The organism is Pseudomonas sp. P135 (assembly GCF_020312125.1).
GTDB lineage: Bacteria > Pseudomonadota > Gammaproteobacteria > Pseudomonadales > Pseudomonadaceae > Aquipseudomonas > Aquipseudomonas fragariae.
On record NZ_JAGPYR010000017.1, the window covers coordinates 1 to 115,343 of the forward strand.

Annotated in this window: 95 protein-coding genes, 2 tRNA genes and 3 pseudogenes (1 of these 100 running past the window's edge); 35 read left to right on the forward strand and 65 right to left on the reverse strand. The window is 57.1% G+C overall.

Annotated features, from left to right (window positions below):
- The 4 genes from KBY08_RS21045 to KBY08_RS21060 all read right to left on the reverse strand — a co-directional run.
- Positions 1-1,881, reverse strand: a 1,881-nt coding sequence (locus KBY08_RS21045) for a DUF6531 domain-containing protein (protein ID WP_225651254.1), incomplete at its 3' end; no start/stop codon positions are given.
- A 5-nt stretch (positions 1,882-1,886) separates the two neighbouring features.
- The gene (locus KBY08_RS21050; protein WP_003318825.1) at positions 1,887-2,354 is read right to left on the reverse strand and encodes a DcrB-related protein; all 468 of its coding nucleotides are present in this window, start codon (positions 2,352-2,354) and stop codon (positions 1,887-1,889) included.
- A gap of 34 nt (positions 2,355-2,388) precedes the next feature.
- Positions 2,389-2,970: a DcrB-related protein gene (locus tag KBY08_RS21055; RefSeq protein WP_003420357.1), complete on the reverse strand. Its 582-nt coding sequence runs from the start codon at positions 2,968-2,970 to the stop codon at positions 2,389-2,391.
- An 11-nt stretch (positions 2,971-2,981) separates the two neighbouring features.
- Positions 2,982-4,832 (reverse strand): type VI secretion system Vgr family protein, encoded by a 1,851-nt coding sequence (locus KBY08_RS21060; RefSeq protein WP_225651255.1) that lies wholly within the window; start codon positions 4,830-4,832, stop codon positions 2,982-2,984.
- A 191-nt stretch (positions 4,833-5,023) separates the two neighbouring features.
- Between KBY08_RS21060 and KBY08_RS21065 the strand changes: the two genes are divergently transcribed.
- The 5 genes from KBY08_RS21065 (at position 5,024) to KBY08_RS21080 (ending at position 8,896) form a co-directional block, all read left to right on the forward strand.
- Positions 5,024-6,034 (forward strand): hypothetical protein, encoded by a 1,011-nt coding sequence (locus KBY08_RS21065; RefSeq protein ID WP_003401830.1) that lies wholly within the window; start codon positions 5,024-5,026, stop codon positions 6,032-6,034.
- 40 nt (positions 6,035-6,074) lie between these two features.
- A complete protein-coding gene (locus KBY08_RS26560; RefSeq protein WP_318654644.1) occupies positions 6,075-6,599 on the forward strand; it encodes a hypothetical protein in 525 nt (174 codons plus the stop codon).
- Between the two features lie 218 nt (positions 6,600-6,817).
- Complete coding sequence (locus KBY08_RS21070; RefSeq protein ID WP_111522589.1) at positions 6,818-7,081, forward strand: hypothetical protein; 264 nt, start codon at positions 6,818-6,820, stop codon at positions 7,079-7,081.
- 84 nt (positions 7,082-7,165) lie between these two features.
- Positions 7,166-8,263, forward strand: a complete 1,098-nt coding sequence (gene tri1 / locus KBY08_RS21075) for an ADP-ribosylarginine hydrolase Tri1 (RefSeq protein ID WP_177410956.1) — start codon at positions 7,166-7,168, stop codon at positions 8,261-8,263.
- Positions 8,264-8,341: 78 nt separating this feature from the next.
- Positions 8,342-8,896: an HD domain-containing protein gene (locus KBY08_RS21080; RefSeq protein WP_096126881.1), complete on the forward strand. Its 555-nt coding sequence runs from the start codon at positions 8,342-8,344 to the stop codon at positions 8,894-8,896.
- Positions 8,897-8,960: 64 nt separating this feature from the next.
- Here KBY08_RS21080 and KBY08_RS21085 read toward each other — a convergent pair whose 3' ends face one another.
- The 25 genes and pseudogenes from KBY08_RS21085 to KBY08_RS21205 form a co-directional block, all read right to left on the reverse strand.
- The gene (locus KBY08_RS21085; RefSeq protein ID WP_111522588.1) at positions 8,961-9,680 is read right to left on the reverse strand and encodes a hypothetical protein; all 720 of its coding nucleotides are present in this window, start codon (positions 9,678-9,680) and stop codon (positions 8,961-8,963) included.
- Positions 9,681-9,820: 140 nt separating this feature from the next.
- Positions 9,821-12,697 (reverse strand): annotated as a pseudogene (locus KBY08_RS21090) (type VI secretion system Vgr family protein).
- A 33-nt stretch (positions 12,698-12,730) separates the two neighbouring features.
- On the reverse strand, positions 12,731-13,813 hold the full coding sequence (locus KBY08_RS21095) for a hypothetical protein (protein ID WP_111522586.1): 1,083 nt from the start codon (positions 13,811-13,813) through the stop codon (positions 12,731-12,733).
- Positions 13,814-13,876: 63 nt separating this feature from the next.
- A complete protein-coding gene (locus KBY08_RS21100; RefSeq protein ID WP_111522585.1) occupies positions 13,877-14,905 on the reverse strand; it encodes a sel1 repeat family protein in 1,029 nt (342 codons plus the stop codon).
- Between the two features lie 100 nt (positions 14,906-15,005).
- Entirely contained in the window at positions 15,006-16,034 is a 1,029-nt protein-coding gene (locus KBY08_RS21105; RefSeq protein ID WP_111522584.1) for a sel1 repeat family protein, read from the reverse strand.
- A 97-nt stretch (positions 16,035-16,131) separates the two neighbouring features.
- Positions 16,132-17,154, reverse strand: a complete 1,023-nt coding sequence (locus KBY08_RS21110; RefSeq protein ID WP_024642645.1) for a sel1 repeat family protein — start codon at positions 17,152-17,154, stop codon at positions 16,132-16,134.
- A gap of 2 nt (positions 17,155-17,156) precedes the next feature.
- The gene (locus tag KBY08_RS21115) at positions 17,157-19,187 is read right to left on the reverse strand and encodes a phospholipase D-like domain-containing protein (protein WP_032657311.1); all 2,031 of its coding nucleotides are present in this window, start codon (positions 19,185-19,187) and stop codon (positions 17,157-17,159) included.
- 50 nt (positions 19,188-19,237) lie between these two features.
- A complete protein-coding gene (locus KBY08_RS21120) occupies positions 19,238-19,492 on the reverse strand; it encodes a PAAR domain-containing protein (RefSeq protein WP_003401893.1) in 255 nt (84 codons plus the stop codon).
- Positions 19,493-19,589: 97 nt separating this feature from the next.
- Positions 19,590-19,910 carry a hypothetical protein gene (locus KBY08_RS21125; protein WP_024642643.1) on the reverse strand — a complete coding sequence of 107 codons (321 nt, stop codon included), beginning with the start codon at positions 19,908-19,910 and terminating at the stop codon, positions 19,590-19,592.
- A 35-nt stretch (positions 19,911-19,945) separates the two neighbouring features.
- Positions 19,946-20,371, reverse strand: a complete 426-nt coding sequence (locus KBY08_RS21130; protein WP_024642642.1) for a DUF2628 domain-containing protein — start codon at positions 20,369-20,371, stop codon at positions 19,946-19,948.
- Positions 20,372-20,548: 177 nt separating this feature from the next.
- Positions 20,549-21,643, reverse strand: coding sequence for a type VI secretion system protein TssA (gene tssA / locus KBY08_RS21135; protein ID WP_003343647.1), 1,095 nt, complete (start codon positions 21,641-21,643; stop codon positions 20,549-20,551).
- Positions 21,644-21,735: 92 nt separating this feature from the next.
- A complete protein-coding gene (locus tag KBY08_RS21140) occupies positions 21,736-22,254 on the reverse strand; it encodes an Hcp family type VI secretion system effector (protein ID WP_003318810.1) in 519 nt (172 codons plus the stop codon).
- A gap of 155 nt (positions 22,255-22,409) precedes the next feature.
- A complete protein-coding gene (gene tssM / locus KBY08_RS21145; RefSeq protein ID WP_003401901.1) occupies positions 22,410-24,902 on the reverse strand; it encodes a type VI secretion system membrane subunit TssM in 2,493 nt (830 codons plus the stop codon).
- Positions 24,899-25,822 carry a type VI secretion system-associated protein TagF gene (gene tagF, locus KBY08_RS21150; protein ID WP_003401903.1) on the reverse strand — a complete coding sequence of 308 codons (924 nt, stop codon included), beginning with the start codon at positions 25,820-25,822 and terminating at the stop codon, positions 24,899-24,901. The genes tssM and tagF overlap by 4 nt, the downstream gene beginning before the upstream one ends.
- Positions 25,823-25,853: 31 nt before the next feature.
- Positions 25,854-29,780, reverse strand: coding sequence for a type VI secretion protein IcmF/TssM N-terminal domain-containing protein (locus tag KBY08_RS21155; RefSeq protein WP_096127169.1), 3,927 nt, complete (start codon positions 29,778-29,780; stop codon positions 25,854-25,856).
- A gap of 30 nt (positions 29,781-29,810) precedes the next feature.
- Positions 29,811-30,524, reverse strand: a complete 714-nt coding sequence (gene icmH / locus KBY08_RS21160) for a type IVB secretion system protein IcmH/DotU (RefSeq protein ID WP_003318805.1) — start codon at positions 30,522-30,524, stop codon at positions 29,811-29,813.
- Positions 30,521-31,864, reverse strand: coding sequence for a type VI secretion system baseplate subunit TssK (tssK, locus tag KBY08_RS21165; protein ID WP_003343637.1), 1,344 nt, complete (start codon positions 31,862-31,864; stop codon positions 30,521-30,523). The genes icmH and tssK overlap by 4 nt, the downstream gene beginning before the upstream one ends.
- Positions 31,861-32,616, reverse strand: a complete 756-nt coding sequence (tssJ, locus tag KBY08_RS21170; protein ID WP_080278131.1) for a type VI secretion system lipoprotein TssJ — start codon at positions 32,614-32,616, stop codon at positions 31,861-31,863. The genes tssK and tssJ overlap by 4 nt, the downstream gene beginning before the upstream one ends.
- Positions 32,617-32,641: 25 nt before the next feature.
- Positions 32,642-35,245: a type VI secretion system ATPase TssH gene (tssH, locus tag KBY08_RS21175; RefSeq protein WP_003401911.1), complete on the reverse strand. Its 2,604-nt coding sequence runs from the start codon at positions 35,243-35,245 to the stop codon at positions 32,642-32,644.
- Positions 35,242-36,312: a type VI secretion system baseplate subunit TssG gene (gene tssG, locus KBY08_RS21180; protein ID WP_003318236.1), complete on the reverse strand. Its 1,071-nt coding sequence runs from the start codon at positions 36,310-36,312 to the stop codon at positions 35,242-35,244. Before tssG ends, tssH begins: the two co-directional genes overlap by 4 nt.
- A complete protein-coding gene (gene tssF, locus KBY08_RS21185; RefSeq protein WP_003343627.1) occupies positions 36,276-38,108 on the reverse strand; it encodes a type VI secretion system baseplate subunit TssF in 1,833 nt (610 codons plus the stop codon). The genes tssG and tssF overlap by 37 nt, the downstream gene beginning before the upstream one ends.
- Positions 38,108-38,590 carry a type VI secretion system baseplate subunit TssE gene (gene tssE, locus KBY08_RS21190; RefSeq protein ID WP_003318239.1) on the reverse strand — a complete coding sequence of 161 codons (483 nt, stop codon included), beginning with the start codon at positions 38,588-38,590 and terminating at the stop codon, positions 38,108-38,110. The genes tssF and tssE overlap by 1 nt, the downstream gene beginning before the upstream one ends.
- A gap of 27 nt (positions 38,591-38,617) precedes the next feature.
- Positions 38,618-40,120, reverse strand: a complete 1,503-nt coding sequence (gene tssC, locus KBY08_RS21195; protein ID WP_111522583.1) for a type VI secretion system contractile sheath large subunit — start codon at positions 40,118-40,120, stop codon at positions 38,618-38,620.
- A 14-nt stretch (positions 40,121-40,134) separates the two neighbouring features.
- A complete protein-coding gene (gene tssB, locus KBY08_RS21200) occupies positions 40,135-40,668 on the reverse strand; it encodes a type VI secretion system contractile sheath small subunit (protein WP_003318241.1) in 534 nt (177 codons plus the stop codon).
- A gap of 69 nt (positions 40,669-40,737) precedes the next feature.
- Complete coding sequence (locus tag KBY08_RS21205; protein ID WP_003401916.1) at positions 40,738-41,487, reverse strand: hypothetical protein; 750 nt, start codon at positions 41,485-41,487, stop codon at positions 40,738-40,740.
- A gap of 699 nt (positions 41,488-42,186) precedes the next feature.
- Here KBY08_RS21205 and KBY08_RS21210 point away from each other — a divergent pair.
- Entirely contained in the window at positions 42,187-44,358 is a 2,172-nt protein-coding gene (locus KBY08_RS21210; protein ID WP_060408878.1) for a M48 family metallopeptidase, read from the forward strand.
- Positions 44,359-44,976: 618 nt separating this feature from the next.
- Here KBY08_RS21210 and KBY08_RS21215 read toward each other — a convergent pair.
- Positions 44,977-45,798, reverse strand: coding sequence for a hypothetical protein (locus KBY08_RS21215; RefSeq protein WP_011269326.1), 822 nt, complete (start codon positions 45,796-45,798; stop codon positions 44,977-44,979).
- A 146-nt stretch (positions 45,799-45,944) separates the two neighbouring features.
- Here KBY08_RS21215 and KBY08_RS21220 point away from each other — a divergent pair, with 146 nt between their 5' ends.
- The gene (locus tag KBY08_RS21220; protein WP_177410955.1) at positions 45,945-47,879 is read left to right on the forward strand and encodes an ATP-dependent DNA helicase RecQ; all 1,935 of its coding nucleotides are present in this window, start codon (positions 45,945-45,947) and stop codon (positions 47,877-47,879) included.
- A gap of 133 nt (positions 47,880-48,012) precedes the next feature.
- Here the strand turns inward: KBY08_RS21220 and KBY08_RS21225 are convergent, their stop codons facing one another.
- From KBY08_RS21225 to KBY08_RS21240, 4 genes are all read right to left on the reverse strand, one after another.
- Positions 48,013-48,453 (reverse strand): glycine zipper domain-containing protein, encoded by a 441-nt coding sequence (locus KBY08_RS21225; protein WP_003401931.1) that lies wholly within the window; start codon positions 48,451-48,453, stop codon positions 48,013-48,015.
- Between the two features lie 209 nt (positions 48,454-48,662).
- The gene (locus tag KBY08_RS21230; protein ID WP_111522581.1) at positions 48,663-50,999 is read right to left on the reverse strand and encodes an FdhF/YdeP family oxidoreductase; all 2,337 of its coding nucleotides are present in this window, start codon (positions 50,997-50,999) and stop codon (positions 48,663-48,665) included.
- Complete coding sequence (fdhD, locus tag KBY08_RS21235; protein WP_003401939.1) at positions 50,996-51,832, reverse strand: formate dehydrogenase accessory sulfurtransferase FdhD; 837 nt, start codon at positions 51,830-51,832, stop codon at positions 50,996-50,998. The genes KBY08_RS21230 and fdhD overlap by 4 nt, the downstream gene beginning before the upstream one ends.
- Positions 51,833-51,935: 103 nt before the next feature.
- Positions 51,936-52,817 (reverse strand): LysR family transcriptional regulator, encoded by an 882-nt coding sequence (locus KBY08_RS21240; protein ID WP_003401941.1) that lies wholly within the window; start codon positions 52,815-52,817, stop codon positions 51,936-51,938.
- Positions 52,818-52,966: 149 nt separating this feature from the next.
- Between KBY08_RS21240 and lysM the strand changes: the two genes are divergently transcribed.
- The gene (lysM, locus tag KBY08_RS21245) at positions 52,967-53,407 is read left to right on the forward strand and encodes a peptidoglycan-binding protein LysM (RefSeq protein WP_004406991.1); all 441 of its coding nucleotides are present in this window, start codon (positions 52,967-52,969) and stop codon (positions 53,405-53,407) included.
- A gap of 44 nt (positions 53,408-53,451) precedes the next feature.
- Here lysM and yrfG read toward each other — a convergent pair whose 3' ends face one another.
- On the reverse strand, positions 53,452-54,114 hold the full coding sequence (yrfG, locus tag KBY08_RS21250) for a GMP/IMP nucleotidase (RefSeq protein ID WP_024660324.1): 663 nt from the start codon (positions 54,112-54,114) through the stop codon (positions 53,452-53,454).
- Between the two features lie 97 nt (positions 54,115-54,211).
- Between yrfG and nudE the strand changes: the two genes are divergently transcribed.
- Both nudE and cysQ read left to right on the forward strand, forming a co-directional pair.
- The gene (gene nudE, locus KBY08_RS21255) at positions 54,212-54,778 is read left to right on the forward strand and encodes an ADP compounds hydrolase NudE (protein ID WP_003372295.1); all 567 of its coding nucleotides are present in this window, start codon (positions 54,212-54,214) and stop codon (positions 54,776-54,778) included.
- Positions 54,775-55,617 (forward strand): 3'(2'),5'-bisphosphate nucleotidase CysQ, encoded by an 843-nt coding sequence (gene cysQ, locus KBY08_RS21260; protein WP_004406993.1) that lies wholly within the window; start codon positions 54,775-54,777, stop codon positions 55,615-55,617. Before nudE ends, cysQ begins: the two co-directional genes overlap by 4 nt.
- A 547-nt stretch (positions 55,618-56,164) precedes the next feature.
- Here the strand turns inward: cysQ and KBY08_RS21265 are convergent.
- The 5 genes from KBY08_RS21265 to rfbB form a co-directional block, all read right to left on the reverse strand.
- Positions 56,165-56,638 carry a YiiD C-terminal domain-containing protein gene (locus KBY08_RS21265; RefSeq protein ID WP_024659893.1) on the reverse strand — a complete coding sequence of 158 codons (474 nt, stop codon included), beginning with the start codon at positions 56,636-56,638 and terminating at the stop codon, positions 56,165-56,167.
- Positions 56,625-58,016, reverse strand: coding sequence for a sigma-54-dependent transcriptional regulator (locus KBY08_RS21270; protein WP_024659894.1), 1,392 nt, complete (start codon positions 58,014-58,016; stop codon positions 56,625-56,627). Before KBY08_RS21270 ends, KBY08_RS21265 begins: the two co-directional genes overlap by 14 nt.
- On the reverse strand, positions 58,013-59,821 hold the full coding sequence (locus KBY08_RS21275) for a sensor histidine kinase (protein WP_032624857.1): 1,809 nt from the start codon (positions 59,819-59,821) through the stop codon (positions 58,013-58,015). The genes KBY08_RS21270 and KBY08_RS21275 overlap by 4 nt, the downstream gene beginning before the upstream one ends.
- A gap of 170 nt (positions 59,822-59,991) precedes the next feature.
- Positions 59,992-60,537, reverse strand: coding sequence for a dTDP-4-dehydrorhamnose 3,5-epimerase (gene rfbC / locus KBY08_RS21280; RefSeq protein WP_024640486.1), 546 nt, complete (start codon positions 60,535-60,537; stop codon positions 59,992-59,994).
- Positions 60,538-60,617: 80 nt separating this feature from the next.
- A complete protein-coding gene (gene rfbB, locus KBY08_RS21285) occupies positions 60,618-61,700 on the reverse strand; it encodes a dTDP-glucose 4,6-dehydratase (RefSeq protein WP_024652757.1) in 1,083 nt (360 codons plus the stop codon).
- A gap of 242 nt (positions 61,701-61,942) precedes the next feature.
- On the opposite strand from rfbB, the gene KBY08_RS21290 reads away from it, so the two are divergent.
- The 4 genes from KBY08_RS21290 to KBY08_RS21305 all read left to right on the forward strand — a co-directional run bounded on the left by KBY08_RS21290 (position 61,943) and on the right by KBY08_RS21305 (position 69,114).
- Positions 61,943-64,855 carry an aminotransferase gene (locus tag KBY08_RS21290; RefSeq protein WP_111522580.1) on the forward strand — a complete coding sequence of 971 codons (2,913 nt, stop codon included), beginning with the start codon at positions 61,943-61,945 and terminating at the stop codon, positions 64,853-64,855.
- Positions 64,856-65,200: 345 nt separating this feature from the next.
- Positions 65,201-66,079 (forward strand): N-carbamoylputrescine amidase, encoded by an 879-nt coding sequence (gene aguB / locus KBY08_RS21295; protein ID WP_003372277.1) that lies wholly within the window; start codon positions 65,201-65,203, stop codon positions 66,077-66,079.
- A gap of 5 nt (positions 66,080-66,084) precedes the next feature.
- Complete coding sequence (gene aguA / locus KBY08_RS21300; RefSeq protein ID WP_111522579.1) at positions 66,085-67,191, forward strand: agmatine deiminase; 1,107 nt, start codon at positions 66,085-66,087, stop codon at positions 67,189-67,191.
- 648 nt (positions 67,192-67,839) lie between these two features.
- Entirely contained in the window at positions 67,840-69,114 is a 1,275-nt protein-coding gene (locus KBY08_RS21305; RefSeq protein WP_111522578.1) for an OprD family porin, read from the forward strand.
- A gap of 271 nt (positions 69,115-69,385) precedes the next feature.
- Here KBY08_RS21305 and KBY08_RS21310 read toward each other — a convergent pair whose 3' ends face one another.
- The gene (locus KBY08_RS21310) at positions 69,386-69,880 is read right to left on the reverse strand and encodes a hypothetical protein (RefSeq protein WP_024642609.1); all 495 of its coding nucleotides are present in this window, start codon (positions 69,878-69,880) and stop codon (positions 69,386-69,388) included.
- Between the two features lie 160 nt (positions 69,881-70,040).
- Here KBY08_RS21310 and KBY08_RS21315 point away from each other — a divergent pair, with 160 nt between their 5' ends.
- From KBY08_RS21315 to KBY08_RS21335, 5 genes and pseudogenes are all read left to right on the forward strand, one after another.
- Entirely contained in the window at positions 70,041-70,589 is a 549-nt protein-coding gene (locus KBY08_RS21315; protein WP_054091743.1) for a GNAT family N-acetyltransferase, read from the forward strand.
- 157 nt (positions 70,590-70,746) lie between these two features.
- Positions 70,747-71,379 carry a DUF4062 domain-containing protein gene (locus KBY08_RS21320; RefSeq protein WP_058399526.1) on the forward strand — a complete coding sequence of 211 codons (633 nt, stop codon included), beginning with the start codon at positions 70,747-70,749 and terminating at the stop codon, positions 71,377-71,379.
- Positions 71,372-72,811: an RNA-binding domain-containing protein gene (locus KBY08_RS21325; RefSeq protein WP_111522577.1), complete on the forward strand. Its 1,440-nt coding sequence runs from the start codon at positions 71,372-71,374 to the stop codon at positions 72,809-72,811. Before KBY08_RS21320 ends, KBY08_RS21325 begins: the two co-directional genes overlap by 8 nt.
- Positions 72,812-72,906: 95 nt before the next feature.
- A pseudogene (locus tag KBY08_RS26565) lies at positions 72,907-73,365 on the forward strand (GNAT family N-acetyltransferase); the annotation flags it as partial.
- A 15-nt stretch (positions 73,366-73,380) separates the two neighbouring features.
- Positions 73,381-73,611: a type II toxin-antitoxin system RelB/DinJ family antitoxin gene (locus tag KBY08_RS21335; protein WP_004407018.1), complete on the forward strand. Its 231-nt coding sequence runs from the start codon at positions 73,381-73,383 to the stop codon at positions 73,609-73,611.
- A 217-nt stretch (positions 73,612-73,828) separates the two neighbouring features.
- Here the strand turns inward: KBY08_RS21335 and KBY08_RS21345 are convergent, their stop codons facing one another.
- The 3 genes from KBY08_RS21345 to KBY08_RS21355 form a co-directional block, all read right to left on the reverse strand.
- Positions 73,829-74,566: a hypothetical protein gene (locus tag KBY08_RS21345; protein ID WP_111522576.1), complete on the reverse strand. Its 738-nt coding sequence runs from the start codon at positions 74,564-74,566 to the stop codon at positions 73,829-73,831.
- Between the two features lie 155 nt (positions 74,567-74,721).
- Entirely contained in the window at positions 74,722-75,807 is a 1,086-nt protein-coding gene (locus KBY08_RS21350; protein ID WP_003342475.1) for a type I restriction endonuclease, read from the reverse strand.
- Between the two features lie 553 nt (positions 75,808-76,360).
- Entirely contained in the window at positions 76,361-76,783 is a 423-nt protein-coding gene (locus KBY08_RS21355) for a DUF1493 family protein (protein WP_024640494.1), read from the reverse strand.
- Positions 76,784-76,973: 190 nt separating this feature from the next.
- Here KBY08_RS21355 and KBY08_RS21360 point away from each other — a divergent pair, with 190 nt between their 5' ends.
- Together KBY08_RS21360 and KBY08_RS21365 are read left to right on the forward strand one after the other, a co-directional pair.
- Positions 76,974-77,315 carry a DUF5713 family protein gene (locus tag KBY08_RS21360; RefSeq protein ID WP_046235977.1) on the forward strand — a complete coding sequence of 114 codons (342 nt, stop codon included), beginning with the start codon at positions 76,974-76,976 and terminating at the stop codon, positions 77,313-77,315.
- A 99-nt stretch (positions 77,316-77,414) separates the two neighbouring features.
- Positions 77,415-78,059: pseudogene (locus tag KBY08_RS21365) on the forward strand (histidine phosphatase family protein).
- 92 nt (positions 78,060-78,151) lie between these two features.
- Here the strand turns inward: KBY08_RS21365 and KBY08_RS21370 are convergent.
- Together KBY08_RS21370 and KBY08_RS21375 are read right to left on the reverse strand one after the other, a co-directional pair.
- Positions 78,152-78,517 (reverse strand): addiction module antidote protein, encoded by a 366-nt coding sequence (locus KBY08_RS21370; RefSeq protein WP_058399531.1) that lies wholly within the window; start codon positions 78,515-78,517, stop codon positions 78,152-78,154.
- Positions 78,493-78,816 carry a type II toxin-antitoxin system RelE/ParE family toxin gene (locus KBY08_RS21375; RefSeq protein ID WP_055010866.1) on the reverse strand — a complete coding sequence of 108 codons (324 nt, stop codon included), beginning with the start codon at positions 78,814-78,816 and terminating at the stop codon, positions 78,493-78,495. Before KBY08_RS21375 ends, KBY08_RS21370 begins: the two co-directional genes overlap by 25 nt.
- Positions 78,817-79,480: 664 nt before the next feature.
- Here KBY08_RS21375 and KBY08_RS21380 point away from each other — a divergent pair.
- Positions 79,481-81,619: an ATP-dependent nuclease gene (locus KBY08_RS21380; RefSeq protein WP_058823371.1), complete on the forward strand. Its 2,139-nt coding sequence runs from the start codon at positions 79,481-79,483 to the stop codon at positions 81,617-81,619.
- Entirely contained in the window at positions 81,604-83,529 is a 1,926-nt protein-coding gene (locus KBY08_RS21385; protein WP_111522575.1) for an ATP-dependent helicase, read from the forward strand. Before KBY08_RS21380 ends, KBY08_RS21385 begins: the two co-directional genes overlap by 16 nt.
- 828 nt (positions 83,530-84,357) lie before the next feature.
- Here KBY08_RS21385 and KBY08_RS21390 read toward each other — a convergent pair.
- A tRNA-Thr gene (locus tag KBY08_RS21390) sits at positions 84,358-84,433 on the reverse strand.
- A 160-nt stretch (positions 84,434-84,593) separates the two neighbouring features.
- On the opposite strand from KBY08_RS21390, the gene KBY08_RS21395 reads away from it, so the two are divergent.
- The 3 genes from KBY08_RS21395 (at position 84,594) to KBY08_RS21405 (ending at position 86,976) form a co-directional block, all read left to right on the forward strand.
- A complete protein-coding gene (locus KBY08_RS21395) occupies positions 84,594-84,779 on the forward strand; it encodes a hypothetical protein (RefSeq protein ID WP_111522592.1) in 186 nt (61 codons plus the stop codon).
- A 411-nt stretch (positions 84,780-85,190) separates the two neighbouring features.
- Entirely contained in the window at positions 85,191-86,207 is a 1,017-nt protein-coding gene (locus KBY08_RS21400) for a J domain-containing protein (RefSeq protein WP_024642329.1), read from the forward strand.
- 442 nt (positions 86,208-86,649) lie between these two features.
- The gene (locus tag KBY08_RS21405; RefSeq protein WP_003434742.1) at positions 86,650-86,976 is read left to right on the forward strand and encodes a DUF6124 family protein; all 327 of its coding nucleotides are present in this window, start codon (positions 86,650-86,652) and stop codon (positions 86,974-86,976) included.
- 295 nt (positions 86,977-87,271) lie between these two features.
- Here the strand turns inward: KBY08_RS21405 and KBY08_RS21410 are convergent, their stop codons facing one another.
- The 5 genes from KBY08_RS21410 to KBY08_RS21430 form a co-directional block, all read right to left on the reverse strand.
- Complete coding sequence (locus KBY08_RS21410; RefSeq protein ID WP_111522574.1) at positions 87,272-88,543, reverse strand: methyltransferase; 1,272 nt, start codon at positions 88,541-88,543, stop codon at positions 87,272-87,274.
- Position 88,544: 1 nt separating this feature from the next.
- Positions 88,545-89,234, reverse strand: a complete 690-nt coding sequence (locus KBY08_RS21415; protein ID WP_003318320.1) for an ABC transporter permease — start codon at positions 89,232-89,234, stop codon at positions 88,545-88,547.
- Positions 89,231-89,926, reverse strand: a complete 696-nt coding sequence (locus KBY08_RS21420) for an ABC transporter permease (RefSeq protein WP_003342249.1) — start codon at positions 89,924-89,926, stop codon at positions 89,231-89,233. The genes KBY08_RS21415 and KBY08_RS21420 overlap by 4 nt, the downstream gene beginning before the upstream one ends.
- A gap of 66 nt (positions 89,927-89,992) precedes the next feature.
- Positions 89,993-90,757, reverse strand: coding sequence for an ABC transporter substrate-binding protein (locus tag KBY08_RS21425; RefSeq protein ID WP_111522573.1), 765 nt, complete (start codon positions 90,755-90,757; stop codon positions 89,993-89,995).
- Between the two features lie 13 nt (positions 90,758-90,770).
- Complete coding sequence (locus KBY08_RS21430; protein ID WP_004407276.1) at positions 90,771-91,544, reverse strand: ABC transporter ATP-binding protein; 774 nt, start codon at positions 91,542-91,544, stop codon at positions 90,771-90,773.
- 525 nt (positions 91,545-92,069) lie between these two features.
- On the opposite strand from KBY08_RS21430, the gene gabP reads away from it, so the two are divergent.
- Complete coding sequence (gene gabP, locus KBY08_RS21435) at positions 92,070-93,461, forward strand: GABA permease (protein WP_024660725.1); 1,392 nt, start codon at positions 92,070-92,072, stop codon at positions 93,459-93,461.
- A gap of 57 nt (positions 93,462-93,518) precedes the next feature.
- On the opposite strand, the gene KBY08_RS21440 is transcribed toward gabP, so the two are convergent.
- From KBY08_RS21440 to KBY08_RS21480, 9 genes are all read right to left on the reverse strand, one after another.
- The gene (locus KBY08_RS21440; protein ID WP_004407280.1) at positions 93,519-94,004 is read right to left on the reverse strand and encodes a hypothetical protein; all 486 of its coding nucleotides are present in this window, start codon (positions 94,002-94,004) and stop codon (positions 93,519-93,521) included.
- A gap of 143 nt (positions 94,005-94,147) precedes the next feature.
- Complete coding sequence (locus tag KBY08_RS21445) at positions 94,148-95,494, reverse strand: methyl-accepting chemotaxis protein (protein ID WP_011269298.1); 1,347 nt, start codon at positions 95,492-95,494, stop codon at positions 94,148-94,150.
- Between the two features lie 312 nt (positions 95,495-95,806).
- Positions 95,807-96,085 carry a lipoprotein gene (locus KBY08_RS21450; RefSeq protein ID WP_003318312.1) on the reverse strand — a complete coding sequence of 93 codons (279 nt, stop codon included), beginning with the start codon at positions 96,083-96,085 and terminating at the stop codon, positions 95,807-95,809.
- A 266-nt stretch (positions 96,086-96,351) separates the two neighbouring features.
- Positions 96,352-97,254 (reverse strand): hypothetical protein, encoded by a 903-nt coding sequence (locus KBY08_RS21455; RefSeq protein ID WP_024640511.1) that lies wholly within the window; start codon positions 97,252-97,254, stop codon positions 96,352-96,354.
- Positions 97,247-97,819 carry a DUF6932 family protein gene (locus tag KBY08_RS21460; RefSeq protein WP_223886377.1) on the reverse strand — a complete coding sequence of 191 codons (573 nt, stop codon included), beginning with the start codon at positions 97,817-97,819 and terminating at the stop codon, positions 97,247-97,249. The genes KBY08_RS21455 and KBY08_RS21460 overlap by 8 nt, the downstream gene beginning before the upstream one ends.
- A 462-nt stretch (positions 97,820-98,281) precedes the next feature.
- A tRNA-Phe gene (locus tag KBY08_RS21465) sits at positions 98,282-98,357 on the reverse strand.
- 101 nt (positions 98,358-98,458) lie between these two features.
- Complete coding sequence (locus tag KBY08_RS21470) at positions 98,459-98,731, reverse strand: oxidative damage protection protein (RefSeq protein WP_002555777.1); 273 nt, start codon at positions 98,729-98,731, stop codon at positions 98,459-98,461.
- Positions 98,728-99,795 (reverse strand): A/G-specific adenine glycosylase, encoded by a 1,068-nt coding sequence (gene mutY / locus KBY08_RS21475; RefSeq protein ID WP_011269294.1) that lies wholly within the window; start codon positions 99,793-99,795, stop codon positions 98,728-98,730. Before mutY ends, KBY08_RS21470 begins: the two co-directional genes overlap by 4 nt.
- A 93-nt stretch (positions 99,796-99,888) precedes the next feature.
- Positions 99,889-102,114, reverse strand: a complete 2,226-nt coding sequence (locus KBY08_RS21480) for an AsmA family protein (protein ID WP_004407303.1) — start codon at positions 102,112-102,114, stop codon at positions 99,889-99,891.
- Between the two features lie 498 nt (positions 102,115-102,612).
- Here KBY08_RS21480 and KBY08_RS21485 point away from each other — a divergent pair, with 498 nt between their 5' ends.
- From KBY08_RS21485 to hisF, 7 genes are all read left to right on the forward strand, one after another.
- Complete coding sequence (locus KBY08_RS21485; RefSeq protein WP_032607658.1) at positions 102,613-104,274, forward strand: OFA family MFS transporter; 1,662 nt, start codon at positions 102,613-102,615, stop codon at positions 104,272-104,274.
- 216 nt (positions 104,275-104,490) lie between these two features.
- On the forward strand, positions 104,491-105,690 hold the full coding sequence (locus KBY08_RS21490; protein WP_060400254.1) for an aromatic amino acid transaminase: 1,200 nt from the start codon (positions 104,491-104,493) through the stop codon (positions 105,688-105,690).
- Positions 105,691-105,783: 93 nt separating this feature from the next.
- Positions 105,784-106,377: an imidazoleglycerol-phosphate dehydratase HisB gene (gene hisB / locus KBY08_RS21495; protein WP_002551454.1), complete on the forward strand. Its 594-nt coding sequence runs from the start codon at positions 105,784-105,786 to the stop codon at positions 106,375-106,377.
- Positions 106,377-107,015: an imidazole glycerol phosphate synthase subunit HisH gene (hisH, locus tag KBY08_RS21500; RefSeq protein ID WP_003318304.1), complete on the forward strand. Its 639-nt coding sequence runs from the start codon at positions 106,377-106,379 to the stop codon at positions 107,013-107,015. Before hisB ends, hisH begins: the two co-directional genes overlap by 1 nt.
- 4 nt (positions 107,016-107,019) lie before the next feature.
- Positions 107,020-107,280, forward strand: coding sequence for a DUF2164 domain-containing protein (locus tag KBY08_RS21505; protein ID WP_024652468.1), 261 nt, complete (start codon positions 107,020-107,022; stop codon positions 107,278-107,280).
- A 106-nt stretch (positions 107,281-107,386) separates the two neighbouring features.
- Positions 107,387-108,124 (forward strand): 1-(5-phosphoribosyl)-5-[(5-phosphoribosylamino)methylideneamino]imidazole-4-carboxamide isomerase, encoded by a 738-nt coding sequence (gene hisA, locus KBY08_RS21510; RefSeq protein WP_003372206.1) that lies wholly within the window; start codon positions 107,387-107,389, stop codon positions 108,122-108,124.
- 19 nt (positions 108,125-108,143) lie between these two features.
- On the forward strand, positions 108,144-108,914 hold the full coding sequence (gene hisF / locus KBY08_RS21515; protein WP_002551458.1) for an imidazole glycerol phosphate synthase subunit HisF: 771 nt from the start codon (positions 108,144-108,146) through the stop codon (positions 108,912-108,914).
- Between the two features lie 56 nt (positions 108,915-108,970).
- Here the strand turns inward: hisF and KBY08_RS21520 are convergent, their stop codons facing one another.
- Complete coding sequence (locus KBY08_RS21520) at positions 108,971-110,308, reverse strand: S1 family peptidase (protein ID WP_232059995.1); 1,338 nt, start codon at positions 110,306-110,308, stop codon at positions 108,971-108,973.
- 414 nt (positions 110,309-110,722) lie between these two features.
- Between KBY08_RS21520 and KBY08_RS21525 the strand changes: the two genes are divergently transcribed.
- Positions 110,723-111,478: a substrate-binding periplasmic protein gene (locus KBY08_RS21525; RefSeq protein WP_060406499.1), complete on the forward strand. Its 756-nt coding sequence runs from the start codon at positions 110,723-110,725 to the stop codon at positions 111,476-111,478.
- A 4-nt stretch (positions 111,479-111,482) separates the two neighbouring features.
- On the opposite strand, the gene KBY08_RS21530 is transcribed toward KBY08_RS21525, so the two are convergent.
- From KBY08_RS21530 to KBY08_RS21540, 3 genes are all read right to left on the reverse strand, one after another.
- A complete protein-coding gene (locus KBY08_RS21530) occupies positions 111,483-112,985 on the reverse strand; it encodes a trypsin-like serine peptidase (RefSeq protein WP_111522591.1) in 1,503 nt (500 codons plus the stop codon).
- A 197-nt stretch (positions 112,986-113,182) separates the two neighbouring features.
- A complete protein-coding gene (locus KBY08_RS21535; RefSeq protein ID WP_004407318.1) occupies positions 113,183-115,006 on the reverse strand; it encodes a M60 family metallopeptidase in 1,824 nt (607 codons plus the stop codon).
- 251 nt (positions 115,007-115,257) lie between these two features.
- A protein-coding gene (locus tag KBY08_RS21540; protein WP_004407320.1) for a divergent polysaccharide deacetylase family protein crosses the window boundary here: on the reverse strand, positions 115,258-115,343 show its end. 697 nt of this gene lie beyond the right edge of the window; the window shows 86 of its 783 coding nt (coding positions 698-783); its start codon lies beyond the right edge, outside the window; it ends in the stop codon at positions 115,258-115,260.

Sequence of the window (115,343 nt, forward strand, 5' to 3'; positions counted from 1 at the left end):
GGACTTGAGCGTCGGGTCGACGATGGTGTGCGGCAGGCCGTCCTCACCGTTGAGGTATTCGGTCTTGTGGCCCAGCGCATCGATCTCGGCAACGAGGTTGCCTTTGGCATCGTAGTTGGCCTTCCAGGTGCTGCCATCCGGGTAATCAACCTGAGTGATCAGCGTCGTCAGGTGGTGATACTGGTAGCGAATGCTGCGGCCCAGCGGATCGGTCTCCTTGAGCAACCGGGCGAACTCGTCGTACTCGAACGCCAGCTGATTGCCATCGGGCAGGGTCAGCCCGGTCATGTTGCCGGTGTCGTCGATCTCGATGACGTAGTGATCGCCACTGTAGTCGCGGCTCGAGGTGACGCGATGGTCCTTGTTGTAATGAATCTCCAGCTCGCGGCCCAGTACGTCGGTGACCCAGGTGGTGCGGGCTTCGCGGTCGTAGCGGAAGTAGAAATGCTCACCATCGCTGGTCTGGTGTTCGACGACGCGTGGCTGGGCGTCGATGATTTCCCAGCGGTACTCGCAGGTCAGGCCCAGTGCGTTGCTGTGGCGGGTCATGACGCCATCGTTGTAACTGAAACGGCGCACTGAATCACCGTTGCGGTTGAACACCTCAGCGAGCTGGCCATTGCTGTCGTAGTGGTATTGAACCAGGGTTTCAACAGCCTCATTGTCGACGATGCGCTTGACCGAGGTCAGGCGCGTGGTCACTTCGTCGTAATGCAGGTGCACGCGGATCCCGCCCGTCGCGCTGATGTCGGTCAGCGTGCCTTGTTCGGTGCGGGTGAAATGCAGGAAGTGACCGAGTGCGTTTTCGATACGATCCAACGGAACCGGTTTGTTGTCGTCAGGCACTTCGCCGAAGTAGAAGAAGATGTTGTCCAGCGTCTGCAGAAGGTAGTGACCACCCTGCGTGCAGACCAGATAGACCTGTTCGTGAGGGTTGTAGATGCGCTGGCCGGGCGCTATGTCCACGAACGGAACGGTGCGGCCCTGGTTATCCGTAAGGTAGAGGAAGCTGCCGCGCTTGCGCAGGCTTTGCTCCCACGGCAGCACCCAGCCTTTGCCGAGTACGCTGTCGACATTCAGGTTGCTGGCGTAAAAACGCGACCATTCGATGGGCATCAGGCCGGGCAGGCTGAAGTCGATCTCATCCGGGATCAGCTTGCGGCCAGTCGTGGTGTCGACCGGATTGCCGCTCAGGCCGCCGATCGCACTGCGCATCACAGGCTCAACCACGTAGCGACTGCCCACTTCGCCGGCGACGAAACCTGCGGTGAACTTCAGGGCGCAGGGCAGCACTGCTTTCATGCCTGCCTGCGTTCCGGCCTTGAGCAGCTGTGCAATACCACCTGCCGCACCCGCCACGGCCATCAGCACATCGACGGTAGTGCGCAGCCAGCCTGGAATTTCGTCGTCCACTGGCAGATAGCGATACCTGCCGCCGCCGATAAATACGTTGTCGGAGCCGCCGGAGATGGTCGCGCCACAGGTCAGCTTGTCGCCTTTGCGCGCCGCCGCCACGCTGTTGATGAAGACGTTGGTCGAGCCCTCGGCAATCTTGACCGGCCCCGGATGCTTGTCACAGGCACCAATACTTTTTTCAACATGCGCTGCCTTGCGGTTGTTGATGTACACATTGGGTGAGGCCGTGATGATCGTGCCGGAAGGGGAGGAAAACATACTCCCTATCGCCTCTCCTGCGGCGGTGAGCAGGCTACCTCCGACGCCTGCTGCAAGTCCTGCCAGAAGAGCCACGCCGAACCCGCACGTGAAGGTTGCGATCGCCACCGTCGCAATGAGCGCAATACCGAGCACAGCCCCGATCAGGAAGCCCCCCAGGGCGCCGGTATGCGATATTTCGTCACCAAAGCGCGCGGCCTCGAACATGAGCGTTACTCCTGTTCGCTACCGTTGGCTGGAGAAGTGTCGGCCACGCGAGGCTGGAAACTGGCCAGCAAGTTTTCCCAGTCCTGGGTCTGCTCGGCACTGAAGTCCGTCTGGGACGTGGTCGAGAATACGATCGCGCGCTCAGGCTCGATCAGAAACGCCGCCTGACGTTGATAGTAAGGACGCCCTTCGGTCATGTAATACGCGTCGATCTGAATACCTTCGAGAGGGGCCACGGTCGATAGCGAAACTGCTTTTCTGTTCAGCAGCGTGTAACCGCGCAGCTTGGACGAAAGCATTTTGACCTGGCGATCAACATAGGTTTTCAGGTGCTCGGAAGGTAGCAGAGTGTCTCTGGAGACCGTAATGCTCAGCGGGGCAGGCAGCGTCGAGCCCATCACGAACATGTTCACTGTGCGGTCCTGAAATCCCTCTGGCAGCTTGATACTGCCTTCGTGCAACTCGTAGTCCATGTGATAAGAATTCCTGAAATCAAAAAAGAAACAATCACTGTGCGGCGAGACCGCCCAGCATGCTATCGAAATCCGCCAGCCAGAGGCTGAGGTCCGGTTTGGTCGGATCGATCAGGCAAGAAATTTCCAACCACTGCAGCACATCCTTTCCGGCAAGGGGAACAAGCGCACCTACCAGACGTGCGTGTTGTTCTGCGCTGCCTTCTTTGAAGTGGAAATCCAGCGCTTTCGCAGTACAGCCCACCAGGGTGCAGTCCCGCCGACGAATAATACGGAGTTGAGGGTCGCGCTCACGAAAGGTCTGCACCGAGCTTTCGAAAAGTGCTTCCAGTGCCTCACCCTGCATTACGTCTCTGCGTTTGACAGACAACATGAGCGGCTCGCCTTTGTACTCAAGCGTAACCTGGACATCACGAAACAGGGCGCCCTCAGGAAAGGCCAGATTAAAGCCACCAAAATTGAAACTGCTGGGCACGTCCTGCAATGGCGTGATCGGTTCTGGCTCAGGCTCGGGGACAGCTTCAACGACCGGAGCTTCCAGCGCCGCCTTGCGTGCTGCCTCCTCATCCGCAATACGTTTTGCGGAAATACGGTCGTAGAGACTTGTTCGTTCCATGCCCTGCGTTCTCACTTGTTGATGTCGACTCGGTCACCTTTGACGAAGGTGCTCTCGCCAAGAACATTGATCACTTTGCCTTTTATCTGGATGCCTTCCGGAGTGATCGAGATGCTGCTGTCGCCCACTTTGAGAAGGATGTACTGCTTCGCATCCACCTGAATGAATTGGTTGTCGACCTTTAGCGTAAACGACCCCTGCTGCACGTTCGTCACAGTATCTTTCTGGATGATTTCCGTATTTGTGCCGCCGACCGTCACCTTGCGGTTATTGCCCACCTCGTGCTTTTCATCCAGCTCGATCTCGGTGTCCATGTTGCGCTCGGCATGCATGATCACCTGTTCGGCACCGGCCTTGTCTTCAAAGCGGAAAAAGTTGGCCGTACCGCCATCACCCTTGGCCGAACGCGTCAGGAAACCACTCTGGGTCTTGTTGGCAGGCAGCGACCACGGCGGCGTGTTCTGGCTGTTATACAAACTGCCCATGACAAGCGGACGGTCAGGGTTGCCATCAAGGAAAACGACCACCACCTCGTCACCGACGCGCGGGATCTGGATACTGCCAAAACCACCGCTGGCACCGGATTGAGCGACGCGGACCCAGCAGGAGCTTTTGTCGTCAAACTTGCCGTAGCGGTCCCAGTGGAACTGTACTTTTACCCGGCCCATTTCGTCGGTGTAGATTTCTTCGCCGGGCGGGCCGACGACGATGGCGGTTTGGGGACCACTTATCAAAGCGCGAGGCGTACTTAGCGGAGGCTTGAAGGGTATTTTGCGCCGAATACAAATAAACTGGTTTTGATAAAAGGCTTCTCCCGATCCGGAGTAATTATTTCGGCCCGAATGTTTTACGCTCAACAACAGAAATTGCCGGTCCTCAGTAGACCCGTTGTCATGATCATAGTGCTGAGTAAGCTCAAAGTAATAGCCTGGCTGCATCGCACGGCAGTTACTCCTACCCTGAAATGTCTTGCCTAAAACCTCCATCGCCTCAAGTCGATTGCGAGCGATTTGTTGACCGTGTTGCGGGTCGGAGTAACCATATAGACCCTCGTATTCAAAAACTTCGTATTGACCAATGTCTCCTTGTTTGGCTAAAGTTTCAAGCTGTACCTGATTGGAAAAGCGCGGCTGCTTATAGTCAAAAGACTTTAATGATAGGCGCGTGGAGTGAAGGGCTCTTTGAGAAGACCATTCGGTAACGGAATCGGACTCCTCAGTTACAGACGCGGTATGAAAACGAATCGAAGGTTGGCTAGGTAACGTCGGCAGATTGAGGCTATCGTCGAAAATGACCAACGTATGTCCATCTCGACGATGCTCAAAATTGAAGAATAGCCCTTCTTGTTGAAGGAGCCGCAGTACAAAATTAAGATCCGACTCTTGGTACTGTGTGCAATAGCTAATTGGCTTCAATGTTTTGTTTAGTCGAAATTCATAATCAGCCAGAGAGAGATAGTAGGCAAACACTTCTCTGATTATATCTTCAACGGTTTTATCTTGAAAAATACGCGAGTCTCTTCGGCGACTAAGTATCCACAGCCAAGGTACGACGGTGGCGGCGTAATTAGCGATTCCACCATTAGCTCCTATATGGTTGAAACTTGAGCAATGTCCACTTATTACCCTTTTGCCACCATCAGCCAAAGTGATTTCTATTGAGACTTTCTTGCCAATTAACTTTTTGAGCTCGATCTTTGCATCGCTGGATAGCAATTGGAGTTCGTATTCGAACAGGATAGACAGCCCTTCTTCACCGCTGAAGCTTTCTAGAACAAGCTCCTGCTCCGGAGGCAGAGGGGAGTCGAATGTGATGAGTCTATTGTTCTGAGCTGTAAACTGCCCAATCAGATCCGAAATCACTAGCTGCCTCCTGCAAATCTTCACGAAATTAGGGATGGAACCTGCTCGAAGGCCATTTGTCAAGCTGCTCCGGTTCGTCGTTGATGGCTTTATGCTCATTTGATTTTATTTTTCTTAAGGTGCACCCTCAGCGTAAGATGCTACCAGCGCGCCGCGCGGACGCGAAAAGCCATAGAGACAGGGAGTACGCCATGAGCTTGAGTGACACCCAGCTCGATCAGCTAGGTCACGACGTAGATCAAAATCAGCGTGAGATGGTGGTGCTAGACATGGAGCACGCTAACATGCTGGTGGAGGAGCGTAATGCGTCCTACGGCCTTGGAACACAGCAGCCGCAGATTTGCCCTCGAACTCAGCCAAGTATGTTGGACGGTCTAATGGGGGGGACTCAGTCTATATACAATGCAACCTTACATCCCCTGTTTAATACGACTTGGGCAGTACCTTCTGCTTTGGGTGCATACGACGCCTATAACATAACCCGTTTACTTCGTGATATCGGTGGGTTTGGCACCAAAGTACGGATCTCGGTAAAAAATGGAAAGCAATACGTCATAATAACTGGTTACCCAGGCCTTCGACGACGACTTAGGGGAACTCGCTATGGGATACGAAATGCTCAACTGATTGAGATGGGTATAGGCAGATATGGTGAACAAGCAAGTGCGATCAAAGGGTTCAAGCTATCTTGTTATGTCGCGGTTGCTATCGAGGTATTGGAATGGGTATTTAATGATGAGGCTGTATTGTCTGATTTATTTGCGGGGGTAGGGGTAGAACTAATAAAGGCCGGAATTGCCAGTGTAATTGGTTATGCGGTGTCAGTTGCTTTAGGGTTTACCGTTACAGCGGTTGGGCTCCCATTAGTCATCGGCGCTGTGTTTGTATTGGTTGTAAGTGTTGGCTTAAATGAGTTGGATAATAGGTATAATATTAAAAATAATGTAAAGGCAGGTATGCGCTACGCTGTTGATAATATAAAATATTTGCACGAAGAAATGACTAGGGTTACTGTAAATGATTTGAAGGCTTACTCGGAAAAAGCTGCGACAGAAATTATAAGTAACCTCATAGATTCAGCTGCTGATGAAGCGAAATCTTGGGTTCTGAGGAAAATATCTCCCGGGGATTTTCCATTGCCTAACTGGCCAAGGGTACCTGAGCTTCCAGACTTTTCAAACTTTAAACTACCAAAGTTTTAGGCCTCCTGTGAATAATAATTCAGACGCGTCGGCACAAAATATCCACCCGTTGATTTTTCGGCTAATTGCATTGGTTTTGGTTATTTCTGTGACCGCTGTTGGCATATTTTCAATTTATTGGCTTTGGGAGAGGGTAATACCCTTGTATGGACGTATTTATCGAAATGCCCCTGTTGTAGAGGTGCCTTATTTGGCTTTTGCACTTCTCATGGCGCCGCCCGCTGTTCTGATAGCTGTAATCGGGAGTTTTTTTGCGCTCTGTACAGGAAAGAAATTTGATCCGCCCAATAAGTCTTTCCTATATCGCTTTCAAAGCTTGATGATCTATCTTTCAGTAAAGGTAATAACGTATGTCGTGCCCTCTGTAATAGTTATAACTACGATTTTACTGCTCGTGAGGGATTATACTCCATGCTCCAAGCTGCTTATTTCTGGTTCGGCGTGGCAGTTGTTCTGGGTAAATGATGAGCGCGTTTGTTTTAAGCCAACACGCTATATTAATGATAACTGGCCTTGCAAAATGGTTGGGGACCAAGAATATTGTATGCAGGTAGACGGGAAGTGAACTTTAGATTGCAGCGGCTTTACATTTATTGTTCTTTGATAGCTAATGCTTTGATTTTTGGGCATGGTCTATGAAGTGGTGAAGCCCATAATGATTTCATCTTTATAGCTGATTGTTTGTAAAAATGGCAAGAAAATGAAGCTTGCTGTATGCGCTTTTAGCACAAGTTGATGGGCTTTATCTATGAGGTTGAATGATTAAGGCTCTAAGGCAGTCATATGAAATTTAACGATACCTTTTTTAATCGCGGCCTCATGCTCTCCTTGGGCATCGAGGAAACCTCAGGGCGCTTTTATTTGTCATTTCCGGTGAATAATGGCTTGATCGATTACGAGGAGTATCATGAGATCGACAAAGCCAGCTTTGATCTTTTCCACACAGACCTCATTGCTGCGGATGCTTTCGCCACGACATGCCGCAGGAGAGAGCGGGATGATTTTTTGACCCAGAAGCCAGGCGCAAAGCGGGGAACGACTATTTAGCCGTGAACAAGCGGTATAGAATCGCCGAAAGACAGCGACTTTTATTCCGACTCTGTCCCTTGAGAAATTATTCTGGAAGGACCCATGATTGACTTGAGAAGCTCCAACGAAACCCTTGATCGATATGTTGAGCGCTACGATCATCTGCTGCCTCCGCCATCTGCGCAGTTGCTCCAACGTATGGATTATATGCTGCAGGCTGACGCACCAAGGTTGCCTGTAGAGAAGCCCGGCTGGATAGCGTCACGGACGTGTACGCTCACCGAAGCACAGGCACTGGACCGTGCAAAAGGATGCCTGCTTGGGCTGGCCATAGGTGATGCCGTCGGTACAACGCTGGAGTTTTTGCCTCGTGATCGCAGTCACGTCCATGACATGGTGGGTGGCGGTCCTTTCAAGCTCAATCCCGGTGAGTGGACCGATGACACCAGCATGGCTCTCTGCCTTGCGGACACCTACATTGCTAAAGGTGATTTCGATTTTTCTGATTACGCCGATAGGCTATGTCGTTGGTATAAGCAGGGCGAGAACAGTCATAACGGCAAGTGCTTCGATATCGGAAACGCTACTCGTGCTGCTCTGGAAGGACACTTGGCAAGCAAAGATGGCTGGTATGGCAACGACGATCCATCTACTGCCGGTAATGGGTCGATAATAAGATTGGCACCCACTGCAATATTTCGCAGGCACTCGCTATTCGCTACGTGGCGGCAAAGCGCCGCACAAAGCAGATGCACACACAGAGCAATGGAGGCTATAAGTTGCTGCGAGCTGCTCGGCGCCCAGTTGCATCTCGCCCTTAACGGCGCAGACAAAGAAAAAACCCTTTCTCCGATGATTCGCCCGTTACGACCGCGAGCATTGATCATCAACGCTGGCGAATACAAAGAAAAAACCCGCGACCAGATCCGCTCTTCAGGCTATGTCATCGACACACTCGAAGCAGCCCTGTGGGCCGTATGGAATACCGACAATTTCAAAGACGCGATCCTGCTGGCTTCCAACCTGGCTGATGATGCCGACAGCGTAGCCGCCACTGCCGGACAAATTGCAGGCGCTCTGTATGGTGTGTCGGGTATGCCTGAGGAATGGGTCAAGAAAGTCGCATGGTCCGAGCATATTCAGGGGCTGGCTCAACAGTTGTTCGAGCGTGCGCCGCTGCATGACCCTTTGGACGACTGATAGGGAAACGCGAGTACTCTCTCCGAAGATCAGCTCACAGCCCCTGACTTATATCTCGTCTCAAGGAATCTGACCCAAATGTCCAAACCGTGCCCGCAACAGTTCTACAACAAAGCCTGGCTATTCGCATCCCATGCCCACGTCGGCCAAAAAATGACAGGCTCGGACCTTCCTTACACCACCCACGTAGCGATGGTCGCCAACGAGTTGATCTTCGCCCATCGCGAAGAATCCGTGGGCGCGCTTGAAATCGCCTTGCCCACAGCGTTGCTGCACGACGTGCTGGAGGATACGCCGGTAACTCAGGATGAGTTGGCTGAAGCGTTCGGTGTCGAGGTCGCCTCAGCCGTGGCGTGCCTGAGCAAGAACCTGATCGTGCCGTTTTCCGAAGCGCTTTATTTCGCCGGGATCGCCAGTCATTCCAAAGAAGCTGCGTCGGTCAAGTTGTGTGATCGCATCACCAATCTTCAGTCAGCGCCGTCCACCTGGAAGAAGGCAAAGCGAGCGTCTTATCTGGTGGAGTCGGCGCAGATCCTGGCTGCCTTGGGGCATGCGAACGGGTATCTGCGGCAGCGGCTCACCGATACGATGGCGCGTTATGAGGCGCTTTATGTTGATGGCTTTGAAGGCTGAGTAATGAGCGGGCTTTCCATTTCGATAAATAGGGCCATGTAGCAATCATCGAGAGTCACGCACCCTACGATTTGTGCCGAGACGAGAACCATTTGAAAAACCTGCTCAGCCACCAACGACTGCGGGCTTCGCGAATTTCATCGATTTGCATGAACGTGTAGGCAGCAGGCATATTGCGCTCCTTGGCTCGGAGTGTGCGAAGCCCCCTGATGACATGCCGCATGTAGAACAGTATGGTCACACAGCATCCAGTAAGGACAAGGGCCGCAACTACACTGCCAGTTAGCACGCCCGAAGCCTGCAGGAAAATACCGGCCGCCAACGTGGCTGCTCCCGCGCTCAAGCCAGTTTTATAACTTGTTGATGGTTGCGAAGTGCTAGCAACACGCGTCTGGATTTTCTGTCCGTCATGTTCGAATGGTTGGAAAGAAGGCTTTTTGCTAGCAATCGCATAATAAGCCAGCAATATAATGATGGCAGGGACTAGACTTGTAATGAAAGCATTAAAACTGTTCTCTCCAAAAAAATTAGAAGTGGAGACATAAGCTACGTTACAAGCGAGCAATGTAAATGAACCAATCAGTGCGCCAATAAGCGACGTCATATAGGTTGTGTACTTTTCGCACAGGTAGACTAGGTATATTGTCCAGGCAAGCATCAAGGTTACGGCCAAAAAATATACGTACCAAAAACACGTTAATTCAGATGGGCCAAAGGCTGTAAAAAAACCAGTCGTGAAGAATCCTAGCCAGCTGCTTTTTCTAAGGCTATCTGAATTAATCATTATGTTTTCTCATAGTTGTGCCCGACGGTTTGCATCATGGAATGAGCCACTCGCAAAGCCTGCCCAACCACCATCTCCTACAAGCCTCACGAATGTCATCGATTTGCACGATAGGGTAGAGCGTTGACACGCCAAAGCAATCACGCCTCCGACTCTGGATTGCTCAACTGGTCATACCTGTTACGGAACAGACTGCGATTGTCGCTCGGTTTGACGTCTGGGTGCGAAGCGCTTTCGTGGCGGTGAAGCCCGCGGTTGGCCAGTTCCGCATTTTTGGGATCACCTTTGTAATCGGCCGCTACTGGCAGGTCGTAGCTGACGCCGTTACTCAGATCAATACGGTACTGGCTGGTTGTAGCGTGATGGTCGATGGCGATCTGTCCGCTGGCGTCCATCACTCCTTTTTTGACCTCGGCCCCGTCTGCAAAGATGGTATACGGCTGACCTGCCCATGCCTGATAGCCCGCCGCACTGCTAAGCCCGGCGTAGGCTGTAAGCTTTTGTTTGATCGAGTCGGTCGGCCACGCCGGATTATCCCGATTGAGCTGCGCAGGGCCGTCGAAAGTCTTTTTCACGCCTTTTACGTCGATGGTTCCGGGAGCATGAATCTCGATATTGCCACCCTTGATGCGGATGTACGCTGCGCCGCTGGTCAGCAGGATTTCTTCCTGCGCTGCGATCTCGATAGTGCGAGCCGTAGAGGTGATGCGCACGCTTTCCTTCGCGGTCAGTTCAATGCTGTCGTTTTGCGCCTGTATTTCAACTTTGCCCTTTGCTGCAAACAGTTTGGCGCCTGCCGCCTGGGCGAACAGACTGATGCTTTGCGCGACACTCACCAATAGTGACTTGCCGCTGGCCAGATTGGTGTCTTCACCGGTTGAAAGCGTTAACTGTTTACCGCTGTGGATGTGAGTATTTTGCGGGGTGACGGTCGCGATGTCGGCGGGCGAGGATGCGACCAGCAAGGGCTTTTTATAGCCTGACGTCTGCCCACGACCGCCGCTCATGATCGCCGCCTTGGTATCACCGCCGTTACGCTGTTGCTGAGTGCTGCTGACCGGGCTGTCACCGCCACTGCCGTAATTGGCCTGAGTATCGGCGTTTAGCTGGTCGAGACTTTCGATACCACCCGGCATTGGCAGCGCGTTGTGTTGTTCGGCTATTTCCGACAATGCCTTGAACCGCGCTTGAGCGTTGCTCAGATGCTGTTGAGCTTCCTGGGTATCAATCTGCCCGCCCTGCGCCTTGTTGCGCGGCCAAGTGCTCAAGTACAGACCTTGCTGAGCACGCAAGGCACCGTAGGCGTCAGTCCGCAGCTCGAAACCGGCACCGCGCAGTGCGCCTCGTGAATTGCCCTGTTGGTCGATCAGGTAACCGAGGTTCAGCTGACTATGCCCATGGCTACTGTGGATCTGGGTTCTGACCTGGCCGGTGGAATCGTCCATCACCCACTGGTTATAGCCGCTCCCCTGAATCTCCTGACTTTTATAGCCACTCATCAGGCCGCTGGAATGCCACGCAGGCTTATGTCCGCCGTAGACCTGTCCCATGATCAGCGGACGGTCGATATCGTTATCAAGAAAGGTGACGACTACCTCTTCGCCAGCGCGCGGCACATTGACGCTGCCCCAGTCCTGACCGCTGCTCGACTGCATCATGCGCAGCCAGCACGAACCAAGCTCTCCATCCTTCATCAGGCGATCCCAATGAAAGCGAACGCAAACCCGATTCAGGTTATCGGTGAAAACCTCATGCCCGCCGGGTGTAACGACGACTGCTGTCTGCGGGCCGGGGTGGGCTGGTTTTTGATGGGTAAACGCGCTGCGATAGGGAATATCCAGGCGCTGTGTTTCAAAGCGATTCAGGTAGAAGCCTTCGTCACCCGTCGGTAGCGAGGCTTGCGCCTGCAGTGCATCCAACTGTGTTTTCAGGCTTCCGGGTGGGCTTGATCGCGTCTTGCCGATCGGCAGGTTGCTCTGCACGAAGAACTCCACGGCGACGATCAGGAACTAACGGTCCTGGAGCGTCTTGAGCTCGTAAAGCGGATGTTGAGTCAGCTCAAAGCCATGACCGGGCTGCATCTGACGAGCCCCGCCCTGACCCTGAATGCGACGGGCCGCCGACTCATCCTGTTCGATCTGCACACGTGCGAGCCATTCGCCTCGGCCGAGGTTCTGCCATGCATACTGGCCACGGTATTGGTAACGCTCAAGGTCAGGGGGCGCGGATGCGGCAGGCAGTGCCATGGAGTGAGTGATCTGTGGCTGTGCATGACTGCGGTATTCGCTGCTGCGCCACTGCACCAGACCATTGAGCAGGCGAGCGCCGGGGCTCCACTGGGTGATGCTGTCTTTCAGGTCGGCGGCCTGCTGGGTATGGAAACGCAGGCTTGCGGGGTTCAGTGTGGGCAGAGAGTCAATGTTGTCGGTGAACACGATGCAATGACTGTCGACCTTGTGCTCCACGTACCAGAAAAGACCTTCCTGCTCGCACCAGCGCTGAACGAAGTTGGCGTCGGTCTCGTTGAACTGCGTCACGTATGACAGCAGCGGGTAGTCGCGTTGCAGGTCGAAGCGGTAGTTGGCCCGGGCCTGGCTGTAGTGCTGAAACACCTGAGCAAGGATGTCCGGCAAGCTCATTTCTTGCCAGATTCGGCAATCAATACGGTATTCCAGCAGGCTGAACCACGGCGCAAAGACCAGCTGCCAATCCTCGAGCCCGCCATCGCTGCCGAGATAACGCACACTCTCGACCCAGCCATGCCGAGGGCTCAGGCTGCCGTCGTCGAGGCGAATGCTCAGTTGCACTGCCTGACCAATCAGCTTCTCCGGGTCGAAGTCGGTGGTCTGATTGATCACGTCGACCGTGTAGCGCGCCACGTGGCTCAGACGTTCCACGGCATGCGCGCGCAGAGCAAACAGCTCCTGACCTTGCGGCGTGTTCAATTCCAGCAGGCGACCGGCCTGACTGAGCGGTCCGCTGAAGGCGTTCATGGCAGCGTCGAGTATCGAATTCATAGGTACATCCCTTTCTCACAATTCCTTGGGTGATCAGCCGATCAGCCAGCCCTGAGTCTGATCCGCGCAACCACGGTCCAGTATCCATGCGACGCTGCCCGGTTCTGCGCTGGCAGCCAGCCACGCCAGCCCGATCTGCGCCCATTGCTCAGTGGCAGGCCCGACCCTAGCGCCCAGCGTGTTCAAACGGATCTGGCGTTCCAGATCGAGGCCAGGCAAAGAGGATCGAGCGTAATGATGGAGCTGCTGCAAACGTTGCCCATCGAAAGCGCCATCACCGATCAGCACCTTGATTTTCTCCGCGTCGAAGCCGGTTCGGGCACTTAGCCCGGCCATCAGGCTTTCCAGCACCTGCGTGTCGGTGCGTGTCTGAGAGTAACGGCTGACATGGTGTTCAGTGACGGGCGCAAACAGTTTCAAAGCGCCTTCGCGCAGCGGTTCAGGAGGGTTGGATTCGCGTTGCAGCAGAACCGCGCTGACCGCCTCCCCAGCCATTTCGCCGGGTTCACCGACCTTCATCTGTTCCTTGCACGCCCAGGTATCCAGGCTCAGGCACAAGAGGTAGGGCGCACCGTAGCTTTGCCCCAGGACTTCGGGTAGCCACTGCGCCACCGGCTGAGTGGTGACGTCAAACGCGTAATAAGGCAAACGCTCGCGAGGCCACAGCCTGCAAACGGCGGCCAGCCAGTCCAGCTCACTGAGCGCCGTCGGTGCAAACAATATGACCTGAGTGTTCGACCAGTCGACCTGCGAACAGAACGCCTCATCCCACTGGGCAAACATCGCCTTGAGAATCTCGACAGCCCGCCCAGCCGCATCAACGGCAGGCGACCGAACAGCCGGTGTATCCAGACGGCGCAGAGGCCGTCGCAAACTGCGCGAGTCCACCAGACGCGGATCATGATCAAAATCCGCACGGCGCAGCGCCAGCTCATCAGCCGTCAGAGGCGTGTCGAATACACCGTAAGGCAACCACACCCAGGCGTTGACCACCGCCACAGAGCCCGAGGTGAAATTGCCCTTCGGCAACTGCGCCTCGACAACGCGCTGCCGCTCAAGATCAGCCAGACGCTTTTCGGACAGGCGATCATAAATACTCCTACGGGGACCAAGCATTTCTTTTCCTTAAGAGCGCGCGCGAGGTTTTGGATATCGCGCTGTCGTGCAAGTAGAGATCGTTTATTTTTTAACGGCTGCCAAAGGCATGCCTGTAGCGGGGTCGAGGCTTTTCTCCTGACTGAGCGCTCGAATCATGTCTTCCGAGGGCTTTTCAGGGGGCGTGGACTCGCGTTTTTTCAGCCATTCGAATGTGCCGTCCCACTCGGGTAATGGTGCTGGAGGAAGTGGAACAATATCATCCAGATCTGGAACTTTAGCGCCCAAGTGTTCGTGGTGTAATAAGAAGTCGCTGATTTTATCGTATCTTGCGGCACGCTCTTCATCTTTTTCTAAAGCTAAATAATAAAGTCTGTCAGAAGGTTTTCTATCTTCAAAGCCGCGTGCCAGACGATGAGCGCTAATATCGTCGCCACTTTTAGTTGAGAGTTGATAGCCGGCTACGGCATCTTTGTAAGAGTGTATTGCTGAGGCGTAGCTTGAATATTTTCTTGCAGCCTGCGAATGGCCTTGCTCCATTGCGCATTTATACATTGACTGCATTATGTCTGCAGTGTTGGGGATCTCACCTAGCAATTGGGCTATATAATATTGCGCGTCCGGATTACCCAAATCAGCTGCTCTCCTTAGATAAGCGCGAGAGCTAGGTATGGCTTTTTTCACACCATAGCCTATTTCCAGATAGTGTCCCATATCGTAATAGCCGCCCGGAATACCTCGCGCAATCAGATCCTTTACGATATCAATCACTTCTTTGCTGCGACTGCTACTGTCAACAGTACCTTGAGAGATAAGATTATGCAGGTTGGTCGCCGCTTTATAGCTACCTGCTGCATAAGCCAAACGGTAGTATCTGCCTATTTGCTGATAGTCTTTGGCGCCTTTTTTCAATTCCAGAAATAGTGCATAGCGGTACAGTGCCTGAGCATCCTCGCTTATAGCAGGCAGATTGTCGGTTTCGTGAGTGCAGACAAACGAAAGCCTCTCCATGGCCTTAACCATGTCTTCGTCAGTAACGCTGTCATGACCTTTCTTCTCGCAAGCACAAAGGCTTGTGGTGAGAATTGCCAGAAAAACCAGCCTTGTAAACATTTCCATTCCCTTGTATGTGCCTATTTGTGAGAAAAGCTTCCCGGAATCGGAGTCCCTTCCCTCTACGCATGTGCCGGGTAAGACTCAACGCATGTCTTTTTCACTTCGATGCAGGTAATGGAAGGCCTGTTTCAGGATCGAGGTTTTTTTCTGCCGCCATTCGTTGAATCAGCTCTTCCGATGGAGGCGAAGGTGGTGCAGCGGAATCACGATCACGCTTCCATTTGAATGTGCCGTCCCACTCGGGTAACGGTGCTGGAGGAAGTGGAACAATGTCATCCAGATCAGGGATCTTGGCGCCCAAGTGTTCATGACGAACCAAGAAGCTGCTGATTTTATCGTATCTTGCGACACGCTCTTCATCTTTATCTAATGCCAAGTAGTAAAATTCGTCAGAAGGTTCTGGTCCTTCGAAGCCACGCGCCAGAAGACGAGCGCTAATGTTGTCGCCATTCTTGGTTGAGAGTTGGTAACCGGCGACGGCATCCTTATATCCGTTTGTGACTGAGGCATAGCTAGCGTATCTTCTTCCAGCCATCGAATGGCCTTGTTCCATCGCGCACTTGTACATGGACTGCATTGTGGTTGCAGTATTAGGGACTTTGGTTAGCAATTCGGCTATGTAATATTGTGCGTCCGGATTGCCTAGGTCAGCGGCCTTCCGTAGATAGGCACGAGCGCTGGGTATGTCTTTCTTTACTCCATAGCCTATCTCCAGATAATGTCCCATATCGTAATAACCGCCCGGAATACTTTGCGAGATCAGATTTTTTACGATGGCTGTAACCTCTTTACTGCGATTGCTGCTATCAACAACCCCTTGGGCTATCAGATTGTGCAGGTTGGTTGCCGCGTTATAGTTACCTGCTGCATAGGCCAAACGGTAGTATCTGCCTATTTGCTGATAGTCTTTGGCGCCTTTTTTCGATTCCAGAAATAGTGCATAGCGATACAGCACCTGAGCATCATCGCTTATCGCAGGCAAATGGTCTGCTTCGTGAGTGCAGACAAACGAAAGCCTCTCCATGGCCTTAGCCATGTCTTCATCAGTAACGCTGTCGTGACCTTTCTTCTCGCAAGCGCAGAGGCTTGTCGTGAGAATTGCCAGAAAAACCAGCCTTGTGAACATTTCCATTCCTTTGTGTCGAGGTCAGATTCCCCGATTCCGGAGTCCGTTCCTTTGGGGCGTAGCAGGTATGGCTTAACGTATACCCATCGTTATCACGTCATTTCGGTAGCGGCAGACCTGTTTCCGGGTCGAGGCCTTTCTCCTGGCTTAGCGCCCGGATCATGTCTTCCGATGGCTTTTCAGCAGGGGGCGTGGACTCGCGTTTTTTCAGCCATTCGAATGTGCCGTCCCATTCCGGAAGCTTGGCTGGGGGCAGGGGAACGATCTGGTCGATGTCTGGGACTTTTGCTCCAAGAGCATCATAGCGTCTTAGGAAGGCACCAATTTGTTTATAGCGAAGAGACCGCTTGTCATCCACAGGCAGCGCAAAATAATATTGTTCATCACTAGCATCGGTTGTGGAAAATCCCTCCCTCAGAAAACTCGCGCTATTACGACTACCGTACCGAGCGCCCGCTTGAAAGGCCTGAATAGCCTCTGGGTAGTTACCCCGCACCTTCATATAAACTCCGTAGTTGAAAGCGGCCTGAGCATGCCCTTGATTCATTGCGCAGCGACGCATACTAGTCACTGTTTCCTCTGCCGATTCGATACCCTCAAGCAGTTTTGATACGTAAAATTGGGCATCCGGATTACCTAAGTCGGCCGCTCGACGAAAGTAAGCATTTGCTCTGCTTCCATCTTGCTTGACGCCATAGCCCTCTTCCAAATAATGTCCCATATCGTAGTAACCTCCTGGAATACCTTGGGCGATAAGACCCTCAACAATATCGATAACGTCTTTTTCTGGATTGTCGGTCTCAATAACACCTTGGGAGATCAAGGTGTGCAGATTAGTAGCTGCCTTATAATTACCCTCAGCAGACGCAAGTCGATAATACCTTGCTATTTTTTGATAGTCTTTAGGCCCCTCCGTGGTCTCTAGTAATCTTGCATATTGATACAGCTGTCGAGCATTTTCGCTAATAGACGGTAGATGATCTGCCTCTACATGACATGTAAAAGAAATTCTTTCTAAAGCATGTTTCATTTGGTCTGCAGATATGTTCAATGAGTCTTCCTCGGCACATGCGTATATCGTGAAGCACAAGGTGAAAGTTAAAATCAATCGAGTAAGCATATTTAGTCCTTATTTGTTCTTGAAGCACTTTCTCTTCTGAACTCTGTTAAGGATGCCGTGGGGCTTGCCTTGTCTTTGGTTTTTTGACGAAGTGCTGAGTTGTAAACTGCAGTTTCGGTCCAGATATCAAATGCTTCTCCAATATCATCTCCGCTGCCCTTCCCATTGGAATGTATTCCCCATAAATGCTTGCGCAATGGCTTAGTCACAGCTGGATCTTCAACACAGATATTCAGCTCGCTGTCGACTTCCATACTGCGTGTGTTGATATTGCTTGAGCCTAATGTAGTAAAAACATCATCAATGATCATCAGTTTGCTATGAATGTAAACGTCCATCCATTCTTCGGGGGGCGAGTCAGGAGCGACCAAGGTACAAATCAGCACCTCAAGGCCTTCAATTTCTACCTTTTCCACAGTTTTTACACTAGCAGCAGGCAGTTTGGCTTTTAATTCACGGTACTCAGCTTCTGCCGCTGCGGCTGCTTTTCGCTGTGATTCCCACAGTTTACTCATTGCCGGATTGAATGAATTTCCGTAGGTGCCTTCAATAATGGTGATCTTGCCTTTGGCGGTATCATAACGCTCCTTGGCTTGCGCGACCTGAGCTTCCAGCTCTTTATTGCGCTCCAGTCTCGCAACATTAGGCATGAGTTCGGGGCGACCTAATTGTCTGAGCATTCGATAGGTGTTGATTGTTCCATCGCCCATTCCTTCTTCTGACGAGTTGGTAACGACAAAAAGATAAAGTGGGCCATGCTCAATCAAACTCCGCCCGTCTGCAAATTGACGACGGACATTTTCTTTGATTTTTTCCGCCAAAGGTGGCCAGCGAAAATACTGGTTCTCTATGTACATAAAACTGTTTGCATTGCCTGCGGCCTTGATATACATCTCCCTGATATCACGCTTATCTTCTTGAGGCTGAGTCCGCAGAACCTGAGCCATCATTTTAGGACCGAACCCATCTCTGGCTTTCAGCTGGTTTGCAATATGTTGTCTAGGTGTCAAAAGGTCAACGCCTGTTTCGCGCAACCACGCTTCAGTAAAGTTGTGGTTCAAGTATTCGAGTATCGGGCCGGTAACTCGGCTGGAAATATCCTGACGCGGAGTTGCGCCGTTGCGGCCCTCATGAGCTGGCATTCTTGTCGCGCTGTGATCATCCTTATCCCAATAGGCGTCCAATGAGTTGTGACCCATGACAAAGCCCACCGCAATATCCGGAACTTCATAGTCAATAAGCACCATTTTTTGATGGTGACTCGGTGCGACGAACATAGCCCCTGTACTTACGACCTTATTAGTTTTACTGCGATCTTGATCAAGTGCTCTCATTTGCAATTGCCATGCAATTTCCACACGGTCGGTGACGGAAAAGTCGCGAGTGACGAATTCTAAATTCTTGATTTTGAGAGATTCGTCGGTGCCCCACATCATTACATGAAAAAAGCGTTGACCTAGCTGGATAGGGCCAGTTTCAGCACCCGTGTAGGCGAGGCGGACCTGGCGATACCACATCTTGTCAATCTGGATTTGTTCCTTATCTCGATTCTGTTCGGCTTGCGCGCGCCTTTCTTCGAGCTTCTTGTTCACGCTATCAAGGCCTAGTTCTTTTGTAACCGAGTTGGCGTGAAAAAAATCATCAAGGCCGGGAATCCAGTTGCTGACGTTATCTCCTGGTGTAGTGTTTTCCAGAAATTGGCCCATGTGAAGTGAGTCAGACCAACAGATGATTCTTACTTGAATTCCGGCTTGGGCCTTAATCGCCAGAAGTTTTCCGATACACATAGAGCTTTTATCGCCACGCTTAAAATACATCGAAGGCTGAAACCCCCAGCAGACTATTTCAACACTCTTTTTGGCAACCATTATCGCATCGTACACCGCGCCGAATGCGCGCTCGCCGTTGACCAAAGGCTCAAAAGTGGCTTCTCTAGGGTAGTACTCGGTGTTGTGTAGAAACCACGGCATGTTGATGTTGCACGACATGTTTTTGCTGGTAGCGACCGGGGTGGTGATTACAGGTGTGGTCATGGTCAGGCTCCCGGTGCGTTGCTGCTGAGTGTTGTATTCATCTCTGTTCCTTAGAGGTCCACGGTGTCCTGCTGCGTTGCCATCAGCCGCGCACCACAGGAAATGAAATCACCTTCCCGGGCCACCGGGCGGCCGTCCACCAGCAGGGTTTCATCTCCGCTGACGATGGTCCCGATACCATGTGGGCAAGACACTCGGTCCCCGACCCGTGCCACGGCCAAACCGTTTATGAACATGCTGGGCGATCCCTCGAGGACCTGACCTGCATCGGAGGTAGGATCGTTGATCACGATGATTGGTCGCATATTGGCTTCCTTGTGAGTAATGGCTCCATGCCTGCCCAAATGAGAGGTAGGATTTACAAACGGCAGACTTCAACTGTGTGAGGCGAACGCCAGGAAGCTACAAAAATCTATCAAGCCTTGAGCGTCCTCTGGTTTTAATCATCAGTACCGCCATCATTATTGCCTGTAAAAAAAGATAGGCCGAAAGCCATAAAAACGTTTCGGTCTGGTCCGAATCAACGAAAGCAACGAGGAATGCATAGCCTGCCGCGGGAAATGATAAGCAGGTCGACATGGCGTAAGAAAACCGCGACACACGGTCAAGAGGATTGTTACGCCGAATCAACGAAGCAATGGTTCTAATCGGCGCGTAGACAGTAAAAAATCCCAGCGCTAAAAAAAACAGTAATACTGCTGTAATGGCTACAGGTTCAAACATTTAAATCTCCCTGAAATAGAATCCATGTGCTCGCATTACCAACGTATCCCCTCAAAGGGATTCCAGCTCTGCTTGCCTTTCACTTCATTGAGATAATAGGCATAGTTAGTCAGCTGCCCGTAGAGCGCGTTAAATACAAAACCGAGTGCAGAGCTGGCCTCTCTGGCGTAGCGAAAATCAAACATTTCCATCACGATGTCCGATGCGACGGACACCACTATCATGATCGCGATAAAGGACAGATTCTTCTTCCACAGCCCCATGATGAACAGATAAACCGGCCCAAAAAAGAACGCGAAGAAGTTGAAGTTGATTTTCATTTTTTTCAAAAAGGGCAGTTGCTTGAGCGCGGGTCTGAACCCCGGTGCGCTTGGGCCGCCGTGCGCTTCAAAAAAGGCGAAGCGTTCTTTCCATTTGTCGCTGTAATGGCCTGATGCGTTTACCGGGTCTGACGTGTTCATTCTCTAATCCCTGATGTGTGTGAATCCTGTGAATGGTCGTTCCCTGTTGCAGCGCTGGGTATGACACAAAATACGGGTAAATCATGGGCACGTCAGTCGTACAGACAGACTCGTCCTGTGGTGCGTTTCCTGATGGTCTGTACGCACGTTCATACAGACCGATCCTACGAACTGCCCTTACTGCTTAGGCTCTTTCGTACCCAGCACATCGCGAATGCTGTCCACGACGTTGCTGTCCTTGATAACGTCGTTCAGCCAGCCTTCCAGCGGCATGTTGCCCCACTTGATGGCGCGCTCGATGAGGTACGGGACGGGGCTTTGCGGTTCGGTGTTTTTGAAGAACTGTGCGATGCCGGCGAGCATGGTGAAGGCTTCGTCGCGTGTGGTCGGGGTGGTGCGCAGTGGTGCGGACGCGCTGTCCTGGCTGGCCTGGGTCATCACGGCACCTGCGGGTTGGTCGACGACGGTTTCGGGGGCGGCCTGAGCGGCGGCGGGGGCGGGGCTCAGTTCGATGCCGCGGTCCTTGAGCAGCTTTTCGGTCAGTTGCCCGGCGCGTTGCAGGATGTCGCTGAGGGTGACAAGGCTCGGCGCGTCGCGGCCGAACAGGGTGTCGGCAGTGGCCTGGAGCTGCTGGCAGGCGTACAGGCTGGCGGCGATTTCGCTGGCCTTGAGGCGCAGGTGGTCCGAGTCGGTGAGCACCACCGAGCGCTGGAAGATTTCGGCGTTGATCTTGCCTTCTTCAACAGCGGACTGCATGGCCTTGGGGTTTTGCAGCGCGAGGTTTTCAACGTGGCGTGACTCGTCGTAACGCAACAGGCCGAAGTTCTGCCCCTGTGTGATCGGCAGCCCGCCGACGACTTCGGTCAGCGTGGTTTTCAGCCAGGCCAGGCGGGCGGCACGTTCTTCTACGCCATCTTCCAGAGACGGGTACAGATCGTCCCAGAAGTTTTGCAGGATCCGTTCGGCCACGGTCAGGCCGAAGGTGATGCCGACGAAGTGGTATTTGTGCGCCAGGGCTTCACTGAGCCAGGCGACGAGCATCAGGTCCTTGCTTTGTTCGGCAAGGCCCTGTGCGGCCAACGTGATGGTCTGTTCCCAGTCCGAGGACTTGAGATCGGTTTGCCAGTCACCTTGGGTGAGGTAGTCGGGGTCTGCTCGACGAGCTTCCTTGACCTGATCGAACAGGGTGGAAAAGCTCAGGTCCTCGCCACTTCCCCCGTTGATGGGTGCCGTCAGATCGGCAAGCGAAAGGTCGTTGAGAAATTCAGACATAGTCAACTCTGATCAGAGGATAAAAGAACACCGTGCCTGGGCAGACACGGTGTTGAAGACGGGCCGCTTGCGCGACCCGATGTGTCACGGACTTATGCGAATACTTTGTTCGCAGTGCGGTCCCAGCCGCCAGTGACGTTACCGCCACCCTGGCCATCGGAACGGCTCTGCTGGGTGTAGGTAGTCTTGATGCGAGCGAAGTTGAAGCTGATTTCTTCAATCGGCAGATCGCTGACTGCGTTGTCTTCGCCTTTCTGGCTACCGCCAGCAACCGCCTTCACGGAAGACACAACCACTTCTTCCAGGTTGATGGTCAGGTAGGTCAGCTTGTCGCCGCCTGCACGGTTGACGTTCAGCTGGATCTTGGCGATGTGAGTGCCCTTGCAGCACGCTTCGAACAGCTTGGCGGAAGCCTTGTCCACAGACTTGCGGATGCTGAAGTCGCTCAGTGCAACGCGCTCGGACGAAGCACCGCCCGAAGAGCTTGCGGTCGCCGAGGTGGCCTGGGTAGCGCCGAACTCGTAGCCCAACACTTCGATCCAGTCCTTGTGCTTGTCGTCCAGAACTTCGCCTGGGATGCCGTCGATTTGGATGTATGCGTCAAATGCCATTTTCTGCTTCTCCTTCTTCATTTAAAGCCGTGGCGTCTGCGGACAGAACACGGCCCTTTTGATTAACCTTCCTGAAACGATCAAGAAAGGTTCTCTTGCCACGGCCAAGGTTTCATAGGGACAACCCGGGCTTCGGTTTGCTTGCCAACGCGCGATCAATTGAGCGCGCGTACTTCGATCTCCACGCGTCGATTCGGCTCAAGGCACTGAATCAACTGAGCTCTGGGTTGCTGCATGTCGCATTTGACCAGAGGCTTCTCGCTGCCTTCACCGATCGCGTCCACCAGCTCGGCGGGCACGCCCTTGCCGACCAGGTAGGTCTTGATGGTCTGCGCGCGCTGTTTGGACACCTGCATGTTGCTTTGCGGGTCGCCCAACTGGTCGGCGTGACCTGCAATCACGATCTTGCCGATGTTCGGTGTACTCAACAGCTTGCCGGCGATCGCGCTCAACTGATTTTGACCTTCGGTTTTAAGGCTCTGGAAATCGGCACGACCAAAGGCAAACAGCGTGTCCGATTCCAGCGTGATCGTTTCGATAGCCTTCAACGACTGCGTCAACAGGCTATTGATGTAATTACGCGAACTGGATGTCAGGAATGCGTTGTCGAGAATCCGTGGCACGTCCAGCTCGTGAATCTGATCGCTGTAGAAGTTGATCTGTCGGCTGGCGTACTCGTAGTCCTGATTGGAGCCTGCCTCGGCATTCGCGGTGATGGTCTTGCCGGTCTGACGCGCGATGGCCGGATACCAGTAATCAGGCATCTTCGCTTTCAGGAACGCCGGGTCAGCCTTTTCACGCTGGGCGCGCGACAACATCACGTAAGTGTCCAGCGTGGCCTTGCCGAAGGCAGCGATGGATTGCGCGCGGTTATCCGGCGGCAGCGCTTTGGGCTCGACACTGTCCACACCGGTGACCGGCATCAGGTCCTTGGCATTACGCTGGTAGACCTTGATGGTGGTCAGCAGGTAAAGCGAGCGCGTCAGGTTGTCTGCGGTCGGTTTGAGCATCACCGTTTCCAGACGGTTGAAATAACGCGTGCGCAGCAACGGCTCGACGTCATAGCCCCGGTAGAGACCCAGACGCAAGCGCAGTGGTACGCCCTCGTCGTGATGACGATCGTAGTAAAGCGAAGTCCAGAAGCGCATGCGATCCAGCGTTTGCCACTCGGTGTACTGCCCGGTGGCCTTGCTGTCCTCGGCTGCGGCCTGAGCGAGTTCGCTGGAGATGGACTGGATGTTGTCCTTGTTGTTCCAGTACGACCAGCCCCACAGACTGCACAGCAGCAACGCCAAAAGGCTTGCGCCACCGATCCAGGCGGCCTTGCGGCGACGCTCGCGGTGGTTGGTGGTGTACAGCGCCACCAGATGCTGATCGGGGATGATCACCTTGCGGAACAGGCTGTTGATGAATAGCGGGTGCGGCTGGACATTGCCATCGACAGCTTCCTGCTCGCTTTCCAGCTGGAATCGTTCGGTGACCTGGCGGGTATGGCCGCCCATCTCGGGCTGATCGGCGTCCAGTGCGCTGGTGAAGTAGAAACCGCGCAGCATCTCGGCGCTTTGATACGGGTTGGCGCGCAGCAGAGCATCGACGAACAGGAGCAGGCGCGGTTTCAAGGCTTCCAGCTCCAGCGGGAAGCGATACACCGCAGTGTCCTGACGAGTGACCTGGATGTCCTGAAGCACCAGTTGCTGGTTGGCGATCTGTTTCCAGTAATTGATCAGTTCTTCCATCGCCACACCGAAGCGCTGGCCCCAGTCGGCTTGCTCGAAGCCCTTGTGCGGGAAGGTCTTGCCCATCACTTCGCCACGCGCCATATCGTCAAGCTGGCGATAGAACGGCACGAAGCCCGGGACCAGGTCGCACTTGGTGAACACCAGATACACCGGCAGACGCACTTCCAGCAGCGCGTGGGTTTCCTGGATGCGCTCGCGCAGACGTTTGGCGATGCGCTCCTGATCCTCCACCGAGGATTGCAGGATGTCATGAATGCTGACGGTGACAATCAGGCCGTTGAGCGGTCTGCGCTGGCGGTGCTGACGCAGCAATTGCAGAAAAGCGCGCCATTTGCCGGCTTCTTCCTGATCGTTCATGTAGCGCCCGGCCGTGTCCAGCAGCACGGCTTCCGAGCTGAAGAACCAGTCACAATTGCGCGTGCCACCCAAACCGGCCACGCGTGCGCCTTCGCGTTCTGCGTAGGGGAAGTTGAGGCCCGACTGATAGAGCATGGTGCTTTTGCCCGCTGCGGGCTGACCGACCACCAGATACCAGGGCAGGGCGTAGAGCGCGTCCTTGGAGTTGCTGCCGTTCGGTTTGTTGCTTTGCAGGCGCTCGAGGCTTTGCAGCAGGCGCTCGCGCAGCAGGCTGACCTCTTCACGGTCCGCCGGGCTGGCGTTGAGCACCGCCTGATCGGCGTCGTCACGCAGCAGGCCTTCCAGGTTCTGGTGCTGTGATACGCCTCGATACAGCAACAGCACATAGGCTGCCGACAACAGCAGAAACAGGCCGATCCCCGTCAGCAGGCTGTTCATCGAGCTGAAGCCCAGGGCACGGCCGATGCTCCAGACGATAAAGATCGCCAGGAAAAAACAGACCCCTAGAACGTAGGGCTGGTAGCGCAAAAAGTAGTATTTGATCTTGTTCATACGGGCTTCAAATCCAGCACATCGACAAAGCGGTCGATAACGTCATAAAGAGGGCGGTCAATGTCTGGAAACACATGGCCTCGGTGGTGTTCGTCGAACGTGTCGAAGGGTGCCAGTACGTCATAACTCTCCGAATGCTCACTCACGCCCGTCACCACCCGGTACACGCCGGAGGTGTTGCGGGATGCAAAGCAGAACAGCCGGGGGCGCATGAAATCATCCGCCAGAATGCTGATCTGCGGCACCGCCCTGTTCGGTTCGATGCGTGTCAGCCAGTTGACCCACAGATCGGCTGTCGGGTTCTTCAAGCCTCGTTCTGCCGGCAGTGGCAGCGAAATACCAACGGGTGCCTTGGACGACGGGCGGCTCAGCGCCTGCAGCCTGGTGAGCACGGCGTTGCTGATGAACTCCGGGTAGGAGCTTTCCAGCGAGGTCGCGATGTCACGCAGGGTGAAGTTCACCAGAAACTTCTCATGCACACGCCTGAACAGCTCGAAGTCCTGCCCTTGCAGCGGTCGCAAGGCCCTGATGCGTTCGAACAGCACCGCCGTACTTTCGCCTTGCGCGGCCATGTGCAGCAGCGGTTTGATCTGCCCGGCGAACAGTTCGCTCAGGGTGAAAGGGTTCACAAACAGCCCGGCGTCACTGGACTTCACCGTTTGAAAGATGAAGAACGGATAACGCCGAGCGCTTGAGTCCCTGGAACTGATCAAACCGCCCACCAGCCAGTTGCCGCTGCGTGCCCGGTAGCTGAAAAAGCACACGGGCAATCGATCGAACAGCGTGCGCCAGTCTTCGCGGTGCTGCATGTCGGCGAGTGCGCCCTGCAGCCATGCATCGAACTCGCAAACATCGTCGCTGGCCCCGTGCAGGCTGACGAAATCTGCGCTCGCGGGCACTTTTCCGAAGCAGCCAATCATCGACCGCCCTCCAGATCCAGCATGTGCATCCTCACTTGGTCCGCCCATCGGTTGCGTTAAGCGCGCTCAGCGCCTTGACGTTGGCCAGGTCGGTCAGCTTCACGCCGCCATAGTTGCGCACCACCAGGCTGACCGGCCCTTTGGCCGTGTTCCAGCTGAATCGCTGCTGGATGCCGTCGAGGTCAGCGACGCGTGCGCTGTCGTTCATGCGCAGCAGGCCCCAGCGGCCGGTGTAGTCGAACACGGTAATGCGTTCGCCGGACAGGGTGACCACATCCAGGCGTGCGCCTGGCGCTGTGGTAGTGCCAGGCCACGAGAAGCGGCTCCAGCTGGTCTTGCCGTTGCGGTAGTGCTGCTCCTGGCCATCCAGCGTGAAGATGATATCGGTGAAGTAGGCCGACGGCTCAAGCATGATCTCGAAGCCGTTGTCGCGGTCCGAGAGGCTGGCGATGACTTCGCCCAGCGAACTGGCCTTGTCGATGTTGCTGACCATTTTCGGGTTGACCAGCGGCGCCGCCTTGGCCCCGCTGCCCATGCCGAGCCCTTCGCCATCGGACAGATTGCCGATTTCATTGCGCTTGAAGTTGGGCAGCAGGCCCGACTCCGGATCGACGAAACGCTGCAGGTCTTTCACCGAGGCCTCGTTGCGGCTGTCCGCAGCAATCGGGTACCGGTGAGCCATGACCTGTTCCCAGGGCTTGGCGACCTGTTTGGCCCAGGCTTTGGCGATCTGTTCGCCAGCCGGATCGCGCAGCGTTTCCCAGGCGAACTGAATCGGCAGGCTGAACAGGCTTTGCAGCGACGTGGAAAGCCCGCCCTGGCTGGTATCGACCGTGGTTTCAACGTAGTTGCGCACGTTGGTGACTTCGCTCGGCTGCCCTTCGAGGGTTTCGCTGATCAACTGCTTGCTGCTCTTGCCGACATCCTGCGAGCGCTGGATGTTGTTCATCCGCACTTTGAGCTTGCGCAGCGCTGCCAGGTAGCGATCCATGATGGTGCTGTCGGCGCCTTCGGCATTCTGTGTGGCGAAAACCCGCGATACAGGCTCGAAACGCTTGGCCAGACTGCCGTCATCCACCGCAGGCAGCGGCGAGACCAGTACGCTGGCGGCCGCTTCCTTGTTGTCGAAGATGCCGGTGACCTTGCCCCAGAAGCCATCGTCGCGCTTGACCCCGGTCTGTTGCGCCTCGCGAACTGCAGGGACGTCCCATTGCGTGTTGTCGTTGACTGAGGCCAACAGCAGCTTGACCGGCGAATTGCGCACGTCACTGAGCAATGACAACTGCTGCGTGGCGTTGGCCATGTCGCTGAAGCGACGTACGCCCACGCTGTCGATCATGGTGTACCAGACTTTCGTGTAGTCACGCTTGTAACGGGACATGAACTCACGGACGAAGTTGGCTTTCTGCACCACGCTGTCGCCGCCTTCACCGTCGAGCACCCAGTCCGATTCGTTACGCAGATTGCCGGACACCAGCTTGATCAGCTCGGGCTTGACGAACTCTTCCCAGCCCTGACGGGTGAAAATCGCAGGCACAGCTTCCGAACCGTACAGCAACTGACGACCCGGCATCGGCACCAGATCATTCAGGCCGATAGCGGGGAACTGACGGCTGGACTCCAGTTGCAGGCGCAGGTATTCACGGTCCACCAGCGAGCTGGAGATCATGAAAAACTTCAGGCTCTTGCGGGTCTCGTCGATCAACTGCTCATTACGCGGCATGGCCGGCGCGTCGCCGTTCTTGAGCAACTGTACATAGACCGGCGAGTTGTCCTCAATGACGTCGTCGCTGATCGGATTGGCCTCACTGGAGATATCCGCCCAGGCCACCGGCAACGCCGCGTTGACGAACTCGGTTTCCGGGTGCGTGGTCGGCTGAGTCAGAATCAGATAAAGCTTGAGAGCGTTGTATGACTCGATGATGGATGCCACCTGCCGTTCATCGAGTCGTCCGAGCATTTCCTCCGACAGCGACAGACCGCCCGTGGTGGCCGACAACTCGGCCGCATCGTTTGCGGTGGCCGGGTTACGCAGTGCGGCGATGGCCTCGCTGCGTGTCTGGCTGGCCGTGTTTCTCGCGGCGCCGGTCAGGCGATTGGTCACGTCGCCGGTGCTGCGCGGAATGCTGCTCAGGCTGGTCGGACGGCCTGCAGCGACGTTGCGAGCGCCACGGTCCAGCAGTTTCCGGCCTTGCGCACGCGCCTTGCCGGTTTTGCTGTCGGAACCTGCGGGGGCGGCCCCGAAGCCATACTGCGGGTCCATGGTTTTGGCGAACTCGTTGAATTCACGCATCTGCAATTGCAGTTTCAGGGTGATCGGCTCAAGCGCCTGGGTACGCAGTTGCTGCAAGTAGGCGGTCTGGGTGGCGAAGTAGATATCGTCACCACGGTACAGGCCGCCGCTGAGTTGCAGCGGTACGCCCTTGGTGCGGTATTTCTCGATGGTTGCCAGCTGATTGCGCAGCAGCTCCAGGCCTTGGCCCGAGGCAAGGCGTTGTGCCCGGTCCGGGGACTGCTCCAGGTCGTGCAACTGCTGGCTGATGTTGGCCAGCCACTCGCGGTTTTTCTGGAACGACAGGGCCTGCCAGCCGATGAAGGCCAGCCCGGCGAACAGCGCCGCAGCGATGACGATCGGGCCAATAGAGCGGTCGCGGCCATGCCGTGACTGGTACAGGGTCAGGTCACGGTCAGGGAAAATGACGCGGCGGAAGGTATCGGTGATGAAGTAACTGCGATCACTGATTTTCCGGTGTTCTTCTTCCTCTTCCTCCACTGCACCGTATGGCTTCGCCGGCCGCAGGACGAACGACTCCGACAGCTCGTCTTCATACACCGGTGTCAGTTGCTTGTCGGTTTGCAGGGCGCTGGTGAAATACAGGCCGCGCAGCAACAACTGAGTACCGTTGACGTTACTGCGCGCGAAATGCTGCAGGAACTGCTCGAGTATCGCCGACAGCTCGGCAAAGTAGTTGGGGAAGTTCAGCAGGGCGCTGTTGGCATCGGCACCCAGCGCGATGATCTGTGCATCGACATGGCGACTGACATGCGCCTGCAGGTTCGCCAGCTTGCGATCGAGCACCGTGCGCAGGCTTTCGGTGCTGATCTCGTTCAGCCCGAACGTCATGCCGAGCGGCTGCTGGCGCTCGTTCAGGTCCATGCCGTCGAAGGCCTGGTTGAATCCGGGCAGTTGGTCGGTCTTGGTCAGCATCAGGTAGATCGGTGGATTGGCGTCCAGGCAATCGGTGTATTCCTCGATGCGCGTGACCAGGCGCGCCCCCATTTCGTTGCGTTCGGCGGAAGAGGAGGCCAACAGTTCCGGCAGGCTGACCACCAGCACCAGACCATTGACGGCGGCTTTGCTGCGCTGCTTTTTGAGCATGCGCAGGAACGCCGCGAATTCGCTGGCGGACTGATCATCGCGAAGGTAGCGGCCAGCGGTGTCGATCATCACGGCTTCAGGGCTGAAGTACCAGTCGCAGTGCTGGGTGCCGCTTTCCGTGTCATTGGCGCTGCTGGCAATGCTGGCCGACAGGCCGGAGCGGGTCAGCAGCGAGGTCTTGCCTGCCGCTGACATGCCGATGACCAGATACCAGGGCAGATCGTAGAGCGCCGAGGAGCCGCCACCACCTGCCGAACGATCGGTGCGCAGCATGGCAATGGCATGCTTGAGGCGGTCGCGCAGCACTTGCTGATCACGGAACTCGCCGGTGGACTTCAGCGAGCGGTCAACTTCGATCTGAACCAGATTCTCGAGGTTGTGTTCGGTGCGAATCCGGCGGTATTGACGCAGTACGATCAGCAGCAGGTAGAAGGCGCTGATGATCGCCATCGCTTCGAGCGTGTAGCCTTGCAGCCAACTGATCCTTGGGGCGAAAAACCAGCAGACAGCCAGGCTGATCAGCCACAGTATCGGGACCAGGAACCAGAAACTTTTTAACAGGCGCAGTAATGTCTTCATGTCTTCCTGACTCGGTTACCTGATCGGGACTCAAGCATTGAACAGTTGGCTGATTTGTTCGGCCAACGCGGCCACGTCTTTGCCCAGCAACCAGTCAAGCGTCAGATAGACACCCAGGCATACGAGGGCGATGAGCACCAGGTAAAGCCATACCGGAACTTCATGGCGCAGCATTTGCGACACCTGGTCAGGCAATGCCCAGTCAGGCGACAGCGCCTTTGGCGTCTTGCGGTAGCGTGCGATGTCCTGGCCCAGCGTGTTGGCCAGGTAGCGCAACTGGTCCTTCTGACCCAGCCCGAATTTGCCTTCGAAACCCAGGGCCAGGCACAGGTGATACACCTCGAGCACATCCAGGTTCTTTTTCACGTCGGCGCGCAGCAGTTCGATTTTCTCGAAGAAGCCTTCGCCCGCCAGGTGAACCCCGAAATAACGGAACTGCAACGGCTCCATTTCGAAGTGGCGACGCATGTCGTTGTCGCCCGAACGCAGCACGCTCTCATCGAGGAATGCGCACAGTGCGTATTGGGCGTCCTTGACCTGTTCGACGCTGTAGTTGGCGCTGCGCGCCTGACGCTCCAGGTTGGCGAAAAAGGTATCGACGCTGGATTCGAAGGCAGTGACCGAGATCGCCTGGCGGCCGCGACGGACAATCAGCGCCATGGTGATGAAGTCACGTACCAGGTCTTTGAGCGTAGGTTTTTCGGTTGCGGCCGTAGCGGCACCTTGCATCACGGCTTCAGTCATTTAAGCACCGCCAACAGTTCGAGCTTGAGATTGGTAAACGCGCTGGGCGCGTAGAAGGAAATGGCCTGGGCTTCCATCATGCGTTCATACACGCGGCCATGCGGCTCGATGGAGAAGTAATGGTTGTCCAGGCGCACCGGAATGGCGTTTGGCAGACGCGTCGAGTGGTTCAGCGTGACGCCCGGCATGGCGCTGTTGACCACCACTTCGATGTCTTCCGGCGAACCGACCTTGAAGGCGCGCGGCACCAGTTCCAGCAGGCTGGAGCCGGGCATGTCGGCATGCACCGAGATGTAAAAGTCGGCTTCGGTAAGACGCGGGTCCAGCAACTGGCCCTGCCAGTACGAAGGCCGGACCTGACTCAGGTTGATGACGATGCACTGGTTCGGAATCACGTTTTCAAGCAGCAGACGAACCAGTTCGTCGAGCTTGACCAACGAGGCCGCCGGGTCCTGATGATCGTAATCGGGGATGTCGGTGAGCTGGGTGTCCAGCGAGAAGGTCAGCAAACCACCCGCCAGTTCCGCCAGAAACAGATACAGACGTTCCGGGTGCAAGCGTGGATGCGCCAGCAGGTGAGCCAGTTGCGGGTAGGCGCGGTTGACCGTATTCAGCAGCCAGAACAAGGTGACGTCGCTGGAGCCAAACTCGGCGATCTGGTCAGCACGCTCGCGGCGGCGGCCTGAAAGCGCCTTGCTCTTGGCTTGCAGCACGCTGATCAAACGCCTGCCGAGACCGACCAGCGTCTCGTGGGTGCCCACGTGCAGCGTCGGGTGCACAAAATGCGCATCCAGGTTGAAGCCGCCAATGCTGTTGCGTGCCAGTCGGGCAATCGGGCAGTAGCTGTAGCCATCCAGACTGTCGCCATCGACCAGCATCACCACGTTCAGGCGCAGGCTGGTGATTTCGTTTTCCAGATCGCCTTCGTTGAGGTCTGGCAGGGTGTCGAACTGTTTGCGAAAGCGTCGCGCGCTCTTCTGCTCCTGGCCGTCCTCAACGTAGTTCAGGCCAAAGGGCTCAGGCAGTTTGAGCGCCGCGTAGACCTTGATTTCTCCGCCTTTGAGCAGGTTTTTCAGGTCGCGGGCGGCAGGCAGCGGGTCGTGCTGCGGCGCGTCGTAAAGGCTGCCGTCCGGGAACACCAGCTTCAGACGCTTCAGTTGCAGGGAGCCTGTCGCCAGCGCCTCGACGTCGACTTCCAGCGTTTGCACGCCCCAGTGAAAGGGCGTGGAGCGCAGCGTCGACTCAGCAAGCTGATGTTGATGAAACTCATCCTGATATTGGAAATGTTGCGGCAAAAGGAACATGCCTTCCGACCACATCACGCGGCTTTGTTTACTCATTTGGCGCCTTCCAACAGAGAATTGAATTGTGAGTCGGCTGCCTTTTTGGCAGCACTGCCGGCCGAGTCCTGAACCTGCTGGACAGCTGCGTCCTGCGCGCGCTCGGTCATACTTTTGCCGGCGGGTTGTTCGGGAATCGAATTGGATTTGTTGAACTGCTCTTCAGTCTTGAGTTTGTTCAGCACGTCCACACCACGCACCGCGAGGATGTAGTTGTTATCCACCAGCACACGCACGCCGTCGGACGAGAACCAGATACCGTCCTTGCGCAGCGTGTTGGCGTCGAACGCGACCTTCCAGCGGCTGTCGACGTCGGTGCGGAAGAACGCCGCGATGCCCACATACGAGGCATTCGGGTTCAGCGGCCACTGATCGGTCTGGCCCATGCCAGGCAACAGAATCAGCTCCCGGCTCTCGACCAGCGTGTTGCCCAGAGCCTTTTGCGGATCCTCCCAGAGAGTGTCGGCGTTGATCGACTCGAAGCGCTCCAGAGAGGACAGTTGATAAACGCGCACCACCACCGAGAGCGGTTTGCCGTACTCGTCGGGGTTGAGCTGGTTGCCGCCGTCAGTCGTCAGGATGACCTTTTCATTGTCACCGAACATCATGTCGCCAGCCCAGGTGTCATCCATGCGCTTGGCGACACGGTCTGTCACGCCGCAGGCGGACAGAGCCATCATCATTGCCAGAACAGCCAGGCACCTTGCCAAGGCTGGCTTCGAGGAACAATTGCCTTGAAGTCTTTTATTCATTACGTCTTACCTATGGGGTGATCGATCAGGTCAGGGTGTAAGCGAAGTCGCCATCGCTGCCCAGGTCGATGGTCAGGCTCTGAATCGGCTTGTCCTGCGCCATCCGCTCCAGCACCCGCTGCGCGAGCTCCGGCATGAGGGTCTTGGACAGGATGTTGTCGATATTGCGCGCGCCGCTGTCGACTTCCGTGCAGCGCGACGCGATAGCCTTGATCAGCGCTTCGTCGTAACGCAGCACCGCCTGATGATTGCGCTCGAAACGCTTGCGGATGCGCTCCAGCTTCAGGCCGACGATGCGTTCCAGAATCGCGTCCTGCACCGGGTAATACGGCACGATGGTCAGGCGCCCCAGGAAGGCCGGTTTGAACACCTGATTCAGCTCGTCGCGCAGGCCTTCCACGATGTCATCGGGGGTCGGCTTCTGCTCGGTGTTCAGGCACCACTGCATGATGCGATCAGTACCGGTGTTGGAGGTGAGGATGATCACGGTATTGCGGAAGTTGATCTCGCGACCTTCGCCATCGTCCAACACGCCTTTGTCGAAGACCTGGAAAAACAGCTCGAGCACATCCGGGTGGGCTTTCTCCACCTCGTCGAGTAGCACCACGCTATAAGGCTTGCGGCGTACGGCTTCGGTGAGCACGCCACCTTCGCCGTAACCGACGTAGCCAGGCGGTGAGCCTTTCAGGCTGGAGACGGTGTGGGCTTCCTGGTATTCGGACATGTTGATGGTGATGACGTTACGTTCGCCGCCATACAGCGTGTCAGCCAGGGCCAGTGCCGTTTCGGTCTTGCCGACGCCGCTCGGGCCCAGCAGCAGGAACACGCCGATCGGCTTGTTCGGGTCTTCCATGCGGGCACGGGAAATCTTGATGCGCTTGCCGATTTCTTCGAGTGCATGGTCCTGACCCAGTACGCGTTCGCCCAGCAGCGCGGGCAGGCTCTGCACGGTGTCGATTTCGTCGCGCAGCATCTTGCCCAGCGGAATGCCGGTCCAGCCGGAAATCACTTCGCCAATCGTGCCGCCATCGACCAGTGCGTGGACCAGCGGTTGCTCGCCCTGCACGCTGGCCAGTTCGGCGCGTACGGCGGCAATCTGCCCGGCATCAGGCTCGCCGCTTTGCGGAACGCTGAGTGCGCCAAGCTTTTCGACCAGTTCCAGCTCGCGCTTCCACTGTTGCTCCAGCGACTCGCGGGTCTCCTGTTCGGCCTGCAGCTCTTCGTGCAGGGCCGTCAGACGGCGAGCGTGGTCGCTGCCCTTGGCGGTTTCCTGCTCCAGTACGGTGATTTCTGCGTTCAGGTTGTCGATGTGACGCTTGCAGTCCTCCAGCGCTCCCGGCTGTGCCGACTGGCCCAGGGCGACACGTGCGCAAGCGGTGTCGAGCACGCTGACTGCCTTGTCCGGCAGCTGGCGGCCAGTGATGTAACGATTGGACAAGCGCACGGCCTGCACCAGCGCTTCATCCATCACCGTGACCTTGTGGTGTTCCTGCATCTTCGCCAGCAACCCGCGAAGCATGTGGATGGCCTTGTCTTCGTCAGGCTCTTCGACTTTCACGACCTGGAAGCGTCGAGCCAGTGCGGCATCTTTCTCGAAATACTTTTTGTACTCGGCCCAGGTGGTGGCGGCGATGGTGCGCAGCTCGCCGCGTGCCAAGGCAGGCTTGAGCAGGTTGGCGGCATCGTTCTGCCCGGCTTGCCCGCCCGAACCGATCAGCGTGTGGGCTTCATCGATAAACAGAATGATCGGGTGCAGGCTGCGTTTGGTTTCTTCGATGACCGACTTGAGGCGGTTTTCGAACTCGCCCTTGACCCCGGCACCGGCCTGCAACAGCCCCAGATCCAGCGTGTGAATGGCGACGCCCTTGAGCACCGACGGTACGTCGCCCTGCACAATGCGCAGTGCGAGGCCTTCCACCACGGCTGTTTTACCGACGCCGGCTTCACCGGTCAGGATCGGGTTGTTCTGGCGGCGGCGGGTCAGGATGTCGACCATCTGCCGCACTTCGAATTCGCGTCCCAGCACCGGGTCAATGCGACCATCGCGAGCGCCCTGGGTCAGGTTGACGGTGTACTGGTCCAGGGCTGGTGTCTTGCCGTTGCCTTTGGTGGTGGCGCCCGTGCTGGCGTCGGCGTTCGCCAGTGGCTTGCTCAGCTTGGTCTCGGGGCTGCCCTCGACCAGCGCGCTCATGTTCAGGCGCAGGTCGTCAGCGTTGATCTTCTCCAGCTCCGGCGCCGAGCCGATGACCACGCGACGCAGTGCATCGTCATCCAGCAAGGCCTGCACAAGATGGCCGGTACGGATCTGTGACTGACCGAACTCGATCGATGCCAGCACCCAGGCCTGCTCGATCATGCGCGTGATGTGCGGCGAGAGCGCAGGCGTCCGCGTGTTGCCTTTTTTGAACGTCCCCAGCGCAGTGACCAACTGTGCCTGCAGGCGATCAGGCACCACATCGTAGTGGCGCAGGATCACTGGCAGATCGTTGTCGTTGTTATCGAGCAGTTGCAGCAGCAAGTGCTCGACTTCAACGTCATAATGGTTCTCCGACAGGCACAGCGCAGCAGCGCTTTCAGTGGCAGTGCGGCTCGTTTCGTTCAGCTTGGCGAACAGGGACTTCAGGTTCACAGGGAGACCCCATCAAAAGGAATATGGAAAACGGCGCAACGGGAAGGCTCCACGTCGACACCGGGGCGTTTGAGCCAGCCAAGCCAGCCCAGCGATACATTGCCTTGGCGACCCAGGCGGGCCACGGGTACAGCTTCGCGCTTGAGCTTCGGCGCAATCTGGAAGTCCAGTTCGGCACCGATGTAAAAACGCACCAGTTCAACAAGCTTCTGGTAATCCTCGGTGCCCGGCTGAAAGCGCTGGTATTCAGCCAGTTCCAGAGGGCCCATTTCGATACGTACACACGACTGATAATCCCAGACGCGATTGCCGGCCACGGCGCTTTGCCCCAGCACGGCGTTCTTGCGGCCCAGCTGCGTGCACTGGCTGCTGTCGAGCTTCAGCCAGCGTCCGGCGAACTGCTGGATCTTGAACGGCAGCGAGAAGTAAAAACTCAGCATGACCTCAAGGTTCAGGGCGTTGCGCGGCTTCTGCGCGAACATCCCCGAGAAGTAGCTGAACAGTTCGCGGCGCAGGGGAGACTCGCCCTTGTCGAACTTCTGCTTCAGGCCTTCTGGACCGAAACCCACCAGGTTGAGCAAATAACGGTCGAAGTTCGAAGTGCCGTTGCGCTCGTACTCGATGTAAAACTTGTACTTCTGCCACGCCTCGTAAAACAGCGTGGTCATGCGATGCGAAAAAATATCCAGAAACGCATGTGCAGCGTCGTCTCGATACTGAATATGTCGGTCGATCAATAGCTCGGTGTACGGGCGCGGCAGCACACCCGAAGGACCGACCAGGCCCATGAACGTGACCTGCACTTCGGACAGCGGCAAACCTGCCGCCGAGAGCTTGCCTTCGCGTTCGAACTGCAGGTCGCTGACTTCACTGGCCGGGAAGTTCAGCGACAGCTGCGAACGAAAGCGCAGAGGGTCTTCGTGCGGCCTGGTTTCCAGGTCCATACGCCCGTTCCTGCTGTAGTGCAGGCGAAGCAAACGCACCAACTGGAAAAATTCGAATCGGTGCGGCTCAGCCCTTGCCTGGTCGATCAGACCAGGGGTTGATCGCCTGTTCGCGGGGGCCATTGGACCACTCTCTTTTCGCGCTGCAAGGTGCGAAGGGTTAATTGGGTAAAGCTGTTCATCGAGCAGTACTGACCAAAGAAGTGATCAAGCACCATGCCGAACAGGAACACGCCACTGCCGGTGTACTGGCTTTCATCGAACTTCAGCGTGATGCCGACGCCGCGCACGAAGTTCGGCCGCGGATGGCCGATGCGTGCCACGACCGGCTCGCTGCTCACCGAAACGATCCCGTTGATCTGTTTGCGGATCGCCGACACGTTGCGGTAGTTGTAAAGCGACAGCAGTTCCAGCAGCACCTCGCGTCCCTTGGAAACCAGCGACATGTGGTTGAGTGACAGGTGCGAAATAAGCCGCCAGATCACGCCGTTGCCCAGCGGCACGCGCACCGTCGCCGTAGGCTTGCGCAGGCAGCGGATGTCCTTGATCACTGAGTTCGACGGAATGTTGAAATCGCCGCGCTCGCCGCCAAAAGGCAGCATCAATGGCAGGTCGCGATTGCTGCACGTCAGACGGATACTGAGCGTGTCGTTGTTGGAATCGATCAGTTCCAGATCCCGATCCACGACCCGGATGAACATGTTCGAGCCATCGCTTTGCCGGCTCTGCGTCGGCCGGCGCCGGGCGATCCAGAAACTCTGTCCCGGGCCTTGATCGCCGCGTGGTTCGAAGAACGGATGGCAGGTGCCGACCTGGTCGTTGCCATTGATCTTCTTGACCCGGCGCACGCGATCGATCGAGACCACTTCGGCGGAGCTTTGCAGGCGCACATCCGGCGTGACAGCGTATTCATGCTGGACGTGGGTCAGCTTGATCGGCTCGGCCTGCTGGCGGAACAGGTTGATGATCGGCGTGCAGTTGAGCTTGAAATTGTTGCGGCTGACGTTCTGCGTCAGGCGCGCCAGACGGTCCGTCAGGTCGTAGTCGGAAAAGTAGAAATTGATCTCCACTTTGCCGATCTCTTTGCCCGCCAGAATGCGCGCAAAGCCCGACAGGTCGAAGAACATGAACTTGTCCGGGAAGGTGAAGTACTCGTGCAGCAACCGATAACCGAGAAACGAACGCTCCGAGTAATCCACCAGCCCTTCATCCAGACCGTAACCGACAGACTTCAAGGCACCGGCGGGCAGCACCACTTCGCGAGTGCGGCCTTCGTCTTCGAAGGACAGCGTGGCCTTGGCCAGGTTGTTGAACAGCAGCTCATACAGTTGATGCATGAGCGTGCTTTCGCCATCGAGGAAAAAGCGCAGGCTGTCCATTTCCATCTTGCCGAACAGCACGTCGGAGGTGGCCGTCAGACCAATGCGCAGACGTGCAATCAGGTCTGCGCTGTGGCCGTTGAACGCCGAGCGTTCCATTTCGATGAACGACGCGCTCTGCACGGCAATCGGCCATAGCTCGACCGGGTAGCACGTCCGGAACTTGCACACGATGCCGTCCACCGGATTGGCATGCAGTTCGGTGTGTCGCGCCACACGATAGGACTCGGTGACCTTTTCCTGCTTGCCCATGTTGAACTCGACGATGGACATCGACGGGGTAGGGCGCAAGTAATGCGGGTACAGCACCTCGAGGAACGACTCGACGATTTCCGGAAACTCATCATCGAGCTTCTTGTGCACGCGAGCCGAGAGGAACGAGAACGCCTCGATCAGGCGCTCGGTATGCGGGTCCTCGCAGTTGTCGCCCTCAATCAGCAGTCGCGAAGCGATCTTCGGATATTGAGCGGCAAATTCCTGGCCCAGAAAGCGCAGGTGCGAGAGTTCCTTCTCGTAATAGGGCAGCAGATCGTCGAGCATCAGTTGAGGTTCTGCACTTTGTATTCCTGAGTGTTGACCTGCAGCACGGCGTCAAAGGAAACCTGACGCGAAATGTCCTGCAGACGCAGTACTGCGTCCACACGAAAAGTCAGCATGCGTTGGCCGGTCTGTTGTGCAAGCAACTGGACTTTCACGCTGCGAAAGCGTCGGTCGCCCACCGAGATGGCCTTTTCCAGCTGGCGCTGGATCAAAAGCCGGTCCTGTGGGTCGAGCACGCTTCTACTGGTGAAGTCGGGCATACCGTAGTCGAGGATGGTGCCGCTCAGATTGGCGAAACCTTCCAGCTCGCCAGCGACCAGAGACTGGCGAGTGTTCACCAGAATCTCCAGGTCACGCACGATGCTGGCCTTGTAATCGGCCAGCGAGCTCAACCGTTGCGATGACGATTCCACGGACTGATGCGGACGATCGTCGAGCAATCGATCCAGCAATGAAGGCAACAGCTTGTGTTGACTACTCATGTTGCCTCCCTGGCTAAGTGACGGACGTTAGCCGCGTGTCGATTGCGGCAATTCGGCGACCAGACGCAGCGATGCCGTCAGTTCATCCAGTTGGTAATGCGGACGCAGGTAAGTCACGGCCTTGTAGACGCCAGGCTTGCCAGGGACTTCGAACACTTCGGCACGCGCCTCGCGCAGCGGGAACTTGGCCTTGGCTTCCTGGCTGGCGGTGTCATCCAGCAACACGTAGCTGGACAGCCACTTGTTGAGGAACAGCTCGACATCCTTGCGCGATGCAAAACTGCCGATCTTGTCGCGCATGATCGCTTTCATGTAGTGAGCGATACGCGAGGTCGCGAAGATGTATTGCAGCTGCGCCGACAGACGCGCGTTGGCGTTGGCAATGTCGGTGTTGTACTGCTTCTGCTTCTGGGTCGACTGGGTGCCGAAGAACGCGGCATAGTCGGTGCCTTTGCAGTGCACCAGCGGAATGAAGCCGAGGTCCGAGAGCTCTTTTTCGCGACGGTCGGTGATGGCGATTTCAGTCGGGCATTTGAGCGCGATTTCACCGTCATCGGTCTTGAAGGTATGAGTCGGCAGGCCTTCGACCAGACCACCGCCTTCCACACCACGGATCGCCACGCACCAGCCGTAGCGGGAGAATGCGTCGGTCACACGAGTGCCCAGCGCGTAGGCAGCGTTCATCCACAGGTATTTGTTGTGGTCACGGCCATCGACGCTTTCGACGAAGTTGAATTCTTCGACAGGCGTGGTATCCGGGCCATACGGCAGGCGACCCAGCACGTGCGGCAGGGTCAGGCCGACATAGCGGGAGTCTTCGGAGGCGCGGAACGACTTCCACTTGGCGTATTCGACGGTGTCGAAGATCTTCGCCAGGTCGCGAGGGCCGGCCATGTCGGTGAACGAGTCCCAGCCGAACAGCTCAGCCGATGCAGCCGAAATGAACGGCGCGTGGGCGGCAGCTGCCACGTGGGAGATCTCTTCCAGCAGGTACATGTCTTCCGGGCTGCGGTTGAACTCGTAGTCACCCAGCAGCATGCCGAACGGCGCACCACCGAAGGTGCCGTACTCTTCTTCGTAGATCTTCTTGAACAGTGCGCTCTGGTCGAATTCGGACGATGCCTTGAGGTCACGCACGAGGTCTTTTTTCGACGCGTTGAGCAGGTGGATCTTCAGCGTGGTGCTGGTCTCGGTCTGGTCAACCTGATACTTCAGGCCGCGCCAGGATGCTTCCAGCTGCTGGAATTCACGGGCGTGCATGATTTCGTTCATTTGCTCGGAGAGCATCGAATCGATCTCGGCGATGCGCGCGTCGAGCACGGCAATCAGGTCCTTGCTCGGCGTCATCTCGCCTTCAAGTACCTGGGCCACCAGTTCGCCGATCAGATCGCGGGTACGGGTGCGCTCGGTTTCGGAGCGTGCAACGCGGCTTTCGGAAATGATGCTGTCGAGCAAGGAAGATTGCGGGGCGAGGTTTTCCACTTCAACCAGAGCGCTGTCCTGCTGAGTCACGGGTTGCTTATCGGTCATCGTCAGGCTCCTCCTTACTCTTTGCTGTCGGTGGCGGGAACGGCGGCTTCACGGCCGAATTCCTTGCCCAGGGTTTTCAGCTTTTCAGTGTTCTGCAACACGTCCATCAGCAGCTCTTCAAGCTTGTCGTTGCCACCCATCTTGTTACGCAGGTCAGCCAGCTTGTTACGCACTTCCAGCAGCTTGCGCAGCGGCTCGACCTGACGCACGACGTTCTGCGGCTCGAAGTCTTCCAGCGCATTGAAGTTCAGCTCGACACCGAGTTGCGTGCCGTCTTTTGCCAGGGTGTTGTCGACGCGATACGCCAGGCGCGGCTTGATGCCTTTCAGGACGCCGTTGAAGTTGTCGCGGTCGATGAAGATGAACTTGCGATCCTTGAGCTTGGGCAGCGGCTCCAGCGGGTTGCCGGAGAAATCGCCCAGAACGCCTACAACGAATGGCAGCTCTTTCTTTTCCTGAGCATCGCCGATGTCCACGTCGTAAGTGATATGGACCCGAGGCGCGCGAACGCGGTCAAGTTTGTGCTGGGTACTTTCCTTCTTCGCCATCGTCATCTCCTGTGCGAGCAACTCGCTGCAAGTCGTTTGCGTACCGGGCCTGTGGCAGGCCGGGCGCGATTAGAGTCCTTCAATCGTCAGCAAAAGACGCTGACGGATTTCATCGTTCATTTCCAGAATGTTTTCGTATCCGACCAATTCTTCGAAGCTGGTATTGCCTGCAATCTGCGTGCTGTTGCGAATCACCGATTCATCCGGCAGTTCGGAGCGAACCGGCGAGCTGATCACACAGAACGGCAGGTCGCCGAAGTCTTTCAAGCGCTCGAAACTGACCGGGAAGCGCAGCCCTTCGAACAGGCGGCTCATGCCCGGCGACTTGCTCAGGCAGTAGAACAGCACCAGATAATGCACTACATAGCGATACAGCTCGGCGCTGCTGCGATTCGGGTCTTTGATGACCTTGCGAAACTGCGCCAGATCGAACGAGTTGAAGCCCACCACCCAACGCACCGGACTGGTGATGCGAATGGTCTGCCCGCTTTGTGACAACACCATGTCGTATTCGAGCGGGAACAGCTCGGGTGTCGTGCTGATCAGGTTCAGGGGCACTTCCAGTTCATTGACCAGCTTGAACGGCTCTGCCGAAGCAATGCGGTCATAGAGCTCCTTGAGCTCCTTGAAATGGTGCTGAGTCTCACGGCCGCTGCTGCGCTGCGCGCCCTGCAGGTATTCACCGAAGAATGTCTGCGGGCGTATCAACAGCGCGAGGGTCGACAGATAGTCGGACGCCTGCACCTTGAGCGCGTCGGAGATAGCGCGCGTCTGCTTGCGCAGCTTGATCAATGCTTCTATATCGAACGTCTGAGTCATCGGTACATCGTCCTTGAACCCTTCACGACCGTTTCCCGGATCAGGCCGGGGGACGGGGAAAAGTTGCGAATTGCTCGACTGCACACCTGCTCATGAAGTGGTTTTGCCATGTGTGTCACTGCGAGACACACCGCCACAATGAGGGAGGAGTTCGTGCTGGCATATAGATGTCGTCTAGCCAGCAGTGTGGTCTATGGCACTATTTTTAGTAGGAAAGTTCCTACAGACGGTAGATATTTTCTCGGTTTCGTTACAGTAAGCAATGATGCCTATGAGCCATCATTATTTTGGATTACACCCTCAATGTAGCTGTAGGTGTTGATTTTAAAGGGCTTTAGGGTGGTATTTGGATCCGATAAAGGGGGTAAATTAAGCTTAGAAAGATGAACTTATTTGCAGATTTACCGAGCTCTGAAGAGGGTAAATACACAGACTGGCCTTATTAGGCTGTTTTTTCTGGAAAGGGAATGATGGCACTGCGAGCGTTCAGGCGGACGGATCCAGGCGGGTCGACGCAGGTCAGGCGGGCAGCTTTGTTACATCAGTTTGCAAATCAGGGTATAACGCCGCCAGCGCCCTCACGCCTCTATTCGAGCAACGGCAGGGCGCATGCACGCAGACGCCAGAGGCGTTTTACCTGACGGACCTTGTGCGCGCTAAGGACAGCCGGCGGCGCCGCACCTCTATGAGCCTTGCCTCATGAAAATCTACAAGCTCATTGCTGTACTCATCCTGCTCCCTCTGGGCCTGAACCTCATCGGTGTCTGGCAGTTGCAGCGCAGTGTCGAAAACACTGAGCGCCTGACCGAGATCCAGGCTGACCTTGCGCATGCCCGTCCCTATTTCGAAAGACTCGCCAGGTCGCCCGACGCCCTCACGAGAACGATGGAGATGGACGGAGAGAACATCACCCTCAAGGAGGCTCTGTCGCGTCTCCATGAGGCAGAACAGGGCCTCGACTTCGTAGTGGTGGTGGGTAATGTCACCACCTGGCTGGCACGCGCCGTCATCGCGCTGTGCCTGCTGGCGGCTCTGGTCGGAGGCATCGGGCTGGCAGGGCTCAACTGGGCCGGCGCACGCGCACGTCAATCCCGAGAGCGGTTGCTGCACACCTTCAGCAGGGTCAGGCGGATTCTGCCCTTCGTTCTTGTGGGGCACATCGTCGCCATGGGCGCGGCGGTGTCGGCAATCCTCTGTTTCGAAGCCCTGGGCCTGTGGCATGTGGGGCGCATGTCCGCGGGCGAGCTCAAGTTGATCATCGTCGTGCTGATGCTGGTCGCTGCATGCCTGTATTCGATCTGGCGGATGGGCAAGCAGCTGGGCGTCATGCTGCATATGTTCGAGCCCACCGCGATGGAGGTTCTGGGGCAGCAGGTCACGCCTGAAGAGGCCCCGGTGCTCTGGGCCTATGTGCGCGATCTGGCCGAACGGCTCGGCGCGCTGTCCCCCGATCACATCGTGCTGGGCATGACCGAAGGCTTCTACGTCACCTCGAGCGACGTTTCCCTTCTGCCGTCCGACGCCGTGCTCAAGGGGCGCACTCTGCATGTGCCGATCCTGTACCTGGGGCTGATCGATGCCGCAGAAACCAGCGCAGTGATTGGTCATGAGCTGGCGCATTTTGCCGGTGAGGACACCGAGTACAGCCTGCGCTTTCTGCCGATCTACGACGGCATCGGTCGCAGCCTTGGGGTGATCGCGGAAAACATGATGGTCAGCGGGTGGCTGCAGCGCACCATTCTGCGTCCGGCATTCATGCTGGGCGTGTATTTCATGGAAAGCTTCGATCACGCGGTCAATCACTGGAGCCGCGTGCGCGAGCTGGCCGCCGATGCCGCGGGGGCGAGCCTGGCTGGCAACGCGTCGGCTGCCTCGGCGCTGGTGCGCATCTCGGCCATCGATCCGCTTTTGCAGGAGCGGATCTACACGCACATCACGCGGGCCACCAACCCAAGGCGCGGAGAGGTGTTCACCAAGGATCTGCCGAACAGCGTGCTGCACGAGCTGGCCGGCAAGGCATTCACGCTGCCTGACGAAGAAATGGCCGTCCAGCTGCCGCATCCCTCGGATACGCACCCTTCAAACGGCGAACGTATCGCCGCGCTGCAGGTTGCTGCCGACGAGGCGATCCGCAGCGGCACCCGGCCGGTGGTGGCGGCCCAGGCCCGCGCCGCAATGGACCATTACTTCATCAATGCCCAGGCACTGCGCACCCGTCTTACCGAGGATTTCATCAAGCATCATGTGACAAATGATGCTGAGGTGGTGACCGAACTGCGTGCTCGCGCGAAAACGGTAAGCGGTGATGTCGTTCTGCATGAGGGCGCTCGCCTGCGGGGGCTGTTGCTAACGCTATTCCTCGCCCCTCTGCTGGGGCTGGGTATTTATCTGATAGCCGAAGCGCTGTCATTTCCCCAGGGGCTGACCGAAAAGCGCAACTCTATGCTGATAGCGGGCGGCATCTTGACGGCGTTCATGCTGATGCTGCTGCCATTTGCGCTGCGCATGTGTCTGCGTGCCGACAAGACCGCTCTGCTGCTCACGCCCGAGCACTTTGTCTTCGCCAACCTGAAGTCCCCCGTCCCGATCCAGCACATCGCTGATTTTGAGCTGAATGTCGCCTACGGCACGTTTCTGACCCTGCATCTGCAAGACGATGCGCCCTTACCCGAGCGAGTCTCACGTTCGTTCTCTGCACCGAACGCAAAAGTGTTCAGGAAAAAACGCCGGGTACTCCTGGCGCTGGCGCGGTTCAGCCGGGACGGCAAAAAGCTCAAGCCAGACGAGCTTGGTGAGTTGATTGCGGATTACGTCAATGCGGGTCATGCACGGCACTTGCTGCAGCAGCGCTTCGAGCAGGGCAAGCGCTAAGCAGACGACTGTGAGCGGCGCGCGATTTTTCTGCAGACAACAAAAAACCCGCCGAAGCGGGTTTTTCCAAGACCATCCCGACTTCCTGTCGGACGCCTCCGAGGCGATGGTCGATCATCCTTGATCCGGGTGAACTCCTGTTCACCCCTTGATGGATCCAATACTACGGAGCGCGAGCCAGGTCGGAAATAGCCAAGTTCCCCCAGCGCGTGTAAGCCTTTCGCTATACCTCACGGGCTCAGCTTCGAACGGCCCTTTGAAGGGCGGGAAATCTGGCGCCAGGAAAAGTCTTGAGGCGATATGGCTGCTGACGGCAAAAATCGCAGGCAATAAAAAACCCGCCGAAGCGGGTTTGTACCAAGACCATTCCAACTCCCTGTCGGCTGCCTTCCCGGCGATGGTCGATCGTCCCTGATCCTGGCGAACTCCTTGTTCGCCAGTTGTTGGATCCAATCTTACGGCTCTGATGGTAGGTGCAAAATAGCCATTCGCTTCATTGCGTGTAAGCCTTTGGCTATACATGTGTCCGTTTTTACGGATTCTCAGGTGCTCGGCCATGCACCGGGACAGTCGAAAACACCGGCGAGACCACCGTGCCAGAGGGTTTCAGGCTCGTTTTCAGGGAGAGAAATTCGCGGTCACCTCACAATAGCGCTGTTGGGCGTTTTTACTGTCCTCATCGCGGTTTCTGGTCGCGCGTTTGGTCCACTCACGGCACTCTTCGCGGAAATTGACCTCTGCCGCCTTGCGACACTCGCGCCGTTCGAATGAACGAATGGCGAAGTTTTCGCAGACGCTGTCGCCATCGATCGTATTGCCGTAAATCCGCCACTGCGCGCGGTAGCGATTTCTGCCGTCCGCTTCGCGGATGGACGCCGTCGCGACACTGTAAGGCCTGGAAGAACGCGTGGAATTGCGTGAAGCATTGGCCTTGAAATCGGCCATGTAGTCGGCAGACACCATGCCTGTTGCCGGTTCTGCCTGAGCGGGGCGTGGAGCCTGGCCGAATCGACAGTTCGCCACCGCCTCATCAATGACGTTGCCGTTTTTCATGCAGTCATCCAAGGGCTTCACAGGGGCAGGCGGCGCCACAGTGGCCGCGATCGGTACAAGCTCTGCGGTTTTTCGAATGTGCGTGGGCGCGGGATCGGCGGCGGCTACGGGCTGCGCCTCGGCCTCGACTGTCCGGGTTTCGGGTATGGACTGCACAACAGGCGGTACTGTCAGCGCTTTGGGGCCTCTCGCATGTGAGGTGATCAGTCCGGCCACGCAGGCTGCAGCAATAAGGCACGCCAGCCACAGGCCATAAGGGCGTGAGCGGCGAGGCGCATCGACGCGCTTGCGGCGTGGATGCGAGCCCAGCACCACATCGACCTGACCCGGCACGAGGCGTTGAATGCGGATGATCCCGTCGTCCTCGGGTTGCTGTAGGGAATCCATTCCTGCTCCTGATCAAGCGATGTTTGGCGGTGATATTACAATGATATCGGTCGCTGGGTAGAGTTTCTGCAACGCTTTGGTGCTATGTGCATCCGGCCTGGCGCGTTAAGGTTGAGCCCGTTTTTTGACTGATGGATGGACCGCGAATGCACCAGCGTCTCGAACAGGTATTCGGCTACACACAGTTCCGGCCGGGGCAGGAGGCTGCCATCAGTGCGGTACTGGCCGGACGCTCGGCTGCGGCGATCTTTCCGACCGGCTCGGGCAAGTCGCTATGCTACCAATTGCCTGCCCTGATGTTGCCGCATTTGACGCTGGTGGTGTCGCCGTTGCTGGCGCTGATTCAGGATCAGCTTGCCTTCCTGCACCGCCATGGCATATCGGCGGCGAGCATTGATTCGGCGCAAAGCCGCGACGAGATCGCTGACGTGATGGCACGCGCACGTTCCGGCGAGCTGAAGATTCTGATGATTTCCGTCGAGCGCCTGAAGAACGAGCGCTTCCGCAATTTCATCGCCCAAGTGCCGATTTCCTTGCTGGTGGTCGACGAAGCGCACTGCATCTCGGAGTGGGGGCATAACTTCCGCCCCGACTACCTGAAGCTGCCGGACTACCAGCGCGAATTCAATATTCCCCAGACATTGCTGCTGACCGCCACGGCGACCCCGCAAGTCATCATCGACATGCAGGACAAATTCGCCATCGCCCCCGAGGATGTCATCACCATCGGTTTCTACCGCGCCAACCTGCACCTGTGGGTCAAGCCGGTCAGCGGCCGTGACAAACGACGCCGGCTGGTAGAGTGGCTCAACGAGCGTCGCGGGCAACCGACCATCGTTTACGTGACCCTGCAAAAGACAGCCGAACATATCGCCGCGCACCTGGAACAGAATGGCCTGCCCGCCAGCGCCTACCATGCCGGGCTGCCCAACGATCAGCGCGAGTCGATCCAGAAGCAGTTCATGGGCGGCCATTTGAACTGCATCGTGGCAACCATCGCGTTCGGGATGGGCATCGACAAGAGCGATATCCGCAATGTGGTGCATTTCGACCTGCCGAAATCCATCGAGAACTACAGCCAGGAAATCGGTCGGGCAGGGCGTGATGGTGCTGCTTCGGATTGTCTGGTGCTGGCTAACCGCGACAGCCTCAACGTGCTGGAGAACTTCGTGTATGGCGATACGCCGGAGCGCGAGGGGATTGCCCGTGTGCTGGAAGACTTGCTCGGGGCGCGCCATGACGGGCAGTGGGAGTTTCTGCTGGGGCCGCTCGCCGACCTCAGCAACATTCGTCAATTGCCGCTGAAGACCCTGCTGGTGCAACTGGAGCTGCGCGGGATCATTGCGCCGCGCTACGCGTATTTTGCCGAGTACCGCTTCAAGTTTCTGCTTCAGCCGCAAGACCTGATGGCGCGTTTCGAAGGAGAGCGACGCGAGTTCGTTCAGGCCCTGATTGACACCTCAAACCGGGCACGCACCTGGGCCACCGTCGATTTCGAGGCGATGTACCAGCAATATGGCGCCGAGCGCGGGCGGGTGGTCAAGGCGCTGGATTACTTTCAGGAAAAAGGCTGGATCGAGCTTGAAAGCAAACAGATGACCGAGGTCTACAGCCTGTTGCGCAGCGACTTTGATGCTCAGGCCTTGAGCATCGAATTGCACGATTATTTCGCTCATCACGAAGCCACTGAAGTGGCGCGCATTCACACCATGCTGGACGTGTTCGCCAGTGATCAGTGCCTGACCCATCGCCTGGCGCGGTACTTTGGTGACCACAATGCGCCTGAGCGCTGTGGGCATTGTTCAGTGTGCCTGGGCGAAGTCGCCCACCTGCCCGAACCACCCGCGCTGGAGCCCTTGGCAAATCGGGACTTTCAGCAACTGTGCAGCGAGTTTATCCACAAGCACCAGAACTACACCGGCCAGCCGCCCAGCGCCGACTGCCTGACGCGTTTTCTATGCGGTATCAGCGTGCCGCTGTTCACCAGGCTCAAAGCCCGCGCCACCACCGGGTTTGCGGTGCTGGAGGACTATCCGTACGCACAGGTCAGGACGTGGGTGCAGGCGATGGCTGGCAACTGACTACGCGTACACATTCATCTGACCAGGTGGGGCAATGCTCTGCATCCAGTCCTGAGCCTGCGTTGCGACAGACAAATGAAAACCGGCCGCTCAAGAGCGGCCGGTTTTTATGTTTCAGTAACTGACGGTGGTATCAGTCACGATGACGGCGATGGCCGTGGTGCTTCGGGCGATGGCCATGGTCACGGCCACCACGATAACGACGATCGTCGCTGCGGCTTTCGTTGCCCATGTAGTTGCCGAGTGCAGCACCGCCGCCGCCACCTACCGCCGAGCCGACCAGGCTGCCGGTGTTGCCGCCGACGCTGCGACCCAGCACATTACCGCCCGCTGCGCCCAGACCGCCGCCAATGGCTGCCTCTGTGCGGTTGCGACGGTCCGCGCCTACAGCGCCACCGGCTGCGCCGCCGACACCTGCGCCAATTGCTGAACCAGTGCTGCCGCCGACCTGCTGGCCGACGACCGAACCGAGTACCCCACCCAATGCTCCGCCTACGCCTGACTCGAGGTTGCCTGCAGACGCCGCACCGCTGATCAGGGTAAGAGACAACAACAGTATCGAGGAATACTTCATGTATGGAATCTCATAGGGATGACGGCGCGATCTTGGTGTCAAGTGAAGAATGTAGCAATGCAATTCCGACGAGTAACACGATTGCCACACAAACTGCTAAGTTATTGTTTTGGCTAAGGAACTTAAGTCTGAAAAGAGAGTCTGAGGTTACTTGCAAAAGGCCCGTTTCCAGTGAAACGGGCCTTTTTTGTGGGCGTCTTTCAGGGACGTCAGAGGATGCGTGCCGACTCTGCCGAGCGCTCGAGGCGGATGGCAACGAACTTCGATGTCGGCGTGCTGCTGCCATCGCCCACGCTTTCCAGCGGCACCAGCGGGTTGACCTCCGGGTAGTAGGCGGCAGCCTGACCGGCCGGAATATCGAACGGCAGCAAGGTGAAGCCTTTGACGCGGCGCTCGCGGTTATCACTCCAGATCGAAATCAGGTCTGCCTTCTGCCCCGGCTGGAAGCCCAGACGGATGATGTCGGCTTCGTTGACGAACAGCACGTCACGCTGACCCTTGACCCCGCGATAACGGTCGTCCAGGCCATAGATGGTGGTGTTGTACTGATCGTGCGAACGCATCGATTGCATGATCAGGTCCGGGATCTGCCCGGTCGAGCTGACGTGTTCATTGATCAGAGTCAACGGCAGCGCGTTGGACTTGAAGTTGGCGCGGGTCGACGCAGTGTTCCAGCGGCGTGCGCCAGCAGCGTTACCCAGGTAGAAGCCGCCCGGGTGCTTGACGCGCTCGTTGAAATCCTTGAAGCCGGGGATGGTGTCGGCGATCAGGTCACGAATCCGGTTGTAGTCCTCGACCAGCCACAACCAGTCGACAGGCGTCTTGCCCAGCGTTGCGTTGGCGATACCGGCGATGATCGCAGGCTCGGAACGCATTTGCTTCGAGGACGGCTTCAACTGGCCGTTGGAAGCGTGGACCATGCTGAACGAATCTTCCACGGTGACGGCTTGTGGGCCGTTGGCCTGGATATCAATGTCGGTGCGGCCGAAGCACGGCAGGATCAGCGCGTCATTGCCGTGGAACAGGTGGCTGCGGTTCAGCTTGGTGCTGATCTGTACGGTCAGATCGCATTTGCTGAGCGCTTCGGCGGTGCGATGGCTGTCCGGGGTGGCCTGAGCGAAGTTGCCGCCCAGCGCAATGAACACCTTGGCGCGGCCTTCGGCCATGGCGTGAATGGCTTCGACGACGTTGTGGCCGTTTTCGCGGGGCACTTTGAACTGGAAGCGTTTTTCCAGCGCATCGAGCAGGAACACCGGTGGGCGTTCGTTGATGCCCATGGTGCGGTCGCCCTGCACGTTACTGTGACCGCGCACCGGGCACAGACCGGCACCCGGACGACCGATGTTGCCGCGCAGCAGCATCAGGTTGGCAATTTCCTGGATCGTCGGCACCGAGTGGCGGTGCTGGGTGATCCCCATCGCCCAGCACATGATCACGTTCTTGCCTTTGGCGTACATGCGTGCCGATTGTTCGATGTCGCTCAGCGGCAGGCCGGATTGCTCAACGATGGCGTCCCAGGACGTGTCATCGATGGCGGCCAGGTATTCGAGTACGCCTTCGGTGTGTTCGTTGAGGAACGCATGATCGAACACCGAAGGGGCGTTGTTGGCCTGCGCCTCGCGCTCCCATTGCAGCAGGAACTTGGCCATGCCGCGCAACAGCGCCATGTCGCCACCCAGGGCAGGGCGGAAGTAGGCGGTGTTGGTCGGGCGGTCGCCGTTGGTGAGCATCTCGACCGGGTGTTGCGGGTGCTGGAAACGCTCCAGGCCACGCTCTTTGAGCGGGTTGACGCAAACCACCTGGGCGCCGCGCTGTACCGCTTCACGCAGTGGTTCGAGCATGCGCGGGTGGTTGGTGCCGGGGTTCTGACCGAGGACGAAGATGGCATCGGCGTGTTCGAAATCCTCGAAGGTCACGGTGCCCTTGCCCACGCCGACGCTTTGCGACAGCGCTACGCCACTGGCCTCGTGGCACATGTTCGAGCAGTCCGGGAAGTTGTTGGTGCCATAGGCGCGCACGAACAGCTGATACAGGTATGCCGCTTCGTTGCTGGCGCGACCCGAGGTGTAGAACTCGGCCATGTTCGGGCTGGGCAGGTTCTTCAGGTGCTTGGCGATCAGCGCAAACGCGCTGTCCCAACTGATCGGCTTGTAACGGTCGGTTTCCGCGTCATAGCTCATCGGCTCGGTCAGACGGCCCTGATACTCGAGCCAGTAATCGCTCTGCTCCATCAGCGAGCTGACGCTGTAGCGGGCGAAGAAGGCCGGGTCCACACGACGCTTGGTCGCTTCCCAGTTCACCGCCTTGGCGCCGTTCTCGCAGAACTTGACCATGCCGCTTTCCGGCGAGTCGCCCCACGCGCAGCCCGGGCAGTCGAAACCGCCGTTCTGGTTGGTCTTGAGCATCATGCGCAGGTTCTTCAGCGCGTTGTCACTGCCCAGCCAGTGTTGCGTCACGCTGATCAGTGCGCCCCATCCGCCTGCCGCACCTTTGTACGGCTTGTAGCGGGGGGTTGGTGTCTTGTCGGCTTGATGATGAGTGCTCACGCTTGAATCTCCATCGCAGGGCTATAGACCCGCGGCGCACTTTTCTGCGGCAGGTGAATTAGATTGAGGTTATGACGACGGGCCCATTGCAGGGCCAGGCCGGTGGGCGACGACAGGCTGACCAGCGTCTGGATGCCGGCGCGCAATACTTTCTGAATCAGTTCCAGGCTGCAGCGGCTGGTCACGATGGCGACGCCGCCGGCCAGGGGGATGTCCTGGCGGATCAGGGCGCCGATCAGTTTGTCCAGCGCGTTGTGGCGGCCGATGTCTTCACGGCCCAGCAACAGCTGGCCATTACCGTCCATGAACACCGCCGCATGCACAGCGCCGCAATGGCGGCCAAGCGGCTGGAACTCGCCGATGCGCTGACGCAGGCCTTCCAGCCATTCGATCGGGGGCAGGGGCGCGCCGGGCAGCGCCTTCAGGTCAGGCAATGCCTGCTCGACGGCTTCAACGCCACACAGTCCGCAACCGCTGGTGCCCGCCAGTTGCCGACGCTGCTGCTTGAGTTCCCAGAACGCGCGGCTGGCGATCTCGACCTCGGCCTGCATGGCCGAGCCGCACCCGCTGATTTTGAAGTCGTAGATTTCGTCATGCGAGGCAATGATGCCGCTGCCCAGACTGAAACCGACGATAAAGTCTTCCAGATCGGTCGGGCTGACCAGCATGACCGCCTGGCTGATACCGTTGTAGGCAATCGCCAGTGCCACTTCTTCGGCAAGTTCGTTGCGTGCAGCGTCCACGCCCTCGAGATTCGAGTAGCTGTAGGACTGGCTTGCTTCAGGGGCTGGCGTAGCAAAGGACGCCGAGCTGACCTTGCGCGTAACGGGCATGGGCTGAAATACCGGCAGAATGACATCTGCAAGACTAGGCCCGTTATTGGAAATCGTCTAATCGCTAGTGCTGATGCCCCGATAGATGACGTCGATCAACGCGCTAGCGCGGTATTTCCGCTACCAGTGCAAAGCAGGCTTCAGCCAGTGCCGAGCGCGGCGCACTGCGGCGCATGATCAACCCCAGCCGGGCCAAAGTCCGGGAGTCGGCAATCGGATGCAGGCGCAAATGTTCGGTCAGCGTTTCCAGACCGCCATCCAGCGGCATGATCGCGCAGCAAAAACCGCCGTGTACGGCTTGCAGCAACTGATGAACGGCATCGGTTTGTATCAGCGGATTGGGTTGCAGGCCGCGGCTATGGAAGTTGTGATCGATCGACTGGCGAAAATGCATGCCGCTGGTCAGCGTGCCCAGCGGCAACTCGACCAGGTCGGCCCAGCTCAAGGGATCGTCACCAAAGGTAAAGTGCCGACGGTCATACAGCAGGCCCATGCGTGTGTCGTCCAGGGTCAGCGAATCGAAACGCTCGTTGTCCAGCCGTTCCAGGTACGAAACGCCCAGGTCGATACGATTGCTCGCCAGTTGTTCCAGCACTTGCTCGGAGCTGAGTGACGACAGCTCGAAGCGCAGGTTGGGGTGCATCTGGTGCAGCCGGTGCAGCAATGGCAGCGGGTCGAAGCTCGACAGCGGCACCACGCCCAGGCGCAACGTCCCGACCAGATGACCGCGGCAGGCGGCCGCTTCAGCCTGCAGGCCGTCGTAGGCCGCCAGTACCGTGCGTGCCCAGGCCAATACGCGTTCGCCTGGCGCAGTGAAACCCTCGAAGCGCTGGCCGCGATTGACCAGTGGCAAGCCAAGCTCTTCTTCCAGATTGCGCAAGCGCATCGACAGCGTCGGCTGGGTAATATTGCAACGCGCAGCCGCCTGGCCGAAGTGCCTCGTCTCGTCGAGGGCGATCAGAAATTTAAGTTGCTTGATGTCCATATTCACTCCGGTGAGCCATCCAGACAGCCGATTCTACGCGTTCAGGCTGAACGATGGTCGAGCTACGTTGGTCGGAAGCCTGCAGCCCTTGATTTACGAGGGCTACACTAATCGCGCAGCCCTCAACACTACTTACGGATAACCAGAAAATGAGTCTTATCAGTTTCATCAAAGAAGCAGGCGAGAAAATTCTGGATGCACTTCTGCCAGATAAAGCCAACGCCGATGAGGTGCTGAAAAAGCATATCTCCGAAGTCGGCCTGGGCAACCCCAATGTGCAGACCGAGGTTAACGGCGGCACGGTCATCGTCAAAGGCGAAGTCTCCAGCCAGGAAGAGCGGGAAAAGATCGTTCTGACCCTGGGCAATATCCACGGCGTGGAAAAAGTCGACGACCAGATGACTGTCTCGGGCGGCGCAGGCGCTGAGTCCGAATACGTGGAAGTGAAGTCGGGCGACACCCTCAGCGCTATTTCCAAGCGCGTGTATGGCGATGCCAACCAGTACCAGAAAATCTTTGAAGCCAACAAGCCCATGCTCAAGAGCGTGGACAAGATTTATCCGGGTCAGAAGCTTCGTATTCCGAAGTGAACTGAAGACGCTGCCCGCCTTTTCAGGCGGGCACACGGCTTTGCTTACAATCCCTTGCTCAGCTCCCGGTAGTCGTCCACTGCGGCGAACTCCTCGGTGTCTTTCGGGCCTTTCTGGCTATTGGGCTGGCTGACCGCGAGCAAATGGGCTACACCGAAGTGTCGGGCGCTGCGCAGGATCGGCAGGGTGTCGTCGATGAACAGACTGCGTGCCGGGTCGAACGCTGTTTCGGCCTTCAACGCGTCCCAGAAATGCTGGCTTTCCTTGGGAAAGCCGTAATCGTGAGAGCTGATCAGGCGTTCGAAATAAGGCGCCAGCTCGATTCGCTCCATTTTCAGCGACAACGAATCACGGTGCGCATTGGTGATCATGATCACCCGCTTGCCGGCCTTTTGCAGGGCCGCCAGAAAGGACTCGGCGTCCGGGCGCAGTGCAATCATGTGGGCGATTTCGCGTTTCAGGTCGCGAACCGAGAGGTTAAGCTCGGCGCTCCAGAAATCCAGGCAGTACCAGTTGAGCGTGCCCGCGTTGTTTTCGAACAGCGGTTTCAATTCCAGCCAGGCCATGGCGAAACTGACGCCGTGCAGTTCGGCGTAGCGCTGCGGCAGGTGCTGCATCCAGAAGTGTTCGTCGTAATGCAGGTCGAGCAACGTGCCGTCCATATCCAGCAGGACGGTATCGATTTCGCTCCAGGGCATGGAAAGCATTCTGGCCTCGTCAGGGGGTTGATAGCGGGTAAGCATATCCGACACAGACATCGGGAAAAGCTCGGTATAGTACCTCGTTCATGTAAAGGAGCCTGTCATGCGTCAGAAACCTACCGTACTTGCCCGCGCAATCGTCGCCAGTAGTCGTCTGTTCCGCGTTGAAGAGCTGCAATTGCGCTTTGCCAATGGCGTCGAGCGGACCTACGAGCGTCTGGCCAGCAAAGGCACGGGCCCCGGCGCGGTGATGATCGTGGCCATGCTCGATGCCGATCACGCTGTGCTGATCGAAGAATATTGCGGTGGCACCGATGCCTACGAGCTGTCCCTGCCCAAGGGCCTGATCGAGCCGGGCGAAGACGTGCTGGCGGCTGCCAACCGTGAACTCAAGGAAGAGGCCGGCTTCGGTGCGCGGGAGCTGGAACTGTTGACCGAGCTGTCGCTGTCCCCCGGCTACATGAGCCAGAAAATTCAAGTGGTTCTGGCCACCGACCTGTACGAAGAGCGGCTGGAAGGCGACGAGCCCGAGCCGATCCGGGTCGACCGGATCAACCTGCGCGAGCTGTCGAGCCTTGCCCAGAATGCCCAGTTCAGCGAAGGCCGGGCGCTGGCCGCGCTGTACCTCACACGTGACCTGCTGACCCAGCGTGGATTGTTTCAGCCATGACCGATTCGTTGCACAACCTGCCACATCCGCTGCTCGCCCCGGTGATTGAACTCACGCGACTGGCGGGCGAAGTGATCCTGCCCTTCTGGCGCGCCAATGTCACCGTGACCACCAAGACTGACGACTCGCCGGTGACTGCCGCTGATCTGGCCGCCCATCAGGTGCTGGTCGAGGGCCTGCAGGCGCTTGATCCGGACATTCATGTGCTCTCCGAAGAGGACGCTGACATCCCCTTCCGCGAGCGGGCAAGCTGGGAGCGCTGGTGGCTGGTCGATCCGCTGGACGGCACCAAGGAGTTCATCTCCGGCAGCGAAGAGTTCACCGTCAATGTCGCACTGATCGAACGCGGCCGCGTGGTATTCGGTGTGGTCTCGATGCCCACCAACAACCGTTGTTACTTCGGCGGTGCCGGGCTGGGTGCCTGGCGCAGCGATGGCGTCGGCCACCTCCAGCCGATCGCAGTGCGCAATCATCTTGCTGAAGGGCAGACCTTTACGGTGGTCGCCAGCCGCCGCCATTCCAGCCCGGAGCAGGAACATTTGCTCGCGGGCCTGTCGAACGGGCTGGGTCATTTGCAACTGACCAACATCGGCAGCTCACTGAAATTCTGCCTGCTGGCCGAAGGCGCCGCCGACTGCTACCCGCGCCTGGCCCCGACCTCGCAATGGGACACCGCTGCGGCGCAGGGCGTGCTTGAAGGTGCAGGAGGCGAAGTGTTGCAACTGGACGGCCAGCCGTTCAGCTACCCGGCCCGCGAATCACTGCTCAACCCGTTCTTCCTGGCCCTGCCGGCCAACGCCGAATGGCGCGACAAACTGCTGGTGCTGGCGCAGTCCTGAGGCCGGGCCTCAAGGCCTCTGCCCGGCGGGCGTAGAAGCGAACCGGGCGACGTTTCGCTTGCTCGCGAAAGGGCCGGTGCATCTACAGCAAATCCAGTGCTTGAAACGACGCCTTCGCGAACAAGTTCGCTCCTACAAAAGCGCTGAGACGCTTGGCTGAGACAGTTTCACCAGTGCTAAAGCGCACGGCCTGTTCTTCGCTTGATACAGGTATGCAGGGTCAGGCGCGTTCTTGTGGAGCCAGCTTGCTCGCGAAGGCGATGGTTCAGGCGATGAATTTTTGCCGATTGCACCGGCCTCTTCGCGAGCAAGCTCGCTCCCACAGGTCTGCATCCACTACGCGCAGCCACACTGGCGCAACATGAACTGCCCGACAAAGCGCACGGCGTGTTCTTCGCTTGATACAGGTCTGCAGGGGCAGGCGCGTTCTTGTGGGAGCGAGCTTGCTCGCGAATACGATTGATCAGACGATGAATTTTTGCGGATTACACTGGCCTCTTCGCGAGCAAGTTGGCTCCCACGGGTAGTGAATTGACTGCGCGCAGCCTCACCGGTGCAACACAAACTGCCCGACAAAGCGCACGGCCTGTTCTTCACTGTCCTGCTCGCTGATGGCGGTGTGCAGGGTCAGGCGGGCGCGGCCTCGGCGTTGGTAGGTGGTGATGAATTTGTCCCATTGCGCCAGCTCGGGCGCGTCGCAGCGGGCGATGGCGTCGCTGCGTACCGGCAGTGGATAACTGATCTGTCCGTCCTGAATCACGATATGCCCATCAGTGATCCCGGCTTCGCGCAGCCGCAGGTGCAGCCAGCCCCAGCCCGCCAGTACTGCGCCGCAATACAGGCTGCCGCCGAACAGCGTGCTCTTGTGGTTGACGTTGGGGGCCAGCGGCAGGTGCAGGCGCAGTGTCTGGTTGTGCCAGTCAATCACGCGCATGCCCATCTCGCGGGTCAGCGGGATGTCGTGGTGCAGCACCTGCTCCAGTGCGTGGGCGGCGTCATGTCCAGGCTCAATCGTTGTCATCGGAAGCTCCGCTGCTGTCGCCAAACGTCAGGCCGTGCTTGCGCAGTTTGTCGTGCAGGGTCTTGCGCGGCACACCCAGCGCTTCCGCGAGGCTGCGCACCGAGCTGTGCGGGCGCGCCAGTTCGGCGGCGATCAAGGCGCGCTCGAAGCTTTCCACCTGATCACTCAAACCACCACCCGGCGGTGGCGCTTGCTCTGCATCAACGCCTTCCGGCTCCAGCTCCAGTTCCAGACCCAGCGCAAAACGCTCGGCAGCGTTTTGCAGTTCCCGGACGTTGCCCGGCCAGTTATGCCGCAACAGCAGCGCGCGCTGGCCCGGCTTGAGTTCGTGCTTGGGGATGCCGTGGCGCATGCTCGCGGCATCGGCGTAATGTTCGAACAGCATCAGCGCATCTTCACCCCGTTCGCGCAACGGCGGGATGCGCAGCGAGGCCACGTTCAGGCGGTAATACAAGTCTGCCCGGAAGCGGCCCTGATCGGCCGCGTGACGCAGGTCTTCCTTGGTCGCGGCGATGATGCGGATGTCCAGCGGGATCTGCTGATTGCTGCCCATTCGCTCAACCACGCGCTCCTGCAGCAGGCGCAGCAGCTTGACCTGCACGTCCAGGCTCATGCTTTCGATTTCATCGAGGAACAGCGTACCGCCGTTGGCAAATTCGAACTTGCCGATACGCCGCTTCTGCGCGCCGGTGAAGGCGCCTGGCTCGTGACCGAACAGCTCGCTTTCCACCACCGATTCAGCCAGCGCGCCGGCGTTGATCGCCACGAACGGGCCGCTGCGGCGGTTGGACAGGTCGTGCAGCGCGCGGGCAACCACTTCTTTGCCTGCGCCGGTTTCGCCGAGGATCAGCACGTCGGCTCGCGTCCCGGCCAATGCGCCGATTTGTTCGCGCAGACGCAGGATCGGCGGCGACTGACCGATCAGGCGTGTGCTCAGTTGTTGGCGATCACTCAGGGCCAGGCGCAGGCTGCGGTTATCCAGCACCAGACGGCGCAACGCCAGGGCACGGCGCACGCTGTCGAGCATGGCGTCGCTGGCGAAGGGCTTTTCCAGAAAGTCGTAGGCCCCGGCGCGCATGGCCTTTACCGCCAGCGGTACATCGCCATGCCCGGTGATCAGCAGCACCGGCAGGTCGGGGTCCTGCGCGTGAAGCTGGTCGAGCAGTTCCAGGCCATCCATGCCCTGCATGCGAATATCGCTGACCACTACGCCCGGCCAGTCGCGGCCGATGCGTTCGGCCAGCCCGGTGGCCTCGGGCAGTGACAGAACGTTCAGGCCAGCCAGGTCCAGCGTCTGACGCAGGGCCTGACGCAGGTGCGAATCGTCGTCGATCAGCACCACCTGAATCTGGCTGTCGATGGCTGTGTCCGAACTCATGCAGAAAGGTCCTCTGGCGGTTGAAGATTGGCCCCGGAAGCCCCGGCACGCAGGCGCAGGGTCAGCAGCGCACCGCCGCTGGGATGGTTGGCGAACAGCAATTCGCCGCCCAGCGCGCGCATCAGCGTATCGCAGATGGCCAGACCGAGGCCAAGGCCCTGGGTGCGGGTCTTGGTCGTAAAGAAGGGCTCGCGGGCCCGCGCCAGTGCTTCCTGGGAAAAGCCGGGGCCGTTGTCACGAATGTACAGGTTAACGCCCTCGGCAGTTTGCTCGACACTTATCCACAGCCTGCGCGGCGGGCCTTTTTCAGTGAGGGCGTCCAGCGCGTTGGCGATCAGATTGCCGAGCACCTGACGCAGACGGGTTTCACCGGCCTGCACCCAGATTGTGGCGTCCGGCAGGTCACGGATCAGTTCGACTTCCATGGCGCGCCGCCGTTTGGCCAGCAGCGCCAGCGCATCTTCCAGCGCCGGTTGCAGTGCCACGCTTTCAGGGGCGTGGCGGTCGCGACGGGCGAAGGCGCGCAAGTGCGCGATGATCGAGGCCATGCGCCCGGTCAGTTCGCTGATCAGCTTGAGGTTGCCGCGGGCGTCCTCGGTGCGCTGATGATCGAGCAGCACTTCGGCGTTTTCGGCGTAACTGCGGATAGCGGCCAATGGCTGGTTCAGCTCATGGCTGATACTCGCCGACATGGTGCCCAGCGCCGTCAGTTTGCTGGTCTGTACCAGTTCGTCCTGAGCCTGCACCAGTTCCTGCTGCGCCTGCTCGCGCTCCAGCACTTCCTGGCGCAGACGGCTGTTGAGCCCCTCCAGATCACTGGTCCGCTCGATAACCCGCATCTCCAGCTCGCGGCGCGCCTTGGCCTCGAAAGCGATGCGGTCCAGATAATGACGACGACGCTGCATCATCAGGCCCAGCAACAACATCAGCACCAGCAGCGCTGCGCCGCCAATCGCCACCACCGTGCGTACCTGACGGTCGACAAGGGCGCGAGGCGCGAGGATGTTGACGTTCCAGCCGGTCTCTTCGATGGCCTGGGTCTGGGTCAGCCAGGCGTGTTCATCGATCCTCAACGGGCGCGGATCGCGGGTCGGGTAGGACTGGATCGCGACGATGGCTTTTTTCTCGTCATCGGTCAGGTCGCGGGTCGCCCGAAAACGCCATTCGGGGTTGGAAGTCAGAATCACCACGCCGTTCTGGTCGGTCAGCAGCAGTTGCTCGGGCGTCTTGCCCCACAGGGTTTCGGTGTGGTCCAGATCGACCTTGACCACCAGCACGCCGATGATTCGCTCACCGTCACGCACCGGGCCGGCGAAAAAGTAGCCACGTTTGGCAGAGGTCGTGCCGAGGCCGAAGAACCGCCCGGTTCTGCCCGCCCGCGCATCGATGAAATAGGGCCTGAACGAGAAGTTTCGGCCAATGAAACTGTCCTTGTGATCCGAGTTGGAGGCCGCCAGGGTCAGGCCGTTTGCGTCCATCAGGTACATGACATCGGCACCGGTCTGACGCGTGATTTCGCTGAGCAGACGGTTGGCGTTTACCAGGGTAGGTGTGTCGCCCGGTGCCGCCAGTGCGGCGCGCAAGGCCGGCAGGTCGCCGAGGATCTGCGGCAGGGTTTCGTAACGGTGCAGGGTGCCGAGCAGGTTGGCGACGTACAGGTCCAGGGTCTGGCGGTTCTGATTGGCCAGCACGTTGCGGTAATAACGTTCGGCCAGATGCTCCAGCGGCCACAGCAACGGCGCCAGGCAGAGTGCCAGAAGGGCAAGGCTGCGCCAGCGAGGGCGGGGCGGCAGAGCGGGAGTCATGGTCATCGATTGGCCGTCGCCGAAGGGTTGACGATGCCTGCTGGCGATCACGCCGCGGCAGGCAACAAAAACACCCGGTCGATCCTGACGTGGGCATCAGGCGCGTATTATGCCCGCCGCCGGCTTGTCAGGCACCCGGACATTACGCCGGGCGGCCTTGGGTCGCGGGCTCAGGGAAACAGGTCGGCTTCTTTCAGGCGCTTGCCTTGTTGGTCCTTGGCCGACAGGTTGGGTTGGCCGTCGAATTGCCAGTCGATGGCCAGATCCGCATCGTCCCAGGCGATGCAGCGTTCGGCCGAAGGCGTGTAGTAGTCGGTGGTCTTGTACAGGAACTCGGCGTTTTCGCTGAGCACCACGAAGCCATGGGCAAAGCCTTCCGGAACCCACAGCTGACGGGCGTTTTCAGCAGACAGCTCGACGCCGACCCACTGGCCGAAGTTCGGCGAGCTGCGGCGAATGTCCACGGCCACATCCAGCACCTTGCCGACCGTGACGCGCACCAGTTTGCCCTGGGCATTCTCGATCTGATAATGCAGACCGCGCAGGACGCCGCGCTGCGAACGCGAGTGGTTGTCCTGTACGAATTCACGGGTCAGGCCAGTGGCAGCCTGAAAAGCCTTGGCGTTGAAACTTTCATAGAAAAAACCTCGTTCATCACCGAATACCTTGGGTTCAAGAATCAGGACTTCCGGCAATTTTGTTGCGACTACGTTCACGTGGCTTCCCCTGCAATGTTCAATAAGTCGTGGCGACTCGACAGTCTGCCCTGAGGCACGCCTGCCGAGAAGGGTGCTGATCAGGCAATCAGGTCTTTAGGCTCGGTAAAGCCCAGTCGTTCGCCCTGATAACTGCCGTCCTGAACCCTGCGGCACCAGTCCAGGTTATCCAGGTACCACTGCACAGTCTTGCGCAGCCCGGACTCGAAGGTTTCTTCGGGCGTCCAGCCCAGATCGTTGTCGATCTTGCCGGCATCGATGGCATAACGCTGATCGTGGCCCGGACGGTCGACCACGTAGGTGATCAGGTCGCTGTACTGCGCGACGCCTGCCGGATGCTGCGGGGCGAGCTCATCGAGCAGCGCGCAGATACCACGCACCACGTCGATGTTTTTCTGCTCGTTGTGGCCACCGATGTTGTACGTCTCGCCGACTTCACCTTCGGTCACCACCTTGAGCAGTGCCCGTGCGTGATCCTCGACGAACAGCCAGTCGCGCACTTGCAGGCCATTGCCGTACACCGGCAGGGGCTTGCCCGCCAGGGCGTTGAGAATCACCAGCGGGATGAGCTTTTCCGGGAAGTGGAACGGCCCGTAGTTGTTGGAGCAGTTGGTCACCACCACCGGCAGGCCATAGGTGCGGTGCCAGGCGCGCACCAGGTGGTCGGATGCCGCCTTGCTCGCCGAGTAGGGTGAGCTGGGCGCATACGGTGTGGTTTCGGTGAACAGATCATCGACACCGTGCAGGTCGCCATACACCTCATCAGTGGAAATATGGTGAAAGCGGAACGCCTGGCGCTGCGCTTCCGGCAGTTTCAGCCACCAGGCGCGCGTGGCCTCCAGCAGGCTGTACGTGCCGACGATGTTGGTCTGGATGAACTCGGCCGGACCATCGATGGAGCGGTCGACGTGGGATTCAGCCGCCAGGTGCATGATCGCCTGCGGCGCGAAGCGCTCGAGCACCGCGCTGACACGGGCCTGATCGCAGATATCCGCCTGCACGAACTCATAGCGCGTGTCGGTGGCAATCGACTGCAGCGATTCAAGGTTGCCCGCGTAGGTCAATTTGTCGAAGTTCAGCACTTCGTGGTCGGTGTTGTTTATCAGGTGGCGGATCAGTGCAGAGCCGATGAAACCTGCGCCCCCGGTAACGAGTATTCGCATGAACTGACCTTCTTGTGTGTTCTGGAGTAATGCAGCATAGCGCTTGAGCGCGTATGACAGGATCGAACCATTAAACCCGAGCAGGCGGTTGAATAAAACTCCGGCTGATTTCCGACCTGAGGTGCAGGTGCGGATTGGTCGCGCAGTGCAATCCCCCTATAGTCAATGCCCCTACAGTTGCGCGACTGCCCATCACGCCTTGCTCATTGAGCCCGGGCCTGACAACAAGAACGAGGTTCTCCATGCCGCTTGCCACGCTCATCCGCCGATCCAGTCTGCCTTGCCCCGAGGTCAGCGCGGACCAGGCGCTGCAATTGCTCGCGCAGCACTACGGGCTGAGCGGCACCCTGAAAGCGCTGGGCAGCCAGCAGGATCGTAACTTTCTGCTGGATACCGGCACGCGGCGTTATGTGCTGAAAATCTGCCACGGGGCGTATTCGACCAGCGAGCTGAACGCCCAGCACGCGGCGTTGCATCATCTGGCTGGCCACAGTACGGTCAAGGTGCCGGGCGTGATCCGTGCCATCGACACCGAACAGTTACTGTCGGTCGACATCGACGGGCAGGCGGTGCATGTGCGCCTGCTGGAGTTCATCGACGGGCAATCGCTGGGGCATGTCGAGCACCTGGGGCGTGACATCGTGGTCGAGCTGGGCGAACTGTGTGCCCATGTGGATATTGCGCTGGCCGATTTCGACCACCCCGGTCTGCAGCGCATTCTGCAGTGGGACCCGCGCCACGCCCACGCGTTGATCAAGCACCTGCTGCCGGTGATCAAGGATGCCGACGCCCGCGCCTGTCTGATCGAAGCCGGTGAGCAGGCTCATCGCCGTCTGTTGCCATTGATTGCCGCACTGCCGATACAGGCAGTGCATCTGGACATCTCCGAGCACAACGCAGTCTGGCGACGCGAGGCGGGGCACCCGTGGCACTTGCAGGGGCTGATTGATTTCGGCGATCTGCTCAGTACCTGGCGAGTGGCTGACCTGTCGGTGACCTGCGCGGCGCTGCTGCACCATGCCGAGGGTGATCCGCTGTACATCCTCCCGGCCATTGCCGCCTATCACGCCCTCAATCCGCTGAAGATCGAGGAATTGCAGGCGCTCTGGCCGCTGATCGTGGCTCGATCCGCAGTGCTTGTGCTCAGCAGCGAACAACAGGCCAGCGTCGAGCCTGGCAATGCGTATATCCAGGCCAACCTTGCCGGCGAATGGAACATTTTCGATGTCGCCACTTCGGTGCCGATGGCGCTGATGGAAGCCGCCATTCTGCGCGCGGTTTGTCTGGACCTGCCGCCTGTCGAGCAACCTGCCTATTCGCCGTTGTTGCCCAGCCTGGCGGGGCTTCAGCCGGTGCTGGTGGATCTGGGCGTGCTCAGCGAGCACTTCGTGGCAGGCAACTGGGAGCAGAGCGGCATCGATGAATACCTGCTTTCGCAAGCGGCCGGGGACAGTGGTCTGGCAGCCAGCAGGTTCGGTGAATACCGTCTGTCACGCACCTTGCCTGACTGCGCCAGCGAGCCGGAGACCTTTGCGCTGCACGTCGAATTGCATGTGCCCGCAGCAACGCCGCTGCATGCGCCGTTCGAGGGCACCTTGCGGCTGACGGCCGATGCTGCGGTGCTGTTGGTCGGCGAGCGCGTCAGTTTGAAGCTGTGGGGTGTGTTGCCGGAGGCTTCGCTGCAGGGTCAAGTGGCGGCGGGTTCTTTGATCGGGCAGGGCGGTGGCTCGCTGTTGCTGCAATTATGTACCGCGCCGGACCTCAGCCCGCCGCTGTTCAGCACACCGGCCTGGGCAGATGCCTGGCGCGCAGTGTGCCCGTCGCCGTCGGCGCTGCTGGGTTTTGATTGTGACGCGCCAGCCTTGCAGGACGCCGCGCAATTGCTGGCGCGCCGTGATGCCAGCTTTGCCCGCTCGCAAAAGCACTACTACCAGGCCCCGCCGCACATCGAGCGCGGCTGGCGTAACCACCTGATCGACATGCAGGGCCGCTCCTACCTGGACATGCTCAATAACGTCGCCGTTCTCGGTCATGGCCATCCGCGCATGGCTCACGAGGCGGCGCGCCAGTGGTCGTTGCTCAACACCAACTCGCGTTTTCATTATGCGGCGATCGCCGAGTTCTCCGAGCGCCTGCTCAAGCTGGCCCCCGAGGGCATGGATCGCGTGTTTCTGGTCAACAGCGGCACCGAGGCCAACGATCTAGCGATCAGGCTGGCGTGGGCTTACAGCGGTGGTCGCGACATGCTCAGTGTGCTGGAGGCGTATCACGGCTGGTCGGTGGCGACCGATGCCATTTCAACCTCTATCGCCGACAACCCGCAGGCGCTCAGCACGCGCCCGGACTGGGTGCATCCGGTCACCGCGCCCAACACCTATCGCGGGCCGTTCAGGGGCGCGGACAGTGCGCCTGAGTACGTGCGCAGTGTCGATCAGGCCCTTGCCACGCTGGCTAAGCAGCAACGGCAGGTGGCGGGCTTCATCTGCGAGCCGGTGTATGGCAATGCGGGCGGGATTTCCCTGCCGCCGGGCTATTTGCAACAGGTGTATCAGAAGGTCCGCGCGGTGGGTGGCGTGTGCATTGCCGATGAGGTGCAGGTGGGTTATGGCCGGCTAGGGCACTACTTCTGGGGCTTCGAAGAGCAGGGCGTGGTGCCGGACATCATCAGCATGGCCAAAGGCATGGGCAACGGCCATCCGCTGGGCGCGGTGATCACCCGCCGCGAGATCGCCGAGGCGCTGGAGGCCGAGGGCTATTTCTTCTCGTCATCCGGTGGCAGCCCGGTCAGTTGCCGGATCGGCATGGCGGTGCTGGATGTCATGGAGGAGGAAAAACTCTGGGACAACGCCCGAATCGTGGGCGACCACTTCAAGGCGCGGCTGCAGGCCCTGGCCGATATACATCCGCTAGTGGGCGCGGTGCACGGCATGGGCTTTTATCTGGGCATGGAACTGGTTCGCGACCGCCACACCCTGGAACCCGCCACAGAAGAAACCGCGCGCCTGTGCGAACGCCTGCGTGAGCTGGGCATCTTCATGCAGCCGACCGGCGACTACCTGAACATCCTGAAAATCAAACCCCCGATGTGCACCACCCGGCAAAGCGTGGACTTTTTCGTCGACAACGTATCGAAGGTGCTGCGCGAACTGGAATAGAGGACGCAGAGCGTCCAGAACGGCATACCCACGCGGAGCATGGGCACGATAGGTGGTGCCTGACGGGGCACTACCGCCATACCCGGATCTGCTCTTGATTCTGGCCGAAGGCCGTAGGAGCGAACTTGTTCGCGAAAGGGCCGTCGCGTCACACCCAGCTCGTAGGAATGAGCGCGGTCATGAGTCTTAAGCAGATTAATATCGGTAAAATCTACAAATAAATTCATGATAAGCAAATAATAAGCTTTTAATACCGATTTATATCCGCTATAAAGACGTTCATAATCGTCATCGCCTGTCTGCTATGGTGTTAAGTCCTTTGCAACCGCCCCTGGAGATATTTTCATGAGCCGTATCGTTTCTGTCGCTGCTACCCAGATGGCCTGCTCCTGGGATCTGGAAGCCAACATCGAGACCGCTGAAAAGCTGGTACGTGAAGCTGCCGCCAAGGGCGCCCAGATCATTCTGATTCAGGAACTGTTCGAAACCCCGTACTTCTGCCAGAAGCCGAACCCGGACTACCTGCAGTTGGCGACCACCCTCGAGTCAAACGTCGCAATCAAGCACTTCCAGAAAATCGCCAAAGAACTGCAGGTCGTCTTGCCGATCAGCTTCTTCGAGCTGGCAGGGCGTGCGCGTTTCAACAGCATCGCGATCATCGACGCAGATGGCAGCAACTTGGGCATCTACCGCAAGAGCCACATCCCGGACGGCCCTGGCTACCACGAAAAGTACTACTTCAACCCGGGCGACACCGGCTTTAAAGTCTGGCAGACCCGTTATGCGAAAATCGGCGTCGGTATCTGCTGGGATCAGTGGTTCCCGGAGTGCGCGCGCAGCATGGCGTTGCAGGGCGCGGAAATTCTGTTCTACCCGACTGCCATCGGCAGCGAGCCGCATGACAAGACCATCAGCTCGCGTGACCATTGGCAGCGCGTGCAGCAAGGTCACGCCGGCGCGAACCTTATGCCGCTGATTGCCAGCAACCGCATTGGCAACGAAGAGCAGGACGGCTACGACATCACCTTCTACGGTTCGTCGTTCATCGCCAACCAGTTCGGTGAAAAAGTCGCCGAGCTCAACGAAACCGAAGAAGGCGTGCTGGTCCACAGCTTCGACCTGGACGAGCTGGAGCACATCCGCAGTGCCTGGGGTACGTTCCGTGATCGCCGTCCTAACCTGTACGGCGCGGTGAAGACCCTCGACGGTTCGCTGGAGTCCTGATCGCCATGACCACGCTCAATAGCACGCCACGCGCCGACGGTTTCCACATGCCGGCCGAATGGGCACCGCAAACCCAGGTCTGGATGGTCTGGCCCGAGCGCCCGGACAACTGGCGCCTGGGTGGCAAGCCCGCCCAGGCTGCCCACGTCGCCATCGCCAAGGCCATCGCCCGCTTTGAGCCGGTCACGGTGGCTGTGTCGGCTGCACAATACGACAACGCCCGTGCGCGGCTGGACATGCCGAACATCCGGGTTGTGGAAATGAGCAGCAACGATGCCTGGGTGCGCGACAGCGGGCCGACCTTCGTCATCAACGACCGTGGCGAAGTGCGCGGCGTGAACTGGGAATTCAATGCCTGGGGCGGCTTCGACGGCGGCCTGTATGCGCCGTGGAATCTCGATTCGCAGCTGGGCGGCAAAGTACTCGAAATCGAGCGCTGCCCGCGTTACGTCACCGAAGGCTTCGTCCTCGAAGGCGGCTCGATCCACGTGGATGGCGAGGGCACGCTGATCACCACCGAAGAGTGCCTGCTCAATCGCAACCGCAACCCGCACCTGACCCGCGAACAGATCGAAACGATCCTCGGCGATTACCTGGCTGTGGATAAAATCATCTGGTTGCCGGAAGGCCTGTTCAACGACGAAACCGACGGACATGTGGATAACTTCTGCTGCTACATCCGTCCGGGCGAGGTGTTACTGGCCTGGACCGATGATCCCGAAGACCCCAACTACTCACGCTGCCATGCGGCATTGAGTATTTTGGAAAACACTCGGGATGCCAAGGGGCGTGCGTTTATCGTGCATAAAATGCCGATTCCCGGCCCATTGTTCGCCACAGAAGAAGAATGTGCGGGCGTCGATCAGGTGCATGGCAGCCAGGAACGCAACCCTTCGGTGCGTCTGGCCGGGTCGTATGTGAATTTTCTGATCGTCAACGGCGGCATCATTGCGCCGAGTTTCGACGATCCGATGGACGGAAAGGCCCGCGAGATCCTGCAAAAGCTGTTTCCAGAGCATGAGGTGGTAATGGCGCCAGGCCGTGAATTGCTGCTGGGCGGGGGCAATATCCACTGCCTGACACAGCAACAGCCAGCGCCTCACAAGCACTAGTGCTTAGTAACTAGTTGGATCTAACAACTGGATAGTTGGTCCCGTTTTTGCTGTATTAAGCCCATCATCAGATGGGCTTTTTTATGCGTTACTTTATAACTAAGTTCATCAGATTTATCGGCAGTTATCCTAAATTCCACTGGCGAAAACCCGTTTTCTTAGCTTGACTGTCACATGGCATCAGTAGATTTAGCCCCTCATGAATCAAGAGGTTTTCGTTATGAATGCAGGTATGAGCCAACAGCGAGTTCGTGGTTTTTCTGCTTCGCTCAGTAACGAGGCACGCCAGCGAGTGGCGGATTGGTTAAGGACGACCAGGCCCGTGAAAGCCAGACCGGACGTTCGCGCCATGCTGCTGCAGCGCTATCCGGCAGGCCTGTTCAACGATGCCGAATTCGAAGCGTTGGCGCGCGTGCTGACAGATTAAGCAATACACCAGACCTGGCCCCGGCCATCCACACGTTTGACACCCCCAGGCACCCGAACTAGGATTCGCGCCCCACTGCCTGTGGCTCCACCCCCTGTACGTGCTTCGTAGTCCACTGCGATGACCTCGTGCGGCGCTCCACCGCCTGACCAGAGGCGGGAAGCCAGACGGCCATTGGCCGCCGCCACAGCGCATGTCATTTGCAGAACAAGGAAGACAAAATGCTTAACACACGTATGGGCATGCTCGCTTTGGGCATCATCAGCGCCAGTCAGGCCATGGCCCAGGGGCAGGCCGATTCGAAGGGCTTCGTTGAAGGCAGTAGCCTGAACGTCAACCTGCGAAACGCCTACATCAATCGCGACTTCAAAAACGACCGTGAAGACAAATCCGAATGGGGCCAGGCCTTCATGGGCACCTTCGCGTCCGGTTTCACTCAGGGCACGGTTGGTGTGGGCGTCGACGCTTTTGCGCTGTACGGCATTCGCCTTGATGGCGGAAAGGGCCGCAGTGGCAATGGCGGCATCGACTTCTTCAAGCAGGGCGACAGCGGCGCGGCTGCCGATGACCTGTCCCGTGCAGGCGCAGCGGTAAAAGCGCGCTTCTCGAATACCGTCATCAAATACGGCGATCAGATGCCGCAATTGCCGGTACTGAACTACGACAACTCCCGTCTGCTGCCGGAAAGCTACACCGGCACCCTGATCACCTCCAAAGAGATCGAGGGGCTGGAAGTGGTCGCCGGGCGTTTCACCCAGGAAGCGCGCAAGAGCGCGGAAGGTCGCGACAGTGGTGATCTGAAAAGCATCAACGTCTACGGCGCCAGCTACAAATTCACCGATGAGTTCAGCGCCGCTTTCTATGCCTCCGACAACGAAGACGTGTTCAAGAAGCAGTACCTGAACCTGAACTATGTCTTCGCACTGCCGCAAGACCAGTCGCTGACCTTCGACTTCAACGGCTACAAGACCCGACTGGATAAAGACTTCACTGCCAGCGACGCGCGTGACAACAAGATCTGGAGCCTGGCCGCGACCTGGGCCGTGGGCATCCACTCCTTCACCCTGGCGCATCAGCGCAGCACCGGTGACATGGGTTACGCCTACGGAGGCTATCGCAACGATGGCGGTTTTGGTGATGGCGGTAACACCATCTACCTCGCCAACTCCTACTGGTCCGATTTCAACGGCAAGGACGAACGTTCTTGGCAGGCGGCCTATGGCGTCGACCTGTCCGGACTGGTCCTGCCCGGCCTGAGCTACAAGGCTGCCTACGTACGCGGCGACAACATCGACGATGGCACCGCAGGCAGCGGCGACGGCACGGAACGCGAGATATTCAGCCAGCTGACTTACGTGGTCCAGAGCGGCCCGGCCAAAGACCTCTCGCTCCGCCTGCGCAACTCGTTCCTGCGGGTCTCGGACGATGCACAGGCCTACAATAGCGAAGGCAACGAGACACGCATCTTCGTGGACTACCCGATCAACGTTTTCTGATCCGAGGGCGGCGGCCTGACAAAGACCGTCGCCTGAATCCTGATCGTGCCCATGCTCCAGCGCTCATCGCTATACAAGTCTGCTTTTGATTCTGGCCGGAGGCCGTGGGAGCGAACTTGTTCGCGAAGAGGGCTGGATAATCGCCGAAAATGCATGACTGAAACACCGTTCGTGCTCCAGCGTGGGCATACCTTCCCTGACGCTCTCCGTCACATCTACCCATCCCAAGTCTGTCAGTCACGTCAAAGAACATGACAGGGCCGCACCTGACTCAGTCCGCAATCAACTGAACAAACACTGCGAAACCGCCGAGGAAAATCCAGAAAAAGCTGAACAGCCAAGGACTGCGCTTGGAGAACAGCAAGGACTTTTTCGGCCCGGTTTCGCTGGATTCCCAATCGCTGAACAACGGCGAGTCGTCATAGGTCAGCCCGATGACCGGCTCGCTGAGCAGCAGTTGCGCCTGTTTGTGGTGCCAGTGCTGGATGATGTCGCAGGCTGCCCGAATACCCGGCCAGGCGAACAGCGTACTGAGCAGCCCCAGCAAGGCGAGCATCGGCGGCACAACCAGCGTAAACATCGCGCCCCAGGCCGTGTTCATGTTGGCCATCGACGATGCATAAGCTATCACCAGGAATGACTGCGCCGACAAATAGGCGTTGGTGCGGTTGGAGAGGTTGGTGGTTTCGTAATGAATTTCGCGTCGATAAAAATCCAGCCGTTCCTTGGGCGAGCCAAACAATTTGACCTGCTGCTCATCCACCACACTTTGGGGTGTCTGATCCGTAATGATTCTGGGCACTGGGGTTTCCGATGTATAAAAGGTGCAGGATAGACCCTCGCCTGCAGCCGGCAGTTCGACTTAAATCCCCGGCATACGGGACCGTTCATCCAGTGAGCATCGTTCGATGAACAGGGACATCGTCATGACCATCACCCCCACGCTGCACACCGAGCGTCTGCTGCTGACGCCACTTCAGCTCGAGGATGCGCCTGCGGTTCAGCAACGCTTCCCGCTATGGGACATCGTGCGCTACCTGAACAACCGCGTCCCCTGGCCTTATCCACAGGACGGTGCGCTGCGCTACATTCAGGACGTCGCACTGCCCGCCATAGCAAACGGCACCGAATGGCACTGGATGATCCGCCTGCAGAGCGCGCCCCACGAGATCATCGGCAGCATCACCCTGATGACCCATCCCGGCAACAACCGCGGCTTCTGGCTGCACCCGGACTGGCAAGGCCACGGCTACATGAAAGAGGCCTGCCGTGTGATCAATCGACAGTGGTTCGACGTGATGGGCATGCCCCTGATGCAAGTGCCCAAAGCCGCCCCCAATGAAGCCTCGCGGCGCATCTCGATCAGCGAAGGCATGCGCAAGGTGAGCACGCAGGAGGGCGAGTTTGTTGGCGGACGGTTCGAGGTGGAAGTCTGGGAGATGACGCGGGAGGAGTGGTTGCGCCTACACGAATAATAGTTACCTCTGTTTTCCTTCCTGATGATGTGTCCCTCAACCCTCTAGGCAGTCATGGCGCATGCCTGTACCTTTCTTCGCTTAAGACAATACAGCCCTGTGAGCCTGCCGCATCTGCGAGAGCCACGAGCTGAAAACCGGAGTGGCTCTTCAAAGCATGGATGGCAAGAAGCTCAAAATCATGGTGTCCTCGACTGTCTACGGCGTGGAAGAGTTGCTGGACCGTGTCTACACGTTGCTGACCAGCTTTAATTATGAAGTGTTGATGTCTCACAAGGGCACCATTCCCGTGTCATCAGGACAAACCGCATTTGAAAACTGCCTGGCAGCGGTGCAACAGTGTGATTTGTTTCTGGGTATCATCACGCCTCAATACGGTAGCGGTGTGGACACCACTGGTATTTCCATCACCCATCAGGAAATGAAACTCGCTATCGAACTGAAGAAACCGCGGTGGTTTCTGGCTCATGATCGCGTTGTATTTGCGCGGACCTTGCTCCGGGAGCTTGGTTACAAAAATCAGGCGCTAAGGCAAACCCTCACTTTGAGGTCCAAGGCCACTTCGATCACTGATCTGAAAGTCATCGACATGTACGAAGACGCCACTATGGAGCAGTTGCCCTTGAGCGATCGCCAAGGCAACTGGGTTCAGAAATTTGATCGTGATGATGATGCCGGCCTGTTCGTTGTGGCTCAATTCTCGCGCTACCAGGATCTTGAGCAGCGCCTCATAGATCATTTGGGTGACAGTGAAATGGTCGCCCAGCGTTTGAAGGAAGACCATGAGTAGAAGCCCATCCCAGCTTAAAAGACTGTTGCTGCTAGGCGAGAGCCAGAACCTTGAGCTCAAGGCACGCGCAAGTACTCAGATATGTGGGCCGCACGTTTGCGCCTTTCTCAACGCCCAAGGCGGCTACCTGCTATGCGGCGTCGACGATGATGGCCAGGTTCTCGGCGTGGATGACGCTCAGCGTGCTGCGCAGAAAATGGAGAGCCAGCTCAAAACCCAGATCCAGCCCCCAGTATTATTTTCGGTTGAAGTGCAGGAGATCGATGATCGCCAAGTGCTGGTAATCGAAGTGCCCTCAGGCAAAGATGTTCCCTATGCCTTTCGAAATGATATCTACATCCGCCAGGGCGAAAGTACCGTAAAGGCCAGCGTCGATGTCATTCGCGATATGGTCCTGCGCAAGCAGATTGAGCCAGAGCGTTGGGAGCGACTGTTTTCCTCTGAACTGGATGAGCAACAGCTATCTCGCACAGCCTGTCAGAAACTACTTTCTGCACCTCGTATCCCATTGGAAGTCAGGCAGTCGGAGCAGGGGTTGCTGCATCAGTTGCAGCTACTTTCACTCGCAAAATACGGTCGCCTTACCAACGCGGCCGATGTTTTACTCGCTGAGGATCCTGTGCGTCGTCATCCTCAAGCGCGGGTGCGAGCAGTTTGTTACAGCAGCAAAACCGCCAATGAGTACCAGGATCTGCAACATTTTGCAGGCCCGATGACAGAAGTGATCGAACAGTTATCCGCATTCATCATGCGTAACACCCCGGTCAAGGCGCGCTTTAGCCAAGGCCGCAATCAGCGTGAAGACTTACCGCTGTATCCGGAGATGGCTATACGTGAAGGCATCGTCAACGCTTTCGCTCATCGAGACTACAGCAGCTTTTCCGGCGGCATCAAAGTAGAGATCAGTCCGGTCCGACTGCAGATCTGGAACTCCGGCAGCCTTCCGGACGGCGTCGATGCGGACAAGCTGCAACAGGGCCATATTTCAGTGCTGCGCAATCCTGATATTGCCCACGCACTTTATTTACAGGGCTATATGGAAAAGCTGGGTCGCGGCAGCGTACTTATTCGTCAGGCCTGCGAAGAGAACGGCCTTGCGCCTCCTGTTTGGTATAGCGAAGGAAACTCTGGAGTCACCCTCACATTCCTTACCCCGGAAGTCGCCCCGGAAGCCACCCCGGAAGCCACCCCGGAAGTCACCCCGGAAGTCGAAAAGCTGATTGTGCTCGTAAATGGAGACATCAAACGCATTGAGCTTCAGCACCAGTTGAAGCTGGCTGACGCAGAACACTTCCGTAAACATTACCTTTCGCCCGCGCTCGAGCAAGGCGTTCTCGCCATGACGATTCCGGAAAAACCGACCAGCAGCAATCAGCGATATCGTCTGACGAGCCTGGGGAAAATCGTTCGTAAGCGACTCGATGGGCAATGAGCGCCTTGACGATCAGGCCCGCCAACAAAGCTAAAGTGGTCGCGGTTCCTGGATAGGGCACCTGACGTCGAGCCTTTTATACGGGAGCAAACACAATGCAACAGATTCTAGAAAATGATCCCGACATCACCCTGGTAACGGTCCAGCCCGAAGACTTCGAAACATTGGTGGCCATACGTATCGAAGCCATGCGTGAAAGCCTCGAGCGTGTTGGCCGGTTCGATCCGGTGCGCGCCCAAGAGCGCTTTCGTGAAGGGTTTTCTGCGTCATGCACACATTACATCCAGGTCGCCGGCAGCAAGGTCGGCTTCGTGGTCGTCAAACCGAGCAGCGACGGCCTGCTGCTGGATCACCTGTACATCAAGCCTGCTGTTCAAGGGCAGGGCATTGGTGCTGCCGTGCTTCGGCAAGTGTTCGCACAAGCGGACGCGACCGCATCCACAGTACGAGTGGGCGCCCTGAAAGAAAGCGACTCCAACCGCTTCTACGTTCGTCACGGGTTTCAGCTCGTTGAGAGCGGCGATTTCGACAACTACTACCTTCGCCCGCAACGTTTTGAGGGTGCCCCGATGGCGTCTATCAACGTTCGTATCGAGGACGATCTCAAAGCGCGTGCTTACCTCGAGCTGGAAAGGCTTGGCGCCACCTCCTCGGAATTACTGCGCCAAACCCTTCAATACGTAGCTGAGCACGGCCAGCTACCCTTCATGATGACCGAGGAAGACGAAGCGCTACTGGCAACTGTCCGCGAGCGCCTGGCATCTCCGCAGCGGGTAAAGGTTTCACTGGATGACCTATAACCTCGAATTCGATGCGCGAGTTCTAAAGGTTTGGCACAAATCAGGAGATACCGTGCGTCAGCAGATGCCACCGCATCCACGTTATACATCTGCCCCCTGAAAGAAAGCGACTCCAACCGCTTCTACGTCCGCCACGGGTTTCAGCTCGTTGAGAGCGGCGAGTTCGACAACTACTACCTCCGCCCGCAACGTCTACCGATTTGCTGAAGGGTTGTGATCAACCCGCCGAGGCAGCTTTCTCCGCCGCACGTGCAGCGAGCATGGCCGCCTCCGATTCCTGGGTGTGCAGCTCACCTTTGTACGCCAGTTGATTGAAGAACATGCCATCCGACTGCTCCTTGGACGGCGTTGAAGTCTTGGGAATAAACAGCGCGCCCAGGTCCAGAGAATTGGCGAAGTTCTCCTTGTTCAGGTTGTAGCGACCCAGATAACTGCCGCTCCAGGGCGAATCGGCGTCGACCAGATCAATGGCCGTCTCCCGATAGGTAGCCGCAGCGGCTTTCAGCCCACTGGACGCATTCAACAATGTATTGAGTTGCTTGGTATCCGCCTCGCTCAACTCACCGGAACTGTTGATCGCCTTCAGATTACCGTCCGCCTCGATCGTGAAGCCGAACTTCTTGCTGGCCAGATCCGGATACACCGACGCCAGCGTCGACGTGAACGCTTCATACGACGTCTTCAGCGCCTCCGTCGAGTTACCGTGCTGCGCCGCCATCTTTGGGAAATCAGGCGACTGCGAGCGACCTATCCAGGTATCAACCGCTTCCATCGGCTCAGTGGTCGCAGGCACTTCGGTACTCGGGTGATAGACGACAGCGGGTGTACTGGCAGCAGCGTTCTTAAACGCTTCTTTCTGCGGATCGGTGAGCGGCTGCGGGGTGAGCGTGATGCCGGAATTGGGCAGGGTGATGGTGGGAGACGTGTTGTTGCCGGGGGTTAGTGAGATAACCATTTCATCGATCCATGATTGCGGGGTTGTATGGAGGGTATCGACGAAGGAGGGGGGAGCTTGAGGGGAGGTCGGGGGACGGAAAATATCCCGACGTACTTGCAGGGCGCGCATTGCCACACGCCCTGCAAATATTTGTTAACGGAATTGATGCTTTTTCAAGACTCTGCGTAGCTCAATACGGTGTCCTTGAGGGCATCGGCAAAACCGTAAATATCATCCAGGGAAGCGATTGGATGGCGGGTTTCGCCCTTGTCCTTTTCAAAAATGCCGATGTATTTCTGAGCGCGATTGAAATGCAGGCGGGTGATGGGTTTACGGTTGTTGTCATCCAGAAGAATGCCGAAATAGCTTTGTGTATCACGATGAGCAATACGTTTCGCTTCAACCACAGTGCGGATGATCGACTTGACGATATGGAAGCCTTCCATTTCCTCCACAGTCGTCACGATCCGGTCGTCTATCGGCTCTTCCTTTTCAGGCTGAGTGTTATTTTCGATGATGGTTTCGGCCACCGTGGGCGCCTGAACTCCGCTCATTGCCAGCTTCAACCGGTCGTTGACCTGATCGTTCAGAAATTGCGAGGTGGCCTTTTTGGTCAGAATCGTGAACTGCTCACGTACCTTCTGAGTAATAGCGCCCTCATAAATGCGTGACGCGAAGTACCGGACAAAATCGTCGTCTGGCTGACTGAACTGTGCCGCAATCACACGCTTGATCTGACCGACGTACTTCAACTCGCCAGCGGCATTTAGAATTGACTCAACGTCGAAGGACGACTTGGTCAGCTTCTGCAATTCCGGAATGGCATGGTCATCAATCGCCAGCAGGTCCAGTTCAAGAAATGGTTTTTCATCCATCTTATTAGGCGCGTCCAGGTCTGTAAAAAACTTGTAGACCCGGCCATTGGTGAGAATCGAAATCCTTGCAGTGGTCACATGGAAGTAACGGAACAGCTGGCTGGCATGATTGATGTTCAGCGGCTCGCCGATTTTCTTGGTCTCGATGAGAATCTGAATATTGCCCTCTTTAACGATGGCATAGTCGATCTTCTCGCCTTTCTTGGTGCCCACATCGCACGTGTACTCCGGCACAACCTCAGAAGGATCGAATACATCGTAGCCCAGCACGGTATGGATAAACGGCATGACCAGAGCCGTTTTGGTAGCCTCTTCGGTTCGGATAGACGCGGCTTGCTGGCGGACTTTTGCTGAAAGGGAATTGAGTGCTTCAAGAAAATCCATTTTTATTGCTCCGTGCCGGGCTCATGAGCCCTCAGTCCTATCGATAATCGATAGAGGCGCAACGCTACTACGATGGGCTGGGGAATAGCTATAGGATTTTGAGGCGTGAGCGGAGATATCTGAGGAAATCGGAAACGTCTTACGCGTAGCGGGGCATAGCGGGGAGAGCGGTCTGTTTTGGTTCGTGCGTAATGAAGATCTACATGTGCGTTGCTAAATCTGATGCGAAAAAAGGGCCTGTATTGCTGAAAGCACTTACTTTGTATGGTGCCAGCCCCATTAGTCGAGCTTCTCGAATTGGTCCAGTTGTTGGTGCTGCTATTGGTCGACACCTGCTTTCATACCCAATGCCACAGCTGCCTTATGAGCTCTGCCTCGGGAGCTTGGTAGGGCGCGGCCTGCTCAAGGCCACGCGCACAGGAAACCTCCGTCACGCTGAAAGGAGGTTTGAATTATGTGGATTGCTGTAACCTGAGGTCATCACCGAGCGCATCCACTTTTCGTAAAGCGCTTGGGGTATGACATGCATACCAAGTGGATCACACAGGCAAGATCAACGGCTCTTTATCTTGTAGCCATCAATCGGAATATCTTCTGTGCGCTCATACAGGGGAGCATCGCTGAATGTGGCTTGTTCAAATGCTTGCGTATCCCAACGTCTCGCTTTCAAGGCTAAATACAACATGCCCACCCTCAACGGAATGTTGCCGCGTCTGTCTTTGGCGCGCCTGAAGGAAAAGAAGTTGAAACCTTCTTCCAAAAAGTACCGATAAGGGTCGTAATCGTTAAGATCGATAGAGAAACGTTCGAAGAACTCGACCATCAGATCATTTGCGTCGTCGCCATCGACGCCCATGTCCCTTGCGACATCGGTCGCCAAGCTGAAGCTTTCAAACGCCTTTCTTCCAAAGCCCGCGGTATCGTTGATGCAGACGACGATGCTATCCATTAATTTGTAATCAAGGGGTTCGTTCATGACTGGGAAACCTGATCTTCGGTGCTCACAATGGAGTTATAAGTCACAACTGTCTTGTAGGCTATCAGCCCTGGCTCCGCCGCCGTATACGCCCAGCCTGCAGAATGGGCAATAATCTCTGTAATACATCTCCGATTGTCACCTCCATTGGACTCACTGAGCGCCCACTGTACATCGACGAGGGATACCCATGCAGTTGACCAATGAAACCATGGCCAAACACACCTTCCTGAAAGGCATGTATCAGGACGAGTATTTCCCTGATGCCGTTGTGAAAATGTGCGAAGACGTGCTGGTCAACCTGTGTCGCGAAATCGAGCAACAAAAGCCTTCCGACCTGGACGCGCTGTATGCCCTGACTCACAAAGCGACAGAGCAAATCAACGAGCTGGAGGAGGTGTTCGAAGAGAACGGCAGTGAGATCGAAACCGTCGCCCGCGAGACCATTGCCGATGATTTCGTACGGATAGCAGACGCTTATGGTTTCACTGACGCGGACATTGAGGAGCTGATTGCGCCGCGTGAGTGGTAATCAACCGCCTGTATGCCCCCTGATGCTGACGGGTTTTGCCAGAAGGGGGCGTACGCTTGAATGCGCTCAGCCTCTGCCTCTTAAGCGAGTCTCTGATTAATGAAGCAGGTCAGACTAATTCGCCACGGACAAAGCGCTGCCAACGCAGGCCAAGCCAGTGTGGATCATGCGACTATCCCTCTCACGTTGAAGGGGGTAGAGCAAGCGTAGTCAGTGGCCCGATCATTCACTCATGCGCCGGATTTGATTGTCGCCTCGCCGTTTTCCCGAGCGCAGGCAACCGCCACGGCGACCGCAGCTACTTTCCCTGCCACCCCGCTTGAAACCTGGCCCATTCAAGAATTTACCTACCTCGAACCCGCGCGATGTGCCAACACAACCGTTGCTCAGCGGCGGGATTGGGTTGAAGCTTATTGGGCCAGGTCAGATCCAGCGTTTATGGATGGAGCAGGCGCAGAACCTTTTTCAGGATTTATAGCAAGAGCGCAGTCTTTCCTGAATCGACTTGCAGAGCATCCTGCCCAAGACATCGCAGTGTTTTCGCATGGGCAATTCATCAATGCCGTCGCCTGGCTAATCGAGCGCAAGCCGAAATACATTTGTGGCCGAGCGATGGCGGACTGGCGTGAGTACGAAATCAAGAACCATGTGCCCAATGGTGGTGGCTACATACTGTTCAGGCATGTGGACGCTGACGACTGGCGAATATGCTTACAACCCTCACAAAACGCTGAGAGCAGATAAAGCCAAACAGCTTCACTTGCGGATGGCGCTCTGACGACTACAAAAAACTGCTCGTTGTCGTGAAAGCGGTGCCATTTCGGGGTGAGGAATCGTCACTGATCGGGGCTCTGGCTGCCCATGTCAGCTCTGTGCGAAACAACCTTTGACATTCCCACACCCAATGCCTGGAGCACCTTGAGGATGGTGGAAAGCTTCGGGTCGCCGCCAGCAGCAATAGACCTGTAAAGGTTAGGTCTGGCCAAGCCCGTGTTCTTCGAGAGATTACCCATGCCACCTCTCGCCTCGATCAGTCGACGGATGGCCGTAAGGAAAACGTCTTCACCCCCATCTTCGTCGATTTCTTCCAGCGCAACAGACAGGTATTCGATGGCAAACGCTTCGTCCTCACGGAGCATTTCCAGAACGCTTTCATCATGGGAGCGCGTACGAGTCGTCATTTCTTTTTCACCTTGTGACATTTCCAGAGAGCCTTGGCTTGGTCTATGTCGTTTTGCTGCTTGTCCTTTGAGCCGCCACCCAAGAGAAAAAGTATTTTTTGGCCCTGAATCGCGTAATACACACGAAATCCAGGCCCAAAATCCAGCTTCATCTCAAAGACCCCGTCACCCACCGGCTCGGTTACGCCGAAGTGGCCAAGCGCCGCTCGGTCGATCCGGGTAGTGATTCTTGCTTTGGATCGCGTGTCTCGAACGGTGTCGAGCCAACCCTGATAGATATCCACTCCATTGGCAGACAGTACGTGTTCCACTTCGTACATGAAGAATGTACCTTAAAAGAGACAAATGGGTGATTGAATATTCTTATCGATAGCATGACTATTGATCGGAAATGAGCGACGCTGGGATTCAGATTAGGGGAATTACAGAAATTGGTGTTTGAGAGGGGCTGGTATAAAGCGGCGAAATGTTGCGGGGGAGAGGGCTGGGCGCTTGATCAGCGCTGACGTACGCGTTAAATGCTCTGCATAGGTCGCTATTAAATTTGAAGAAAAAAGCACCTGCATCGCCGCGAGCTCCTCTTTTATTTGGCGTAGCATCAAAAGTCAAATATAAATCTAAGTCATTGTTTTTATTTAATTTTTAAGCTTTTACTTCTAAATTCATCTTGATATCTAGAAAATTTTCCTCATTCGAAGAGCGTGATGCCATCTGCGCCTTTACTAGCTGCTTGCAAGATAGGCCAAGATTTAGCTACTGTCTGGCAAGTGGCCAGCTCCTTGGGTCATGTAACCCTTGGCAACGGTGAGGCTTGATTAGCATGGATGCAAATAATCCGCTTAAGCGATTAAGCTCATTAATATCAGCCTCTTACACATCAATAGTCTTAATTTTGTTGATAGTTAACTGACTATTTTATATCAGGGTGTAGATGTGTCTGGTATCTAATTGCAGGGCAATTTATTTTAATACAAGGATAGGTTTATGAAGGTAGTAAGGATTGAAGTAAATAATTTTCGCTTACTGAAGAAATTCTCTCTTGATCTCGAGAGCAATCTTTCTCTGGTATTGGGTAAAAATAATAGCGGAAAGACTTCGCTGCTCTCTGCATTAGAGAAGTTTATAAATTCTTCTGAAAAGCATAAAATAGTTTTTGACGATTTCAACGTCGATTTGAAAGCAGCATTAATTAAATTGATGAGCGGGGCTGAACTGATAGGTCCAGAGAGTGATTATACCCCCTTGGGTATAACGTTGAAGTTATATATTGAGTACGATGATCTCGATAATTTATCGCCAGTAAGCCAGTTGATAATGAGCCTGGATCCTGATGATAACCATATAGTACTTGGATTTGAATATCAGGTTAGCTATCCGCAGTTAACGGCGATGCGGAATGATTACAATGATGTAAAAGAAAAGTATGACAGCGATTCGAGTTTGTTTCTTAAGGAAAATCAGCATATCTACTTTGATCAAGTTAGGAAGAAAAGTTTTTCCTATAGTGATCCGGATGTGTTCACAGACTTGACTAAGGAAAATATTAGTTTGGCTGATGTTATTTCATTTAGATCTATCGGTGCGAAGCGGAGTGTTACGAATAAAGATAGTGATAGAACACTCTCTTCTCAGACTGCAATCATATATAAAAAGACATCTGAGAACCAAGAGCAGCAAGAGGCTGTTGAGGGCTTTAAGAAGCAACTGCGTTCGACGGATAAGGAACTGAGCGAAATATATCAGGATATGTTTTCTGGGTTATTGGGGAAAGTTGCAAAGTTTGGCGGATCTAGATTGTCTGAGACGCATATTAAGATTGCATCCACCCTGCAGCATCGAGAGCTGTTGGATGGAAATACAACTGTGATGTATACCCACGATACTCATGATCTTCCAGAGCACTTTAATGGGCTTGGCTATATGAATCTAATCAGCATGATTTTTGAAATAGAGATGCTGATGACTTCTTTTCGGAGATCTAGTAAAGAAAATCCTGCTGCAATTAATTTACTTTTTATTGAGGAGCCGGAAGCGCATACGCATCCTCAAATGCAATATACGTTTATAAAAAATATAAAGTCCCTGTTGAAAGAAAGCAGGGTGAGAGAGGATGGAATGGAAATTCATCTTCAAACGATTATCAGCACTCACTCATCTCATATAGTGGCAGAGTGTGATTTCGACGACATCAAGTATTTGAGGAAGTCACCTCTTGCTAACAGTGTGGACGCGAAAAATCTTAAGGCGCTCAAGTCGGAGTATTCGTCCGATGATGTGGATGACAATGCCCAGGCTGAACTACACTACAGATTCCTTAAGCAATATCTTACATTGAACCGAGCCGAGCTATTTTTTGCTGATAAAGCAATACTTATTGAAGGTGATACTGAGAAGATTCTTCTACCAGCAATGATGAGGAAGTTTGACCAAGAGATTCCTGATGCGGGCGCTACACCTCTACTTTCACAGAATATTTCAATTGTGGAGGTAGGAGCACATGCTCAAATTTTTGAAAAGTTTATCCATTTTATTGGTATTAAAGCTTTAATTTTGACTGATATAGATAGCGGAATTAAACAGTTGCTTTTTGAACCGGATGGAGTTACTCCCCAGCTATACAAAAAAGGTACGCAGAAAATAGAGACTATAAAATGTCGTCCTGATGACCCGGCGGCAGACCATACAGCTAATGGATCGTTAGTATTTTATCATGGCAAGGTCAGAGAGGATTTGGGCTACTTTACCTCCCTTAATATTGAAGGTAAGGCTTTATCTAAAGTCGGAGGCGAATGGAAGGTCGATGTCGATGGCTGTATTTTTCTAGCATATCAGACCAAAGACGATGGCTATCATGGAAGAAGCTTCGAAGATGCATTCTTTTCGCTAAACAAAACACTACTTGGAACTGACTCTGAAAAATTTCCATCTCTAACGCCTAAGTGGTTCAATAAATATATAAATGGCGAGTGTGATGCATTTGAGTTTGCAGAGAAAGCAGTTGTCAAAAAGCCTTCGTTAGCGATTGAAATCCTGCTTAATAGTGTACCTGATAAGAAATCTGACTTTTCTAATTGGAAAACTCCTCACTATATCCAAGAGGGCCTGGAATGGCTGCGCAAATGAAGACGTTAGAGGAGGTTAGTGACGAGTCGAAAAAGATTCTTGATACTATCGACGAGGGTAAGAGTTTTTTACTGAGTGGTGGTGCTGGAAGTGGTAAAACTTACTCTTTGGTAGAGGTTATAACGAATCTGGTTACTCTCAAGCCTTTGGCACGTGTAGCTTGTGTTACCTACACCAACGCCGCGGTGCGGGAGATTGAGGGCAGAGCCAGCCATCCAAATCTGCACGTTTCTACGATCCATGACTTTCTCTGGGGAGTAATCAAGCATTTTCAAGTAGAACTAAAGGAGGTTTTGTTAGCGCTGATTAATGATGAGGAAATATCGAGGTTTAAAGTTTTAGATGGCAATGGCGAGCCAGAAAAATTAGATACTATTGAAGGAGATGTTAGGTATAAAGAGTATGTAAAACTTAGAGAGGGGGTAGTTTCACACGATGAAGTTATTTTACTTGCTAACGAGATGTTTAGAAGATACGACAAGCTTTGCCGGATACTGAAAGATTGTTATCCATATATCATGGTGGATGAGTATCAAGATACTCAGGCGGAAGTTGTAGATATACTTCTTACGCAGTTGACTAGGGTTGGTGATCCAAATGTTATTGGTTTTTTTGGCGATGCAATGCAGGCAATTTATGATGAGGGTATTGGTGATTTAGATGCTTACAAAGGTGAGAAGGTTGGGCAGGTTAGAGAAATAAAGAAAGAAGAAAATAGAAGAAATCCAAAAAATGTAATCGATTTGGCAAACAAACTTAGGAGTGATGGACTTTTCCAAATTCCTTCCAAAGATTTAAATGCTCCCAATATGACCAGTGAAGGTGGTGTAAAAGATGGTCATATACAATTTCTATATTCCTCCAATGATGACGTTAATGCTGTAAAAAAATACTTGGCTTGGGACTTTTCCGAGTTATCAGGTGCTAAGGAACTCAATCTCACTCATAACCTTATCGCTGCCAAAGCAGGGTTTAGTGAATTGATGAGGATTTATGATGGCGATAAGATCTTGGAATATGTTCGTAAGATCAAAAGTTATATTAAGAAAAAGGAGCCTGCGTTTAACTCTGATGGAAAAACGTTCGGAGAAGTATTGGCCGAATTGAAGTATAGAAAAACTGGAAAGTCCTTAAAAGACGTTGATCCGACAGAAGGCATGGCTATATATATTGCAGAACACCAAGCTATATATGATCGAGCGCTGGATTTCCCATATAGTGAGCTGGCTTCTTTATATATTAACAAGGATCAGCTTATAGACGATCAAAAATCTGATCGAAGTGAGCTGGGGCGTGGTGGTGGCAATAGGGATGACCTGATAAAACACTTATTTAAAATACAAAAAAATGTCCAGCTTTACTTGGATGGAAGTTTTAATGAGTTTCTTCGCGTAACTGAACATGCGGTCACATCTAAGAGTGATAAAGTCACGCTGAAGGAGAGAATTTTCAATTTATCTAAAGTCGATGATAAAACAGTGCAGCAAGTTATCGATGAGGCAAATGTAAGTGGCCTTGTTAGGGTTGACGATCGACTTCAATCATTTATAGATTCGAAGCGTTATATTTATAACCAAGTGGCCGCGCTTCCATTCTCTCAATTTCAGAAATTATTTGAATATCTTGAAGGGTTTACGCCGTTCTCTACTCAGCATAAAACCAAAGGTCGAGAATTTCCTGATGTTCTGGTTGTTCTGAACAATGGGCGGTGGAATTCATATAACTTTGATTATTTATTTACTGATCGTATGGATAAAGAAAGTGTGGTGAATAGGACGCGTAAAATTCTCTACGTATGCTGTACCCGTGCAAAATCAAATTTGGCTTTATTTTATCACTCGCCATCTGACGCAGTTGTTGAAAAAGCGAAGGACTGGTTCGGCCACGAAAACGTAAAAAATCTAGATTAGCTTGATTTTGGCTCCTGAGCACCTCCTAAGAAGTGGGCGTGCAGGCTGCACTGGCTGATGAGACTAGTGCCGCAAGATCCTGAGTCGGGTGAAGGCGGTGATGCGATTACCGGGGGCATGTCTGACTGTCAGTCAGGTGCAGTCCATTCCTTGAGCTGTGGGACCATCATCTGCATCGCTTTTGATGGTGACTTCGGTGTTTGTCACGCCGATTGTCACGATGGGGAATGCCGCAAAGCCTTGTAGGAGTTGGGCTGCAGCAGCGGTTGGAGCGATCGCCTCTCTCCGCGAGAAAGAGACGGGCGCAGCTCGGCGCACGGGAATGGCCAAGCGGATAGTTTGCTGCAGGGCAGCTACGAAAGGGGGATGAGTTGCCGCAGTGGGGACACCATAACGTCGACGTGACCGTACGAGCCGCAGGACGCTAACCGCACTGTGTGAGAATCACCACCGTGTGGCCTAGCCTAAAAGGTTCCGGCTACCTGGGGTACTCTCGGCGACAGCGATTTACCCGATCTTTTCTAAGCCTGTGGATAATTCGGGGCTCTTTCGGGTTTCGGGAATTTTGCGGCTGTGGATGAGATTATCTACCAGTGGAATCTGTGGTTTTCCACAGACAGTTCGCATTGGCTTTAGATTTTTAATTGAGGTCCATCTAAGGGCGGCGGCTTTGCAGTCTTGCTTGGATGGGCCCGCGTGGCCTAGCTGATCACCGCGAATTTGACGATTGAAGTTCAACTGACTAAGCACCCAAAACGAAAAAACCCGCCAAAAGGCGGGGTTTTCGGAGATTTCAAAGGCTGCAAAAACTACCTTTGAAACCTTATATGGTGCCGGCACCAGGAGTCGAACCCGGGACCTACTGATTACAAGTCAGTTGCTCTACCAACTGAGCTATACCGGCGTAATGGGCTGCGAGTATATAGAGTCTGATGCGCTTGTAAAGCCTAGCTGTCTGATTCAGTTGAAAAAATCGACCGTTGGCGCTTCGGGTCGGATGCGGGCGGGTGGTGGTGCAGGACGTTTCTGTTGGTTTGGACGGATTGGTCTGCGTGGTAGGGCGGATGGCGTTGAATTCGGGGGTTGATTTTGCCTTTGGTGCGCACAGCTTGTGCCTGACAGAACGCTGGATTTTTAACCTGGTCGCGCAAACCAATGCGTCCAGCGTTGATGGCGATTTGGCGTGTGAACAGGCACCCATCCGACCCCGCCATTTTTGGGCAGTTGCGGGGCAGGAGGGCTTTGCATAGGCTTGTTCTCAACGGCCCAGGCTACTGAGTCAGCAGCACGGGTCGTTAGCTTTTCAGCCATGCAGATAAAGGACTATCTGATGAGTAATGCGATGGATCGTAACCGGGTTTGGGGTGTTGTTTGCCGCAGGCTGGTCATTCGCTGAAGAGTTGTTGAAGGATATTTGCAAATGCGCCTGGCCTGTCGGCTTTGCGCAGGGTGGGGCTGAGGATGGCTGTCTGAATCGCATGAATGTGCGTCTGGATGCCGACGAAGGCTTCATCGATGTATCAAGAAATGCCCGGATCCTCTGGATTCGGGCATTTTCTTGTGCGCTGGTTGCTGTTGCGTCGGATTTGCACTGGAGCTACCGGCTTTTTGGCCGATACAACTGTATCGAAAATGGCAGTCAGCCATGGACAGCAAGTGCAATGCAGAGAACGCCTACGCATTACGAGCTGCTGAGTGTTGCTCGCGATGCCTCTCCTGAGCAGATCAAGAAGGCTTATCGCAAGCTGGCGCAGAAGCTGCACCCGGACAGGAATCCAGATCCTTACGCCTCGGACATGATGGGCGTCGTCAACGCGTCTCACGATGTGCTGGCTGACCCTTCGCGGCGTGCGGCTTATGATGCGCAGCTCGCTGCCAACGAGCACAAGGTGCGTATGGACGCTGCGCGCCGCAAGCAGGCGCATGCAGCGCGTGGGCAGGCGGTGCATGTGTATGCCGCCACTTCTGCAGCGACTGCTGCTGCGCCGTCTCAGGCGGCTCGTTCGGGACCGGCGCCCAAGTCCTCTTCCTACGCTTCTGCATCCCCTTCCCGTGACAGGCGTCGTCGCAGTGCGTGGCGTTGGGCGCTGTTGTTTGTGGTGTTCTGCGCGGGTGGGGCGTGGATGGGCTACGAACCGGGTGCAGGCAAGTCGTTTGTGCCGTCGGAGCCTGCGCCGGTTGCGCAGACGTGGGTCAAGCCCGCGCCTGCCGCGCCGGTCGAGGAACCTGTAGCGAGCCTGGCGAAGCCTGCAGATGCTGCGGCGTCCGAGTGTGGCGTGCCGGCGCTTGATCCGATGGGCGCGCCGTGGCCGGACAAGGCGGGCTATGTGAAGGACATGCCGGTGCTCAAGGACAACGGCTGGTCGCAGATCACTGTGGATAACTCGGCGGGCGAGTCGGCGGTGTATGCCAAGGTTACGGATGCGGTGGGGCGCCGGGCGTTTCGGCATGCGTTTGTGCCGGCCGGGGCGGTGTTTGTGTTCGCCAAGATGGACCCGGGGCTGTACCTGCTCAAGTACAAGATGATGAGTACGGGCTGTGCCTTTGCGTCGGGGCGGATTTTGCTGGAGGAGACGCCGATGGGCAGTCAGATCAAGTCCAGTGCCTACAAGCTGACGTTGCGCAAGCTGCAGAACCGCAGTGTGCCGTTTGCGCGGTTGAAGGATGATCAGTTTTAGTAGTGGGTCATGACAGGAATGCGGCGCTGCGTATTCAGTCTTCGCGAACAAGTTCGCTCCTACGGCCTTCGGCCAGAATCAAAGCGTCGTACTGTGAACTCACCTTTTGCAACGCTTTCAGGCGCGTTTTTGCAGGCACCGTCTCTTTCTTTTGAAGGACATTTCCGAGAGAATCCCCGACCGCTTGCGCCCCTCTGTCTGGGCTTCTACTCTCCGCCCGTCGCTGCCTATCAGCGATCGGGTTTAGTCGCCCGGATTTGAGTTAAGGCGTATCGCGTCGCTGTTTTGTTCAGGTCTTCTTCCTGCACTCTATGGCGGCTGTGCGTGAGGGCACCTTCGGGTGCGCCGGTCTTAGCTCCCGGTCGACTAACCTTTCGCACAGCTGCCACCTCAATCGTTTAGTCGCGACCCAGTGGCAGTTCCATTGAGGAGAGAGCTAAGCATGGTCAAAGTAACCCCCGATCCGCCCAACAAACCGTCCAGCGCCGCACCGGTCTTCGACAAGGCTGTGGTCAAGCGCGCCATGGAGTGTTACCTGCCAATCTCCCGACCGGCCAAGGAACCCCACGACAGCAAGTTCGACTTCATCAGCCTGGAAGCCACCCTGGTGCACGCGCTGGATTTCCTGCGCTGCGCATCGGCCACCGCTCACGAACTCGGCGATGAGCTGACCGGTTCGCAACGCGATCTGGCGTTCGCTTCCATGCACATGCTGGAAATGGCCAAGGTCATGGTCGAGCGCTCGCTGGAGTGTGTCGAAGAGGTCTGAAATCTTGCGCCCGACAGCTCGTGCACAGGCGTCTGCGTGTGCACGATTGAGCCGCGCAAAACGCTTGCGCCAGAGCCTTTACCAAATCTTTATGCACAATTTGCCGATAAAGATTTGCGCAGCCGGGTAATTATGTGCAGTCGGGTGCATTGAGCCGCAAGGCATTGTTTTTGCGGGTTACGGGAAGGATGGCGGAAAAAAATAAGGGGCTTCAGTAACTGGCGCGCCAAGCTTTAACGCATTCATCCACATTTTCATCAACAGACTTATCCACAGGTTGCTCAACCGATTTCAGTCACGATTTTCGGGCCAGAATCAGCAGGTTGCGCGGTGTAATCCGGCTGTCACAGAAAGTGCCAACGCTCACGCTGTAACCCTGCTCGCGCACGTAAATCGCCCTGTCCAGCACCAGCCACATCTCCAGCGGACGCCGAAACAGATCGCGGACCAGTTCCAGGTTGCGCACTTCGGCCAGTCTTTTCCAGCCAGCGGCTTCCAGCGCAGCCCAGTCCTGCTGGCCCGGTGCAGGCAGATGCTTGAGTTTTGCCAGATGGTTGCAGTAGTCCGCGTAGGGTGCATCCAGCCATGACGTCGGCAGCGAGGGTGTGGGCAAGTAGTCATCGATGCCGCGCAGGCGGCGCTGCAGCAGGTCGAAGCCCAGGCGGCGGGCCATCGAGATGTCGCGTTGACGACGTACGCGCGCGCCCGCTGTCACGGTTTCACTGAGCGGCAGGCCGAGCTCGTCTCGCGACAGCTTCAGGCCGGACGCCTTGCCCTCGCTGGACAGCGCCTGATAAAGGTCGTGCCGGGTACGGTTGTAGCAGCACGGCGCAATCGCCATACGCCGACAGCCCGTCTGGCTGGCCAGCTCCATCAACTGAATGTGCAGGTCGCCGCAGGCATGCAGTGCCACAGGCGTATGTTCGGGTTGCAGGTAGCGCCACGTGTCGTCGGCCATGACATCCTGCTGCGCATGTCTGGCGTCGAGGCCTTGCCGCGCGCTCAAGGCCAGGCCTGCTTCGATCAGCGCCGGGTCGCGCTCCAGGCAGGTCAGACGCTGGCCGGGCCCGGTCAGGCGGCGCCCCAGGTGGCCTTTGCCAGCGCACCAGTCCAGCCAGTGAGTCGCGCTGTCACGCATGTCCAGATGGCTGGCAAAAGCTTCGATCTGCTGCCACTTGCGCCCTGGCACATCGACGCTCATGCGCGCCTCGACTGGCTGCTGGGCGTGCACGGGCAGTTCGGCGACGTGGCTCAGCGCGACGGCTTCGGCGGCCAGTTGCTTGAACGGGAAGGGCGCATCGAGGTGTTCCGGGTGATTGTGCGCGGCCTCGGCCTGTTCCAGCGTGCGTTGCCGCAGCCAGAGCGCGAGGTCCGGGTATTTGTCTTCCCAAGGCAGGGAGAGGTGCGTGAACGGCTTGGGCCGCCACAAGGCCTGATGCGCGAACAGGAAGCTGTCCAGCGCACCGAAGTGGCTGCCGAGGTGTTCATCCTGCAAGCGAGGTTCAGAGGGCATGGTGGCGGACTCGTATGGCAAGGTGCTGACTGGATCGACGCCAGCACCTTTCATATCAGCGCCCTTGGCTTGCGTCTACACGCAATAGTTTTTCCAGCAGCCGGAAGCCCTGCACCAGCACGAAGGTCATGACCAGGTAGAACATGCCGGCGGCGAAGAAGATTTCCACCGGCAGGTAGGTGCGGGCGATGATCGTGCGTGCCATGCCGGTCAGTTCCAGCAGGGTGACGGTGCTGGCCAGCGCACTGGCCTTGAGCATCAGGATCACTTCATTGCTGTAGGCCGGCAGGCCGATGCGTGCCGCGCGTGGCAGGACGATATAGAAGAGCGCCTTCCATTTCGACATGCCCAGTGCCCGTGCCGCTTCGACTTCACCTGGCGGCACCGCCTGCATGGCGCCGCGCAGGATTTCGGCGATGTAGGCGGCGGTGTGCAGGGTCATGGTCACCACGGCACACCAGAACGGGTCGCGCAGGTACGGCCACAACGCACTCTGGCGCACCGACTCGAACTGCGCCAGCCCGTAATAGACCAGAAACAGTTGCACCAGCAGCGGTGTGCCGCGGAAGAAAAAGATGTAGGCGTAGGGCAGGGCGCGCACCGGCCAGTGGCGCGATGCGCGGGCGATGCCCATCGGGATGGCAAGGATCAGCCCGGCGATGACGGCAATCGCCACCAGTTCCAGGGTCAGGGTTGCGCCCTGTGCCAGGCGTGGCAGCCACTTGATGATGACTTCCCAGTTCATGACGCGCTCCTCAGAAAGCCGCGACTGGCGCGCTTTTCAAGGAAGTACATGCCGGCCATGGCCAGCACGGTCAGGCCCAGGTACATGAAGGCCGCGACCATGTAGAAGGTGAACGCTTGCTTGGTGAAGCCCACGGCGATCTGCGCGTGGCGCATGATTTCTTCCAGGCCGATCACCGAGACCAGCGCGGTGTCTTTCATCAGAATCATGAACAGGTTGCCCAGGCCGGGCAGGGCGATGCGCCACATCTGCGGCAGGACCAGTTTGAAAAGGATGCGCGAGCGTGACATGCCCAGCGCGAGCCCGGCTTCGCGGTGGCCTTTGGGGATGGCCAGAATCGCGCCGCGAAACACTTCGGTCGCGTAGGCACCGAAGCAAATGCCCAGGGCGATGACCCCGGCAGCAAAGGCGCTGAGGGCCAGGTCGGGAATGTCGAACAGTTTGCCCAGGGCGCGCATACCGTTGACGGTGCCGAAGTAAATCAGCAACACCCAAAGCAGTTCGGGAATGCCGCGTACCAGGGTCGAGTAGGTACTGCCCAGCCATTGCAGCGGCTTGTAGGGCGAGGTCTTGGCCAAGGCGCCGAGCAGTCCGAGCACCAGCCCCAGGCACAGGGCCGAGAGAGCAAGCTGGACCGTCATCAGCGCGCCAGCCGCAAGGGCCGGGCCGAATCCGTGGAGATCAATGTTCATGGGCAGGCTTTGTCAGGGCCGGTCGCCGCGCTTCGAAAGCAAGCGGCGGCGACGCGGTCAGGTGAATCAGAGGATGCTGAAAGGGAAATACTTGTCGTTGATCTTCTTGTAGGTGCCGTCAGCGATGATTTCTTTCAGGGCCGCGTTCAGGCGCTCGCGCAGGGCGTCGTCACCCTTGCGCACGGCGATGCCGATCTTGTCGTCTTCCACGACAGGCTCGCCCTTGAACTCGAAGTTCTGACCCGCTTCGCTTTTCAGCCACTCGAAGCTGACGTATTTGTCGGCCAGCATGGCGTCGACGCGACCGGAGGAGAGGTCGAGGAAGGCGTTTTCCTGAGTGTCATAGAGTTTGGCGTCCATGATCCCGAGCTTGTCTTCCAGCCAGGTGGCGGCCAGCGTCGAGCGCTGTGCACCCACTGACTTGCCGGCAAGGCTCTCTTTGGCTTTTTCCATGCTCGATACGTCGATCGAGGAGGTTTTCGGCGCGATGAATTGCAGCTTGTTCGAGTAATACGGATTGGTGAAATCGACCACCTGCTTGCGCTCTTCGGTGATCGACAGCGACGAGATCAGGAAGTCGAACTTGTTGGCCATCAACGCCGGGATGATGCCGTCCCAGTCTGACGTCACCGCTTCGCACTCGACTTTCATCCTGGCGCACAGGGCCTGGCCGATTTCATAGTCAAAGCCCACCACCTGGCCACTCGCGTCCTTGTTGTTGAACGGCGGGTAGGCCCCTTCGATGCCCATTTTCATGGTTTCAGCAAAGGCACTGCCGCTGAAGGCAAGGGTGGCCGCTGCGATCAGCAAGATCTTTTTGTACGATTGCATGGGTGTTGCTCCGTTAGCGGTGACTCGACATGAATTGTTTGCACCTTGCCGACAGCGGGTTTTCGAATACTTGCTGCGGTGTGCCCTGTTCTTCGACCATTCCCTGATGCAAAAACACCACTTCACTTGATACCTGACGTGCAAAATTCATTTCGTGGGTTACCAGCAGCATGGTCCGGCCTTCTTCGGCCAGTGCGCGGATGACGCCGAGTACTTCCTGAACCATCTCCGGGTCGAGGGCCGAGGTCGGCTCGTCGAACAGGATAACCCGTGGTTGCATGGCCAGCGTACGCGCAATGGCGGCGCGTTGCTGCTGCCCGCCGGAAAGTTGCGCAGGGTAGGCATGGCGCTTGTCGGCGATACCTACCTTGGCCAGCAGCTCTTCAGCCACCGCAATGGCCTCGGCCTTGCTCTGACCGAGGACGCGACGCGGGGCTTCGATGATGTTATCGAGCACGCTCATGTGCGGCCACAGGTTGAAATTCTGGAACACAAAGCCGATCTGGCTGCGCAGACGATTGATCTGCCGGTTATCGGCAGCAATCAGGTCGCCATTGCGCGCTGCCTTGAGCTTCAATTCTTCGCCGGCCACCAGAATCTGGCCCTGATGCGGGTTTTCCAGCAGGTTGATGCAGCGCAGCAATGTGGACTTGCCGGAACCGGACGAGCCGAGGATCGATATGACGTCGCCGTCGCGAGCCGTCAGCGAGATACCTTTGAGCACCTCAAGCTGATCGTAGCGCTTGTGCAGGTTGCGGATTTCCAGGGCGGGCGTGGCCTCGGCCATGTGGGGTCCTCGTTGAAGTGTGCGCGCTGGCTGCCAGCGAACGCCAAGCTAGCACAGCGTTTAAAGGACAACCATCGACGTATTGTGTCCAGCGTGGAGGCACTCGACGGGTTGTCTCATATGGGCAGCGGACGGTCGCAAGAAGGCAAGCACGATGCCCTGTAAAACAGGGGCGTGCGCGAAAAAGGCGCGATGTTGCCAGCTTTGGCCGGGCGTTGGAAGTAGCATTTGCTGAGCGGCGGTCTGATTTCTGCACCATGTTTGCGCTTTGAGGAAGGTTTGGGGCATTTTTGGTGCGTGCATGTAGACGAATCTGAGGCGTTTGGTAACAAATCCTACAGACGGCGCAGAAAAGCCATCGTGCTGCAGGCTTCACGCGTCAAGCCACAGGCCTCGTATTCTCTAAGCGACGTCGTTTTCGAAATATTTTGGCGCAATTCTTGCGTCAAATATAAAGAACGGCACCGTAGGTTTCTTTTTACGTAACGCTCCGGTGTGCCTCGCTCGTCTTGCACAGGTGGTTTTATGAGCAGTACCGCTAACTCTTCCGAGCTCGAACAAGGGCTGAAACCTCGACACATTACGATGCTGTCGATTGCTGGCGTGATTGGCGCCGGGTTGTTCGTCGGCTCCGGCCACGCGATTGCCGAAGCCGGTCCTGCCGTGCTGCTGGCGTATGCCGCGGCGGGTACGCTGGTGGTGCTGGTGATGCGCATGCTGGCCGAAATGGCCGTTGCCTCGCCGGATACCGGTTCGTTTTCAACCTATGCCGACCGCGCTATCGGTCACTGGGCCGGTTTCACCATCGGCTGGTTGTACTGGTGGTTCTGGGTGCTGGTGATTCCACTGGAAGCCAACGCCGCTGCAACCATTCTGCATGCCTGGTTCCCCAATATCGCGATCTGGGTGTTCACGCTGGTCATCACACTGGTGCTGACGGCAACCAACCTGTTCAGTGTGAAGAACTACGGTGAATTCGAGTTCTGGTTCGCGCTGATCAAGGTCGTGGCAATCATCGCGTTTGTGGTGCTGGGTGTTGCGGCGATCTTCGGTCTGCTGCCCACCAGCAACGTCAGCGGTGTCAGCCACCTGTTCGATACCGGCGGCTTCCTGCCAAACGGTATGGGCGCGGTGCTGGCAGCAATGCTGACCACCATGTTCTCGTTCATGGGCACCGAGATTGTGACCATCGCCGCGGCCGAGTCCAAGAACCCTGGCAAGCAGATCACCAAGGCCACCAATTCGGTGATCTGGCGGATCTTCCTGTTCTATCTGGTTTCGATCTTCATCGTGGTGTCGCTGGTGCCGTGGAACGATCCGCGCCTGGCCGAGGTGGGTTCGTATCAGACCGTGCTCGATGCAATGGGCATTCCGAACGCCAAGCTGATCGTCGACCTGGTGGTCCTGGTCGCCGTGACCAGCTGCCTGAACTCGGCCCTGTACACCGCTTCGCGCATGTTGTTCTCGCTGGGCAAGCGCGGCGATGCGCCGGCCGTGTCCAAGCGCACCAGCAAGGGCGGTACGCCTCACTGGGCGGTGATCATGTCGACTGCGGCGGCTTTCCTGACCGTGTTCGCCAACTACATCGCGCCGGCGGCCGTGTTTGATTTCCTGCTCGCCAGCTCCGGTGCCATCGCACTGCTGGTTTATCTGGTGATCGCGGTGTCGCAGCTGCGTATGCGCCAGAAGCGCATTGCTGCGGGCGAGGCCATCGACTTCAAGATGTGGCTGTTCCCATGGCTGACCTGGGCAGTGATCGCGTTCATCGTCGCGGTGCTGACCATCATGCTGCTGCAGGAAGAGCATCGCCTCGAAATCATCGCCACCGGCGTACTCAGCCTGTTGGTGATCGGCGCTGGCCTGATCGTATCGCGTCGTCGCAAGGACGGTCGCGTGGGCGCTGCTGCGCTGGGTTGATCGCGCCCTTGGGCGCATGACCCTCGTGCCAATGCCGCGCATTGGCACGATCCTCAATCAGCGTGCGGCTCTGGTCTCTCTCTTCATCAGCAGGCCGGACGCCAGGGTGTAATCCTTCTGGAAGGCAGGGCTTTCGATCCACTCGATCGCGCTGTCTTCGTCTTCATCGTGGTACATGGCGCGGTACACGATAAGCAGGCCCATCATGAAGTCCGTGGCCGGGTCTTCGTCCTCTTCGGAAATCACCAGTGCCAGCACCGGGTACTGCAGGAAGACGACGCACAGCGCGAGCTGGCTGATGGCCTCGGCTTGCTTCATAGCCGTGAACAGGTCGTCGTAGTCGGCCGGGTCAAAACCGTTCTCGACAATGTCGCTGAAGTCGAAGGTATTGAGGTCGAGTTCAACGTCGTCGAACGGCTGGTTGACCAGCGCCGAGGCGAATACTGGATGAACCAGGCTGGTTGCAGCCTTGCCCGAGCGGTTCTGCTTGGCCTTGATCTTTGCGCGCTTGGCACGTTTTTGCTGCTTGTCTGGCGAGGCCATGAGCGGTCCTTTGGCTGGCGTGGGGTGCAATGGGCGCTATTGAAGCGCAGACGGGCCTGATAACCAAGGTTTGTGCAGTAATCAGCGGTCAATAAAAAACCCGCAGCGCGCGGGTTCTTGATTGGCGCGGTGCTACCGAAGCGTCACCGCTTGCCCGGTTTTGCAAACGCTTCAGCTTCGTCCATGCGTGTGGCGAACATGTTGACGGCCTCGACTGCATCGCTTGCGCCATCGCGGATCTGCACGATCACCTGGCCGGCCTGATCGGCCAGTGTCACACCACGAATGGCTCCTTCCTGCGTGGCGTCCATGCTAGCCACGGCTTCGCGTGTTTCGGCGAGGATCTTGCCAATCATTTCGGCAATCTCGGTGGTCGAGCCACTGGTACGTCCCGCCAGTTGCCTGACTTCGTCGGCCACCACGGCAAACCCACGGCCCTGATCGCCCGCGCGTGCCGCTTCGATGGCTGCGTTGAGCGCCAGCAGGTTGGTCTGATCGGCAATGCCGCGAATGGTGTTGACGATGGCGGTGATCTGCTCGGAGCGATCGCCCAGCTGACTCACCAGTTTCGCCGATGCACCGATGTTTTCGGAGATCTGACGCATTTCCCGCGCGGTTTCCTGAATGACCAGGGTTCCCTGCTCGGCCACTTTCTCGGTTTCTGCCGAGATGTGATAAGCGCGCGACGCACCGTGCGCGTCAGCTTCCTGTTTTTCGACGCGCTGGGTAATGTCGCTGGCGAACTTGACGATTTTGTAGAGTTTGCCGTCGACATCGAAAACCGGGTTATAGGTCGCTTCCAGCCAGACAACCCGACCCTGTTTGCCGATACGTTTGAACTGGTCGCCGATGAACTCGCCGTGGTTCAGCTTGCGCCAGAACTCGGTGTATTCCGGACTGTTGACCAGTGTCGGCTCGCAGAACGAGCGATGGTGTTTACCCTTGATTTCGGCCAGCGCATAGCCCATGACGTTCAGGAAGTTGTTGTTGGCGGTTATCACATTGCCGTTGGGTTCGAATTCGCAGATAGCCATCGCCCGGTCGACAGCGGCGAGCTTGCTGCTGGTTTCGTTCTCCAGCATCACGCGTGTGGTGACGTCCAGGGCGTACTTGACCACCTTGACGACGTTGCCCTGCGCATCCGTCACCGGGTTGTAGCTGGCTTCGAGCCAGACGCTGTGGCCATTCTTGCCGACGCGTTTGAAGGTGCCCGAGATAAATTTCCCGGCCTTCAAGGATGCCCAGAGATCAGCATACTCGCGGCTGCGGAGCATTTCCGGCTCGCAGAAGTCACGATGTGTCTTGGTCGCCAGCTCTTCAGCCCGATAGCCCATCGCCGCGAGGAAGTTATCGTTGGCCCGGAGGATCTTGCCGTCGAGACCCAGCTCGACCACCGCCATCGATTTTTCCAGCGCGCTTGTCAGTCCTTTGAGTCCATCTACCTGGGCCTTCATGGCCGTCAGCTCAGCTTTGTTCTTATTTCCGAACATAACGTGCCCCTAGGTGTGTTTGCGGACTTACTGTGATGAGGCTATCGACACCAGAACCTGTGGCGTTAATGCATGAGTGCAATAATCCTATAAATAAATCAAGTGATTTTTTGGCGTCAGATATTGTGCGATTTTTTTAACGAGAACGGCGCGTCGGGAATGGGGATCGAATCTGTTCGAAAAGGGCTTTGCCCGTCAAATTCCGGGCAAAGAAAAGCCCGCGATGGGGGAGCGGGCTTAAGGATTCACACTTGGGAGCAGCTCTACAATGACGCGGCCGCTGTGAAAACTTTGTGAAGAGTTTTCACTGTTTTACTTTTTTTCAGGCTGAATGGTATTGGTCACTTCGGAGGTCGGCACGAAGGTCTTCGACTCTTCGGCAGCCGCTTCCTTGGACTCGGCTTTGTCCTTGGCCGCTTCGGTGTTCTCTTTGGCCGCTTCGTTCACTTTGTCCTGAGCAGACTCCATCTTCTCCTGGGATTTCTCCTGATGCGCCTGAGCGTCCTGTGCCTTCTGTTCGGATTTGCTGTCGCAGGCAGCCAGACCCAGAGTGGCGGCGAGGATGAGGGCGGAGGCAGTTAACTTGAGCACGGAATTTTCCTTGTGGAAGCAAATGTATGGCTTCGAGGGTGGGCAGGGAAAATTAGTTCAATGGGATGGAGGTGGCAGGGCTCTGGATGGCTGGTCTTGAGGCGGTCGAAGCATCGTTTCGCACCTGTGGCCGAGCGCTATCTGGAAGCGATTCTGGTTGATACCTTTCTTCGCAGATTGACTGTACATGACCTCGGCATGTCGATATTCAAGGATCGGATCAGGGAGGGAGAAATGAAAAGCCCAGCTGCAGGCTGGGCCAGTATTTACCAAGGAAGTTTGGAAATTGTGTATCTCGGCCTGCCATTTCCCACTGTTCTCGCGCTCACGCCAATAGTGAATGTCTGATTTAGCCGGGTGTTAATTATTGCCGGGTTCTCGATTGCGGCAGCAATCCGTCCGTGGATAATTGTGCCTTCCTGGGTTTTGAACTCGAAACGACGTTCGGCAGGAAAGGCGCCAAGAAATTCGCCACTGAACTCGATATCGGTTTCAGTGATGTTTTCCACGCTCAGGCGCGATCTGCTAATGCGAACCTGATCGACGCTGGTAAAGGAAAATACGTGGTCTCTGGTTGTTACGGAGCAGTAGGCTTCATAGGCTATTAGCTTGTCCAGATACTCTGAGACCGTGGCAATAGCCCTTGTACCAAGCCTCGACGCTGGCTCTGACAACTCCTCATCACCCTTGGTGGATGCTTCAAGAAGTTCTGCAACCAGCTCGAAAGCTTGCGAGACGGGCGTAGTCCCCTCCAGCGTGAGCTGAGGGTCACCACTTGGCGCTTCCTCAAATTCAAAACCAAATGAGCCCAGTGCCGTCCCTGTGATCAGTATCTGGTTTTGAGCTTTGTTTGGGATTGGCCCAAAGTCATTCAGAACGCCGCTTATAGAGGCTGCAATAGCCGATACCACATCGGAAAATTTTGTGGTTACCGCGGCCCCGAACTCAGCACCTATACCGTGTACTCCTCTGACTGGAGTTCCGCGGTAAGTAACCACTGCTTTAGCGGGTGAGAATGCGCCGCGGCCAGGCTCTCGAAGACTTGCGCCTACCTGATTCTTCCTGGCTTGCAGCGAAAGGCGTGAAAGGTTGCTCAGACCTGGCTTCTGCGCGATGCGGTCCAGGAAACCGATTTCTGCCTGTGCGTGAGTGAATTCAGTTCTATTCATTCTGGAGCTCCCGCTTTCGAATCCCCAAAAGGTCGGCCGCAGCTTGGTCATGCAATGGATCGAGTTTCACGCTCAGAAATCCTTTCCATTGCTGAGATCTTCTGTGCGACCACATACTGTACCAGTACGCCGCAAGCTCAATGAGTGTTTCGGGTGGGTCAGAGAGCAGATTTATATAAAAATCGACTCTATACGATGTCTTGATCCATTCTGTGTCTGTCAGCTTTTGAACATCATCAGCGGTCAATGATTGCTGAATGGCGGCTGACACATCGGCGAATGTCACAACATCCATATCATTGGGCGGACGGCCCTCCAGCATCTCCACGTTCTCCATGAAGCTGCCGTTAAGCCACTGAATGCCCGAAACGATACCCATGCGATGGATTTCAGATCGATGAGACAGGAAGCCCTCAAGCACCTCGCATCTTTCTAAGGTAGTCGAGAAGCGATCAATCAACCGCTTTACGTCTGTCGGATAGGGCGCTCGCTCAAAAGATGTCGGATTCCGCTCGTTGATCGGCGGAATTACCCCCTGATGATCCCATAGTGGTATCAACTTCACCTCCGTGTGCCATGGTCCAGCCGAGCAAGCCAGCTGCGTTGTCTATTGCAGTTCACACCCGCCGGTTCGTTGGCTTGCCGATACCCTTAGCGCGCCAGATGACTTGGCTTCCCCTTCGGGAGTGCATGTGTGCACTCTGTCATGCAGTGCAAAATGCGAGCAAGCGAAAACGTTGTACGCAAAGTTTCGAGCGCTCGCGCGTCAGCAGACTTTCAGGGCTGGATAGACGATGCCTGCTTCAGCGAGCATAGCCCCCAACGACCATAGGTATCAGCCGCTGCTCAGCAATTTAGCTACGTGCTGAATGATTGGCATCGTTCGGTGGTCGAGCTTGTCACTGGACGGGTTGTGTGCCGAACTTTGGGCATACGATGAGGGTTAGGCCCAGACAACAAAAAGCCCGCACGAGGCGGGCTTTTTGTGTGCTTTCAGGTGTGCTTGGCATCACCTGAAAACGGAAGGTGGTGCCCAGAGACGGAATCGAACCGCCGACACGGGGATTTTCAATCCCCTGCTCTACCGACTGAGCTATCTGGGCAACGGGGCGCATTAGACGTGTTTTTCAGGAGGTCGTCAAGCGTGTTTTTTAAAAAATTTGAATTATTACCGACGCTTACGACCTTCACTGCGTGAAACGCTTTATTTTTCGGGGGGAACGTAGCCTTCGGCCTGGGCGTATTCTTCGCCGGAGAGAAACTTGTCCATCTCGGTCTGGAGGAATTTGCGGTCCTCGGCGTTCATCATGTTCAGGCGACGCTCGTTGATCAGCAGGGTCTGGTGTTTCTGCCAGTCGGCCCAGGCTTTCTGCGAGACGTGGTTGAAGATGTCTTCGCCCTTGGCTCCCGGATATGGGGCGCGTTCCAGGCCGGGCAGTTCTTCTTTGTATTTGCGGCACATTACGGTGCGGGTCATGACGACTCTCCTGCGTTCAATACGTCGGCTGCGCGTTTGAGCAGCTTTTTCACCGGGGCGGCAAGGCCCAGGCGTGGCGGGGTGGCGAGGTTATACCAGAGCCAGTCGGCCTCGGCCACGTGATCGGCGGACTCGCGGACCTTGACCAGCCAGGGTTCGATGCTCAACTGGAAGTGGCTGAAGGTGTGGATAAGTCCCGGCAGTTCATGGTGCTCGCCCAGTTGCAGCGCGTGTTGCGTGGCCAGGTGCTGAAGGTCATCGAAGTCGTCCAGTTCCGGCAGGCTCCACAGGCCACCCCACAAGCCACTGGAAGGGCGGCGATAAAGCAGGATCGCGCCGTCTTCGTTGGCGAGCATCGGCATGAGCGTGCGTTTCTGCGGCACGGTCTTGCGCGGCTTGGGGATCGGGTAGCGCGTTTCCAGGCCCAGCATGTGCGCCTCACAACTGCGCTCCAGCGGGCAGAGCAGGCAGCTGGGTTTGCTGCGGGTGCAGAGTGTCGCCCCCAGGTCCATCATCGCCTGGGTGTAGTTGTTGACCCGGCTGTGCGGCGTGAAGCGTTCAGCGGTGGCCCACAGCTGCTTGGCCACCTTCGGCTCGCCGGGGTAGCCCTCTTGCGCGGTGAAGCGCGCCAGCACGCGTTTGACGTTGCCATCGAGGATCGGCGCGCGAATGCCCATGCTCAGGCTGGCGATTGCGCCTGCGGTGGACAGGCCGATGCCGGGCAGCAGAATGAGCTTTTCGACATCACGGGGAAACTCGCCGCCATGCTCGGCGACGACGATTTTTGCCGTTTTCTGCAGGTTCCGGGCGCGGGTGTAGTAACCCAGCCCGGTCCACAGGTGCAGCACTTCATCCTCAGGCGCTTCGGCCAGCGCCTGCACGGTCGGCAGGGCCTCCATGAAGCGGTCGAAGTAGCTCAGAACGGTGCTGACCTGAGTCTGCTGCAGCATGATTTCCGATACCCAGACCCGGTACGGCGTGATGTCTTGTTGCCAGGGCAGGTCATGTCGGCCATGACGGTCGTACCAGTCCAGCACGGCGCTGGAGAATTGTTCGGGTTGCATGGCCTGGAGGGCTCTCGTCGAGATGTGATTCGGGATATGAAAGGGTGCGCCAACGGAGCGCCGCGAAGGCGCTCCTGAGCAGTCCACCTTGCCCTAGCGTTTGAACAGGCCCTTGAGGGCGTCCTTGAGCTCGGGGCTGACCTTGTCACCGAGTTTGTCGTTCAGCTTGTCCTCAAGCTTCTCGCTGATCCGGTCGCCCGCCAGTTTCGCAGCGATCTGGCCGACGCCTTCCTTGTCCAGACGGCAGGCCTTGGCACCCAGTTCCAGCGGGCCACGGCACTGCACCGGCCACTCGATGCCGACAAAGCGCGGGTTGACCTCGCAGGCCGGGTCCGGCATGTCGCTCTTGTCGCCTTCAACGATGATGCCGACGCGGTAGTTCATGCCCAGCACGCGCAGGTCGACGTCGCCGTTACCGTTGACGGCCATGCCAGGCGTGCGGACCTTGAGGTCCGGGTTGCTGGCGACGCCATTGCGTATCACCAGATTGCCGTTGAGCTGCTGGAAAGGGGTGTCCTTGGCACGCGGTTCGCCGCTGAGCGTCTTGCGGTTGAGGATCGAAATACCCTTGCACAGCTGCTGCTCCAGGTTGGCATTGACCAGTACGCCGTTATTGAGCGCAAAGCTGGCGGTGCCGTTCAGGCTGTCGATCAGGGCTTTTTCGCTGTTGCCTGTGCCAGTCAGGTTGCTGTCGAGGGTCAGCAGGCCGCGCACTGGCGGCGTCTGCCCCTGGCTTTCCAGAACGCGTTCGACCGGCACTTTGGCAATGCGCGTCTGCACCGTGGCCACAGGCGTGTCCGGACGCGCGTCCAGATTGCCCTTGACCTCGAAATTGCCGTTGTACAGGTCGCCACTCAGCGTATCGACTTTGATAACGCCACCGTTGGCCTGGGTCTTGAACGCTGCGTTGTCGATGGGCAGTTTGTTCAGGGTCAGTTTGCCGAAGCTCAGGTCAGCCTCGACATCCAGCGTACGCAAGCGCTCCAGCGGCAGCAGTTTTGCAGTGCTCCAGGCGGCCTTGGTCGGTTGTTCGGGCAGCGGCGAGTCGCCCGCAGCGGCGGCGGCTTCACCGGACTGCACCTCGGATTTGCGCGCGGCCTTGGCACCTTTGCTTTCTTCGCTTTCAGCCGGACGATAGCGGTCGGCGTCGAAGGTATCGCCCTTGAGCTGGACACGCAGCGCCTGTTTGGCGAAGTCGTCCACCGCGATGCGCCCCGTGAAGCTGCTGTCGTCGACTTTCAGGTTGAGGTTTTCCAGCGCAAGGCTGGTAGGCGTACCTGCCAGACGCGTGACCATTTCAACCTTGCTCAGCGCGCCCTCGGACATGGCTGGCAGCGGCTGGCCGATGTTTTCGAAGAACGCGCGCAGATCGAGCTGGGCAATGGACAGGCCGCCGCTGATCTGCGGTGTTTTGTCCAGATCGCGGGCACGCAGTTCGCCGAGTGCACGCAACTGGTTGGCCGATACTTTGAGGCTGTTCCATTCGGCGATATTGGCAGCCAGGTCGACGAGCAACTGGCCCTGCGCCGAGAAGGTCACGGTCTTGCCTTGCAGCGGCTCGCCGGCGACTTCACCGGACAGGCGCATGTCTTCGAATTGATAACGCTTGAGCACGCGGTCCATGCGCAATTCGCCGACCAGCTCGGTCTTGGCGCGCACGACGGGCTGGTTGGTGCTCAGGAACGCCGTCAGTTTGATCGGGATATCGGACGCCTCACGAATCGGCCCGGTACTCAACTGAATGCTCTCGGCCATGAAGGTCCGGCCTTTTCGGGCATCGCTGTAATCCACGCGGGCGTTGTTGACGGTCAGGCTGTCGATATCCAGGCGGATCGGCTGGGCAGGGCGATCCGCTTTGGGCGCGTCCGGAGCCGGGGCCGGTGTTGTCTCGCCAGGTGTTTCAGTGCTTGCCACGGCTGGCTTGCCGATGTCTTCCCAGTTGCCATGACCGTTTTCATCACGGTGCAGGGTCAGGTTCAGGCCTTCGACGCGAATGTCGCTCATCTGTACCTGGCGACGCAGCAGTGGCAGAACACGAACGGACAGGCCGAGCATCTGCACATCGGCGAACGGCTGATCGGGAGCGGTCAGGGTGGCGACATGGGCGTCGTGCAATTCCAGGCCGAGCCAGGGGAACAGGCTCCAGCCGATATCGCCATTGAGCGTCAGCTCGACGTTGGCCTTGTCGCGTGCCAGCTGGCGAATCTCGTCTTTGTAGTCGTTGGGATCAAACAGGTGGGTCAGGGCGAAGCCGAGAGCCACGATGATCAGCAACAACCCGAGAATAAACAGCCCCAGGATTTTGCCGAACGCTTTCATGGGCGAGTCCTTGTGTCGATGTTCAAAAATAGCCCACGAGTATACCGCTCTGACGAGCCGACCGGGCTGCGGATACCGTTATTGCTGTCTGGCCTCCGGTTCGGGACGCTGGCGCCACGCGCCATTACGCCAGGGAGCAGATGAAAAAATGCGAGTCGTCTAGTCGCGATATATCTTCCAAGTCTTTTCAAGCCGGCCGAACGGCCACACAGGTGCTGGCCCAACTAAGCCCAAGGCAGGTTTTCGTGAGTGCTTAATTGATTGCATCTATGGGGCCATAGAGCACGTGGATTAGCGTATGAAAATAGATAATAAAAAGCATGTAGTGAGATGCTTATTTGCCATCAGACAGTGATAGTCTCCGTTTTTGCTGGCCAGGGTGCGTCTTTTTGTCACGTATCCGGAGAACCTGCCGATAAAACAGACATGGCCGCTCGGCACTGAGTCTGTGGCGGACCAGCGGACCATCTGCGAGCTTCACACATTGGGGTAATTATAATGAGCACAAGCACAGCCTTGGGCGGCGAAGCCGTTCAGCCTGCGTTCTTGTCCAAAGAGCGCATTATCGCCAAGCCAGGTTTCAACCGTTGGCTTGTTCCACCTGCAGCACTGGCCATCCATCTTTGTATCGGTATGGCTTACGGCTTCTCGGTATTCTGGTTGCCGCTGTCGAAGGCTATCGGTGTTACGGCACCTGTCGCTTGCACACCGGACATGGGTTTTTTCGCGCAGATGTTCGCGTCGACCTGTGACTGGCAGATCTCCATGCTGGGCTGGATCTACACACTGTTTTTCATCTTCCTGGGTTGCTCGGCTGCCATTTGGGGTGGCTGGCTGGAGCACGCAGGTCCACGCAAGGCGGGTGTGGTTTCGGCCCTCTGCTGGTGTGGTGGCTTGCTGATTTCCGCACTGGGCATTTATACGCACCAGATCTGGCTGATGTGGCTGGGCTCGGGCGTGATCGGCGGTATCGGTCTGGGGTTGGGCTATATCTCCCCGGTATCGACCCTGATCAAGTGGTTCCCGGACAAGCGCGGCATGGCGACCGGCATGGCGATCATGGGCTTTGGCGGCGGCGCGATGGTGGGTGCACCGCTGGCTACGGCTCTGATGGGGCACTTCGCTTCGGCTGAAAGCGTTGGCGTATGGCAGAGCTTCGTGGTGATGGCGGTGATCTACTTCATCTTCATGATCGGCGGTGCGCTGGGCTACCGCGTTCCGCCAACCGGCTGGAAACCTGAAGGCTGGACCGCTCCGGCTGCCAAGGCCAAGAACTCGATGATCACCAACCGTCACGTGCACGTCAGCGTGGCCTGGAAAACACCGCAGTTCCGTCTGGTCTGGCTGGTGCTGTGCCTGAACGTATCGGCCGGTATCGGCATCCTGGGCATGGCTTCGCCACTGCTGCAGGAAGTGTTCGCCGGCAAACTGCTGGGCGTCGACCTGACCTTCAGCCAGCTCAATGCCGATCAACTGAAAGCCATTGCTGCGATTGCAGCCGGCTTCACCGGTCTGTTGAGTCTGTTCAACATCGGCGGTCGTTTCTTCTGGGCTTCGTGCTCGGACTTCATCGGTCGCAAGGCAACCTACTTCGTGTTCTTCGCACTGGGCTTCCTGCTTTATGCGTCGGTTCCGACCCTGAGCCATATGGGTAGCATCGCGCTGTTCGTGGCTGCGTTCTGTATCGTGCTGTCGATGTACGGTGGCGGTTTTGCGACGGTTCCGGCTTATCTGGCAGACCTGTTCGGTACGCAGATGGTCGGCGCGATTCACGGTCGTCTGCTGACTGCCTGGGCTGCGGCCGGTGTGCTGGGTCCGGTACTGGTCAACTACCTGCGTGAGTACCAACTCGCCCACGGTGTTGCACGTGCCGACGCCTACGACATCACCCTGTACATCTTGTCGGGCCTGCTGGTACTGGGCTTTATCTGCAACCTGCTGATTCGTCCGGTTGCCGACAAGTACTTCATGACCGACGCCGAACTGGCGGCTGAACAAGCCATCGGTCACGACAAGGGTGCCAACGCCACGACTTCGCTGGAGTGGAAAGCATCCGCAGGCAGCAAGCCATTGGTCATCGCCGCCTGGCTGGCCGTAGGCATCCCGCTGGCGTGGGGCGTCTGGATTACCCTGCAAAAAACCGCAGTGCTGTTCCACTAAAAGCCTGCCGGTAACTGAAAAGCGCTTGCACCTCGGTGCAGGCGCTTTTTTTTGCCTGGGTTTTGGGTGCACTGCGCTTTTGATCATCGCCCCCGGATTTTATTCGTCGCGATAGTCATATTCAGTTGACCCTATGTACTCGATGCACTGCCCGTTCCGGTGCATACGCTGCTACATTAGTCAGCCCTGATTTTATTGCCCGAAGGAGTTGTTTGCATGCTAGCCCACGTGGAGTCATACGCCGGTGATCCGATCCTTTCGCTGATGGAGACCTTTGGCAAGGACTCGCGTGCGGACAAGGTCAATCTGAGCATCGGCCTGTATTACGACGCACAGGGCCGCATCCCGCAGTTGGCATGCGTGGCAACAGCGCAACAGCAACTGGCCGAAGGCGAACAGGCGGCGTCCGTGTACCTGCCGATGGAAGGCCTGGCTGCGTATCGGCAGGCGGTGCAAACCCTGTTGTTCGGCGCCGATCACCCGCTGGTTCAGGCCGGCCGCGTCGCCACCATTCAAACCGTGGGCGGCTCGGGCGCGCTGAAGATAGGTGCCGATTTCCTCAAATATGCGTTTCCGGACTCACAGGTCTGGGTCAGTGACCCGACCTGGGAAAACCATAACGCGCTGTTCGGCGGGGCGGGCTTCAAGGTCAACGCGTACCCGTACTTCGATGCCCAGACCGGCGGCGTGAGGTTCGAGGCCATGCTCGACACGGTGCAGGGGCTGCCGGCGCAGAGCATCCTGCTGCTGCACCCGTGCTGCCATAACCCGACCGGTGCCGATCTGACAGTGGCGCAATGGGACCGCCTGATCGAAGTGATCAAGGATCGTCAGCTCATCGCCTTCCTGGATATCGCCTATCAGGGCTTCGGCAAAGGCATCGACGAAGACGTCTATGCCATCCGGGCGATGGCCAACGCAGGTATCACCACGCTGGTCAGTAACTCGTTCTCGAAAATCTTCTCGCTGTATGGCGAGCGGGTAGGCGGGCTGTCGGTGGTCTGTGAGGACACGACGTCGTCGGCCAATGTGTTCGGCCAGCTCAAGGCAACCGTGCGCCGCAACTACTCCAGCCCGCCTGCACATGGCGCGTTTCTGGTCTCGAAAGTGCTCAACACGCCGCACTTGCGCGAGCAGTGGCTGGGTGAAGTCGAGGCCATGCGCCTGCGTATCATCGATATGCGCACGCGGCTGGTCGAGGTGCTGGCGCAGAAGGTCTCCGGCCACGATTTCAGCTTTATCCTCAGGCAGAACGGGATGTTCAGCTACACCGGTCTGACCCCGCAGCAGGTCGACGAACTGAAAGATGTTCACGGCATTTACATGCTGCGCAGTGGCCGGGTGTGCATGGCAGGTTTGAATGAAGGGAATATCGATAAGGTATGTAACGCAATCGCGAGCCTCTTCGCCCGTTAAATACCCTGCTGGTCGTCTGTTTGCTTCATGGCGGGCGCTTCTGGGCCTATAATGCTCGCCTTTTTTTCGCCCAATGATTTTGCGGAGCTGGTGATGGCCGAACGTAAGGCGTACGTCGAGCGCAATACTCTGGAAACCCAGATCAAAGCCTCGATCAACCTGGATGGTACCGGAAAGGCCCGATTCGATATCGGCGTGCCTTTTCTTGAGCACATGCTCGACCAGATCGCCCGGCACGGGCTGATCGATCTGGACATCGAATGCAAGGGAGACTTGGCAATCGACGATCACCACACGGTGGAAGACGTCGGTATCACCGTGGGCCAGGCGTTCAGCCAGGCGATCGGCGACAAGAAGGGCATTCGTCGTTACGGCCACGCCTACGTGCCGCTCGACGAAGCGCTGTCGCGCGTGGTCATCGATTTCTCCGGGCGTCCGGGCCTGCAGATGCATGTGCCGTATACCCGCGCCACTGTAGGCGGCTTCGATGTGGACCTGTTTCAGGAGTTCTTTCAGGGCTTCGTCAACCACGCGAACGTGACGCTGCACATCGACAACCTGCGCGGCACCAACACTCACCACCAGATCGAGACCGTGTTCAAGGCGTTCGGTCGTGCGCTGCGCATGGCGGTCGAGCTGGATGAGCGTATGGCCGGGCAGATGCCATCCACCAAGGGTGTGCTCTGATGCAGACAGTTGCGGTCATCGATTACGGCATGGGCAACCTGCACTCTGTCGCCAAGGCGCTGGAGCATGTGGGCGCAGGCCGTGTGCTGATTACCAGTGACGCCAAGGTGATTCGCGAAGCCGATCGCATCGTCTTTCCGGGTGTGGGCGCGATTCGCGACTGCATGGCCGAGATTCGCCGTCTGGGCTTTGATTCGCTGGTTCAGGAAGTGAGCCAGGACCGTCCGTTTCTGGGTATCTGCGTCGGCATGCAGGCGTTGCTCGACAGCAGCGAAGAGAACGGCGGCGTGGACTGCATCGGCATGTTTCCCGGCCAGGTAAAGTTCTTCGGCAAGGACCTGCATGAAGAGGGCGAGCACCTGAAAGTGCCGCACATGGGCTGGAACCAGGTCGCTCAGGCGGTGGATCACCCGCTGTGGCATGACATTCCGGATCAGGCGCGTTTCTACTTCGTGCACAGTTTCTATATCGATGCCGCCAATCAGCGTCAGGTGGTCGGGCGTGGCCACTACGGCCTCGACTTCGCCGCTGCGCTGGCCGACGGTTCGCGCTTCGCCGTGCAATTCCACCCTGAAAAGAGCCATACCCACGGCCTGCAGTTGCTGCAGAACTTCGCCGCCTGGGATGGTCGCTGGTAAGCGCATGAGCAAAGCCAAGGGTAAACCGCCGATCCTGACCCTCTCGCCCGAGCACGAGCAACAGGCGATCGACAAGCTCAAGCGCCTGTTCGCAGAGCGCTTCGAGCTGGAACTGGGCTCGTTCGAAGTGGCTGAAGTCCTCGAGCTGTTCACTCGCGAGATTGCTCCGCATTACTACAATCGCGCCATTTTCGATGTTCAGCAGCAGCTCAAGGAGCGCTTCGAGAGCATCGAAAGTGACTTGTGGGCACTCGAAAAGAATTAGATAAAGCAGCTTCAAGCGTTGAGCTTCAAGCCGCAAGAATCAGTGAGTACGCATACTTGCAGCTAACCGCTTGCAGCTTGCCGCTCTTTCAGACCAAGGAATAAGCATGCTGATTATCCCCGCTATCGATCTCAAGGACGGCGCTTGCGTGCGTCTGCGTCAGGGCCGGATGGAAGATTCCACGGTGTTCTCGGATGACCCGGTGGCCATGGCCGCCAAATGGGTCGAAGGTGGTTGCCGCCGTCTGCATCTGGTCGATCTGAACGGTGCGTTCGAAGGTCAGCCGGTCAACGGTGATGTGGTCACGGCCATCGCCCGACGCTACCCGAACCTGCCGATCCAGATCGGCGGCGGCATCCGTTCGCTGGAAACCATCGAGCATTACGTCAAGGCGGGTGTGAGCTACGTCATCATCGGCACCAAGGCCGTCAAAGAGCCCGAGTTCGTGGCCGAAGCCTGCCGTGCGTTCCCCGGCAAGGTGATTGTCGGTCTGGATGCCAAGGACGGTTTCGTCGCCACCGACGGCTGGGCTGAAGTCAGCTCGGTGCAGGTCATCGATCTGGCCAAGCGTTTCGAAGCCGATGGCGTGTCGGCCATTGTCTACACCGACATCGCCAAAGACGGCATGATGCAGGGCTGCAACATTCCGTTCACCGCGGCATTGGCGGCTGCCACGCGGATCCCGGTGATCGCTTCGGGTGGCATCCATAACCTGGGCGACATTCAGGCGCTGCTGAATGCGAAGGCTCCGGGCATCATCGGCGCAATCACCGGCCGTGCGATTTACGAAGGCACGCTGGATGTGGCCGAAGCTCAGGCGCTCTGCGACCGCGAACAACGCTGAACAGCTGGAGATTGACCCTGTGGCCCTAGCCAAACGCATCATCCCTTGCCTGGACGTCGACAACGGTCGAGTGGTCAAGGGCGTCAAGTTCGAGAACATCCGCGACGCAGGCGATCCGGTGGAAATCGCTCGTCGTTACGATGAGCAGGGTGCCGACGAAATCACCTTCCTCGACATCACCGCCAGCGTCGATGGCCGTGACACCACGCTGCATACCGTCGAGCGCATGGCCAGTCAGGTGTTCATCCCGCTGACCGTCGGCGGCGGCGTGCGTACCGTGCAGGACATCCGCAACCTGCTCAATGCCGGTGCCGACAAGGTCTCGATCAACACGGCCGCGGTGTTCAACCCCGAGTTCGTCGGTGAAGCCGCCGCGCGTTTCGGGTCGCAGTGCATCGTGGTCGCTATCGACGCCAAGAAGGTCTCCGGTCCGGGCGAAACCCCGCGCTGGGAAATCTTCACCCACGGCGGGCGCAAACCCACCGGGCTGGACGCGGTGCTCTGGGCGAAAAAGATGGAAGACCTGGGCGCTGGCGAGATCCTGCTGACCAGCATGGACCAGGACGGCATGAAGAACGGCTTCGATCTGGGCGTCACGCGCGCCATCAGCGATGCGCTGGGTATTCCGGTGATTGCTTCGGGTGGCGTCGGCAACCTCGAGCATCTGGCTGCCGGTGTCATCGAGGGTCACGCCAGCGCTGTGCTGGCGGCGAGTATTTTCCATTTTGGCGAATACACGGTTCCCGAGGCCAAGGCCTACATGGCCAGCCGCGGGATTGTCGTGCGCTGAGTCGCCATAGCGGTCAGACGAGCGCACCTTTTTCATCGTTGGTGCGCTCGTTTATTTCAGCCTTCCGAAGCCTGTTCTTCTGACGCCTGTTCCTGTAGCAGGTCCGTGCGCGGTGCGGACGGATGACCCGCTTCGTCCCTGGCCATCGTGCAGAGCTTGATCGGAAGCAGTTTCGGGCTGATGCTGAAGTTGTAATAAACCGTTTTGTAGCCTGATAAATCGGCGCAATCCGTGAGTTCGGGGGCGCCGAATTTGTAGGCGTGATTGGCGTGTGTCGGCAAGCCAGAAATGAAGTTTATCTGGTGCTTGCCGTTATCCAGCCGTTCGATGTTTACATGGGGAGCAGGCGTTTGATCTGCCTCGACCAGTTCGACGGTATGGATGAACGCATTTTCCCTGACACCCGGTGCTGCCCCCTGATTACCATTGTGGCCCGCAATGCACAGCGAATAAATGCCGGGCTCTGTGCCGATAACAGCATTGATATGCGCGGTACGGGCATCCCTGGAGCTTTTATAACCGTCCGGTTCGCGACACTCAGCGGGATTACGCGTGGCCTTGAACTTGAACATCGAGGTATTGACGGTGAACGCCATGTTCCAGCGCGGGGCAATCACGTCCCCGTTCTTATCGCGTTCGAGCCTGATGTAGTGCTTGCGATAGTCCGGATTTGCCAGCGTCAGTTGCGCCGCGGATTGTAGCGTGCACGCGGGGCGGTTAATGTCGAAAACCCCGTCGGCAAAGCAGGCAGACAGCGAGTCTATCGGGCTTGCATAGTTGGTATCGACACGCCACGAAGCCTGTCCGTCATTGACCTCGCACGGCGAGTCGGTGAAGCAACGGCTTTGCTCCGCAGCACCTCGGGTGGTGGTGCCCATGATGCCGATGATCCTGTTTGTATAGCGGTCTACGAGGGGGCTGCCCGAGCTTCCCGGTAACACGTCTTCGCATCGATTGCTCAGGTTGGCATTCCAGGCGTAAGGGTGTTCGACGATGTTTACCACCGATTCCAGTTTGCAGGCGGACAAACGCAGCGTATAGCCGGTGGCTGTCAGAGGGGCGCTGACAGACAGCACGTCCATGCCGACGGTAGGCGCCTGTTGCGCCAGTGCCAGCGGTTTAATGCCGTCCTTGAACAAGCGGGACAACGTTGTGTCCAGTTCCAGCAGAGCGAGGTCTGTACCGCGCAGGCTGCTCCATTTGATTCTCTTCAGCGCATAGCTCTTGCGATTTCTGGACATGCCCTTGAAATAATTGAATTCGACATGCCCCTCTATTTCCAGATCAACACCCAACTGGCCTGGCTGGGTGTAAGTGCAATGGCCACTGCTCAATACGTAGGCGGGTACATCAGGGCTGTCGACCTGAGGGTTGCCACGAGAATCGATGAGCACTGCAGTGCACATGCGGTTTCCCCGACTTTCCATACGGCCTATGCCATTCCAGTGATCAAACCTGCCATCCTCGTTCTCCAGCAGCAAAGAGGGTGTGAAGGATGCCATTCCCTGGCCGTAGTCGATGTGTTGTGCAGACGCGACGTTCGTCATCGAGACCGCAAGTACAGCCAGAAAAACCCGTCTTTGAATATCCATCATCATTCCTTGATAAGTGGTGTCAGGTGCCTGTCATTCAATGAAATTCTGCTGTGCCGCGTGAGGTAAATAGTTATTGAGCCTGAGGGGCTTCACGACGGTGCGGATAGCGCTCATACCGAAGTTGTCCATAAGCGACATCGCGAAGTACCGGGCTAGACAGTGCGCCGGGTTCACGGCACTCTGCATGCGTCGTTCACGATCGAGTGCCGGAACATGTTCAAACGCCTACTGCTTGCACTGATCGGGATCGGTGTCTTGTCGAGTGAAGGTGTCCGGGCCAGCGAGTCGACGCCTTATTCCATGGTGTTGCTGACCGAGAACTTCCCGCCGTTCAACATGGCGGTCGACGGCAAGAATTTCGCTCAGGAAAACAACATCGACGGTATCGCCGCCGAGGTGGTGCGCGAGATGTTCAAGCGCGCCAATATCGGCTACAGCATGACGCTGCGTTTTCCGTGGGACCGGGTCTACAAACTGGCCCTGGAAAAGCCCGGTTACGGCGTGTTTTCCACGACCCGCCTGCCCGAACGTGAAAGCCTCTTCAAATGGGTAGGCCCGGTAGGCTCCTACGACTGGGTCATGCTGGCGCGCGGTGACAGCCCGATCACTTTGACGTCGCTGGAGCAGGCCAGGGATTACCGCATCGGTGCCTACAAGGGCGATGCGATTGGCGAGCGTCTTAAAACCATGGGCTTGAATCCGATTCTGATGTTGCGTGACCGCGACAACGTGAAAAAGCTCGCCAACGGCCAGATCGATCTGTGGGCGGTGGGTGATCCAGTGGGCCGCTATCTGGCGAAGCTGGAAGGCGTCACGGGCTTCAAGACGGCGCTGCGTTTCAACAGCGCCGAACTCTACCTGGCGGTCAACAAGAGCACTCCTGACGAGGTTGTCAGGCGCCTGCAAAAGGCCCTCGATCAGATGCGCGCCGAAGGCTGGGTCGATGCCGTCAAGGCGCGCTATCAGTAATCGCTCAGCCTGCTGCGGGCGACGGGATGATGTCTTCGCGCAAGGCGGATGGCTGCCCGTTGATATCGTGGGCGTAGGTGCAGATCTTCAACGGCAACGACTTCGCGCGTAATGTCAGATCGCGAAATTGCGGCTTGAAACCTTCAGGGGCAGAGCAGTCGGTGATTTCCGGCTTGCCCATTTTGACCGTGTAGTAGTCGATCAGCCGGTGCTCGTGCGACCAGACGACCGATGTCGCGCCAGATCGATTTGTGCCGATCTCCACTTGCGGTGCCGGCGTGGGGCCTGCCGGTTGCAGCTCTATGCCAAGCGTCAGTGCGTTGCGCATCAGACCGATGCTGGAGCGTTGTTCGGCCGAAGACACACCTACCATGCACAGCCAGTTGATGCCGATCTGTTTGTCCACAGGGTCGTCGATGGTCGCGTTCTGCGAGCTGATGGTATGGCTGTAACCCACCGGGTCTTCGCACTGCATGGCCGAATCGACCTTCTTGTAGCGATACAACGGCGTGTCGACCATGAAGCGCAAGTCCCAGGATGGATAGACATTCCTGCCTTCAGCATCCAGTTGTACTCTGGCATGCTGCGCGGGCTGCCGGCCCAGTGTTTCGAAATCGACAGAGAAGACTGGAAACAGATCGCAGGTCGCCGGGTCCGTACTCAGCGTGCCGCTGACAAAGCACTTCTTCAGCAGCGTGACCGGGTTGCCATAGTTGCTGTCGGCGATCATTGGCGGAAAACCGGGTATTTCGTCACTGAGGTCTTCGCTCGGGTTATCCGACGAGGCCTGATTGGTGAGGTTCATCACCGCATAGAGCTCGCCGCTGTCGCGGGTCAGCAGCGGGCTGCCGGACGCGCCCGTACCGACATCCCGGCACTGATTACGGACGGTGTGACGCCAGACCCAAGGCGGCTCCATGATCACCGCCGACGTCTGGTGAACACAGGCCGCCATGCGCAGATGCCCGGTCTCCTTGTCGAGCGGTGCGCCCACCCACAAGATAGCGCGACCCTGTTCGGGCATTTCCGCGGCGAGCCTGATGGGTTGAATGCCGTCGTTGACGAGTGTTTCAAACGTGGGCTGCAGCTCGACAATCGCCAGGTCCACACCCTGCATGCTGCTCCAGCTGACCCGCTTCAATGGATAGCTGCGGGCGGTGCTGTCGGTGAAAAAATTGAACTGCACGCTGCCTTCGATTTCACCATCGGTGATGATCACGCCATTCTGGCGATTGATACAGTGGCCGCTGGTGAGTACGTAGGCGGGCGCGTCAGACGGGCTGTCGACGCTTCGGCTATCGATCAGCGTCGCCGTGCAGTTTGACCCTGACCTGCTGTTGATACGGCCGATGCCGTTCCAGTGGTCGCGTGAGCCGTCGGCGTTGAGCAGGGCTATCGAAGGTGCGAGAGCCATCAGCCCTTCGCCCAGGTCTGCAGGTGTGGCGTGGATGGAAAAAGGCAGCAGTGCGGCAATGCAGCACGCCCCCGTCATCATGGTCGGTTTCATCATCAATCCCTGATAAATGTGTCTGGGCCCCCATCATGGGAACACCTTCCTTTAAGCCGGAATTGACACGTTTATCAAGGCTGAGACGGTGGTGGACACGGAAAGCAGATTTGGCTTACGTCTGGTCTTGAACCTGCCGACGCAATCCGGGCGTATTCATGTACTTACCTCTGCCAAGCCGAGCTGATCCATGACAGTCAAACCTGATTCAAGTAAGGCCTGATGGCAGCCAGCCGCTGTGACGGGTAAGGAAATCCAAGGGCGTTCACGGCAATCCATACGTCGGTATCCGTGAGTTTGAGTAAGCCCCAATCGGCAAAAAACTCGGTCAGGTTACGTTTGGCGGCGATAGACGCAGTCAGTACGAAGTATTTAAGACCCAGGGCCTCGCCTGGATGTTCTCTGATGTAACGATGCCAGTCTGGCAGGAAGTCCTCGCCTAATCCCTTGCGAAGCTGTTCAAACATTGCCAAAGGGTCGGATTCAGGCGCCCCGTAGATTTTTTCAGTGCGTGGTAACGCCAGCCAATTCACGGTGCCATTCCACCGCTCTGGAAGTACATAGGTGTATTCGTTGATGTAGTGTCGTCCTACAGCAAGGGCATAAAGATTGACGGTGATTTCGCCAAACAGGCCGTATGAGTTGTAAGAGGTTTGATAATGGTGTCCGTACTCGTGCAGCGTGACCCATCGCTCAGCGGCCAGCCCTCCGAGTAGAGCCTCATTGAACTCACCGATCGCTTCTCTGTAGGGCAAGGCAATGCAACCTGTGGTCGCATGGGGAATTTTGCTGGCGGAGCCTTCCACCGCATAGATCAACAAGCGAGACCTTGTGTGAATGGGTGCAGAACCGTCGAACCCGCTGACTTCTGCCTCCAGCCGCATGACTTCTTCGTGAGAATGCACTATGGCACTGGGTTCGACATCAGAAAACTTGAGCGCCGTGCTTCGAAATGCTGCCACTACTATGTGCGTACCCACCAGCTCGACCTCAGGCGCCTTGGTGAGTAGAAGCATTTTTCGCCACTGGGTCGCTGTAATCCCATTGACATAGTAGGGCATCGGAATGGCGCCACTTCCGAAGATAACCCTTGCTACGCCCGGCCTGGAGCCGATCAGGTTACGGATGTGAATGGCACCTCCCAAGGGGTCTCGAATAATGTTTATTCCTCGGGTCAGAGGCCGCGCTCGCATGTTCTCGGACTGCTCTGACGGATCGTCGCGGTCAGCCAGGCCTTGTGTACCGACCAGCAAGGTCAGATTATCGACGTTGCCCCATACCCGTACCTCGAACTCTTGTCCTGCGAGCGCAAAGTAGCCGGTTGGCTGATAGTCCGCCTTGCGTATTCTCCAGGACATTGCCGCCTGCTCGGCAGCAGCGTCCTGCATTGGTTGAATAAGCACGGAGCGCGGGTGAGGGAACTCGAGCGTTGAATCCAGTGCATAAGAGCAAATATTTTTATCATGGCTGCATATTCGAACACGCAGGGTATCGGCGGTGTGCAGATAAGCAGACGGTACGGCCGGGTTGGAAAAGACCCCGCCGCTGACGATACCGATGCCTTTCCATTCCGAATCGGAAAACGCTTCCACCAGCCCCGACTGCATAGTGGTAGAGCCGCTGACTGACAGGCTGCCGTCGTTGTTCTTGTGCGATGACAGGCGGGTCAGTATCGGACGGACTCGAAACGTGGTGTCAGAGTCTGGAAAGCCGGCGACACGCAGGCGAATGTGGTCAGGGTCTAAGAGATAACTTGCAGGCACATCCGGATTGAGTATGCCCATGGCAACCGAGCCGATGGAGGCCCAGGTGCCATCGGCTCTAAGCGCCTCTACCGTCGCCCCGTTTGCGCCGTAGACCATGACGATGACCTCGACGCGATCATCTGAAACTGCCGTTATGTCGACTGCGACAATTGAAACGGCTTGAGTTGCCTGCGGTTCGGAATCCTCTATGGAGGTGCCGCAGATGAAGCCCTGCAGCGCCCTTGCGCCAGCGACGGCTGAAGTGAAATCGTTCATCGAATGATTACCTGTTGCTGCTTGAGCGCTTAATGCTCAAGCGAGAAATAGTGAGCAGATACGGGCTTGGGCGGCGATGCCGCCAGGCTCGTGCCTGCGATCTCTCGTACAACAGCTGGAGTAGCGAATGCAGTCAGACACTCTCTGCGGTCGCATGGCCGTCCTGCTCAAACCGAGTAAGCGCAGTGTGGGCCTGTCCTTGCTTGGAAGGTACTGACAGAACTGACAGGGCGGTGCAGTGGTTTGCTGCGTCAGCGATAAATCCCGTTCTTGCCATGCGCCGCACTCGCCTGATTGCCGCGTTCGCCGATCATGCTGCGCAGGTCGATCCATTCGA

Bases quoted from the DNA above. Each gene is read 5' to 3' on its own strand.
- KBY08_RS21525 (WP_060406499.1), top strand. From the start codon at position 110,723: ATGTTCAAACGCCTACTGCTTGCACTGATCGGGATCGGTGTCTTGTCG.
- KBY08_RS21305 (WP_111522578.1), top strand. From the start codon at position 67,840: ATGCTTAACACACGTATGGGCATGCTCGCTTTGGGCATCATCAGCGCC.
- KBY08_RS21315 (WP_054091743.1), top strand. From the start codon at position 70,041: ATGACCATCACCCCCACGCTGCACACCGAGCGTCTGCTGCTGACGCCA.
- KBY08_RS21400 (WP_024642329.1), top strand. From the start codon at position 85,191: ATGCAGAGAACGCCTACGCATTACGAGCTGCTGAGTGTTGCTCGCGAT.
- hisB (WP_002551454.1), top strand. From the start codon at position 105,784: ATGGCCGAACGTAAGGCGTACGTCGAGCGCAATACTCTGGAAACCCAG.
- KBY08_RS21350 (WP_003342475.1), bottom strand. From the start codon at position 75,807: ATGGATTTTCTTGAAGCACTCAATTCCCTTTCAGCAAAAGTCCGCCAG.
- KBY08_RS21215 (WP_011269326.1), bottom strand. From the start codon at position 45,798: ATGGATTCCCTACAGCAACCCGAGGACGACGGGATCATCCGCATTCAA.
- tagF (WP_003401903.1), bottom strand. From the start codon at position 25,822: ATGATTGGCTGCTTCGGAAAAGTGCCCGCGAGCGCAGATTTCGTCAGC.
- KBY08_RS21070 (WP_111522589.1), top strand. From the start codon at position 6,818: ATGAAATTTAACGATACCTTTTTTAATCGCGGCCTCATGCTCTCCTTG.
- KBY08_RS21455 (WP_024640511.1), bottom strand. From the start codon at position 97,254: ATGAATAGAACTGAATTCACTCACGCACAGGCAGAAATCGGTTTCCTG.
- KBY08_RS21240 (WP_003401941.1), bottom strand. From the start codon at position 52,817: ATGGACATCAAGCAACTTAAATTTCTGATCGCCCTCGACGAGACGAGG.
- KBY08_RS21155 (WP_096127169.1), bottom strand. From the start codon at position 29,780: ATGAAGACATTACTGCGCCTGTTAAAAAGTTTCTGGTTCCTGGTCCCG.
- KBY08_RS21325 (WP_111522577.1), top strand. From the start codon at position 71,372: ATGAGTAGAAGCCCATCCCAGCTTAAAAGACTGTTGCTGCTAGGCGAG.
- KBY08_RS21125 (WP_024642643.1), bottom strand. From the start codon at position 19,910: ATGTTTGAACCTGTAGCCATTACAGCAGTATTACTGTTTTTTTTAGCG.
- tssA (WP_003343647.1), bottom strand. From the start codon at position 21,643: ATGTCTGAATTTCTCAACGACCTTTCGCTTGCCGATCTGACGGCACCC.
- icmH (WP_003318805.1), bottom strand. From the start codon at position 30,524: ATGACTGAAGCCGTGATGCAAGGTGCCGCTACGGCCGCAACCGAAAAA.
- tri1 (WP_177410956.1), top strand. From the start codon at position 7,166: ATGATTGACTTGAGAAGCTCCAACGAAACCCTTGATCGATATGTTGAG.
- KBY08_RS21225 (WP_003401931.1), bottom strand. From the start codon at position 48,453: ATGAAGTATTCCTCGATACTGTTGTTGTCTCTTACCCTGATCAGCGGT.
- KBY08_RS21130 (WP_024642642.1), bottom strand. From the start codon at position 20,371: ATGAACACGTCAGACCCGGTAAACGCATCAGGCCATTACAGCGACAAA.
- KBY08_RS21415 (WP_003318320.1), bottom strand. From the start codon at position 89,234: ATGAACTGGGAAGTCATCATCAAGTGGCTGCCACGCCTGGCACAGGGC.
- KBY08_RS21100 (WP_111522585.1), bottom strand. From the start codon at position 14,905: ATGTTTACAAGGCTGGTTTTTCTGGCAATTCTCACCACAAGCCTTTGT.
- KBY08_RS21065 (WP_003401830.1), top strand. From the start codon at position 5,024: ATGAGCTTGAGTGACACCCAGCTCGATCAGCTAGGTCACGACGTAGAT.
- tssG (WP_003318236.1), bottom strand. From the start codon at position 36,312: ATGGCCCCCGCGAACAGGCGATCAACCCCTGGTCTGATCGACCAGGCA.
- KBY08_RS21470 (WP_002555777.1), bottom strand. From the start codon at position 98,731: ATGACCCGCACCGTAATGTGCCGCAAATACAAAGAAGAACTGCCCGGC.
- KBY08_RS21375 (WP_055010866.1), bottom strand. From the start codon at position 78,816: ATGTACGAAGTGGAACACGTACTGTCTGCCAATGGAGTGGATATCTAT.
- hisH (WP_003318304.1), top strand. From the start codon at position 106,377: ATGCAGACAGTTGCGGTCATCGATTACGGCATGGGCAACCTGCACTCT.
- KBY08_RS21360 (WP_046235977.1), top strand. From the start codon at position 76,974: ATGCAGTTGACCAATGAAACCATGGCCAAACACACCTTCCTGAAAGGC.
- KBY08_RS21210 (WP_060408878.1), top strand. From the start codon at position 42,187: ATGAAAATCTACAAGCTCATTGCTGTACTCATCCTGCTCCCTCTGGGC.
- KBY08_RS21420 (WP_003342249.1), bottom strand. From the start codon at position 89,926: ATGAACATTGATCTCCACGGATTCGGCCCGGCCCTTGCGGCTGGCGCG.
- tssJ (WP_080278131.1), bottom strand. From the start codon at position 32,616: ATGAATAAAAGACTTCAAGGCAATTGTTCCTCGAAGCCAGCCTTGGCA.
- KBY08_RS21425 (WP_111522573.1), bottom strand. From the start codon at position 90,757: ATGCAATCGTACAAAAAGATCTTGCTGATCGCAGCGGCCACCCTTGCC.
- KBY08_RS21535 (WP_004407318.1), bottom strand. From the start codon at position 115,006: ATGAACGATTTCACTTCAGCCGTCGCTGGCGCAAGGGCGCTGCAGGGC.
- aguA (WP_111522579.1), top strand. From the start codon at position 66,085: ATGACCACGCTCAATAGCACGCCACGCGCCGACGGTTTCCACATGCCG.
- KBY08_RS21370 (WP_058399531.1), bottom strand. From the start codon at position 78,517: ATGTCACAAGGTGAAAAAGAAATGACGACTCGTACGCGCTCCCATGAT.
- lysM (WP_004406991.1), top strand. From the start codon at position 52,967: ATGAGTCTTATCAGTTTCATCAAAGAAGCAGGCGAGAAAATTCTGGAT.
- KBY08_RS21480 (WP_004407303.1), bottom strand. From the start codon at position 102,114: ATGAAAGCGTTCGGCAAAATCCTGGGGCTGTTTATTCTCGGGTTGTTG.
- nudE (WP_003372295.1), top strand. From the start codon at position 54,212: ATGCGTCAGAAACCTACCGTACTTGCCCGCGCAATCGTCGCCAGTAGT.
- KBY08_RS21050 (WP_003318825.1), bottom strand. From the start codon at position 2,354: ATGGACTACGAGTTGCACGAAGGCAGTATCAAGCTGCCAGAGGGATTT.
- tssE (WP_003318239.1), bottom strand. From the start codon at position 38,590: ATGAGTAGTCAACACAAGCTGTTGCCTTCATTGCTGGATCGATTGCTC.
- KBY08_RS21395 (WP_111522592.1), top strand. From the start codon at position 84,594: ATGGCGTTGAATTCGGGGGTTGATTTTGCCTTTGGTGCGCACAGCTTG.
- KBY08_RS21405 (WP_003434742.1), top strand. From the start codon at position 86,650: ATGGTCAAAGTAACCCCCGATCCGCCCAACAAACCGTCCAGCGCCGCA.
- KBY08_RS21110 (WP_024642645.1), bottom strand. From the start codon at position 17,154: ATGCTTACTCGATTGATTTTAACTTTCACCTTGTGCTTCACGATATAC.
- tssB (WP_003318241.1), bottom strand. From the start codon at position 40,668: ATGGCGAAGAAGGAAAGTACCCAGCACAAACTTGACCGCGTTCGCGCG.
- hisA (WP_003372206.1), top strand. From the start codon at position 107,387: ATGCTGATTATCCCCGCTATCGATCTCAAGGACGGCGCTTGCGTGCGT.
- aguB (WP_003372277.1), top strand. From the start codon at position 65,201: ATGAGCCGTATCGTTTCTGTCGCTGCTACCCAGATGGCCTGCTCCTGG.
- KBY08_RS21220 (WP_177410955.1), top strand. From the start codon at position 45,945: ATGCACCAGCGTCTCGAACAGGTATTCGGCTACACACAGTTCCGGCCG.
- tssF (WP_003343627.1), bottom strand. From the start codon at position 38,108: ATGCTCGACGATCTGCTGCCCTATTACGAGAAGGAACTCTCGCACCTG.
- KBY08_RS21140 (WP_003318810.1), bottom strand. From the start codon at position 22,254: ATGGCATTTGACGCATACATCCAAATCGACGGCATCCCAGGCGAAGTT.
- KBY08_RS21290 (WP_111522580.1), top strand. From the start codon at position 61,943: ATGCCGCTTGCCACGCTCATCCGCCGATCCAGTCTGCCTTGCCCCGAG.
- mutY (WP_011269294.1), bottom strand. From the start codon at position 99,795: ATGCAACCCGAACAATTCTCCAGCGCCGTGCTGGACTGGTACGACCGT.
- KBY08_RS21055 (WP_003420357.1), bottom strand. From the start codon at position 2,970: ATGGAACGAACAAGTCTCTACGACCGTATTTCCGCAAAACGTATTGCG.
- KBY08_RS21485 (WP_032607658.1), top strand. From the start codon at position 102,613: ATGAGCACAAGCACAGCCTTGGGCGGCGAAGCCGTTCAGCCTGCGTTC.
- KBY08_RS21085 (WP_111522588.1), bottom strand. From the start codon at position 9,680: ATGATTAATTCAGATAGCCTTAGAAAAAGCAGCTGGCTAGGATTCTTC.
- KBY08_RS21270 (WP_024659894.1), bottom strand. From the start codon at position 58,016: ATGAGTTCGGACACAGCCATCGACAGCCAGATTCAGGTGGTGCTGATC.
- KBY08_RS21380 (WP_058823371.1), top strand. From the start codon at position 79,481: ATGAAGGTAGTAAGGATTGAAGTAAATAATTTTCGCTTACTGAAGAAA.
- tssM (WP_003401901.1), bottom strand. From the start codon at position 24,902: ATGAACAAGATCAAATACTACTTTTTGCGCTACCAGCCCTACGTTCTA.
- KBY08_RS21105 (WP_111522584.1), bottom strand. From the start codon at position 16,034: ATGTTCACAAGGCTGGTTTTTCTGGCAATTCTCACGACAAGCCTCTGC.
- KBY08_RS21385 (WP_111522575.1), top strand. From the start codon at position 81,604: ATGGCTGCGCAAATGAAGACGTTAGAGGAGGTTAGTGACGAGTCGAAA.
- KBY08_RS21355 (WP_024640494.1), bottom strand. From the start codon at position 76,783: ATGAACGAACCCCTTGATTACAAATTAATGGATAGCATCGTCGTCTGC.
- KBY08_RS21320 (WP_058399526.1), top strand. From the start codon at position 70,747: ATGGATGGCAAGAAGCTCAAAATCATGGTGTCCTCGACTGTCTACGGC.
- KBY08_RS21445 (WP_011269298.1), bottom strand. From the start codon at position 95,494: ATGTTCGGAAATAAGAACAAAGCTGAGCTGACGGCCATGAAGGCCCAG.
- KBY08_RS21265 (WP_024659893.1), bottom strand. From the start codon at position 56,638: ATGACAACGATTGAGCCTGGACATGACGCCGCCCACGCACTGGAGCAG.
- KBY08_RS21115 (WP_032657311.1), bottom strand. From the start codon at position 19,187: ATGACCACACCTGTAATCACCACCCCGGTCGCTACCAGCAAAAACATG.
- KBY08_RS21120 (WP_003401893.1), bottom strand. From the start codon at position 19,492: ATGCGACCAATCATCGTGATCAACGATCCTACCTCCGATGCAGGTCAG.
- tssK (WP_003343637.1), bottom strand. From the start codon at position 31,864: ATGAGTAAACAAAGCCGCGTGATGTGGTCGGAAGGCATGTTCCTTTTG.
- KBY08_RS21530 (WP_111522591.1), bottom strand. From the start codon at position 112,985: ATGAAACCGACCATGATGACGGGGGCGTGCTGCATTGCCGCACTGCTG.
- gabP (WP_024660725.1), top strand. From the start codon at position 92,070: ATGAGCAGTACCGCTAACTCTTCCGAGCTCGAACAAGGGCTGAAACCT.
- rfbB (WP_024652757.1), bottom strand. From the start codon at position 61,700: ATGCGAATACTCGTTACCGGGGGCGCAGGTTTCATCGGCTCTGCACTG.
- KBY08_RS21335 (WP_004407018.1), top strand. From the start codon at position 73,381: ATGGCGTCTATCAACGTTCGTATCGAGGACGATCTCAAAGCGCGTGCT.
- KBY08_RS21490 (WP_060400254.1), top strand. From the start codon at position 104,491: ATGCTAGCCCACGTGGAGTCATACGCCGGTGATCCGATCCTTTCGCTG.
- KBY08_RS21430 (WP_004407276.1), bottom strand. From the start codon at position 91,544: ATGGCCGAGGCCACGCCCGCCCTGGAAATCCGCAACCTGCACAAGCGC.
- KBY08_RS21505 (WP_024652468.1), top strand. From the start codon at position 107,020: ATGAGCAAAGCCAAGGGTAAACCGCCGATCCTGACCCTCTCGCCCGAG.
- KBY08_RS21205 (WP_003401916.1), bottom strand. From the start codon at position 41,487: ATGACTCAGACGTTCGATATAGAAGCATTGATCAAGCTGCGCAAGCAG.
- yrfG (WP_024660324.1), bottom strand. From the start codon at position 54,114: ATGCTTTCCATGCCCTGGAGCGAAATCGATACCGTCCTGCTGGATATG.
- fdhD (WP_003401939.1), bottom strand. From the start codon at position 51,832: ATGCCCGTTACGCGCAAGGTCAGCTCGGCGTCCTTTGCTACGCCAGCC.
- KBY08_RS21345 (WP_111522576.1), bottom strand. From the start codon at position 74,566: ATGGTTATCTCACTAACCCCCGGCAACAACACGTCTCCCACCATCACC.
- cysQ (WP_004406993.1), top strand. From the start codon at position 54,775: ATGACCGATTCGTTGCACAACCTGCCACATCCGCTGCTCGCCCCGGTG.
- tssC (WP_111522583.1), bottom strand. From the start codon at position 40,120: ATGACCGATAAGCAACCCGTGACTCAGCAGGACAGCGCTCTGGTTGAA.
- KBY08_RS21095 (WP_111522586.1), bottom strand. From the start codon at position 13,813: ATGCTTGGTCCCCGTAGGAGTATTTATGATCGCCTGTCCGAAAAGCGT.
- KBY08_RS21275 (WP_032624857.1), bottom strand. From the start codon at position 59,821: ATGACTCCCGCTCTGCCGCCCCGCCCTCGCTGGCGCAGCCTTGCCCTT.
- KBY08_RS21410 (WP_111522574.1), bottom strand. From the start codon at position 88,543: ATGAAAGGTGCTGGCGTCGATCCAGTCAGCACCTTGCCATACGAGTCC.
- KBY08_RS21080 (WP_096126881.1), top strand. From the start codon at position 8,342: ATGTCCAAACCGTGCCCGCAACAGTTCTACAACAAAGCCTGGCTATTC.
- KBY08_RS21440 (WP_004407280.1), bottom strand. From the start codon at position 94,004: ATGGCCTCGCCAGACAAGCAGCAAAAACGTGCCAAGCGCGCAAAGATC.